This window comes from uncultured Roseibium sp. (genome assembly GCF_963675095.2).
Lineage (GTDB): Bacteria > Pseudomonadota > Alphaproteobacteria > Rhizobiales > Stappiaceae > Roseibium.
In genome coordinates, this window is the sequence record NZ_CAXXSJ010000057.1 from 57,672 (window position 1) to 173,014 (window position 115,343).

99 protein-coding genes, 2 pseudogenes and 1 riboswitch (2 of these 102 cut by a window edge) are annotated in these 115,343 nt (G+C 60.4%); of the genes and pseudogenes, 38 read left to right on the top strand and 63 right to left on the bottom strand.

The genetic code is table 11. From position 1 onward, the window contains the following. Window positions 1–880, top strand: partial view of a 5-methyltetrahydropteroyltriglutamate--homocysteine S-methyltransferase gene (locus tag ABIN98_RS22780; RefSeq protein WP_346913440.1) — the 3' portion only. Its footprint begins 242 nt before the window's first position; the window shows 880 of its 1,122 coding nt (coding positions 243–1,122); its start codon lies beyond the left edge, outside the window; it ends in the stop codon at window positions 878–880. Window positions 881–953: 73 nt separating this feature from the next. Here ABIN98_RS22780 and ABIN98_RS22785 read toward each other — a convergent pair whose 3' ends face one another. From ABIN98_RS22785 to hutI, 9 genes and pseudogenes are all read right to left on the bottom strand, one after another. Next, the gene (locus ABIN98_RS22785; protein ID WP_346913442.1) at window positions 954–1,496 is read right to left on the bottom strand and encodes a flavin reductase family protein; all 543 of its coding nucleotides are present in this window, start codon (window positions 1,494–1,496) and stop codon (window positions 954–956) included. Window positions 1,497–1,817: 321 nt separating this feature from the next. After that, entirely contained in the window at window positions 1,818–2,630 is an 813-nt protein-coding gene (locus ABIN98_RS22790; RefSeq protein ID WP_346913444.1) for an amino acid ABC transporter ATP-binding protein, read from the bottom strand. Between the two features lie 19 nt (window positions 2,631–2,649). Further along, complete coding sequence (locus ABIN98_RS22795) at window positions 2,650–3,309, bottom strand: amino acid ABC transporter permease (protein WP_346913446.1); 660 nt, start codon at window positions 3,307–3,309, stop codon at window positions 2,650–2,652. 9 nt (window positions 3,310–3,318) lie between these two features. Beyond that, complete coding sequence (locus tag ABIN98_RS22800) at window positions 3,319–3,972, bottom strand: amino acid ABC transporter permease (RefSeq protein ID WP_346913448.1); 654 nt, start codon at window positions 3,970–3,972, stop codon at window positions 3,319–3,321. 83 nt (window positions 3,973–4,055) lie between these two features. Further along, entirely contained in the window at window positions 4,056–4,874 is an 819-nt protein-coding gene (locus tag ABIN98_RS22805; protein ID WP_346913450.1) for a transporter substrate-binding domain-containing protein, read from the bottom strand. Window positions 4,875–4,938: 64 nt separating this feature from the next. After that, window positions 4,939–6,597 (bottom strand): annotated as a pseudogene (gene hutU, locus ABIN98_RS22810) (urocanate hydratase); the annotation flags it as partial. A 14-nt stretch (window positions 6,598–6,611) separates the two neighbouring features. Beyond that, the gene (hutG, locus tag ABIN98_RS22815) at window positions 6,612–7,436 is read right to left on the bottom strand and encodes an N-formylglutamate deformylase (protein ID WP_346913452.1); all 825 of its coding nucleotides are present in this window, start codon (window positions 7,434–7,436) and stop codon (window positions 6,612–6,614) included. Next, window positions 7,433–8,980, bottom strand: coding sequence for a histidine ammonia-lyase (gene hutH, locus ABIN98_RS22820; protein ID WP_346913454.1), 1,548 nt, complete (start codon window positions 8,978–8,980; stop codon window positions 7,433–7,435). The genes hutG and hutH overlap by 4 nt, the downstream gene beginning before the upstream one ends. Continuing rightward, window positions 8,977–10,143, bottom strand: a complete 1,167-nt coding sequence (gene hutI / locus ABIN98_RS22825) for an imidazolonepropionase (protein WP_346913658.1) — start codon at window positions 10,141–10,143, stop codon at window positions 8,977–8,979. The genes hutH and hutI overlap by 4 nt, the downstream gene beginning before the upstream one ends. A gap of 119 nt (window positions 10,144–10,262) precedes the next feature. On the opposite strand from hutI, the gene ABIN98_RS22830 reads away from it, so the two are divergent. The 4 genes from ABIN98_RS22830 to ABIN98_RS22845 all read left to right on the top strand — a co-directional run bounded on the left by ABIN98_RS22830 (window position 10,263) and on the right by ABIN98_RS22845 (window position 13,507). Beyond that, a complete protein-coding gene (locus ABIN98_RS22830) occupies window positions 10,263–11,663 on the top strand; it encodes a formimidoylglutamate deiminase (protein ID WP_346913456.1) in 1,401 nt (466 codons plus the stop codon). Then, on the top strand, window positions 11,660–12,361 hold the full coding sequence (locus ABIN98_RS22835) for a GntR family transcriptional regulator (RefSeq protein WP_346913458.1): 702 nt from the start codon (window positions 11,660–11,662) through the stop codon (window positions 12,359–12,361). Before ABIN98_RS22830 ends, ABIN98_RS22835 begins: the two co-directional genes overlap by 4 nt. Window positions 12,362–12,521: 160 nt before the next feature. Next, window positions 12,522–12,884, top strand: a complete 363-nt coding sequence (locus tag ABIN98_RS22840) for a hypothetical protein (RefSeq protein ID WP_346913460.1) — start codon at window positions 12,522–12,524, stop codon at window positions 12,882–12,884. A gap of 158 nt (window positions 12,885–13,042) precedes the next feature. Beyond that, a complete protein-coding gene (locus ABIN98_RS22845; protein WP_346913462.1) occupies window positions 13,043–13,507 on the top strand; it encodes a DUF411 domain-containing protein in 465 nt (154 codons plus the stop codon). Between the two features lie 42 nt (window positions 13,508–13,549). On the opposite strand, the gene ABIN98_RS22850 is transcribed toward ABIN98_RS22845, so the two are convergent. Further along, the gene (locus ABIN98_RS22850; RefSeq protein ID WP_346913464.1) at window positions 13,550–14,614 is read right to left on the bottom strand and encodes an acyltransferase family protein; all 1,065 of its coding nucleotides are present in this window, start codon (window positions 14,612–14,614) and stop codon (window positions 13,550–13,552) included. A gap of 226 nt (window positions 14,615–14,840) precedes the next feature. Further along, entirely contained in the window at window positions 14,841–17,123 is a 2,283-nt protein-coding gene (locus ABIN98_RS22855; RefSeq protein ID WP_346913466.1) for a cytochrome P450/oxidoreductase, read from the bottom strand. A 298-nt stretch (window positions 17,124–17,421) separates the two neighbouring features. Here ABIN98_RS22855 and ABIN98_RS22860 point away from each other — a divergent pair, with 298 nt between their 5' ends. From ABIN98_RS22860 to ABIN98_RS22880, 5 genes are all read left to right on the top strand, one after another. Beyond that, the gene (locus ABIN98_RS22860; protein ID WP_346913468.1) at window positions 17,422–18,615 is read left to right on the top strand and encodes an IS481 family transposase; all 1,194 of its coding nucleotides are present in this window, start codon (window positions 17,422–17,424) and stop codon (window positions 18,613–18,615) included. 193 nt (window positions 18,616–18,808) lie between these two features. Beyond that, window positions 18,809–19,501, top strand: coding sequence for a helix-turn-helix domain-containing protein (locus tag ABIN98_RS22865; RefSeq protein WP_346913470.1), 693 nt, complete (start codon window positions 18,809–18,811; stop codon window positions 19,499–19,501). A gap of 71 nt (window positions 19,502–19,572) precedes the next feature. Next, the gene (locus ABIN98_RS22870; protein ID WP_346913472.1) at window positions 19,573–20,355 is read left to right on the top strand and encodes a pentapeptide repeat-containing protein; all 783 of its coding nucleotides are present in this window, start codon (window positions 19,573–19,575) and stop codon (window positions 20,353–20,355) included. A gap of 167 nt (window positions 20,356–20,522) precedes the next feature. After that, window positions 20,523–21,320 carry an HAD-IIB family hydrolase gene (locus tag ABIN98_RS22875; RefSeq protein WP_346913474.1) on the top strand — a complete coding sequence of 266 codons (798 nt, stop codon included), beginning with the start codon at window positions 20,523–20,525 and terminating at the stop codon, window positions 21,318–21,320. Continuing rightward, window positions 21,313–22,557: a glycosyl transferase gene (locus ABIN98_RS22880; protein ID WP_346913476.1), complete on the top strand. Its 1,245-nt coding sequence runs from the start codon at window positions 21,313–21,315 to the stop codon at window positions 22,555–22,557. The genes ABIN98_RS22875 and ABIN98_RS22880 overlap by 8 nt, the downstream gene beginning before the upstream one ends. Here ABIN98_RS22880 and ABIN98_RS22885 read toward each other — a convergent pair. The 3 genes from ABIN98_RS22885 to ABIN98_RS22895 form a co-directional block, all read right to left on the bottom strand. Next, on the bottom strand, window positions 22,541–24,286 hold the full coding sequence (locus ABIN98_RS22885; RefSeq protein WP_346913478.1) for an alpha-amylase family glycosyl hydrolase: 1,746 nt from the start codon (window positions 24,284–24,286) through the stop codon (window positions 22,541–22,543). The genes ABIN98_RS22880 and ABIN98_RS22885 overlap by 17 nt on opposite strands. 147 nt (window positions 24,287–24,433) lie before the next feature. Continuing rightward, window positions 24,434–24,778, bottom strand: a complete 345-nt coding sequence (locus ABIN98_RS22890; protein ID WP_346913480.1) for a hypothetical protein — start codon at window positions 24,776–24,778, stop codon at window positions 24,434–24,436. A 90-nt stretch (window positions 24,779–24,868) separates the two neighbouring features. Then, on the bottom strand, window positions 24,869–28,081 hold the full coding sequence (locus ABIN98_RS22895) for a reductive dehalogenase (protein ID WP_346913482.1): 3,213 nt from the start codon (window positions 28,079–28,081) through the stop codon (window positions 24,869–24,871). Window positions 28,082–28,341: 260 nt separating this feature from the next. Between ABIN98_RS22895 and ABIN98_RS22900 the strand changes: the two genes are divergently transcribed. After that, the gene (locus tag ABIN98_RS22900) at window positions 28,342–29,253 is read left to right on the top strand and encodes a LysR family transcriptional regulator (RefSeq protein WP_346913484.1); all 912 of its coding nucleotides are present in this window, start codon (window positions 28,342–28,344) and stop codon (window positions 29,251–29,253) included. Between the two features lie 418 nt (window positions 29,254–29,671). Here ABIN98_RS22900 and ABIN98_RS22905 read toward each other — a convergent pair whose 3' ends face one another. From ABIN98_RS22905 to ABIN98_RS22935, 7 genes are all read right to left on the bottom strand, one after another. Further along, on the bottom strand, window positions 29,672–30,685 hold the full coding sequence (locus ABIN98_RS22905; RefSeq protein ID WP_346913486.1) for a ChaN family lipoprotein: 1,014 nt from the start codon (window positions 30,683–30,685) through the stop codon (window positions 29,672–29,674). 30 nt (window positions 30,686–30,715) lie between these two features. Further along, the gene (gene panB, locus ABIN98_RS22910) at window positions 30,716–31,525 is read right to left on the bottom strand and encodes a 3-methyl-2-oxobutanoate hydroxymethyltransferase (RefSeq protein ID WP_346913488.1); all 810 of its coding nucleotides are present in this window, start codon (window positions 31,523–31,525) and stop codon (window positions 30,716–30,718) included. A 41-nt stretch (window positions 31,526–31,566) separates the two neighbouring features. Next, window positions 31,567–32,427 (bottom strand): pantoate--beta-alanine ligase, encoded by an 861-nt coding sequence (gene panC / locus ABIN98_RS22915; RefSeq protein ID WP_346913490.1) that lies wholly within the window; start codon window positions 32,425–32,427, stop codon window positions 31,567–31,569. A 129-nt stretch (window positions 32,428–32,556) separates the two neighbouring features. Beyond that, entirely contained in the window at window positions 32,557–34,173 is a 1,617-nt protein-coding gene (locus ABIN98_RS22920; protein WP_346913492.1) for a thiamine pyrophosphate-binding protein, read from the bottom strand. Then, on the bottom strand, window positions 34,170–35,438 hold the full coding sequence (locus ABIN98_RS22925; protein ID WP_346913494.1) for a CaiB/BaiF CoA-transferase family protein: 1,269 nt from the start codon (window positions 35,436–35,438) through the stop codon (window positions 34,170–34,172). Before ABIN98_RS22925 ends, ABIN98_RS22920 begins: the two co-directional genes overlap by 4 nt. A 160-nt stretch (window positions 35,439–35,598) precedes the next feature. Next, window positions 35,599–36,336 (bottom strand): bifunctional nicotinamidase/pyrazinamidase, encoded by a 738-nt coding sequence (gene pncA, locus ABIN98_RS22930; RefSeq protein WP_394701593.1) that lies wholly within the window; start codon window positions 36,334–36,336, stop codon window positions 35,599–35,601. Between the two features lie 143 nt (window positions 36,337–36,479). Further along, complete coding sequence (locus ABIN98_RS22935; RefSeq protein WP_346913496.1) at window positions 36,480–37,385, bottom strand: polyhydroxybutyrate depolymerase; 906 nt, start codon at window positions 37,383–37,385, stop codon at window positions 36,480–36,482. A 419-nt stretch (window positions 37,386–37,804) separates the two neighbouring features. On the opposite strand from ABIN98_RS22935, the gene ABIN98_RS22940 reads away from it, so the two are divergent. After that, complete coding sequence (locus ABIN98_RS22940) at window positions 37,805–41,773, top strand: PAS domain-containing protein (RefSeq protein WP_346913498.1); 3,969 nt, start codon at window positions 37,805–37,807, stop codon at window positions 41,771–41,773. Between the two features lie 34 nt (window positions 41,774–41,807). Here ABIN98_RS22940 and ABIN98_RS22945 read toward each other — a convergent pair whose 3' ends face one another. Further along, window positions 41,808–42,593, bottom strand: a complete 786-nt coding sequence (locus ABIN98_RS22945; protein ID WP_346913500.1) for an ion channel — start codon at window positions 42,591–42,593, stop codon at window positions 41,808–41,810. A 125-nt stretch (window positions 42,594–42,718) separates the two neighbouring features. Here ABIN98_RS22945 and ABIN98_RS22950 point away from each other — a divergent pair, with 125 nt between their 5' ends. Beyond that, a complete protein-coding gene (locus ABIN98_RS22950; RefSeq protein WP_346913502.1) occupies window positions 42,719–43,480 on the top strand; it encodes an SDR family oxidoreductase in 762 nt (253 codons plus the stop codon). 18 nt (window positions 43,481–43,498) lie between these two features. On the opposite strand, the gene maiA is transcribed toward ABIN98_RS22950, so the two are convergent. Continuing rightward, window positions 43,499–44,149 carry a maleylacetoacetate isomerase gene (gene maiA / locus ABIN98_RS22955; protein ID WP_346913504.1) on the bottom strand — a complete coding sequence of 217 codons (651 nt, stop codon included), beginning with the start codon at window positions 44,147–44,149 and terminating at the stop codon, window positions 43,499–43,501. A gap of 454 nt (window positions 44,150–44,603) precedes the next feature. After that, a complete protein-coding gene (locus tag ABIN98_RS22960; protein WP_346913506.1) occupies window positions 44,604–45,089 on the bottom strand; it encodes a DUF302 domain-containing protein in 486 nt (161 codons plus the stop codon). Between the two features lie 391 nt (window positions 45,090–45,480). On the opposite strand from ABIN98_RS22960, the gene ABIN98_RS22965 reads away from it, so the two are divergent. Then, entirely contained in the window at window positions 45,481–46,188 is a 708-nt protein-coding gene (locus ABIN98_RS22965; RefSeq protein ID WP_346913508.1) for a glycosyltransferase, read from the top strand. 13 nt (window positions 46,189–46,201) lie between these two features. Further along, complete coding sequence (locus ABIN98_RS22970) at window positions 46,202–47,359, top strand: NAD-dependent epimerase/dehydratase family protein (RefSeq protein WP_346913510.1); 1,158 nt, start codon at window positions 46,202–46,204, stop codon at window positions 47,357–47,359. Between the two features lie 119 nt (window positions 47,360–47,478). Here ABIN98_RS22970 and ABIN98_RS22975 read toward each other — a convergent pair whose 3' ends face one another. Continuing rightward, the gene (locus ABIN98_RS22975; protein ID WP_346913512.1) at window positions 47,479–48,765 is read right to left on the bottom strand and encodes a hypothetical protein; all 1,287 of its coding nucleotides are present in this window, start codon (window positions 48,763–48,765) and stop codon (window positions 47,479–47,481) included. 309 nt (window positions 48,766–49,074) lie between these two features. Here ABIN98_RS22975 and rfbA point away from each other — a divergent pair, with 309 nt between their 5' ends. From rfbA to rfbD, 4 genes are read left to right on the top strand one after another with little or no spacing between them, the layout of a single operon-like run. Then, the gene (gene rfbA / locus ABIN98_RS22980; protein ID WP_346913514.1) at window positions 49,075–49,950 is read left to right on the top strand and encodes a glucose-1-phosphate thymidylyltransferase RfbA; all 876 of its coding nucleotides are present in this window, start codon (window positions 49,075–49,077) and stop codon (window positions 49,948–49,950) included. Then, window positions 49,950–50,516 carry a dTDP-4-dehydrorhamnose 3,5-epimerase gene (gene rfbC, locus ABIN98_RS22985; protein ID WP_346913516.1) on the top strand — a complete coding sequence of 189 codons (567 nt, stop codon included), beginning with the start codon at window positions 49,950–49,952 and terminating at the stop codon, window positions 50,514–50,516. Before rfbA ends, rfbC begins: the two co-directional genes overlap by 1 nt. A gap of 3 nt (window positions 50,517–50,519) precedes the next feature. After that, the gene (rfbB, locus tag ABIN98_RS22990) at window positions 50,520–51,593 is read left to right on the top strand and encodes a dTDP-glucose 4,6-dehydratase (protein ID WP_346913518.1); all 1,074 of its coding nucleotides are present in this window, start codon (window positions 50,520–50,522) and stop codon (window positions 51,591–51,593) included. Beyond that, entirely contained in the window at window positions 51,590–52,495 is a 906-nt protein-coding gene (rfbD, locus tag ABIN98_RS22995) for a dTDP-4-dehydrorhamnose reductase (RefSeq protein WP_346913520.1), read from the top strand. The genes rfbB and rfbD overlap by 4 nt, the downstream gene beginning before the upstream one ends. A 45-nt stretch (window positions 52,496–52,540) precedes the next feature. Here rfbD and ABIN98_RS23000 read toward each other — a convergent pair whose 3' ends face one another. From ABIN98_RS23000 to ABIN98_RS23020, 5 genes are all read right to left on the bottom strand, one after another. Further along, a complete protein-coding gene (locus ABIN98_RS23000; protein WP_346913522.1) occupies window positions 52,541–53,341 on the bottom strand; it encodes a sulfotransferase domain-containing protein in 801 nt (266 codons plus the stop codon). A gap of 21 nt (window positions 53,342–53,362) precedes the next feature. Beyond that, window positions 53,363–53,917: a hypothetical protein gene (locus tag ABIN98_RS23005; RefSeq protein WP_346913524.1), complete on the bottom strand. Its 555-nt coding sequence runs from the start codon at window positions 53,915–53,917 to the stop codon at window positions 53,363–53,365. A gap of 177 nt (window positions 53,918–54,094) precedes the next feature. Further along, window positions 54,095–55,423, bottom strand: a complete 1,329-nt coding sequence (locus ABIN98_RS23010; RefSeq protein ID WP_346913526.1) for an RkpR, polysaccharide export protein — start codon at window positions 55,421–55,423, stop codon at window positions 54,095–54,097. Window positions 55,424–55,445: 22 nt separating this feature from the next. Continuing rightward, window positions 55,446–56,114 (bottom strand): ABC transporter ATP-binding protein, encoded by a 669-nt coding sequence (locus ABIN98_RS23015; protein WP_346913528.1) that lies wholly within the window; start codon window positions 56,112–56,114, stop codon window positions 55,446–55,448. Next, complete coding sequence (locus ABIN98_RS23020; RefSeq protein WP_346913530.1) at window positions 56,111–56,995, bottom strand: ABC transporter permease; 885 nt, start codon at window positions 56,993–56,995, stop codon at window positions 56,111–56,113. Before ABIN98_RS23020 ends, ABIN98_RS23015 begins: the two co-directional genes overlap by 4 nt. A gap of 132 nt (window positions 56,996–57,127) precedes the next feature. On the opposite strand from ABIN98_RS23020, the gene ABIN98_RS23025 reads away from it, so the two are divergent. Both ABIN98_RS23025 and ABIN98_RS23030 read left to right on the top strand, forming a co-directional pair. Next, complete coding sequence (locus tag ABIN98_RS23025) at window positions 57,128–58,174, top strand: hypothetical protein (RefSeq protein WP_346913532.1); 1,047 nt, start codon at window positions 57,128–57,130, stop codon at window positions 58,172–58,174. A gap of 220 nt (window positions 58,175–58,394) precedes the next feature. Further along, entirely contained in the window at window positions 58,395–59,129 is a 735-nt protein-coding gene (locus tag ABIN98_RS23030) for an FkbM family methyltransferase (RefSeq protein WP_346913534.1), read from the top strand. A 251-nt stretch (window positions 59,130–59,380) separates the two neighbouring features. Here the strand turns inward: ABIN98_RS23030 and ABIN98_RS23035 are convergent, their stop codons facing one another. Further along, complete coding sequence (locus ABIN98_RS23035) at window positions 59,381–60,169, bottom strand: hypothetical protein (protein WP_346913536.1); 789 nt, start codon at window positions 60,167–60,169, stop codon at window positions 59,381–59,383. Window positions 60,170–60,781: 612 nt separating this feature from the next. Here ABIN98_RS23035 and ABIN98_RS23040 point away from each other — a divergent pair. The 4 genes from ABIN98_RS23040 (at window position 60,782) to ABIN98_RS23055 (ending at window position 69,271) form a co-directional block, all read left to right on the top strand. Next, complete coding sequence (locus ABIN98_RS23040) at window positions 60,782–61,477, top strand: FkbM family methyltransferase (protein WP_346913538.1); 696 nt, start codon at window positions 60,782–60,784, stop codon at window positions 61,475–61,477. 506 nt (window positions 61,478–61,983) lie between these two features. Continuing rightward, window positions 61,984–64,434: a hypothetical protein gene (locus tag ABIN98_RS23045; protein ID WP_346913540.1), complete on the top strand. Its 2,451-nt coding sequence runs from the start codon at window positions 61,984–61,986 to the stop codon at window positions 64,432–64,434. Beyond that, the gene (locus ABIN98_RS23050) at window positions 64,431–65,975 is read left to right on the top strand and encodes a hypothetical protein (protein ID WP_346913542.1); all 1,545 of its coding nucleotides are present in this window, start codon (window positions 64,431–64,433) and stop codon (window positions 65,973–65,975) included. The genes ABIN98_RS23045 and ABIN98_RS23050 overlap by 4 nt, the downstream gene beginning before the upstream one ends. Next, window positions 65,975–69,271, top strand: coding sequence for a glycosyltransferase (locus tag ABIN98_RS23055; RefSeq protein ID WP_346913544.1), 3,297 nt, complete (start codon window positions 65,975–65,977; stop codon window positions 69,269–69,271). The genes ABIN98_RS23050 and ABIN98_RS23055 overlap by 1 nt, the downstream gene beginning before the upstream one ends. On the opposite strand, the gene ABIN98_RS23060 is transcribed toward ABIN98_RS23055, so the two are convergent. The 4 genes from ABIN98_RS23060 to ABIN98_RS23075 form a co-directional block, all read right to left on the bottom strand. After that, window positions 69,261–69,827 (bottom strand): hypothetical protein, encoded by a 567-nt coding sequence (locus ABIN98_RS23060; protein WP_346913546.1) that lies wholly within the window; start codon window positions 69,825–69,827, stop codon window positions 69,261–69,263. The two genes, ABIN98_RS23055 and ABIN98_RS23060, sit on opposite strands and share 11 nt — an antisense overlap. A gap of 19 nt (window positions 69,828–69,846) precedes the next feature. Beyond that, window positions 69,847–71,769: a hypothetical protein gene (locus tag ABIN98_RS23065; RefSeq protein WP_346913548.1), complete on the bottom strand. Its 1,923-nt coding sequence runs from the start codon at window positions 71,767–71,769 to the stop codon at window positions 69,847–69,849. Beyond that, on the bottom strand, window positions 71,766–74,243 hold the full coding sequence (locus tag ABIN98_RS23070) for a glycosyltransferase (protein WP_346913550.1): 2,478 nt from the start codon (window positions 74,241–74,243) through the stop codon (window positions 71,766–71,768). Before ABIN98_RS23070 ends, ABIN98_RS23065 begins: the two co-directional genes overlap by 4 nt. Window positions 74,244–74,693: 450 nt before the next feature. Next, the gene (locus ABIN98_RS23075) at window positions 74,694–75,848 is read right to left on the bottom strand and encodes a YeeE/YedE family protein (RefSeq protein ID WP_346913552.1); all 1,155 of its coding nucleotides are present in this window, start codon (window positions 75,846–75,848) and stop codon (window positions 74,694–74,696) included. 276 nt (window positions 75,849–76,124) lie between these two features. On the opposite strand from ABIN98_RS23075, the gene ABIN98_RS23080 reads away from it, so the two are divergent. Beyond that, window positions 76,125–77,507, top strand: a complete 1,383-nt coding sequence (locus tag ABIN98_RS23080) for a tetratricopeptide repeat protein (protein WP_346913554.1) — start codon at window positions 76,125–76,127, stop codon at window positions 77,505–77,507. A gap of 113 nt (window positions 77,508–77,620) precedes the next feature. Then, on the top strand, window positions 77,621–78,835 hold the full coding sequence (locus ABIN98_RS23085; protein ID WP_394701597.1) for an OpgC family protein: 1,215 nt from the start codon (window positions 77,621–77,623) through the stop codon (window positions 78,833–78,835). 82 nt (window positions 78,836–78,917) lie between these two features. Here the strand turns inward: ABIN98_RS23085 and ABIN98_RS23090 are convergent, their stop codons facing one another. The 3 genes from ABIN98_RS23090 to ABIN98_RS23100 form a co-directional block, all read right to left on the bottom strand. Then, window positions 78,918–79,193, bottom strand: a complete 276-nt coding sequence (locus tag ABIN98_RS23090) for a DUF1150 domain-containing protein (protein WP_346913558.1) — start codon at window positions 79,191–79,193, stop codon at window positions 78,918–78,920. Between the two features lie 35 nt (window positions 79,194–79,228). Next, window positions 79,229–79,657 carry an Hsp20 family protein gene (locus ABIN98_RS23095; RefSeq protein ID WP_346900626.1) on the bottom strand — a complete coding sequence of 143 codons (429 nt, stop codon included), beginning with the start codon at window positions 79,655–79,657 and terminating at the stop codon, window positions 79,229–79,231. 144 nt (window positions 79,658–79,801) lie between these two features. Next, window positions 79,802–80,191, bottom strand: a complete 390-nt coding sequence (locus ABIN98_RS23100) for a glyoxalase superfamily protein (RefSeq protein WP_346913560.1) — start codon at window positions 80,189–80,191, stop codon at window positions 79,802–79,804. A gap of 200 nt (window positions 80,192–80,391) precedes the next feature. On the opposite strand from ABIN98_RS23100, the gene ABIN98_RS23105 reads away from it, so the two are divergent. From ABIN98_RS23105 to ABIN98_RS23115, 3 genes are read left to right on the top strand one after another with little or no spacing between them, the layout of a single operon-like run. Then, the gene (locus ABIN98_RS23105) at window positions 80,392–80,871 is read left to right on the top strand and encodes a hypothetical protein (protein WP_346913562.1); all 480 of its coding nucleotides are present in this window, start codon (window positions 80,392–80,394) and stop codon (window positions 80,869–80,871) included. 11 nt (window positions 80,872–80,882) lie between these two features. Next, on the top strand, window positions 80,883–81,242 hold the full coding sequence (locus ABIN98_RS23110) for an MmcQ/YjbR family DNA-binding protein (protein WP_346913564.1): 360 nt from the start codon (window positions 80,883–80,885) through the stop codon (window positions 81,240–81,242). After that, window positions 81,235–82,437: an MFS transporter gene (locus tag ABIN98_RS23115; RefSeq protein ID WP_346913566.1), complete on the top strand. Its 1,203-nt coding sequence runs from the start codon at window positions 81,235–81,237 to the stop codon at window positions 82,435–82,437. The genes ABIN98_RS23110 and ABIN98_RS23115 overlap by 8 nt, the downstream gene beginning before the upstream one ends. A gap of 23 nt (window positions 82,438–82,460) precedes the next feature. On the opposite strand, the gene ABIN98_RS23120 is transcribed toward ABIN98_RS23115, so the two are convergent. The 4 genes from ABIN98_RS23120 to ABIN98_RS23135 all read right to left on the bottom strand — a co-directional run bounded on the left by ABIN98_RS23120 (window position 82,461) and on the right by ABIN98_RS23135 (window position 86,689). Further along, on the bottom strand, window positions 82,461–83,543 hold the full coding sequence (locus ABIN98_RS23120) for a sn-glycerol-3-phosphate import ATP-binding protein UgpC (RefSeq protein ID WP_346913568.1): 1,083 nt from the start codon (window positions 83,541–83,543) through the stop codon (window positions 82,461–82,463). A gap of 11 nt (window positions 83,544–83,554) precedes the next feature. Then, window positions 83,555–84,397 (bottom strand): ABC transporter permease subunit, encoded by an 843-nt coding sequence (locus tag ABIN98_RS23125; protein WP_346913570.1) that lies wholly within the window; start codon window positions 84,395–84,397, stop codon window positions 83,555–83,557. A gap of 9 nt (window positions 84,398–84,406) precedes the next feature. Further along, on the bottom strand, window positions 84,407–85,288 hold the full coding sequence (locus tag ABIN98_RS23130; RefSeq protein WP_346913572.1) for an ABC transporter permease subunit: 882 nt from the start codon (window positions 85,286–85,288) through the stop codon (window positions 84,407–84,409). Window positions 85,289–85,378: 90 nt separating this feature from the next. Continuing rightward, window positions 85,379–86,689: an extracellular solute-binding protein gene (locus ABIN98_RS23135; protein ID WP_346913574.1), complete on the bottom strand. Its 1,311-nt coding sequence runs from the start codon at window positions 86,687–86,689 to the stop codon at window positions 85,379–85,381. Window positions 86,690–86,940: 251 nt separating this feature from the next. Further along, a riboswitch (cobalamin riboswitch) is annotated at window positions 86,941–87,154 on the top strand. A 53-nt stretch (window positions 87,155–87,207) separates the two neighbouring features. Here ABIN98_RS23135 and ABIN98_RS23140 point away from each other — a divergent pair. Then, window positions 87,208–87,891 carry an energy-coupling factor ABC transporter permease gene (locus ABIN98_RS23140; protein WP_346913576.1) on the top strand — a complete coding sequence of 228 codons (684 nt, stop codon included), beginning with the start codon at window positions 87,208–87,210 and terminating at the stop codon, window positions 87,889–87,891. 300 nt (window positions 87,892–88,191) lie between these two features. Here the strand turns inward: ABIN98_RS23140 and ABIN98_RS23145 are convergent, their stop codons facing one another. Continuing rightward, window positions 88,192–89,385 (bottom strand): IS481 family transposase, encoded by a 1,194-nt coding sequence (locus ABIN98_RS23145; RefSeq protein WP_346913578.1) that lies wholly within the window; start codon window positions 89,383–89,385, stop codon window positions 88,192–88,194. 331 nt (window positions 89,386–89,716) lie between these two features. Between ABIN98_RS23145 and ABIN98_RS23150 the strand changes: the two genes are divergently transcribed. Next, entirely contained in the window at window positions 89,717–90,424 is a 708-nt protein-coding gene (locus tag ABIN98_RS23150; RefSeq protein ID WP_346913580.1) for an SLC13 family permease, read from the top strand. Next, on the top strand, window positions 90,373–91,161 hold the full coding sequence (locus tag ABIN98_RS23155) for an SLC13 family permease (protein ID WP_346913582.1): 789 nt from the start codon (window positions 90,373–90,375) through the stop codon (window positions 91,159–91,161). The genes ABIN98_RS23150 and ABIN98_RS23155 overlap by 52 nt, the downstream gene beginning before the upstream one ends. 13 nt (window positions 91,162–91,174) lie before the next feature. Here ABIN98_RS23155 and ABIN98_RS23160 read toward each other — a convergent pair whose 3' ends face one another. Genes ABIN98_RS23160 through ABIN98_RS23170 form a run of 3 tightly spaced genes read right to left on the bottom strand, consistent with a single transcriptional unit; the run spans window position 91,175 to window position 94,053 of the window. Next, complete coding sequence (locus tag ABIN98_RS23160; RefSeq protein WP_346913584.1) at window positions 91,175–92,452, bottom strand: TRAP transporter large permease; 1,278 nt, start codon at window positions 92,450–92,452, stop codon at window positions 91,175–91,177. A gap of 18 nt (window positions 92,453–92,470) precedes the next feature. Then, the gene (locus ABIN98_RS23165) at window positions 92,471–93,058 is read right to left on the bottom strand and encodes a TRAP transporter small permease (RefSeq protein ID WP_346913586.1); all 588 of its coding nucleotides are present in this window, start codon (window positions 93,056–93,058) and stop codon (window positions 92,471–92,473) included. Window positions 93,059–93,081: 23 nt separating this feature from the next. Then, window positions 93,082–94,053, bottom strand: coding sequence for a sialic acid TRAP transporter substrate-binding protein SiaP (locus ABIN98_RS23170; RefSeq protein ID WP_346913588.1), 972 nt, complete (start codon window positions 94,051–94,053; stop codon window positions 93,082–93,084). A gap of 231 nt (window positions 94,054–94,284) precedes the next feature. Here ABIN98_RS23170 and ABIN98_RS23175 point away from each other — a divergent pair, with 231 nt between their 5' ends. After that, entirely contained in the window at window positions 94,285–95,073 is a 789-nt protein-coding gene (locus ABIN98_RS23175) for a GntR family transcriptional regulator (protein ID WP_346913590.1), read from the top strand. Window positions 95,074–95,417: 344 nt separating this feature from the next. Here ABIN98_RS23175 and ABIN98_RS23180 read toward each other — a convergent pair whose 3' ends face one another. From ABIN98_RS23180 to ABIN98_RS23245, 14 genes and pseudogenes are all read right to left on the bottom strand, one after another. After that, window positions 95,418–95,855 carry a YqaA family protein gene (locus ABIN98_RS23180; protein ID WP_346913592.1) on the bottom strand — a complete coding sequence of 146 codons (438 nt, stop codon included), beginning with the start codon at window positions 95,853–95,855 and terminating at the stop codon, window positions 95,418–95,420. 73 nt (window positions 95,856–95,928) lie between these two features. Continuing rightward, window positions 95,929–96,639 (bottom strand): HAD-IA family hydrolase, encoded by a 711-nt coding sequence (locus ABIN98_RS23185; RefSeq protein ID WP_346913594.1) that lies wholly within the window; start codon window positions 96,637–96,639, stop codon window positions 95,929–95,931. Window position 96,640: 1 nt separating this feature from the next. Beyond that, window positions 96,641–97,351 carry a phosphoglycolate phosphatase gene (gph, locus tag ABIN98_RS23190; protein ID WP_346913596.1) on the bottom strand — a complete coding sequence of 237 codons (711 nt, stop codon included), beginning with the start codon at window positions 97,349–97,351 and terminating at the stop codon, window positions 96,641–96,643. Beyond that, the gene (locus ABIN98_RS23195) at window positions 97,348–97,905 is read right to left on the bottom strand and encodes a thioredoxin family protein (protein WP_346913598.1); all 558 of its coding nucleotides are present in this window, start codon (window positions 97,903–97,905) and stop codon (window positions 97,348–97,350) included. The genes gph and ABIN98_RS23195 overlap by 4 nt, the downstream gene beginning before the upstream one ends. Before the next feature lie 26 nt (window positions 97,906–97,931). Next, on the bottom strand, window positions 97,932–99,059 hold the full coding sequence (locus ABIN98_RS23200) for an alanine--glyoxylate aminotransferase family protein (RefSeq protein WP_346913600.1): 1,128 nt from the start codon (window positions 99,057–99,059) through the stop codon (window positions 97,932–97,934). 36 nt (window positions 99,060–99,095) lie between these two features. Beyond that, window positions 99,096–99,782, bottom strand: coding sequence for a ribulose-phosphate 3-epimerase (gene rpe, locus ABIN98_RS23205; protein WP_346913602.1), 687 nt, complete (start codon window positions 99,780–99,782; stop codon window positions 99,096–99,098). A gap of 27 nt (window positions 99,783–99,809) precedes the next feature. Continuing rightward, window positions 99,810–102,140 (bottom strand): VWA domain-containing protein, encoded by a 2,331-nt coding sequence (locus tag ABIN98_RS23210; RefSeq protein ID WP_346913604.1) that lies wholly within the window; start codon window positions 102,138–102,140, stop codon window positions 99,810–99,812. Then, on the bottom strand, window positions 102,137–102,976 hold the full coding sequence (locus tag ABIN98_RS23215; protein WP_346913606.1) for a CbbQ/NirQ/NorQ/GpvN family protein: 840 nt from the start codon (window positions 102,974–102,976) through the stop codon (window positions 102,137–102,139). Before ABIN98_RS23215 ends, ABIN98_RS23210 begins: the two co-directional genes overlap by 4 nt. A gap of 73 nt (window positions 102,977–103,049) precedes the next feature. Further along, complete coding sequence (locus tag ABIN98_RS23220; RefSeq protein WP_190292538.1) at window positions 103,050–103,409, bottom strand: ribulose bisphosphate carboxylase small subunit; 360 nt, start codon at window positions 103,407–103,409, stop codon at window positions 103,050–103,052. A gap of 47 nt (window positions 103,410–103,456) precedes the next feature. After that, a complete protein-coding gene (locus ABIN98_RS23225) occupies window positions 103,457–104,890 on the bottom strand; it encodes a form I ribulose bisphosphate carboxylase large subunit (protein ID WP_346913608.1) in 1,434 nt (477 codons plus the stop codon). A gap of 57 nt (window positions 104,891–104,947) precedes the next feature. Next, window positions 104,948–106,027, bottom strand: a complete 1,080-nt coding sequence (gene fba / locus ABIN98_RS23230) for a class II fructose-bisphosphate aldolase (RefSeq protein ID WP_346913610.1) — start codon at window positions 106,025–106,027, stop codon at window positions 104,948–104,950. A 31-nt stretch (window positions 106,028–106,058) separates the two neighbouring features. Next, a pseudogene (gene tkt, locus ABIN98_RS23235) lies at window positions 106,059–108,049 on the bottom strand (transketolase). Between the two features lie 10 nt (window positions 108,050–108,059). Continuing rightward, a complete protein-coding gene (locus ABIN98_RS23240; protein WP_346913612.1) occupies window positions 108,060–108,932 on the bottom strand; it encodes a phosphoribulokinase in 873 nt (290 codons plus the stop codon). Window positions 108,933–108,943: 11 nt separating this feature from the next. Beyond that, a complete protein-coding gene (locus ABIN98_RS23245) occupies window positions 108,944–109,948 on the bottom strand; it encodes a class 1 fructose-bisphosphatase (protein ID WP_346913614.1) in 1,005 nt (334 codons plus the stop codon). Window positions 109,949–110,048: 100 nt separating this feature from the next. Between ABIN98_RS23245 and ABIN98_RS23250 the strand changes: the two genes are divergently transcribed. After that, window positions 110,049–110,996, top strand: a complete 948-nt coding sequence (locus tag ABIN98_RS23250; protein ID WP_346913616.1) for a LysR family transcriptional regulator — start codon at window positions 110,049–110,051, stop codon at window positions 110,994–110,996. Window positions 110,997–111,008: 12 nt separating this feature from the next. On the opposite strand, the gene ABIN98_RS23255 is transcribed toward ABIN98_RS23250, so the two are convergent. Continuing rightward, window positions 111,009–112,301, bottom strand: a complete 1,293-nt coding sequence (locus tag ABIN98_RS23255) for a hypothetical protein (RefSeq protein ID WP_346913618.1) — start codon at window positions 112,299–112,301, stop codon at window positions 111,009–111,011. Between ABIN98_RS23255 and ABIN98_RS23260 the strand changes: the two genes are divergently transcribed. After that, on the top strand, window positions 112,300–112,446 hold the full coding sequence (locus ABIN98_RS23260; RefSeq protein ID WP_346913620.1) for a hypothetical protein: 147 nt from the start codon (window positions 112,300–112,302) through the stop codon (window positions 112,444–112,446). The two genes, ABIN98_RS23255 and ABIN98_RS23260, sit on opposite strands and share 2 nt — an antisense overlap. Window positions 112,447–112,533: 87 nt before the next feature. Here the strand turns inward: ABIN98_RS23260 and ABIN98_RS23265 are convergent, their stop codons facing one another. Together ABIN98_RS23265 and ABIN98_RS23270 are read right to left on the bottom strand one after the other, a co-directional pair. Beyond that, a complete protein-coding gene (locus ABIN98_RS23265; protein ID WP_346913622.1) occupies window positions 112,534–112,971 on the bottom strand; it encodes a hypothetical protein in 438 nt (145 codons plus the stop codon). Between the two features lie 239 nt (window positions 112,972–113,210). After that, window positions 113,211–113,882: a TetR/AcrR family transcriptional regulator gene (locus ABIN98_RS23270; RefSeq protein WP_346913624.1), complete on the bottom strand. Its 672-nt coding sequence runs from the start codon at window positions 113,880–113,882 to the stop codon at window positions 113,211–113,213. Between the two features lie 128 nt (window positions 113,883–114,010). Here ABIN98_RS23270 and ABIN98_RS23275 point away from each other — a divergent pair, with 128 nt between their 5' ends. Together ABIN98_RS23275 and dctP are read left to right on the top strand one after the other, a co-directional pair. After that, on the top strand, window positions 114,011–114,934 hold the full coding sequence (locus tag ABIN98_RS23275; protein ID WP_346913626.1) for a shikimate dehydrogenase: 924 nt from the start codon (window positions 114,011–114,013) through the stop codon (window positions 114,932–114,934). A gap of 41 nt (window positions 114,935–114,975) precedes the next feature. After that, window positions 114,976–115,343 carry the beginning of a TRAP transporter substrate-binding protein DctP gene (gene dctP, locus ABIN98_RS23280; protein WP_346913628.1) on the top strand. Its footprint extends 619 nt past the window's final position, so 368 of the gene's 987 nt are visible here — the first part of the coding sequence; its start codon is at window positions 114,976–114,978; its stop codon lies off the right edge, out of view.

Here is a 115,343-nt window from a genome sequence, read left to right on the forward strand (position 1 = left end):
CATGCTCGACGGGATGGAAATCTTTGAGCTCGAGAGCGATGCGCTCGGCTTCAAGGGCGCCACGGTGCAGAAGCTTCCGCGCATTACCGGGCCGCTGAACTTTCCGGCCGATCACCCGATGCTGGAGCATTTCAAGTTCGTCGCCGCCAACACCAAGGTTTGTCCGAAGATCTCCATCCCGGGTCCATCGGCCGTGCATTTCCGGGTCACGCCGGAAAACAACCTGCACACGCCCTATCACGATCACGACACGTTTTTCGCAAGCATCGCGGAGACCTACAAGAAGGCGGTGCAGGCTTTCTATGATGCAGGCTGCCGCTATCTGCAGCTGGATGACATCTACTTCGCCTATCTCGGCGACGAGAAACAGCGCGGGATCCGTGCGGCCATGGGGCAGGATCCCGACTGGCTGATCGACCGCTATGCCTGGATGCTGGAACAGGCGATCAAGGACCGGCCCGCCGACATGACCATCGGCATGCATATGTGCCGCGGCAACTTCAAATCCACCTTCATCGCGACCGGTGGCTATGACGCGGCCGCGGATGCGATCTTCAACAAGACCTCGGTCGATATCTATTTCATGGAATACGACAGCGAGCGTGCGGGCGGACTGGAGCCGTTGGGTCTGCTGCCCAAAGGCACAAAGCGCGTAATGCCCGGCTTCATCACCACCAAGACGCCCGAACTGGAAAGCATGGACGACATCAAGCGTCTTTTCGACCAGGCCTCGAAATATGTCGATATGGACCAGTTGGGCATCGCGCCGCAATGCGGCTTCGCCTCGACCCAGGAAGGCAACGCGGTGACCGAGGACGACCAGCGACGCAAGCTGGAACTGGTGGTCCGGGTCTCCGAGGAGTTATGGGACGACGCCTGAAAAAGAACCTTTTGATGAAACAGGACGAGGGCGCTCCGGCGTCCTCGGCCACATTGCGCGAAAGTTGAATGCCCTAAAGGCCGGACGGAAGCTTGGAGCGCATCATCTCTTTTCGGTCGATGGTGTCGCCGTCCACGATGAAGGTCCCGTCGCCCACCGCGTGGATCATTCTTTTTTCCTTGCGGGCGTTGTCGATATAGGCGGCGACGCCCTCGAGAACGATAATGCTGTGCCGGTCGACGAAGTCGACGACCCGGCATTCGATGTTGGCGAGACATTCCTTGATCAGCGGCGCTTTGACGTGTCTGCCGTTGACGCGGGTCAGGCCGAATTTCTCGAATTTGTCCGTATCAACTCCCGAACACACCCCGATGCCGACGGCTGTGTCGATCAGGTCGACCGTGGGAATGGAGAGCACACATTCCTTCGTGTCGCGCAAGGCCGCGTAGGAATGGTTCCAGGGCCCGGTGGTGATCGCGAACTCCGCGGAAAAGCCCATCACCATGGTCCAGGTAATGGTCATGATGTTGTCCTTCGTCCCGTCATGAGTCGTCACCAGAACGACTGGCCCGGGTTCGATCAGCGTGAAGGCTCTGCTGAGTTTGAGATCGTCCATCGGTTTCCCTTTCCGGTTCGAACAGTCGTACACGGGCGAAGGTCTGCCCGGTCGCGGACAGCCGTTGCCGGGAGGCTAATCGATGGCCAGCCTTCGCGAAAGCGGTAAAGGGCAACCTGCTCAATCAGAACGTATGGTGTCATCCCAGCGAAGGCTGGGATCCAGTAATTCTCTGAATTTGCTTGTCTTTTCCAATCGCACGCGACACGGGATACTGGATCCCGGTCTTGCCGCTGGCGCGGCAAACCGGGATGACAAGCCTGAGGTTGTCGCTGGTTTTCGGGTCCTATAGCCGTGGACCGGGGAGCCAGGTCTCGCGCCTCAAACTACGTTCCGCTCCCGGTAAGTCTGCAGGAAGGAGCGGACGCGGGCATCGTCGGGCTCGCGGGCGAAGATGTCGGCGGGCGGGGCGCAGGTGACGAGGCGGCCGGCGTCGAGGAAGGCCACCCGGTCGGCGACGTGAGCGGCGAAGCCCATCTCGTGGGTGACGACCACCATGGTCATGCCTTCCGCCGCCATTTCCTTCATGACGGCAAGCACCTCGCCGACCAGTTCCGGATCGAGCGCCGAGGTCGGCTCGTCGAAGAGCATGACCCTGGGTTCCATGGCAATGGCGCGGGCAATCGCCACGCGCTGCTGCTGGCCGCCGGAGAGGTTGGCCGGATAGCTCTGCGCCTTGTCGGAGAGATGCACCTTGGCGAGGGCTGCCTCGGCCTTCTCGCGGGCCGCGACCTTGCCCATGCCCTTCACCTGGACCAGCGCCTCGGCGACGTTTTCCAGGGCCGTCATGTGCGGCCAGAGATTGAACTGCTGGAACACCATGCCGATGTGCTGGCGCTGCTTGCGCAAGGTGCCCGATGACCGCGCCTTGCGCGGCGAGACACCCTCCTGCCAGCCGATCAGTTCGCCTTCGAGGCGGACCTCTCCGGTGTCATAGGCCTCCAGGAAATTCAGGCAGCGCAGCAGGGTGCTCTTGCCGGAACCGGAGGGCCCGATCAGGCACAGCACCTCGGAGCGGTTGACGTCCAAGGTGACGTCGCGCAGGGCGACGAAGTCGTCGAAGGACTTGCCCATGTTGCGCACCGTGATGATCGGTTCGCCGGCGCCATTGGAGTTCGGTGTCGTGTCGGCCATGGTCAGGTTCCGTTATTTCTCAGGCGCGTTTCAGGTGGCGCGTCACCCGCGCCTCGACCCGGCCGCCCAGCCAGTTGGTGCCGATCACCATCAGCCAGTAGAACAGCGACAGCACCAGGAAGGGTTCGACGTAGGTGAAGGTTTCCGCCGCCATGGTCTGGGTCTCGTAGAGCAGTTCCGGCACGGTAACGACGGAGAGGATCGCGGTTTCCTTGGTCAGGATGATGAAGAAGTTGGTCAGCGGCGGCGTGATCGGCACCAGCATCTGCGGCAGGACGATCCGGCGCAGGATGGTGGCTTCGGCCATACCGACGCAGCGCGCTGCCTCGACCTGTCCCTTCGGTACCGCATTGAAACCGGAGCGGAAGATTTCCGAGAAATAGGGACTGCCGTAGACGATGAAGCTCAGGATGCCCGCCTGGACCGGGGACAGCACCAACCCGATGTAAGGCCCGCCGTAATAGAGGATGAACAGCTGGATCATGAAGGGCGTGCCGCGGATCACCTCCACATAGGCGTAGATCACCCAGCGCACGGGCGCGATGCTCCAGCGATAGAGGCAGGCGATCACGAAGCCGAGCACGAGGCCGCCGAGCGAGCCGGCGGCCCAGCACAGGATGGTGACGCCGAAGCCGCGGATGAGGGCTGGTCCGTAGCGGACGAAGAGATCAAGTTCCATCGCCCGCCCTCACCCGGCCTGAAGCCGTTTTTCGGCCAGCCGGCCGAGGCCGGATATGACCAGGTTGATCAGGAAATAGATCGCAGCCGCCGCGATGTAGATCTCCAGCGGCCGGTAGGTCTGGCCGGTGATGTTCTGGGAGATGCGGGTCAGCTCGCCGATACCAACCACCGAGGCCAGCGAGGACACCTTGACCAGCAGAATGAGTTCGTTGACCAGCGACGGCAGGCCGATGCGGACCGCCTGGGGCACCAGGATGCGCTTCCACAGCGAAAAGGCCGGAATGCCCAGCGCGTGGGCGGCTTCGGTTTGGCCGGCGGGAATGGCCTGCAGTGCGCCGCGCAGGATCTCGGCCGTATAGGCGGCAGAACACAGACCGACGGCCAGGATAGCGGCAGCAATCGCCGGCAGGTCGAGGCCGACGTAGGGCAACATGTAATAGGCCATCAGCAGCTGGACGAGCAGCGGCACGCCGCGAAAGAACGAAATGTAGAGGGCCGCCAGGTTGGACAGCAGCGGATTTTTCGAGATCCGCGCCGCGCACAGGAACACGCCCCAGATGATGCTGATCGCCATGCCGGCGACCGAGATCAGCAGGGTCCAGCGGGCCGCAGCCAGAAGATAGGGCAGATTGTGCCAGATGACGTCGAATGAAAAATTCACGCCTTACGTCTCCGCTTTTTCGATGCGGGCACTATGACAGTGAAAAGCCCGGCAGGGGATCCCCCGCCGGGCTCGTCGTCAGATTACTTGACGTCGGGCATGGTGGTCGGCAGTTCCGGAGCGGTGCCGAGCCACTTTTCGTTGATGGCCTTGAGGCGGCCGTCTTCGTGCATCTTGAGGATGGCGTCGTTGATGGCTGCGATCAGCGTCTTGCTTTCCTCACCACCGGTGCCGACCCAGCCGAAGTACTTCGGATCGCCGAAGGGAGGCATGACCATTTCGAACAGGCCCGGACGCTGCACGGCGGCATAACCCATCAGCGGCATGGAGTTGGCAACCGCCTGGATACGGCCAGCGGCAAGATCGGCAAGTGCTTCGTCGATGTTGACGTATTCACGCACGTCGGCCGGCGGGTTGAGGGTTGCGGAGAAAGCCTTCAGCTGTTCCAGCTGGGCGGAGCCCTTCTGGGACCCGACCGCCTTGCCGGCAATGTCTTCCGGCTTGGAAATGCTGCCGTCGCCGGCCTTCTTGGCAAGGGCAACGGTCGCGTTGCCGATCGGCAGGGTGAAGTTGTAGCGCTTCAGGCGCTCAGCCGTGATGGTGACCGGCGCGTTGACGAAGTCGAACTTGCCGGCTTCCAGGCCCGGCAGGATCGACTGCCAGGGCAGATCGAGGAACTCGACCTCGACGCCCAGTTCCTTGGCGACTTCGGTGAAGAGGTCGTGGCAGATGCCCTCGTACTTGCCGTCGACCAGAATGTCGAAGGGTGCGTAATGCATCTCGGTGGCAGCGGTCATCTTGCCCTTTGCCTTGATGTCGGCGAGCTGGTCCGCGTGGGCGGCGCCGGCCAGTCCGAGGCTGACACCGACGACGGCTGCAAATCCAATCAGTTTCTTTTTCATGTGAGCTGTTCTCCTGTTGTCCGGTTAGGTCTTGTTGTTCTTGTTTATTCAGCGGGACCGAGGATCCCGGAAGGTTCAAGTGATGGTCTTTGGCACAGTCGATTGCGATCTGATAGCCGGCGTCCGCGTGCCGCATGACCCCGGTTGCGGGGTCGTTCCACAGCACGCGGGCAATCCGTTCATCAGCTTCTTTCGTGCCATCGCAGCAGATCACCATGCCGGAATGCTGGGAGAAGCCCATGCCGACACCGCCACCGTGATGGAGCGAAACCCATGTTGCGCCCGAGGCGCAGTTCAATAGCGCGTTCAGAAGCGGCCAGTCGGAAACAGCGTCCGATCCGTCCTGCATGGCTTCCGTCTCCCGGTTGGGAGAGGCGACGGAGCCGGAATCCAGATGATCGCGGCCGATCACGACCGGCGCCTTCAGCTCGCCGTTACGCACCATTTCGTTGAAGGCAAGGCCGAGGCGGTGACGCTGGCCGAGGCCTACCCAGCAGATGCGCGCCGGCAGGCCCTGGAACGCGATCCGTTCGCGCGCCATGTCGAGCCAGTTATGCAGGTGGTCGTCATCGGGGATGAGTTCCTTCACCTTGGCATCGGTCTTGTAGATGTCCTCCGGATCGCCCGACAGCGCGCACCAGCGGAACGGACCGATGCCCTTGCAGAACAGCGGACGGATATAGGCAGGCACGAAGCCGGGGAAGGCGAAGGCATTCTCGAAGCCCTCGTCCAGGGCGACCTGGCGGATGTTGTTGCCGTAATCGAGGGTCGGAATGCCCCGGTTCCAGAAGGCGACCATGGCTTCCACATGTTCGCGCATGGAGGCGCGCGCCGCCTTTTCGACCGCCTTCGGATCGCTCTCGCGCTTGGCGCGCCATTCGCCCAACGTCCAGCCCTTGGGCAGATAGCCGTTGATCGGATCGTGGGCCGAGGTCTGGTCGGTGACGATGTCGGGATGAATGCCGCGCGCGGCCAGTTCAGGGAAGATGTCGGCGGCATTGCCGAGCAGGCCGACGGACTTCGCCTCACCCGACTTGGTCCAGGCGTCGATCATGGCCAGCGCCTCGTCGAGGGAGGTGGCCTTCTCGTCGACATAACGGGTGCGCAGGCGGAAATCGATCCGGGCCTCGTCGCATTCCACGGCGAGGCAGCAGGCACCGGCCATGACGGCGGCCAGAGGCTGGGCGCCGCCCATGCCGCCGAGACCGGCGGTCAGGATCCACTTGCCCTTGAGGTTGCCGTCATAATGCTGGCGGCCGGCTTCAGCGAAGGTCTCGTAGGTGCCCTGGACGATGCCCTGGGTGCCGATGTAGATCCAGGAACCGGCGGTCATCTGGCCGTACATGGCCAGGCCCTTCTTATCCAACTCGTTGAAATGATCCCAGGTCGCCCAGTGGGGCACCAGGTTGGAATTGGCGATCAGGACCCGCGGCGCATCCTTGTGGGTCCTGAACACGCCGACCGGCTTGCCGGACTGGACCAGCAGGGTTTCGGTCTCTTCCAGGCTTTTCAGCGCGGAAACGATGCGGTCGAAGTCGTCCCATGTGCGGGCCGCGCGGCCGATGCCGCCGTAGACGACCAGCTCATGCGGGTTTTCCGCCACGTCCGGATGCAGGTTGTTCATAAGCATGCGCAGCGGAGCCTCCGTCAGCCAGGACTTGGCATTCAGCTCCGTTCCGGTCGGCGGGAACACGTCGCGGGTGTTGTGGCGGCGGTCAGCCATGGACATTCCTCCGGTCATCTTGTTGTTTCCTTTGCGCCGGTCTTCGGGAGGTTGCCGGCGACCCGGACGAGTTCGTCCAGCATTTCCTTCAGATGCACCCGAAGCCGCTCCGCCTTTTCCATGTCATAGGCAAAGGGGGCCGCTTCGGTCGTGAGATGGGTCGATTGGGCGAGTTCCATCTGGATGGCGTGGACACCGGTTTCCGGCCGGCCGTAATGGCGCGTCGTCCAGCCGCCCTTGAAGCGGCCGTTGAGCACGCTGGTGTAGCCGTCCGCTGCCTTGGCGCGGGCGACGATCGCGGCCTCGACGGCCGGCGAACAGGTGGTGCCGCCGTTGGTGCCGATATTGAAATCGGGCAGCGTGCCTTCGAACAGGAAAGGCACGAGCGAGCGGATCGAATGGCAGTCGTAAAGGATGGCGACGCCATGCAGATCCCTCACCCGCTCGATCTCGGCGGCAAGCGCGTCGTGATAGGCAGCATGCCAGGTCTTGCGGCGCTGCTCGATCTCGTCGGCCGAAGGTTCTTCGCCGTCTAAATAAATCGGACGGCCGTCGAAATCGGTCAGCGGGCAGAGCGACGTCGTGTTCTGACCCGGATAGAGGCTGACGCCTTCCGGGTCCCGGTTCGCATCGATGACATAGCGGTGGAAGGTGGCGCAGACCATGGTCGCGCCGGACAGCAGGTTGGAATAGAGCCGGTCCACATGCCAGTCGGTGTCGGCGATGGCCAGGCCGGTGTCGTTCAGCCGGGCGCGGATGTCGTCGGGAATGAACGTACCCGCATGCGGCACACCGAGAACGACCGGGCTGTCGCCGGCAAAGATCTCGACGGGCTTCATGGCTGCCATCCCAGGTTCAGGAGCTCGTTTGTCGATGCCGCGCCGACCACGGTGCCGGAAGAGACCAGACCGGCAGCCCATTTGATGTCGGGGGCCAGGTAGCGGTCGGTTTCGAGCGGCGCCACGTCCTGGCGCAGGCGGGCGATCACCGCCTGCAGGGCTACGCTCGTCTTCAGCGGCGTGCGGCACTCGATGCCGAGCGAGGCGCAGAGCAGTTCCACGCCGAGGATGTTGGCGAGATTGGCGTTCATCCGGCCGAGCCGGCGTGCCCCATGGGCGGCCATGGAGACATGGTCTTCCTGGTTGGCGCTGGTCGGGGTGGAATCGGTCGAGCAGGGATGGGCAAGATGCTTGTTCTCGCTCATCAGCGCCGCCGTGGTCACTTCCGCGATCATCAGGCCGGAATTCAGGCCCGGATCCATGGCGAGGAACGGCGGCAGGTCGAAGGAGAGCGTCGGATCAACCATCAGCGCGACACGCCTCTGGGCAATCGAGCCGATCTCGGCAAGGGCAAGGGCGATCTGGTCGGCTGCAAAGGCGACCGGTTCGGCATGGAAGTTGCCGCCGGAAACGATGCGGTCCGCCTCGGTAAGGACCAGCGGATTGTCGGTTGCCGCATTGGCCTCGATTTCCAGCGTCCGGCCAGCCATGCGCAGAAGATCGACGCAGGCGCCGACGACCTGTGGCTGACAGCGGATGCAATAGGGATCCTGGACCCGGCTGTCGCCATCCCGGTGGCTTTCGCGGATTTCCGAACCTTCCATCAGATCGCGCATGGCGGCGGCGACCTCGATCTGGCCGCGATGGCCGCGCAGGGCGTGGATTTCCGGCAGGAGCGGCGCGGTGGAGCCCATGATCGCGTCGGTGGAAAGCGACGAGGTCACCAGGCAGGCCTGCGCCAGGGCCCAGGCGTCGAACAGGCCGGCAAGCGCATAGGCGGTCGAGAACTGGGTGCCGTTGATAAGGCCGAGGCCTTCCTTGGGACCGAGCACCACCGGTTCGAGACCGGCCCTTTTCAGTGCCTCCGCGCCGGGCAGGCGTTCGCCGTCAAAATCCGCCTCGCCCTCGCCGATCATCACGGCGGTCATGTGGGCGAGCGGCGCCAGATCACCGGAAGCCCCGACAGAGCCCTGGGATGGCACGACCGGCCGGACGCCTTTCGCCAGCATGTCCTCGATCAGCTCTAAGATTTCCCAGCGCACGCCGGAGGCACCGCGGGAAAGAGAAAGCAGCTTCAGCACCATCATCAGCCGGACGACGGCGGGCTCGGTCTCATCTCCCACGCCGGAACAATGGGACAGGATCAGGTTGCGCTGGAGGGTGGCGGTGTCTTCCGGCGCGATCTTCACACTGGCGAGCTTGCCGAAGCCGGTGTTGACGCCATAGACGGCTTCGGTACCGAGGGCCGCCTGGCGGACACGCTCCGCCGCCGCGTCGATGGCGGGCTTCGCCGCGCGGTCGATGGTGACCGGAACAGCCGAGCGGTAGACCGTTTCCAGGTCCTGCAGCGTGACGACGCCAGGAGTGAGAACAATGCCGGTCATGCGGCACCTCCGAAAATGCGCCGATAGAGCGGATTGAAGCCGATCCGGTAGCTGAGTTCAGACGGATGTTCGACATCCCAGACGGCCAGATCGGCCCGCTTTCCGGTACTCAGAGTACCACAATCATCAAGGCCAAGCGCCTGCGCGGCATTGCGCGTCGCACCTGCCAGCGCCTCTTCCGGGGTCATGCGGAACAGGGTGCAGGCCATATTCATGGTAAGCAGCAGGGAGGTCATCGGCGAGGAGCCAGGATTGCAGTCGGTCGCAACCGCCATGGGTACGCCGTGTTTCCGGAAGAGATCGACCGGCGGCAGTTGGGTCTCACGCAGGGTGTAAAACGCGCCGGGCAGGATCACGGCGACGGATCCGCTGTCGGCCATGGCCTTCACGCTGGCCTCGTCGAGATATTCCAGATGGTCGGCGGAAAGCGCGCCGTATTTGGCTGCCAGCGCCGCACCACCCAGATTGGAGAGCTGTTCGGCGTGGAGCTTGACCGGCAGGCCCAGGTCCTTCGCCATATCGAACACCCGGGCGATCTGTTCCGGCGAAAACGCAATGCCCTCACAGAAGCCGTCGACCGCATCGACCAGGCCTTCCGCGTGAGCGGCTTTCAGCGCCGGAAGGCAGACCTCGGACAGATAGCGGTCCGGCTCGCCCTTGAATTCGGCCGGGATCGCATGAGCGCCGAGGAAGCTGGTCTTTACCCGCACCGGGCGTTGTTCGCCGACCTTGCGGGCGACGCGCAGCATGCGCAGTTCCGTCTCGATATCGAGGCCGTAGCCGGACTTGATCTCCAGCACGGTGATGCCTTCTGCGAGCAGCGCATCGACCCGTTTCAGGGCATCGGTCAGAAGCGCGTCTTCGCCGGCCTCGCGAGTGGCACGAACCGTGGAGACGATGCCACCGCCGGCGCGGGCGACTTCCTCATAACTCGCCCCTTGAAGCCGCATCTCGAACTCGCGGGCACGGTTGCCGCCGAAGACCACATGGGTGTGGCAGTCGATCAGGCCCGGCGTCACCAGACGTCCGTCGAGATCTTCCGCCGGAAGGTCTGCGAAGGAGGACGGCAGGCTTGCTGCCGGCCCGCACCAGGCGATTTTGCCCGCCTCGATCACCAGCGCACCCTGCTCGACCAGACCGTAGGCTTCGGCCTCCGGCTCCATGGTGGCAAGCTTGACGTTGGTGAGAAGAGTTGCCGACACGTTTCGTTCCAGGGCTTGATTAAATCGCGATATAAGCGATTATGCATGCACATATTAACCTGTCAACGCGGATGAATGCCATGCAGACGCTTTCCGGTTTTTCAGCCCCCGCCGGCTCGCAGACACTCTTCGCGAACACGGCCCTGACGCCTTCTGGCTGGAAGGAAAACGTGCGCGTGGTGATCGCTCCGGATGGCAGGATCGCGGAAGTTTCGGAAGGCGCTGCACCGGACGGCACCCATGTCGGCACGCTGCTTCCCGCGCCGGTGAACCTGCACAGCCACGCCTTTCAACGCGCCATGGCCGGCATGAGCGAAAGGCGCGGCTCCGAAAGCCGCGACACGTTCTGGACCTGGCGGCAGATCATGTTCCGCTTTCTCGACGTGCTGACCCCGGACGACATCGAGGCAATCGCAGCTTTTGTGCAGATGGAAATGCTGGAGGCGGGCTATTCAACTGTGGCTGAATTCCACTATGTCCACCACCAGCCCGGCGGCACGCCCTATGACAACATCGCCGAACTGTCGGAACGGATCGCAGCCGCAAGCAACGCGACCGGCATCGGCCTGACCCTTCTGCCGGTGCTCTACAGCCAGGGCGGCTGCGACGGCCGGCCGCTCGGCGACGGCCAGATCCGCTTCGGCAATGATTTCGATAGATTTGCGAAGCTGCATGAGGCCGCGGCAAAGGCGGTCGCAACGCTTCCCGGCGATGCGCGGATCGGCGTCGCGCCCCACTCGTTGCGCGCCGTGACACGGGACGACCTCGCCCGCTGCGTGGAGCTCGCCGGCACCGCACCGCTGCACATGCACTTGGCCGAACAGGTCAAGGAAGTCGAGGAGGTCGAGGCCGCCTATGGCAAGCGCCCGGTGGAATGGCTGCTGGACACGCATGACGTCACGAAGAACTGGTGCCTGATCCACTGCACCCAGATGACGGCCGCCGAAACCTCCGGCCTCGCCGCGAGGGGTGCGGTAGCTGGCCTCTGTCCGATCACCGAATCGAGCCTCGGCGACGGCATATTCGATGGGGTGAATTATCTCGCCGCCAACGGCAGGTTCGGCATCGGATCGGACTCCAACATTCGGATTTCACTTTCGGAAGAGCTGCGCACCTTCGAATATTCGCAACGCCTGCGCGACAAGTGCCGGGCCAGTGTCGCCACGCCGGACAAATCCACCGGGCGGGTGCTTTACGAGACCGTGCTTACCGGTGGTGCCCAGGCGGCGGGCCGGGCCTCGGGAGCCCTGGCGCCCGGCCAGTATGCCGACCTGCTCGCCCTTGACGATAGCGCGATCGATCTCGACGGCACCAGGGGTGACGAAACCCTGGACACCTGGATCTTTGCCGGCGACGACCGGATGGTGGCCGACGTCTGGTCCGCGGGGCGGCATGTGGTCACCGGGGGGCGACATCGCGACGGAGACGCGATAAGAGACCGCTACCGCTCAACCATGCGGGCCTTGAGGGAGAAACTTTGACACTTCGCGAAGCCAATTCCTGGATACTGATCCGGGAGGAACTGCTGCGCCGGATCCACGACCGGATCTGGAAGCCGGGCGATCTCATTCCGGGCGAAGCGGAGCTGGCGGAAGAATTCGGCTGCGCCCGCACCACGGTTAACCGGGCTCTCCGCGATCTGGCGGAGACGGGCCTGGTCACACGGCGGCGTAAGGCCGGCACCCGGATCGCCGTCAACCCGCCCCACAAGGCGACCCTGACCATTCCCATCGTGCGTGAGGAAGTCGAGGCGCGCGGCGCCACCTATCGTCATGCGGTGCTGGAACGGGATATCCGCAAACTGCCGCCCCATCTCGGCGGTGCATTCCATCTGCCGGACGGTGCCGACGTCCTGTTTCTGCGCAGCATGCATTATGCGGACGATCAGCCGTTCATCTACGAGGAACGCTACACCAATATCGCGGCCGTGCCGGAAATGGCGAAAGCCGAGTTCAAGGACATCAGCGCCAACGAGTGGCTGGTCCAGACCGCGCCCTACACCGGCGGCGACATGGTATTCTTCGCCGCCAACGCGGATGAGACCCTGAGCACCCATTTCGGCGCCCCGGTCGGCACGGCTCTGTTCGTTGTCGAACGCTCGACCTGGAACGGTGACGAGCCGATCACCCATGTGCGCATGACCTACGCACCGGGCTACCGCATGCGCACCAATCTTTAGCGCCGGCACTGCGCAAGCCTCCCTTACCCGGGCCCGGGGCAACCGATCCGGACATCTGAGAATGCGCTTGACCTTCCACCCGCTGGAACCTTGAATTTAGGATCAGCCTCTTCGAGAGAAGCGGCTGGAATATCCGATCCGCGGAAGCTACCAATTACGAATGCGCAGTTTGTTGACCGCACTCCTGATCCTTGTCGTCGCCGGCATCCATTCGCTGGCGGCACAGAGGACTGTATCCGCATCGCCGTTTGCAGCCGGCATGGAGGCGCATCAGGCTGGCAAGCCGGAGCAGACAATCAAGCCCGCGTCCAGACATGGTCATGAGGCCATGAGCTGCTGCAAGAAGTCGCCCGGGTCGAAGGGGCCGCTGGACGGATCGGCCTGCCCGATGGATTGCCTCGGTCTGGTCGTGACCGTTCCAATGCCTCTCCTTGGAGTATCGGAAACTACCGAAGCGCATTCGATCCACAGGCATCGCCCGATCGTTCTTTACGGGAACGATCCACCTCCAATCGCAGCCTGACATCCTTGCAGATCCTGCCGGCGGAACGACGCCGGTTATCGATTTGTCTCCGTTTTCACAGCGCCGTGCTGAAGCCGGGAAGCATTCACATGCATCCCGTCCCGCGCCGTTGCACAGGCAAATCGAACTCTTCGATACACTCAAGCGAGACAAACAACATGATAAGAACCCATCTCTTCGCAGCCGCGATCCTTGCCGGCTCCCTGTTCTCCCTGCCGGTTCACGCCGGAGACGAAAACACCATCACGGTCTTCAAGTCGCCCTGGTGCGGATGCTGCAAGATCTGGACGGATGCCGTCGAGAAGGCCGGCTACAAGGTGATCGTGAAGGACATGGAAGACCTGACCGCGATCAAGAAACAGGCGGGCATCCCGGACACCATGGAAGCCTGTCACACCGCCGTGATGGGCAACGGCACGAAATATATTCTGGAAGGCCACGTGCCGCTGGAAGCGATCGACAAGATGATGAGCGAACGGCCCGACATTCGTGGACTGGCGGTGCCTGGCATGCCCAGCGGGTCGCTGGGCATGGGCTATGACAAGGACGCGAAATACACGGTCTACGCCCTTGGCCAGACGGCCTCGGAAAGCCCGAAACCCTACTTCCAGGCCGGCCAGTAACGGCGGGTGGGCGAGCCCTTCGGGGCTCGCCTTGGCCCGGCGTCAAATTTTCGAGTTGAAGGTCACGAGCGGTCGCGTGCCGGTGATGTGCGCCCAGGCCGGGCGTTCGATCAGGAAGGTGCCCATGCCTGTTTTCCTGATCAGCCAGTACATCGCGGCCGGGGCTGCAAGCGACGACACCAGGACAAGGGTGCTGAGCGCTCCTGTCTCGGTGATCAGGCCGCTCCACAGGGCGACACCCCGAACGATCGACATGGGGATCGTGAAGGCCAGATAGATAACAAGGGAATGTTCGCCCAGCCACCTGAGCCAATCCATGGCCCGGACCTTCGCCAGTAATGCGCCGGAAACGCACAGGGCCAGGGCGCCGGCAAGCGCAAGGGCAAGATGGAGCGGCGGGAAGGCCGCATAGCCCATCTGCATGCCCATGGGCAGGACCTCGTATCCCGGCGCGAACACAAGAAGGCCGTTCACGAGAGCCCAGGCTGCGAGGGCAAAAAGGGCCTGCCTCGGATGCGCCTCCGCCCAGCCGACAACGCGGAACACCAAGGGCGCGAACAGGTAGCCGGCGTAGAAGAACACGAAATAGGCGGCGAACTGCTGGACGATGTAGCTGGCGGATTCGATCTGCGCCATCTGCAGGACCGCCGCGACGGGCACGACGACCCAGTGCGGAATGCGGACCTGGCGGCACAATTTCACGACCGCGCTGAACACGCCGAGCATGTAGATGAACCACAGGACGCCGTAAGGCTGAACAACCGCCTTGGCCATGTCACGGGTCATGGCCGCAGGTTCGCCCGAGAAGACCCCGACCTTCAGGGCGATCATGATCGCGGCCCAGAGCCCGTAGAAATAGAAGTAGTGAACGACTCTCCGGTCGGCATAAAGGCGCCACGGTCGGTCGAGGACCCTGGACAGGAACAGCCCGGAAATCAGGAAGAACTCCGGCATCCGGAACGGCGTCGCAAAGCCGATGACGTAATGCAGATAGCCAACTTCGCCGGTGTATTCGCCCGTATTATAGGCGGCATACATCATCACCACGAGGATGATGGACAGTCCCTTTGCAATGTCGACCCAGGCTTTCCGGTTCGTATTGGTCATTGGCTTCCGACGCGTGACGGCCGGTTTCCCGGCATGTTGGAAAATTTAACTAAAAATGCCCCAAACCGTAGTTGCGTTCGAGCGAAAGTTGATTTCTTGGTAAAGATCGGGAGCTGCAGGAAGCATCAAGCCGGAATACCGTCAGGCGCAACGGTGCGAATGCCGGAACGGGACTTTTAGAAAGCCCGCCCGGATCCGAAAACCCTGCGTCCGTCAACGAACGCCACTACAGGCCCAGCCTGAGCCGCCCGCCGTTCTTCGCTCTCGAGCAGCAGGCCATCATGCGGGTGTTCTCCGCGCGCTCCGTCCGGCTGAGCACCATGTCCCTGTGTTCCACATCGCCGTCCAACACCTGAACCTCGCAACTGCCGCACAGACCCTCGCAGCAATCACTGGCGACGTCGATGCCGGTCGCGCGGATGGCATCGAGAAGCGTCTGGTCGGCGGCCACCTGCACGGTCAGGCCGGAGTCGCTCAGTTCCACCTCGAAGGCCTGTTCCTTATCCGGGTCGAGGCCGGTGTTGCGGGAAGAGAAATGCTCGAAGCGCAGAGTGCCTTCCGGCAGGCCGGACGTCAGATCCTCCAGCGCGGTAATCATGCGCTCCGGACCGCAGGCGTAGATCCGGCCGCCTTCGGGCAGGGCACCGACAAGAGCCGGCAAGTCCATCCGCTGCCCATCTTCCTTCGCATGGACGATCAAGGCTGCGCCATGATCGCGCGCGGCGCGGTCGAGCAAGGCCATGGAGTTCCGCGATCGGCCTGCGTAGTGCAGCTCGTAAGGCTTGCCGAGCGCCTTCAGACGGTCGGCCATGGCGAGAATCGGGGTAATGCCAATGCCGCCGGCGATGAGCAGGTAATGCTGCGCGTCCTCGTCCAGGCGGAACAGGTTGTGCGGTCCGCGCATCCGGATTTCCATGCCGGGCGTCACCGTGTCGTGGATATAGCGCGATCCGCCCCGCCCTTCGGCCTCGCGCAGGATTGCGACCGTATAGGCGTTGTCGCCCGGCACGCCGCAGAGCGAATACTTGCGGTCGAAGCCGCCTAGGCAAAGCTCGATATGGGCGCCAGGGCTCCAGTTCGGCAAAGCGCGGCCATGAGCATCCTCGACGGTCAGCTGAACGATCTTGTCGGCGACGATTTCGACGTCGGTGACCCGGATCCTGCGGGCAATGTCCTTGCGCGCCGGCGCGCCGACCGGGAACTCCAATGTGTGGTCCAGCAGGCCGGGATCGCGGCGTTCCGGATTATCCGCAGGGTCCCATTCGACCCAGAGATGATCGGGACCGCGGAAGGAAGTGTTGGGCAGATAGCTGAACTCCTGTTCGGCGAGACGCAGATGGGGCAGCCGGCGGCTCACTTCCTCCAGGAAGATGCGCATTTCCATGCGGCCGATGTTCTTGCCCATGCACTGGTGGGCGCCATAGCCGAAAGTCAGGTGGTCGACCGCGTTGTCGCGGTAGATGTCGAAGGTATCGCCGTCCTCGAAATGGCGTTCGTCCTGATTGGCCGACGCCTGCACGATCAGGAGCTTCGCGCCTTCCGGCAGGTCGACATCGCCCACCCGCGCCGGTCCCGTGGTCTGGCGGCGCCAGGCGACGATGGAGCCGGCATAGCGCAGGCATTCCTCGACCGCATTGGGGATCAGGGACGGATCGGCGCAGATATCGTCCCAGGCGTCGCGGTGGCTGAGCAGGGTCTTGAACATGTTGGTGGAGGCCAGCGAGGTCGTCTCGTGGGCGGCGACGATGATCGCCATCATCATGGAATGGACGTAGCTGTCCGGCACCACGTCGGGCATCTCGGCGTTCTTGCGGATGGTCTCGTGCATCCAGCCCTGGCCGTCCGGTTCCGCCTTCATCTTTTCGATGACCGAGCCGGCATATTGCCAGAACTTGCCGACCGAATGGGCCACCTCGATCTGCTTTTCCGGCGTTGGCTTGCCCCAGGTGTTGACCGAATGGGCGAGGGAGAAGTTGCGCAGGACGGCGATCTCGTCCTCGGGCACGCCGAGGAAATGCAGCGCCACGTTCAACGGCACCTCGTAAAGCATGGCGTCGACCAGATCGACCCGGCCGCTATCGATGAAGGCGTCCACCTTCTCGCGGGTCAGGCGGCGGATCATTTCCTGGTTCGCCTCGAGGTTTTCCGGCAGGAAGTGACCGATCAGGGCGCGGCGGCGCTCCATATGCGCCGGCTCGTCCTCGTTCACCATGGTGCGGTTCATGGCGTAGCCGTAGCCCTTCAGCACCTCCATGGCTTCGGGGATCGCCGGCGAGATCTTTTCCAGCACGTTCTTGGGCGAGAACAGGATGTTGTCGCGGAAGACGGCCTTGATATCGTCGTAACGGCTGACGATCCAGTAGCCGAGCTTCGGGCTGTAGAACACCGGCAATTGATCCCGCGACCAGCGCAGCGCCTCGGCCGGATCGACCTGGTAGGGCCCCTCGAAAGCATCGAAATTGGCGGCAAGCTCCGACACCGGACAGCCGGAACCTTCTTGCTCGCTCATCGGACAGCCGCCCCGATTGCTCCCGATACCCCCGGCCATTTCCGCCATTTTCTCCTCCCTCAAAAAAATTTGTCTCGATTATCGCACATATTTGTTTTATTATCGCACATACTGAACCGAACGGCAATCTGCGGATCGCGCGGGTAGCAATCAGATGGCACGAAAACGTCCCTTGCTCCCGTCTCCCCCCTTGAGGGGGAGATGTCGGCGTGGGTATGAACCGGTATGATGGGTAACAGTTCTATCCGGGAGGATGGGTAACAGGTCAGACTTACGCCGAACGAGGGAGGTTCGGGGTATGGGATTTCGGGAGACCTGTGCGATGGAAGAGCGTGTCCGGTTCTGCGTTTCGGTTGAAAGCGGAGAGGTGTCGATGTCGGAGCTTTGCCGTCAGTTCGGGATCAGCCGGAAGACCGGTTATGAGGTACTGAGGCGTTGGCGTTCGGGTGGCGCGGCGGCTTTGGCACCGCGCAGTCACGCCCCGCATCATTGTCCGCATGCGCTTGCGGAGACATCCCGGGAGGCGGTGCTTGCGTTGCGCCGGCGATATCCAAGCTGGGGTCCGAAGAAACTGTGTGCCTTTCTTCAGGCGCATGCCGATCCGGTGATTGTGGTTCCGGCTGCTTCGACGATCGGCGAGTTGCTGCGCCGGGAAGGCTTGAGCGTTGCACGCAAACGCCGCCGCCGCGCGCCGCCTTGTTCGGTGTCTCCCTTTGCCCAGGCCCAGCCCAACGACGTGTGGAGCATGGACTTCAAGGGCTGGTTCCGGACCGGTGACGGTCGCCGCTGCGATCCCTTCACGCTGCAGGACCAGGCGAGCCGCTATCTCTTGCGGGTGGTTGCCGTCCCCCGTCCCGACACGACCCATGTCTGGTCCGTTCTGGAGGCAGCCTTCCGCGAGTTCGGCCTGCCACGGGCCATCCGTTCCGACAATGGGGCGCCCTTCGCCTCGGCCGGAGCTGCCGGCCTGTCGGGTCTGTCAGTCCAGCTCATCAAGGCTGGCGTTCATCCTGAACGCATTGCCCCGGCCTCGCCGCAGCAGAACGGCCGGCTGGAGCGCCTGCACAGAACCTTGAAGGATGAAACCGCCAATCCGCCCGCGGCCAACCTGAAGGCTCAGGCCGACCGATTTGTCCGCTTTCGGCAGACCTACAATGAAGAGCGTCCGCATGAGGCACTCGGCATGGCAACCCCGGCAGCCGCCTATACAGACTCATCAAGACCCTGGAGCGGCAGGCTGAGATCGCCCGACTATGATCAAGGAACATGCGTGCGCAGGGTGCGCCAGAACGGCGAAATCAAGTGGCGCGGCGGCACCGTTTATGTCTCCATGGCCCTCGTCGGAGAGCCGGTCAGCATTGAAGAAGCCGACACCGGGCAGCTTGAACTCCGTTACGGACCGGTATTCATCGGCTACATCACAGAAGACCTAAAACTGCGGTGGCCCACACGAGGCAGAAAAACAAAAACTGTTACCCATCCTCCCGGATAGAACTGTTACCTATCATCCGGGTTGCACACCGGCGAACAGCCGGCAGAGGGGGGTGACGACCTTCACCGCAAATGCCGTGCGTTGATAGATAGACTGCATACCCCCCTCTGTCCCCTGACGGGGACATCTCCCCCTCAAGGGGGGAGAGGGGGCGCATGCCGATAGGATCGAAAGCAAAGAGCTGAGAGCCGGTATGGAAACAACCCGACTGCAAACCCTGGACCGGGGCCTGATCGCCCTGCGTGCGGTGGCGGAAAGCCGTGAGGGAATAAAGATTTCCGAACTGGCGAAGACGCTTGGCGTGCACCGGGCCATCGCCTACCGGATTGCCGGCACGCTGGAGGCGCACCAGATGGTCTACCGGCTGCCGGACGGGCGGCTGATCCTGGGCAGCGGCATTTTCGCCCTTGGCGCCACCGCCGACACCCCGCTTAAAAACCTGGCGCGCCCGGTCATCGAGAAGCTCGCCGATGCTGCCGGAGCGACCGCGTTCCTGTGTCTTGCGCAAGGGGACGAGGGCGTTGCCATTCTCGTTGCCGAACCGCGCGACACGTTTCTCAACATCCACTACCGGCTCGGCACGCGCCATCCGCTCAACCGGGGGGCTGCCGGCATCGCGATCCTCGCCGGCCGGCCTCCGGCCGATGACGAGCCGGAAGCGGTCACTCGTGCGCGCGCAGACGGCTATAGCGTCACAAGAGGCGAATTGCAGACCGGTGCGGTCGGTGTCGCCAGCCCGCTCAAGCTCACCGGCCCCGGACTGCCGGGTCTCGAATGTTCCATCGGTGTCGTCGCCCTGGAGGGGCTGGAAACGGACACGACCGCGCGGCTGGTGCGGGAGAGTGCGGATACGCTGCAACGGCAAATGGGGTCCGGCGCTTCGTAGATCAGATCTCCGTGATCGGCATGGACCATCCCTACCGGTGGCCTAGTTACGCTGGTGGGAGGACGATAAACATGCCTATCAGGCTTGCCTTTGTCGCAGTGGCGCTGACCTTGTCGGAACCAGCCGCCGCACAGTCGCTCATGTCCGGGATCGACCTGACCTCGCCGGCGATGACCGAGGCGGACATGACCCGTACCGATGTAGAGGCGCGCCTCGCCGAACATCCGGGCGCGGCGGTGTTCGATCATGCCCGGCTCAACGGACTCGACCTGTCCGGGCTCGACTTTCAAGGTGCAAGCCTTCGCGGGGCACGGCTGAACGGCACGAACCTCAGCGGCGCGCGTCTGGACGGAGTTGTGCTCGACCAGGCCTGGGCGCTCAAAGCGCGTCTCGATGGGGCGAGCCTCAAGGGTGCGCACCTGTTCCAGACCCAGCTTCAGGACGCCTCGCTCCGGGACGCGGATCTCACGCAAGCCCGCGCACCTGCCAATTTCTCCCGGGCCGACCTGACTGGCGCCCGGTTCACCGGAGCCGATCTCGGGGCCGACCTGAAGAACCAGTCCATGGGCCTGATGCGCGCGGACCTGACCAGCGCAAAGGCCGAGGGCGCCGACTTTTCGGACGTGAATCTGTTGCGCGCGGTCATTGAGTTCGCCGACCTGAAAGGCGCGCATCTGGACGGTGCGAACCTCACAACCGCATCGCTCGCCGGTGCGAACCTGACCGGAGCCTCGGTCGCAGGGGCCGATTTCACCGATACCGATGTGGCATCGGCCCGCCTCGTGGACCTGAAAGGGCTCGACGAGACGCAGCTTGAGGCTGCCCGGAACGTGGCCCGCGCGATCACCAGGTAACAGCGACGGCCAAAGCCTGCGATCGGGCGCAGCCGTACACCGGACCCTGGCAGAGCCAAGGCTGAGGCAATTTCCTAAACCCTCCCTGAGGGCATAGCCTCGCCTGAATGGAATCGGCTAGTCTTTTCCGGTCAGTCACTTATCCTATGGAACCAGCTCGGGTCGAAATGGTGCGTCTACTCGTCTTCACGGATCTGGATGGAACCCTCCTCGACCATGCCACGTATTCTTATGATCCCGCCAAGCCGGCCCTTCGGGCATTGCGCGATCTTGCCGTTCCGCTAGTGCTTGCGAGCAGCAAGACCGGGGCCGAGATCGCCCGTCTGCATGACGAGTTGAAGCTCGGCAACAGTCCAGCAATCGTTGAAAACGGGGCCGGTATCTACACGCCGGGCGGGCCCGCTTCCGGCGACCGCTCCGACTATCTGAAGATCCGGCAAGCCCTCACCGACTTGCCGCGCGATCTGTCCCTGCCCTTCAGGGGCTTCGGTGACATGAGCGACGAGGATGTTGCCGAGGCAACCGGCCTTCCACTGGACCAGGCCCGGCTTGCGCGGATGCGCTGTCATTCCGAGCCCGGCCTGTGGTCCGGAACCGATGCGGACCAGACCCAGTTTCTGGAGACGTTGCAAGCGCAAGGGATCGTCGCCCGACGTGGCGGCCGGTTCCTGACGCTTTCCCTGGGCCGGACTAAAGCCGATGCCATGAAAGAAATCACCGTCTGCCTGCAGGCGGACGTGACGATCGCGCTTGGAGATGCACCGAACGATGCGGAAATGCTGGCCGCGGCAGATCACGGTGTCGTGGTGCGCAATGATCACGCGCCGCCGATGCCGGACATTGCGGGTGAGGCCACAGGCCGCATCCTGCGGACGACACTTCCCGGCCCGTCGGGCTGGAATGCGGCTATTCTGGACTTGATTGAGAACCTCGGGCTAACGCGGGAAGAGAAAAACCATGGCTGACTTCCATCAAAACGGCAACATTGCCCAGTTCCACAATCTGCGCTGCCGGCCGATCGAGGAGCTGGTCTACGAGCTGGAAGCTTTCGCGCAGACCCGGAAGATCACCCTTATCCTGCCGTCGCTTTATTCCGAACTCGAAGAGACGGCGCTCGCCAACATCGTCGAGGAACTGTCGAAGGTCACCTACCTGCACCGCATCGTCATCGGGCTCGACCGGGCGACCGAAACCCAGTTCCGAATGGCCCAGGACTTCTTCTCCAAATTGCCGCAGAACCACGTGGTACTGTGGAATGACTCGCCGCGCATGAAGGCCTTCGAGGACAAGCTGGTCGGGCTCGGGCTCCAGCCGATCGAGCCCGGCAAGGGCAAGAACGTGTGGACCTGCATGGGCTACCTGATCGCCTGCGCGGATTCCTCCGTCATGGCGATCCATGACTGCGATATCCTGACCTACGATCGCGAGATGCTCGCCCGCCTGGTCTATCCGGTCGCCAACCCGCATTTTTCCTATCAGCTGTCGAAAGGCTTCTATCCACGCGTCGGCGGCGGCAAGCTGAACGGACGGGTGACGCGCCTGCTCGTCAGCCCGCTGCTCATCTCGCTCAAGAAGGTGATCGGCGACCGGGACTACCTCGACTACCTGCGCAGCTTCCGTTACCCGCTGTCGGGAGAATTCGCGCTGCGCATGTCGATCCTGCCGGACCTGCGCATCCCGTCCGACTGGGGGCTCGAAATCGGTATCCTGTCGGAGGCGTGGCGCAATCTCGGACCCCACTCGGTCTGCCAGGTGGAGATCGCCGATGCCTATGACCACAAGCATCAGTCGGTGAGTGCCGAAGAGGCCAGCAGCGGCCTGAACCGGATGTCGACGGATATCTGCAAGGCGATCTTCCGCAAGCTGGCGGCCGACGGCACCGTCTTCACCAGCAACACCTTCCGCACCCTGAAGGCGACCTATTACCGGCGCGCGCTCGACATGCTGGAAGTCTACGACCACGACGCCAAGATGAACGGGCTGACCATCGACCGGCATGCGGAAGAACAGACCATCGAGCTGTTCGCCGACAACATCATCCGCGCCGGTCAGGTGTTCCTCGACAGCCCGCAGGAAACACCGTTCATCGCCAACTGGAACCGCATCCATGCGGCCGATCCGATGCTGCTGTCGGACCTCAAGGCCGCGGTGGCGGCGGACGCCGAAGAGTTCGCTCCGGTCCCGTTCAGTGCAGGTTCGTGATCCAGCGGCACTGATAGGGCGCCAGGGTCACCGTTTCCTGCCCGGCCGGGATGTGTTCGCCCGTCAGCAGATCCAGCCAGTGCTCGTCCTCGATCAGGTTCAACGTGGCGACGGGAACCTCCACCGTATCCGCACTGACGTTGTGCAGGGCGAAGATCGACTGGCTGCGATCCAGTGACTGACGCCAGATGCCGAAGACGCGATCGTCCAGCATCAGGGTGAACTGGGTCGCATTGGGGTGGAAAGCCGGCTGTTCGGCGCGCATCCGCAGACGCTCCGACAAGGCCGACAGGACCCGGACCTGATCGGAATCCGGATCGGCGAGCCTTGCGCGCAGGGTCGGATAATCCCAGCGATGCCGGTTGATGGCCCGGTTCATGCCGCGCCGCTCCACACCTTCGAGATCGTTCGGCGTGGCCAGCATCGAATGGATATAGAGCGCCGGGATCCCCTCCAGGGACATGACGATCGTCTGCGAACAGACGAAGCGCTCGATCTGGTAATCGTCCTCGCCTTCGAAGGTCCGGCCCATGGCGGAGAAGAACGCGGTGTTGAGTTCGTAGACGGACTGACCGCCGTCCGGCAGGGCACGCATGGAGGCAAGGCCCCCCGCCTCCTTGACCGTTTCGATCACGCGGGCGATCTCGTCGTCGGGCAGCAGGCCCTCGACCGGGCGCATGCCGACGCCGTCGTGGCTGGCGGCAAAATTCAGATAGGCGCAGCCCAGCGGCGCCGGTGGCATGGCGCGCTGCCAGCTGCGGATATGTTTCGCCGAGCCCGACAGCATCGCATGCAGGATCAGCGGCGGAAGCGGGAAGTTATAAATCGCATGCGCTTCGTTGCGCTGGCCGAAATAGCTGAGATTTTCCGCCTTGGGCACGTTGGTCTCGGTCAGGAGAACAACCGTTTCCGTCGCATAGTCCGCCAGCAACCGGAGCAACTGTACGATCGCATGGGTCTTCGGCATATGGATCGAAGGCGTACCCGGCTCCTTCCAGATGAAGGCGACCGCATCCAGCCGGATAATCCGCACGCCCTCATCGATATGCAGACGGATGATCCGCAGGATTTCAAGCAGCACTTCCGGATTGCGGAAATCGAGATCGACCTGATCGTGGCTGAAGGTGCACCAGACATGGCGCGGTCCGCGGGAGGTATCCACCTCGCGCAGGAGCGGCGTGGTGCGTGGCCGGACCACCATGGACAGGTCCTCGTCGGGCGAGGCTTCGAAGAAGAACTTGTCGTAGGGCTCCTGACCCTGCCGGTAGGCATTGAACCAGGTCCCCTGGCTCGACACATGGTTCAAGACCAGATCCGACATCAGGTGAAACGACTTGCCGATCCGCTCGATGTCCGCCCACTCGCCCAGAGACGGGTTGACCTTCCGATAGTCGGTCACGGCAAAACCGTCATCGGAGGTAAAGGGGAAGAACGGCAGGATGTGAACGCCGCTGACGACGCCCTTCATATGCTCCAGCAGAAAATCGTAGAGAAGGTCCAGCGGCTTGTGCACACCGTCGATCAGCGTGTCACCATAGGTGATGACCATCGCGTCCTTTTCCGACCAGAGCGAATTGGCCGGCTGACGCGGCCGCTTCCTGCAATGGGCGCCCTCGGGCCAGAAAGCCTCGAAAACCTTGTCCGTGAGATCCTGGGCATCGGCATCGAAATAGATGCGGGAAAGCAGCGCGGTCAGGCGCGAACTCAAGGACGCTGGTTTATTCGGCATGAACTCAAACGGCTCCGCAATGGGCAATAACAATGTTCAAGGTCTAACCGAGCAAAAGAATCGATCAAGCCTTGCAAGTGAACAAAAATGCGGCAGCGCCCGGGAAAAGCAATTATACGCCATCTCGCAAATCAATGGCAGGCGATCTCAGTCAGAGGGCGCGTAAGCCCGGTTCAGCAGAAAATATTTGGCCGCATCGCATAACGCCTCCAGGGAGGTGCTGTTGCCGTTCTCCTCGGCGTATCTTTTCACGGATTTCAGAGAGAACAGTTCGACCTCCCAATTGTAGTCCCTGCCGTCAAAAGTCAGGAACTCGTCATCGTTTTCAAGGTAGGGATCGATATCCAAAACGATAACGTCGTCGGCGCATGTATCTTCCGGGGTCAAGCGGTAGGCGATCAAGTTATATCCATTCAGATCGTCGATCTCGCTCATTACCGTCCGAAGGTCTGTCACCTTGTAGGAATGCACGCCCGGTTCATCGATGTTCATTGGTCACGCCCCTCTCAGCCAGATGCGGGAGCTTACGCTAGAGATGCTGCGCAGCATTTCAAGCTGAACATCCGCAGCAAACGAACACCCTTACAAATCGATCTCGATCACTCCGCCCTCGTCCTTCGCCCGGCTCTGGCAGAGGATGATCGACGTCTCGCGCTGTTTCTTTGACAGTACGAAATCGCGGTGCTCGACCTCGCCGGAGACGAGGCCGCATTTGCAGACGCCGCAGATGCCGTCGGAGCATTTGATGTCGATGTGGAAGCCGTTGGCGTTGAGGACATCGGCGGCAGTGTGATCCTCCGGGACCAGCAGCTCGCGGCCGTCCTTCAGCTTCAGGATGAAGTCGTGGTTCACGTAGTCCGGCTGTTCCGGAACGGAGAAATATTCCAGGTGCCGCGCCTCTTCCGGGAAGCCCTGGCGGGTGGCCGCGTCGATGACGCCGGTCATGTAGCGGTCAGGCCCACAGGTGTAGACATGCCAGCCGTCGCGATAGCCGTTCAGGACCGCATCCAGATCGGCGCGGGTGCCCTCGTCGGAGAAATGGGTGCTGACCTTGTCGGCCCAGGGAACCTTCGGCAGATCTTCCAGGAAGCCGGCGCTGTCCTTCCGGCTTGCCGAATAATGCAGTTCGAAGTCCTTGCCGAGCGCATGGAGGCGGTGGGCGAAGGCGATCATCGGGGTGATGCCGATGCCGCCGCCCATGAGGAAGCTCTTGGTCGCCGTCTCGTCCAGTTCGAAATGGTTGATCGGCCTTGAGATGAAGATCTTGCGGCCTTCGGAAAAGATCCGGTGCATCAGTTTGGAACCGCCGCGGCCATTGTCCTCGCGCAGCACCGCGATCTGGTAGGTTGACCGGTCGGCCGGATCGCCGGACATGGAATACTGGCGCAGGAATTCCGGGGCGACGACGATGTCGAGATGGGCGCCCGCGGTCCATTCGGGCAGGTCGCTGCCGTCGAGGGTACGGAACTCGTACTTGGTGACGTCCGGCGTCATCTTCTCGACCTTTGAGACCTCGACCCGGATCACCGGACTGTCGCCGTCGTTGACGTAGCGATGGATTACGGACGCATCGCCGGAGGCCAGACGCTCCTGATATTCCTCCGCCGTCACCATCGCCTGATAGGCCTCGATGCCCTCCTCCCGGTCCATGGGGAACGGATAGGGCCAGGGGTGCGGGGCGAGCGGCGCCGGGTAGACGGCCATGGTCTGGTCCTCGTATTTCAGGTCCAGATCCTTCTGCAGGTCGCGGCGGTTGAGCGGATGTTTGGTCGGCCGGTAGGCGCCGTCTTCCTCCAGCTCGATGTCCCACCACCATTTCTTCACGTCGTTCAACCCGCCGTTGCCGACCGCGTCATCCAGCTTCGCCAGCAGGGGGGCTGCGGCGGGAATGTTCGACGCGGCCCAGCGGAACGGGGCTTCGGCGAACAGGCCCTCCAGGTTCCACGGACAGGTCTTCATGCAGCGGCCGCACATGGCGCCGCCCGGGGTGGTGATGCGGTAGGTGGCGCATTTCTGGCTGTCGGATTTCCAGATCTCGTAGCCGTTGAACATCAGCTTCGGCCCGGCGGTGATTGCGCCTGACGGGCATTCGCGGGCGCATTTGTTGCAGTTCTCGCAGAAGTTCTGCAGGCCGAAGTCGATCGGCCGGTCATGGGCCATGGGCATATCGGTGGTGACCACGCCGGACTTGAGCCGCGGCCCGAGATATGGGTTCAGGATCACCTCGCCGATGCGGCTGACCTCGCCGAGACCGGAGAGCAGCAGAAGTGGCGGCTGCAGCACCTCGCCGTCCATCACCGTGTGCGCCTTGGCCTTGTAGCCGAGATTGCGGATGTGCTTGGCGATGACGCCGCCGAGCAGGGAGAAGCGCAGATAGGCGCGCATGGACTGGGCGACGGAAATCCAGTCGTCGCCGGAGGCGCCCTCCATGGTCTCGTAACCCTGGTCGATGATCATCGACACCGCCTGATCATGAGGCGGGTCGAGCGGTTCGCCGGCCGCATCGTGGGAATACCAGCTCCAGTCCGGACAGCGGGACAGGCCGACCGCGTCGACGCCGAGGAAATAGGTCGCCGCCTTGATGTTGGCGGCGTTGCGTTCCGCGTCCGCGGGCTTCGCGCCGTCCGGGTTCGCCGGTCCGTCCTGCAGCAGAACGAAGGCGCCGAGCGCGCGCCGCTGGGCGAAACTGGGCGCCGCCTTGCGGGCATAGTGTCCGCCCTTGGCGCCGTCCTGGCAGGGTTTGCCCATGTCGCCGAACTGGGCGCGGGCAAACATGTCGGCGCGCTTGGGGACCCGGGCCACATTGGCCTCGTCGATATAGGTGGTCGGCGTGTCGACCCGCTTCAGCTTTTCGAACGGATGAGCGCCGGCCACATAATCCCGGGTCGCATACGGGTCGCGGTTGAAGGCGTTCTTGGCAAAGCCCTTGCCGAGCCACCATGCGGGGCCAAGCGTTTTGAACCAGGGCTGCTTTCCCATCGGAACCAGCGGCGCGTCATGGGCGATCTCCATTTCCGTGGTGATCGCCGCAAGCGAAAACCGGGTGCCGAGCCAGGGCGCCACCAACGCGCCGTCTTCCGCGCTCACCAGACCGGCGGCGACCGCCAGCTTGCCGAGATCCACATCGGAAGAGCTTGCGGTATGGGCACGAGCGTCGAAGCCGAGCAGGCGGATGTAGTTGGCGATCACCACCGCGGTCTCCGTCGCCCTCAGGGCGCCGCGATGGGCCTGGGCATCCAGGATCCAGTCGGCGCCGGCTTCGTCCGGATTCGGATCGCGGAAATGCTCGTAGAGAAAGACGATCGCGTGCCTGTGGCCGTCGATATCGCGCGGCGGGGCTTCCATGCTTTCTTTCAGGTCCGCCATGATCATGTCGATGCCGGAGGCAAGCGTCTTGGTCTGGCGGGTCTTCAGGTCATGGGCGAGCCGGTCGATATCCGGGTTGCGGAACGGTTCGGCAAGCAGCGCCTCTTGGGGCAGAGGACCGGTGCCGATCATGGAGGCGTCGCTGAAATAGCCGAAGGCCTTCAGGTGATTGGTGCGTTCCTGCGGGTCCGTGGGGATCTCCGATTGGGTCCTGTTGACCAACCCATCGCGGATCGCGTCCATCATCGCCTGGTATTCGCCCATGGCGTTGACGATGCTTTCCGGTGTCTCTGGCCGGTGGAAGCTGAGCGGCCGCATCGCCGGCACGGCGGAGAGATCCGGCAGCGCGGTCTGGCGCCTCAGGCGTTCAAGCGGATAGGGACCGAGATGAACCGGACGGTTCCTGTCGGAAAAAAACCTGATCCCCATGCGCACTTTCCTCCGCTTTCGGCCATTCCGGCCTTCTTCACTCTACGCACTAGTGTGGTGGATTTGAAAAACGCCTCCGTTCAACAGCGGATTCCGAAGCGTCTTTCAAATCCGAAAACCACACTAGAAACATAAATTTGGTCGTCACCCCTTTGAATCTGAAGTTCGTTCAGAGTGAGCTGAGAAGTAGGACGAACTTCAGATTCGGGTGACTACCTTGGGATCGACCCCAGATCCATTCATATCTATAAATAAATACTATGAGCAAAATCGATTATTCCGAGCTGGACGGCAAGACGCTCCGGGCCTTTCTCACCATCCTGGAAGAGTCGTCGGTTTCCAAGGCCGCCGACCAGCTGGGCGTGACCCAGTCCGCCGTCAGCCATACGCTGGCGAAGCTGCGCCATGTGCTCGGCGATCCCTTGTTCGTGCGCTCCGGCCAGGGCCTGACGCCGACCGAACGGGCGCTCGCGCTGAAGGAGCCGGTACAGGCGGTGCTGGACGGCATGAAGGGACTGACGGAAGGCCGGCCGTTCGATCCGCAAGCCGAGGAGATGCGCTTTGCCATCGCCGCCAACGACCTGCAGCGCGAACTGATCTTTCCGCCGCTGCTGCGTCAAGCGCGTGAACAGGGCATCCGGCTTCGGCTCGACTTTCTCGTCTCCGGCGTGCCCGATCCGGTCATCCTGCGCGACGCGCGGTGCCAGATCATGCTGACGCCGCTGCCGCCGGACGGGCGGGACATCTTTCAGAAGCGGCTCGTCACGACCCGGATGATGGTCTTCTACGACCCGGACCGGCGCGAGCCACCGCGCTCCTGGGAAGAGTACTGCGCCTGCGAGCACGTGGACGTGCGCTTCGAGGACGGGCGGAGTGCGAAGGAGGTGCTGCGCGGTGTCGACCAGAACCGGATCCGGCCGCCCACGGTGACCGTTCCCTATTTCAATGCCATTCCCGCCTTCATCAAGGGCAGCGACCTGATTTCGACGGATACCGAGCTCCAGCATCTCGGCCCCTTGCGCGACCTTGCCTGCGCGCCCCTGCCCTTCGACTGCGAACCGGTGTCGATCTACATGGTCTGGCACCAACGCTCGAATACGGACCCGGCCCACAGATGGCTGAGGCGGATGATTGAGCGGATCTCGGCGACGCTGCCGGAGACGGGAAGTTAGGCGGCTAATTTTTAAACAAACCCACCCTCTCAACGGTCATCCCGGAAAAGCAGCCAGGCTTTATCCGGGACCGGCGAGCCACCTTGCTGGCGGTTTAGCAGCAGATTTAAAACGAGAAGCCCGGGCTCCCCGGTCCCGGCTCTCCGCTTCGCTGCGGCCGGGATGACGACCTCAATGCGGGTCGCGGCCTTGCCACACCCTCTGTTGTCATTCCCGCGAAGGCGGGAATCCAGTAAACCGAGAGGCCAGTTTTTTGAACGGAGAGGACACGGAGTACCGGGTCCCCGGTCGCGCTTCGCTTGCCGGGGATGACAACTGAAGATGGGGTGACGCTGTACCACTTCCGATGCGTTGCTGTTGTCCGCCCATACGCCAGCCCCGACAATAAAAGCGGGCCGTGTCGTCAGGCTCCAGTGTCCTAGCCGTCTTTCTTCTTGTCCGAAAACCGCTTCCGCAGGGCTTCGCAGGGGTCCTCGCGGTCGATCTTCGGTGTGAACCAGATGTAGTGGGCGGTCTTGTTCTCGCGGGCGTCCGCCAATATCTCCGCTTCGGTCCGCTCCGGATCGATCTCAACAAGGTTGACCGTGACCGCGGCTCCATCCGACGGTTCCAGGTAGAACGGCACGGCACGGTCCTTGCGCACGTGGCCGCCCCCGGCGATCAGGATGGCCAGGCCATCGGCCGGTGTCTTGCGCAGCGCGTCGGCGAGATAGGCATCCCGGTAGCGCTGGACGGCCATCATGTTCGGCACCATGGCGTCCGGCAGCAGGTCGCAGTGGGAGGTAATGATCTCGTCCTTCAGATCCGTAGCCAGACCTTCCGGCAGACCGGCGGACAGGCGCAGGTCTTTCTGCTGGGCTTCGCTCAGGGAGGACAGGCCGTCCTTGCCGATGGCGCGGGTCTGGGTCTTACCCGGCAGACCGGCCCGGATATCGGCGCCGCGTTTCAGGGCGGCTTCGATGATCGGCCGGTAGATCGCATAGTCCGGCCAGCCGGATTTTTCCCAGGAAACGGTCTTGCCGAATGTCTCCGCCGAGCGGTCGGGCGACGTCCTGAATTTTTCAAGGGCCGGAGCCTGATCCTCGGTGAGCATTTCCATGACGACCGTGGCAGGCCGCTCCGGTGCGGCGGCACCGGTCAGAAAAGCCTGCAGCCGGTGGTGGGCGGGATTGTCATGGGTCTCGCCCAGAAGCACGAACCGGGCATCCTTCAGGCTGTCGACCAGTGCAGAGGGCTCGATGAAGGCCCGGTTTTCGACGGACCAGATCCGCCCGATGATCCCGTTCGTTACGGCGCCGTCGGTTGTCCAGCTTTGCCAATCGTTGTCCTCAGCCGCACGGGACAGGTCCGGCCGCCCGATGACGGCGGACAGCAGGACAAGGCCCGCTGCCAGCGCCTTGACAATCGACCGTCGCGACATTGAAGCCGTCATGATCTGTCTCCTCAGATCGGGAGCGACGACTTACCGGTAGACCTGCGCCTCGGTCGGGAAGCTCCGGTCCTTGACCTCGTCGGCATAAGCTTTCACCGCAGCCTCGATCTGACCACCGAGATTACCGAAGACCTTCACGAATTTCGGCGGCGTCGGGTTCAAGCCGAGCATATCTTCCAGCACCAGGATCTGGCCGTCGCATTCAGCCGATGCGCCGATACCGATGGTCGGAATGGCAACCTCCTTGGTGATCTGGGCGGCAAGCGGTTCGACCATGCCTTCCAGAACGAGCGCGAAGGCGCCGGCCTCGGCGACAGCCTTGGCATCTTCAACATGCATCGGCCAGGTATCCTCGTCACGGCCTTGCGTCTTGAAGCCGCCCATGACGTTGGTCGATTGCGGGGTCAGGCCGGTATGCGCCATCACCGGGACACCGCGTTCGGTCAGGAACCGGATGGTCTCGGCCATGCGCCGGCCGCCTTCGAGCTTGACCGCACCGCACTGGGTTTCCTTCATGATGCGCGCGGCATTGCGGAAGGCGACCGACGAGCTTTCCTCATAGGTGCCGAAAGGCATATCGACGACGACCAATGCCTTCTGCGTCCCGCGCACAACCGCCTTGCCGTGCATGATCATCAGCTCGAGCGACACGCCGACGGTCGATTCCATGCCGTGCATGACCATGCCAAGGCTGTCACCCACCAGAATGAAGTCCGCGTATTTGTCGACGATGGCCGCCGTGTGGGCGTGGTAGGACGTCAGCGAGACGATCGGCTCGCCCCCCTTGCGGCGGGTGATCTGCGGAGCGGTCGTCCGGCGAATGGGCTTTTGCGTGCTCATTGGGCATCCTTTCTTCAGATGCGATCATAGGACCGCGAAAATCAGGCGTTTTGGGATTTAGGAGAAATCACCCGCTGGTCGATCAGCAGGACGGTGCCGAAGCGGACCGCGAGAAGCACGACCGCCGGTTTTTCCAGGGGACCTTCGAGGTCCGCCAGAGTGACGGCGTCGCGAATATTGATGCTCTTGATCTCCCCTTCCGACGCCGTGTCCAGCGTGCCACGGATCAGGGCTTCGAGATCCGAAACGTTTGCTCCGGTGGCGGCTGCTTCTTCCGCAGCGCAAAGCGCCTTGTTCAGCACCGGCGCCTGCTGGCGCTGGTCCGGCGTCAGGCGCACGTTGCGCGAGGACATGGCAAGCCCGTCTTCTTCGCGCACGGTCGGATGGCCAACGATCTCCAGCGGCATATCGAGATCGCGCACCATCTGGCGGATGATCGTGAGCTGTTGGTAGTCCTTTTCGCCGAAGACGGCGATGTCGGGCTGGATGATGTTGAACAGCTTGTTGACCACCGTGGAGACACCGCGGAAGTGGCCGGGACGGAGTGCGCCCTGCAGGATGCCGGACAGGCTCGGCACCTCGACGATGGTGTCGCCGCCGGCACCGTACATTTCCTCCACGCTCGGCATGAAGACCGCGTCGACGCCTTCCTTTTCCAGGAGCGCCAGGTCCCGTTCCTCGTCGCGGGGATAGGTGGCAAGATCCTCGTTGGGACCGAACTGGGTCGGGTTGACGAAGATCGACACGATCACCCGATCGGAGGCAGCCGCGGCTGCGCGGACCAGCGACAGATGGCCTTCGTGCAGATAGCCCATGGTGGGCACAAGCGCGACGCGCAGGCCCTCCCGTTTCAACGCCCTTACCCTTGCACGGACAGCGTCCTTGGTCGGACACGTCAGCATCGTCTGGCTCTCCCAAAACTCAGGTGTGATCACCTGTCCGGCTTTGCGCCGTGTTATTTCGCAGGTGCAACATAAGACATGAAATTCGCCAGCGCCAGATGCAAAAGCGGCTAAGCAGTACCGGGACGATCAGAACTTGCCGTCATAGGCGCGGGCCGGGATCCGGCAGGCAAGAATGGTGAAGGTTTCCCGCTGGAGGGCGTCTCCCGCTTCCCGTTCCAGATCCGCTGCATTCTCGATCCAGACCCCATGGCCGCCATAGGCTCGGGCGACGGCGGGAAAGTCGGTTTCGCCGAAATCGACGCCGACATTGGGTCGCTGGCTGGAGCGCTGTTTCAGCTCGATCAGGGAGAGGGAACAATCGACCAGCACGCAGACGATCACCGGGATCTTCAGGTCGCGCAGGGTGGAGAGTTCGCCGAGGCACATTTCCAGCCCGGCGTCGCCGACAAAGACAAGGACCGGCGCCTTGCCGTCGACCACCTTGTGCCCCATGGCGAGCGGCAGGGCACAGCCCATGGTGCACAGCGCCGACGACTGCAGCATGCCGCGTGGGGAAAAGCACTGCCAGATCTGGCTGACCAGAATGCGATGCGCGCCGCTGTCGGCGGTCGCGACCGTGTCGTCGGGCATGATCTCCCGCAGGGTGTGGAAGGCCGTTGCCGGTCCCCAGCCTTCCGGCTCAGAGGCGAACGCCTTTGCCAGGGCCTGTTTCGTTGCTGCCGGTTCGCCACCGGCCCAGGACGCTGCATCCGCCGGTCGGCTGTCGGACAGTTTTTCCAGCGCCGAAGCCACGTGGCTTCGCAGCGTGAAACGGGCGGCATGCATGCCGTGGGTGCGCAGTACCGGTGCGATCTCGATGACCGGCGCATCCGGGGCCCAGGGATTGCGCCAGTTGATGCGCATCTCGATCGGGTCGTATCCGAGAAGCAGGATGCAGTCGCTCTGGTTGATCAACGGCAGCAGATGGCCGTCGGCCTTGGGCGAAAGACCGGCGCCGCCCAGCGCCAGGTCGTGGCGCTCATCCAGCAGCCCCTTGCCCTTGTAGCTGGTCACCAGCGGCACGCCGAACCGCTTGCAGAAGGCGGCGATTTCAGCCCCTGCGCCTTCATTGACCGCGTCGACGCCGGCAATGGCAATCGGCCGTTCCGCCCTGGCGAAGAGAGCGCAGGCGCCTTCCAGATCCGGACCTACCGGGGCAAGACCGGAGGCCGGGCGCGCGCGGAACGCGCCGTGCCAGACCTCATCCGTTTCGCCTTCCGCCACCTTGATCGGCACATCAATGTGGACCGGTCCGGGCTGGCCGTCGAGGGCAAGGGCGATCGCCTTTTCCATCATGACATCAAGCGCGCCGAGGCGGGCGGAGAAGCTTGCCTTCACAATCGGTCTTAAAAGCTGCTGATGGTCGAAGACCTGATGGGTGTAGCTTTCCGCCTCGCCCGTATCGACGCAGCCGGTCAGGAAGATCAGCGGCACCCGGTCCTGCCAGGCATTTGCGACCACATTGACCGCATTGGCAGCTCCCGGCCCGAGGGTCGCGAGCAGCACGCCGGGGGCGCCGTCCGCATGCCAGCCGCCTTCGGCCATGAAGCCCCCGGCGTTTTCATGCTTCACCAGGACAAAGCGCAGGCCCGCCCGGTCGAGGCTGTCCATCAGCGCCAGCACCTCGCCGCCGGGAATGCCGAAGGCGTGGCGGCAGCCGGCCGCGTGGAGTTTGCCCGCAATGATATCGGCACCGGTCGTCATTGTTTCTTATCCTCTGCCTTCGCCAGTTGCACGATACCCTGTTCGGCGAGTTTTTTAAGCTCCGCGCGGGACAGCCTCAGATGGCTGGACAGCACCGTTTCCGTGTCGGCGCCAAGCATGGGCGGAGCCTTCTCATAAGCGACCGGGGTCTTCGACAGGTTGATCGGCGAGCCGATCAGATCGACCGTGCCGCCTTGTGGGTGGTCCATGGTGATCTTCATGTTCCGGGCCAGGATTTGCGGATCGGCGAACACCTGCGCCAGATCGTTGACCGGGCCGCAGGGGACGCCTTCGCGCTCCAGCAGCTCGATCCATTCGTCGGCGGACTTCTCGATGGTCAGCCGGCGGATGATCGGCACCAGTTCCTTGCGGTTGCGCACCCGATCGGCGTTCTTCGCGAAACGCGGATCCTCGGCAAGCTCCTGCGCGCCTGCAACGGCGCAGAATTTCTGGAACTGGCTGTCGTTGCCAACGGCAAGGATGAAGGAGCGGTCGCTTGCGGGGAAGGTCTCATAAGGAACGATGGTCGGATGGCCGTTGCCGAGCCGGCCGGGAACCTCGCCGGACACCAGATAGGCGACCCCCTGATTGATCAGCCAGGAGACCTGGGCATCGAGCAGGGAGATGTCGATATACTGACCCTCGCCGGTCTGGTGGCGGTGATTGAGTGCAGCCAGAATCGAGACGGTCGCATACATGCCGCACATGACGTCGGCGATGCCGACGCCCGCCTTGGTCTCCGTGCCGCCTTCGTCGTCGGGAAAGCCGGTGAGCGACATGATCCCGCCCATGCCCTGGATCAGGAAATCGTAGCCGGCGCGATGAGCATAAGGCCCGGTCTGGCCGAAGCCGGAGATGGAGCAATAGATCAGGCCCGGATTGGCGACCTTGAGACTGTCGTAGTCGAGCCCGCGCCGCTTCAGGTCGCCGACCTTGAAATTCTCCACCAGGATATCCGCCTTCTTCGCCAGTTCGACGATCAGCTTCTGTCCTTCGGCGCTGGCAAGATCGATGGCAACTGACGCCTTGTTGCGGTTGGAGGAGAGGTAATACGCGCTCTCATGAGTCTCGCGGCCCGCCTCGTCTTTCAGGAAGGGCGGTCCCCAGCCGCGGGTATCGTCGCCGCGGCCGGGCCGTTCGATCTTGATCACCTCGGCACCGAGGTCGCCCAGGATCTGGGTACAGGTCGGACCCGCGAGAATGCGGGACAGGTCGAGGACGACGAGACCGGACAGGGCGCCGGTCTTTTTATTCGGTTCGGACAAAGCAGACTCGCAAACAACCGCAATCGGCGTCAAAGGAACCGATCGGACCGGCTGCCGTCAACCGTCATGATCGACACAAACCGGTCCTGTCCGGTCCTGTCCGGTCAAGTCTCCGTCAGAACCCGTTACTGGAGTGGCCGAAACCTAATTCCGGCAGCCCTCAGGCGAAATCGGCGGACTGAACCCGCTTGATCCCGGCATCGGCCATGGAGGTCCATGCGGCATCCAGAGATCCGTTCAGATCGATCGCGCGGCAGGCGTCCTCGACCACGGACACGGTCAACCCGCCGGCCTTGGCGTCGAGCGCCGACCAGCTGACGCAGAAATCGGTCGCAAGGCCACAGGCATAAACGTCGGTCAATCCGCGCTCGGCCATATAGCCGGTCAGGCCGGTCCCGGTCTTCTTGTCCGCCTCGATGAAGGTCGAATAGCTGTCGACTTCGCTGTGATAACCCTTGCGGATGATCAGCTGCGCGTGGGGAATATCGAGCCCGGGCGCGAGGGCTGCGTCTTCGCTTCCCTGGACGCAGTGGTCCGGCCACAGGACCTGGGTGCCGTAGTCCAGTTCGATGGTTTCGAACGGCTTCTTGCCCTCATGGCTGGAGGCGAAGGACGCGTGGCCCGGCGTGTGCCAGTCCTGGGTCAGGATTACGTTTTCGAACTTCTTGCTCAGCTCATTGATGATCGGCACGACCTGGTCGCCCTCGCCCACGGGCAAGGTGCCGCCGGGCAGGAAGCAATTCTGGACATCGATGACGAGAAGCACCGAGGACGGACCCGGCGTGATGGCGTCGGCCGCGAAGGCACGAGGCACTGCACCGCACATGGTGGCGGCGCCTGCGCCCGCGGTCAGCTGGAGAAAACTCCGACGCGAAAAAGAAGAAAGAAAATCGGACATCTGCTGCACCCCAATTGTTAGCAAACGAACAAACTATGCGTCTGTTTTCTCCCGGTTTGAAGGCGATATTTCAGGCGCGGCGCCTATTAAAAAGGCAGCATCAAATACGCAGCAATGGCGCGCATTCCGGTGTTTGAGATGGCTCAGCAAACACCCGATGGCGATTGGGCCTCCTGCCCCTTGGTGTCTTTGCAGTGGGCGACTGCCGTATCGGTCGTATACTCTGGCCAGCCCCTGGCCTTTGCGAGCTCCATCCAGGCCCGTTTGATCCATGCAGCCCGGACGCTGTGACCGCCGTCATGCAGGCACAGTTCCAGCACACCGCCGTTGGGCGACCAGCGTTCGCATTGCAGATTTCCGACAGCGTAGTGGCTGGCGCTGTCCTCCGAGACACTGGCCTGATGCAGCCAGACGTCGAAACTCTTGTAAACGTCGCCCTGATGCCAGCGGCCACCGCCCAGCGCCCGGCCGGCCAGCGGCACGACCTTGTCCGTCTTTCCATGCACGTGGAACAGATACGGCATCTTCGTCTTGCAGCTTTCGGGAAGCGGCTGCCAGAAGGCGCCCGCGATCGGCGCATATCCGGAAAACCGGTCCGCATCGTCGCAGGCCAGATACCAGGTCATGAAGGCACCGGAGGAGAATCCGGCAAGCAATGTCCTGTCGCGCCTGACGCCGAAACGCTTCGATACGTCACCCAGGACACGATCGAAAAAGGAAAACTCGTCACGCAGGTTTCGCGGCGCGGTCGGAAACGACCAGGTGCCTTCCAGCCCCTGAACCGCGACGAAGGCCACGCCCAGCTCATCCGCCATGGACAGGAAAGACTTGACCCGGATTTCATTGAGCGCCTTCCCCCTGTGCCCGTGCAGAAAGAAGATTGCCCCCTTAGGCTGCGACGCTTTCATGTCGGAAGGAATATGGATGTAATACTCACCGCCATCGACAGTACATGCGGTTTCCCCGCCGCACGCGGTCTGGCCGAAGGCGGCAGCCACGCTGACCAAGGCGGCCAATAGCCCGCCGACACCCCAAAGCAAGAATCTCACATCTCTCTCCTGTCACCGCAGAACGGCCCGGCCCGTCGCCAGTTCGGGCAGACAGGCGCATGATCGCACCGGAAAGCCGGCAAGCCAAACCGATCCCGATCACAGTTCTGGGAGCGGAATTTTCTTATATTTACCGATATTTTTTACAATGACATTTGGGTCAATAAATTTGGAATACTTAAATTTTCTTCCATTTCCTCTTAACCTCAAAATCAATTCCAATGGATTTTTAACACTATCAGCCGATCATTTTCGCCAATTCTGCGCAAGAGCGAGATGAAATGGCCACTGGCTCAAAAAAAGCAAAAAACAATTCCGAGTCCGGATCTGCTGAAGATAGCCTGCTCCAATCGCTCGCGAGCAGCTGCGGCATCGGTTTCCTATTGTCTGACAACAACCGATTGCGGCTTGTCACTCCGTTGAGCGCAACCTTCCTGGGGCTTCCGGAAGACACGCCCGCAAACCCTGAGCGCTATGGCTCTTTTGCAGACGTGCTGAAAGCTTCCGCAGAAGCCGGAGCCCTGAGCGAAGCCGATCTCGACCTCCTCCTTCAACTAGAGCAGCGTTTACGCGACAACAACACGCCCTTCACGCAAAAGGTCAAGGTGCATGCACGCGTTCTTGAGATCCGAGGCACCGTTGCCGCGACAGGAACCTATTCCCTCGGCTTCCTCGATGTCACCGCACAGGAAAAGCAGTCCGACATCCTGCATGAAGCGCTCCGGGAAGCGGACCTGGTGCGAGCCGCGCTCGACCGGTTGTCGCAAGCAGTCTGCATCAAGAACACGGATCATCAGTACGTCTACGTCAATGAAGCCTACTGTCGAATGCATGGCCTGCCGCTGGACGAGATCCTCGGAAAAACGCCTTTCGCCTTTTACGAAGACAAGCTGGCGGCATGGATCGCCCGGTCCGACGTGGAGGTGCTGAACAAGCGCTTTCTCAAGGAAGTGCTGGAGATCCCGTCTTCCGGAAGCGGCCGGCCCAAGTTTTTCAGTGCGTTCAAGACATGCATCGACGTCCATGGGGACGGGCCCCTCATCCTGACCTTGCTGCAGAATGTCACCGAGGAAAAGCAGCGGGAAAACCAGCTGTCGAAAGCCCTTCAGAAGGCGGAACTTTCCGAGCAGGTGCTGGAACAGCTCAAGACGCCGGTCATCGTCCGCGATGACAATCACTGCGTCATCATGATGAACCATGCCTATGCCGACTTCTATGGCGTCGACAGGGACAGTTCCATCGACAAGTGCTCTGAAGATACGCTGCCGAAGGACCACGCAGAAAAATCCAGAGCGATCGAAAAGGATGTCTTCGAAACCGGCAAAATGCGCGAATTCGAAGCCACATTTGAACTTCCCGATGGCACGATCGCCAATCTGGTGATCCACAAGGGCCTGGCCCAGGTTCAGGGCAAGGAACAGTTTCTGGTCACGACCGTCAATGACGTGACCCGCTTCAAGCGGCAGGAAGCCCGTCTGCAGGAGGCGCTGGAAAAGACATATCTCTCGGAACTCATTCTGGAGCAGCTGGGAATTCCGGTTCAGGTCAAGGATCACGACCACCGCTACGTGATGACCAACAACGCCTATTCGGAAAGTTTCGGCATCCCGAAGGAAAAGATGATCGGCAAAACCATTGATGAACTGTTCTCGCCGGAACGCGCCGCCGCCATCAAACAGTCCGACCGGTTCGTCTTCAATTCCGGCCTGGCCCAGGAGTACGAGCTGGACTTCATACCGATCCGGGGCGGGGACAGTTACCCGGTCATCGTGAAGAAAACCCTCGCCCGGACCGACCGGAACCAGGAATATCTCGTCACCTCGTTTCACGACATTTCGCGACAGAAGGAGAAGGAGCGCCAGTTGCGGACGGCCCTGCGCAAGGCGGACCTGTCTGCGCAGGTCCTGGACCGGCTTCCCTATCCCATTGTCGTCAAGGACGAGAACCTCCACTACGTGATGGCGAACGACGCTTTTGCACGGCTGCACGGCGTCACGGCAGGAGAGCTGATCGGCAAGTCCATGCTGGAGGTGCTGCCCTCCGGCTTCGCGGAGGAAAACCGGGAAGCCGTGCTCAAGGTCCTGCAGACCGGTGAAATGCGCGAGCAGGAAGACATCGTACGGCTCGCGGACGGCAGGTCGGTCAACATCATCAGCCGGGACAGCTTCCTGCATTGCAATGGGGAAGACTATATCGTGACGGCGCTGAATGACGTAACGAAGTTGAGGCGCCAGGAGGACCGCATCATCGATGTGCTGGGCAAGGCGGAGCTTGCGGAAGCCGTCCTCGACCAGTTGCCTAATCCGATCATCGTCAAGGACCGTGCCTTCAGGTACGTCTTCGTCAATGAAGCGTTCTGCCGCCTGCGGAACATGTCGCGGGATCAGCTGATCGGAATGACCGTCGCCGACATGTTCTCCGATGAGGAAAAGAACATTCTGTCGGACTATGATGCCGCCCTCCTGGACACCGGCCGGATCCAGGAAGTCGAACATGTCGTCCCCCTGCCCGGCGGACAGTCGATGATGTCCCTGACGCGAAAGTCGCTCGCGAAAACGAAGGCTGGGGAATCCTACATCGTCACCGTCCTCAACAGGATCGACGAGCAAAAGGAACAGGAACGCCAGTACCTGAAACTGCTCGGAGAAAGGCAACTTTCCGAACTCGTGCTCGATGCGATCCCCACACCCGTCGCGGCCCGGGATGGAGAGCTGCGATATGCCCTCGTCAACAGGGCTTTCAGCGACCTGTTTTCCCTCAACAAGGATGGCGTCATCGGTCTTACCGCAGCGGAATGCCTGCCGCCGGAGATCGCCGCCGCCATGGACCGGGACGATCGGGAGGTCCTGGCCACCGGTCGGTCCCTTCACTCCGAACGACACGCGGATGAGACGGAGGACGGCGCCATTTCCGCCTCCATTTGCAGCAAAAGCATCGCCGTGACGGAAGCCGGCGACCGCTACGTCGTCGGAGTGATTACCGATGTCTCCGACATGAAGCGGCGGGAGCTTGAACTTCGCGACGCCCGCGAAGCCGCCGAGGACCAGTACAAGGCCCTGATGGAGGTCAAATTCAAGGCGGAATACGACAGCCTTCATGACGACCTGACCGGCCTTGCCAATCGCCGCAATCTGGACCAGCACCTGCGCCAGTGGCAAAAGGGATCCCATGACAAGGAACTGGCCCTGCTCCAGATCGACCTCGACCGTTTCAAGGAGATAAACGACACCCTCGGCCATGCCGCCGGCGATTTCATCCTTCAACATGTCGCGGCGGTGCTGCGGCACAATTGTCAGGATGACGATTTCATCGCCCGAATCGGCGGCGACGAGTTCATCGTCGTACGCAAGTCGAACATTGCCAGAGAAGAACTGGAGTTCCTGGCCGACCAGCTGATTACGGAACTCAACAAGCCGGTTCGCTACGAAAACGATCTCTGCCGGTTCGGAGCCAGCATCGGCATCGACATCGGCATAGCCAGCATGCGCGACACCGATGCCGATCCCTCACGCCTGATGATGAACGCAGACATCGCGCTCTACCGGGCCAAGCAGGAAGGCCGGGGGCGCTACACCTTCTTCACCAGGGAACTGCAGCAGGAAATCGAACGGACGAAGCGGATCTCGGACGATATTGTCCATGGACTGGAAAAAGGCGAGTTTTTTCCGGTTTATCAGCCTCAGTTCGACGCCAAGACCCTGCGGCTGATCGGCGTGGAGGCCCTGGCGCGCTGGAAACATCCGGTGCTCGGCATCCTCGCACCGCCGGCCTTTCTCGACGCGGCCAAACAACTGGGCGTCACCGACCGGATCGATCAGGCGATCCTGGAAGCCTCACTTGCGGACATGCGCGAATGGGAACAGAAGAACACCCCCGTTCCACGTCTCGCCGTCAATGTCTCCGCCCAGCGGATCGCGAATCCATTTCTGATCAATCTGTTGAAGAAGCTTGATATTCCGGCGGGCAAGCTTGCCTTCGAGCTGCACGAGTCCACGATGCTCGATCATACCAACGCCGATCTTCGGGAGCGTATCCAGGAAATCGCAGATCTTGGCATCGACATCGAGATCGACAATTTCGGCACCGGTCAGTCCTCCTTTCTCGGCATGTGGTCCGCCGCGCCGAAGCGACTGAAAATCGCCCGGGAACTGGTTCTGCCGATCGCCTCCTCGACCGAACATCGCCGCCTGTTGCAGGCCGTCGTCGACATGGGCCGGGCTATCAACCTGGAAGTGGTTTCGGAAGGTGTGGAAACGGTTCAGCACATCAAGATCCTGCGCCAGCTCGGCTGCGATGTCCTTCAGGGCTATGCGCTTGCCCGGCCGATGTCGAGCGCGGAGCTGATCGACTTCTTCCAGATGAACCAGCAGTTCGCCGTGCGCGGCTAAGCCCCGAAACGAAATCGTCCCGACCGACCCGAATTCAGCCCCACTCGCCCTCGGTGGGAATGTTGAGAACCCGGCCGCAATGCTTGCAGTGGACCGCGTCCGGATCATGGCGGGACAGGCCGCAGTCCGGACAGGGATAGTGCACCTTGGCGGGCCGGAAGATGGTCTGGACAAGGCGCAGGAACAGAGCGACGCCGAAGATCATGATCAACACGGTCAGCAACCGGCCGCCGCTGTCGGTCATGGTGATATCGCCGAACCCGGTTGTCGTCAGTGTCGTGACGGTGAAATAGAGCGCATCGAGATAGTTGTTGATGGCGTCGTTGCGGTCATGTTCCGCCACATAGACGACGGCCGTTACCACGAAAACGAAGACGATCAGGTTGATTGCCGACTGGATGATTTCCTCGTTCCGTCGGAACCATGCTGATGCCTGCCGCAACTCCTTCAAGAGATGATAAGAGCGCAGCAGCCGCAGCATGCGAATCACACGCAAAAAGGCGAAATTCTCGAAAAATGCCGGAGCGATCAGGGAGACCACAACCACGATATCGGCCAGCGATGTAAAGTTGAACGCATATTGGAGCGGCTTTTCCGCCGCCATGAAACGGGCCATATAGTCGAGCAGCAGGACTGCCGCGATCACATAGTCCAGTTCGTGATGAATCCGGTCCGGATCCAGCATGGACGAAACGATGAAATACCCGATCGTAATGATATCGAAAACCAGAAGAATATACCGCAGGATCCGGGCTTTTTTCGAGTTGCCGAAATAGAGTTCGCGCAAGAGCGAACGCAGTGTTTTCAGTCTGTCCGCCATAGCCCCTACTGCTCTTCCCCTGCACGGCCTTTTGAATTCACCCTATTTATCAGGTGACCTACAACAATATTCAATTCCGGTCCGACCGGATTATCGAATACCGATCCTAATTAGAAGGAAACTTCATGTTCGATCATGCAGGAAAAACCGCTCTGGTGACCGGTGCCAGCCGGGGCATCGGGGAAGCTGCGGCGCGCAGCCTGGCGAAATACGGAGCGTCCGTCGTTCTCGTCGCGCGTAGCAGCGACGACATCGAGCGAATCGCCGCGGACATTCGCGCCGGCGGCGGCCGGGCACTCGCCTGCCCCTGCGATGTCGCGTCCTATGCGGACGTGGAAAAGGCCGTGTCCTTTGCCGCCCATGAATTCGGGCCCGTCAGTATTCTGGTCAACAATGCCGGCCTGATCGATCCCATCAGCCGCATCGAGACCTCCGATCCGGATGAATGGAGCAAGGTCATCGATGTGAACGTCAAGGGTGTCTATTACGGTATCCGTGCCACCGCGCCGCTCATGCTCGAGGCTGGTGGTGGAACGATCATCAACATCAGTTCCGGTGCCGCTACTGGCGCCCTGGAAGGCTGGAGCCACTACTGCGCATCGAAAGCCGCTGTCCTGTCGCTGACCAAATGCGCAGACAAGGAATTCGCCGATAAGGGCATTCGGGTCATGGGCCTCAGCCCCGGCACGGTCGCAACCCATATGCAGGTGTCGATCAAGGCGTCAGGCATCAATCCGGTAAGCCAGCTCGACCCGTCGGTCCATATTCCGCCGGAATGGGTCGGCGAAACGATCTCCTGGCTTGCGACGGAGGCGGGCGACGCCTATCGCGGCACCGATTGTTCGCTCCGGGATGAGAGCGTGCGCAAGGCGGTCGGTCTGATCTAGGGTACGGACGGCAGAGGGTTATTCCGCGTCCGGCTGGTTGGCCGGCGCGGCGCGCTCAAAGGCAGGCAAAGCCATGCAAGTGTCGTAGATCGCCCGGATGGTCGGATAGGGATCCATGTCGACCCCAAAACGGCCATTGTTCGCCACCTGGGCGACCAGACAGATATCCGCCAGGCCGGGTGTGTCGCCAGCGCAGAAGGCTCCGGGCGCGGTCTTGCCTGCGAGCATCGTCTCGAGAGGACCGAAGGTTTCTGCCACCCAATGGCGGAACCAACCGGCGACGGCGGCATCGTCGGCCCCGAAGCGGGACCGGAGTTCGTTCAAGACCTTCAGGTTGTTGATGGGATGGATGTCGCAGGCGATCATCTGGGCCATCGCCCGGACCCGGGCGCGAGCCAGAGGGTCTTCCGGCAGAAGCGGCGGTTCAGGGATCGTTTCGTCGAGATATTCGATAATCGCCAGCGACTGGGTCAGGACTTCGCCGCCGGGGAGTTCCAGCGAAGGCACCACGCCTTGCGGATTGATTTTCAGATAGGCTTCCGAGCGCTGTTCGCCAAAGCGAAGATGATGCGCCCGGTAATCGGTCTCCACGCCCTTCAGATTGAGCGCGATCCGCAAACGGTAGGACGTGGAACTGCGGAAATAGGAGTGAAGGATGGGGGACGTCATCTTTAAGCCTCTGATCGTTCTTGGCGGAAATCTTAGTTACAGCTGAAACTAAAATCCAGCCCTTCGACCCAGAAACAATCGCAAGCCCCCAAATGCAAAGAGGGCCGCTGAGCGGCCCTCCCATGAGATCGAATTGACTTAAGAGTCCGGATCAGATCCCGGCGAAACCTTTTACTGCTCGAGGCTGCTCCAGCACCAAAATATTTCGCCCAAACTCCTGGGCCAATTTCTGATACTCACTAGACATGGGCACCTCCTTTCTTGCAGTTGAAGACAATTCCTAAGGTGGGGAATGATTACGATTCGCACAAGCACATTTCGTAAGCGGAGATGCAAAGTATATGTGCAAAACCCGCCACTTAAGCAAAGCAGACAATGACAAAGATAATGGTGGAAGGCGCCGGAAACACGACAAACCGACGCCGCAATTGATCAACGGACAGTCCCGGCCGGCTCAGTTGCCGGTCGCATTTGCGGCAATCGCCTCGAAGACTGCATCCAATTCGGTGGCGAGCGCCTTCAGTTCCGCTCCACCTTCTTCCATATAGGGCGCAAACACATGGCTCGGCGTCTTCCAGGACAAAGTCGCGGTCCCGTCCGGATTTTCCGTCACATAAAACCGGATCGGCGCTTCGATGCCGGCAGCGACGGACGCCTTCAACATGCGGCGGGCATAATCGTTGCGGTACACTCCCATGATGCGATTGCCCGGAATGACGATCCCCTGGCCTTTGGCACCGTCCGACGCGCTCGCCTGGGTGACCAGCAGCATCTTCTCGTCCCGGATAGCGCCTTTCACCCGGCCCACCAGATCGCTGAAGGCCAATCCGGTGGAAATCACCCGCCAGCCAGGACGGCTTTCAAGTTCAGATGCGGCCGCCAGACCGGAGCTTCCGAGAACCGCACAGATGATTGCAGTTCGCACCAACGCTTGAAGCACAGCACTTGTCCTCTTAATCCAAAATGGCCGTAGTCTGATCTTCAGCAAAATAGGACAGAATGGCTCGGCCAAGCTCACTTTGATCTCACAAGTCGGTGTTTCCCGGCGATGGTAAGCGACACCCGCCCGCGGCGCTCCGCCTATAAAATGAGCATCCCGTAACGACCCTGGGCACCGGGATTAATAAGCCCGGGAGGATGTGTTTTTGAAGGTGCCGCCAAGGCCGCACAGAACGGACCTGTCATTTCTGGCAAATTTCTCCGGCTGAACGGGATTTAAATCCTGGGGCTTATCCCGAAAGGCCTGTACACCAACTGTCGCGTCGAATATATTTGTTGAATGTGTATGTCATAAACAAACAATCTTGGTACAAATTTCCGATGAGGACCAAATGACCAAAAAACTGAAAATATTTGTCGGTTATGACAGCCGGGAAGATATTGCATGGCAGGTTTGCCGTTATTCTTTACTTAGACATACAAACTCCGACATTGAAATTTACCCGCTCAAGCAAAAGACCTTAAGAGAAATTGGTCTTTATACTCGCGGCACGGACTCTGCTTCTACCGAGTTTTCCCTGACCCGCTTCCTGACACCCTATCTCGGCGCTCATGACGGCTACTCGATTTTCGTCGACTGCGATTTCCTGTTCACGACCGACGTCATGAACGTTCTGGATAACGTGGATCCGGAGAAGGCGGTCTATGTGGTCCAGCATGACTACACGCCCGCAAATGCGGTCAAGATGGATGCCCAGGCGCAGACGAGCTATCCGCGCAAGAACTGGTCGTCCTTCATCCTGTTCAACAACGCCCATCCGCAGGTCAAGGCCCTGACGCCGGAGGTCGTGAACACCCAGTCTCCGGCTTACCTGCACCGCTTCAGCTGGATCGACGACGACAACCTGATCGGCGAACTGCCGCGGAGTTGGAACTTCCTCGTCGGCGAATACGAAAAGCCAGCCGAAGTCCCGAGCGCAATCCACTACACGAACGGCGGTCCGTGGTTCTCCAACTGGCAGAATGTGGACTACGGCGATCTCTGGACCGCCGAACGCGACATGTACGAAGAATCCATTCGCGCAGAAAAGACGGCGTAACACCGCCACCAATATGGCCAAATTGAAAGTCCTCGTGACAGGGGGAGCCGGTTTTATCGGCTCCCATTTGGTGCCGGCTCTGGTTAGAACCGGTCATCAGGTCCGCGTCCTCGACCCCCTCAGCCCCCAGATACACGGCGACCTGCCGGGCGACATGCCCTGGCTGACCGGAGAGAATGTGGAATTCCGCCGTGGCTCCGTGCTCGACGATAACGATCTGAAGGCGTCCGTTACCGGTGTGGACGCCATCGTACACCTGGCCGCCGAAACCGGTACCGGCCAGTCGATGTATGAGATATCGCGGTATAATGAGGTCAACACGCTGGGGACGGCGAAACTGCTTGATCATATCGCGAATGATCCGGAAAGAACCGTCCGGCACATTGCTCTTGCCTCCAGCAGGTCGGTCTATGGCGAAGGCGCATACGTCTGCACGCACTGCTCGCCAACGGAACGGGTCTGTCCGGAAGCCCGCAAGGCGGAGGACCTGGCCGCGTCCTGCTGGGAGCCCTTGTGCACCGCATGCGGCGCGGGTCTTACGGCCGTGCCGACGCGCGAAACAGACCGGATCAATCCGGCATCGATTTATGCGGCGACCAAATATGCCCAGGAAGACCTGGTTAGAATCGCCTGCAGCTCCATCGGCATCCGCCATTCGATCCTGAGGCTGCAGAACGTCTACGGCGAAGGCCAGTCGCTGAAAAATCCCTACACGGGGATCCTGTCGATCTTTTCGACGCGGATCCGCCGCGGTCTGGACTTGCCGATCTTCGAGGACGGCCTGGAGACACGGGACTTCGTCCATGTGGACGACGTGGCAAACGCCTTCGTGGCCGCCCTGTCTGCGCAGGCCACGCAACACTCCGTGTTTAACGTCGGGTCCGGCATAGCGACGCCGGTCATCGATGTCGCCCGCATGTTGAATTCCAGCTTCAAGGGCTCAAGCAACATCGTCGTGACCGGGGAATACCGGATAGGAGACATCCGCCACAACAGCGCGGATATCGTGGCTCTGACAGACGATTTGGGTTACAAACCGTCAATCGATCTGCAAACAGGGTTGGATCGATTTGCGGATTGGGTGCAAGGACAACCCTTGCCTGAGGATCTGCTGGAAAAGGCAAATGCGGAACTCAGGGATCGCAACCTGATGGGGCAGAATTCCGGATAACGGTCGTGAGTGTCAGTCGGATACAGGTCGTTGGCCAAAGTCATGTCCGCGTGCGTCCATACCCGATCAGGGCGATATCCGGGCTCACCCGCCAGACTGGACCAGCCGAAAGGTTCGCCCTATTTCTTTGCGCCCCCCTCCAGATATTCTTTCTTTTCCTTAACAATTCTTTTGATTGTTGGATATTTGAAGTTATTCATGACTTTCATTGAATGACAGGAGCGCATCAGATCCCGATAACATGCATACAGGATATTCTGGTCGATCCACCATTGGTCTCCCCGTCGAACATCATACCAACGCAGGGATACGTCCCTGAGCGCTGAACTGAACAATGCGCCCAGTTCCGTATTGTTTACGAATACCTGATTGGCATTGATCGTGTTCCAGGGCATGTAATTCGATGGAAACTTATTGATATTCAGCGCGATGTCGAAACCCCGGGCCACATCGACATAATTGGAAAATCCTTCTGGATCGAAAGAGACATCAAAATCAGTGACGAGAACCGGCTTTTCGTATGCCTTAAGCAAGGCAGGGAGAAGCAGCCATCTTGCGACGGTAAACCAGCTTTTTTCATGGTATGGCGTCGCGTCAGACGATGTCACATCGATTTTAAGGCCTTCCCAGTTCTTGAGTTTATCCAGGTTCAGAGGCTTGTCGCTCTTCCTCATGATGTGGATATGCAGCCGGACGTTTTTCGTCAGGTTCGAAAAGCTGGAAAGATAAATATCGCCAAGCTTATCAAAATAAATCTCATCCGCACACGTCAGAAGAACCAGTTCCTCCGAACCGAGCGGTTCTCTCTTCTCGAAATTCAGTTCCTCGTCAAACTCGATCAGCGTTTTTTTATTCAGGACGTGATCTATATTCGGGATCACGGTCCGCGAGCCGATCATATAACGGTCCAGAACAAATTGTTCCGGAGGGAAGGAATCCGCGAGGGGGAATAACCTAAACGATTCAGCATGATTGTTATTCAGGTAATGCAAGACCGCCATCCAGTAAATATAAGACCCATGCTTACCTCGAACGACCTTCTCTCTCTGAAGTATTTCAGTCATCCTCCCGAGAAAATACTCGGTGGGGATCATGTCTTCGAACTTGCTTAACGTTCGACTCTTCCTGATAAACATCAATGATTCGATGCAAAAATCGAACAGAACAAAGTACAAATGCCTATTGACTTCTTTCAAGGCAAATTCTTGATCGACAAAAGCTTTTAGATAATTGTGCTGCTTTTCCGACTCTGTCTCAACCTTCCGCCTCAAAGCACTCCGGATAGATTTATACTTTGCGTGAGGAACCGTGCCTTGTTTATTGAAAAGCTCTTTTCGAATAATGGAATCAAAATTATCCCAATCTCCCAAAATACTTTCTCTGGCTTGTTCGATGAAGTTTGACACTTATTTCACGCTCTCTTCTTCGGATCGATTGAATAGCCTTGGCGACCAAGCTTTTGCGATGATTGTAATATTGCACATAGACCAAAATTTTCTGACGCGTCAAGAATGCAGATCACGCAAGGCAAATGGACGAGACATCGGATTAAGCCAATCAGAGAAGCCACGCCCTTCGATCGCACGCCAAATCGGCCCAGCACTGAAATATTTCCGATTTGGTCGCAATTTATGAGGTTGACGCTTGCAATGTTCGCAACGTTAGGGGCATCAAGGGGCCATCAAAGTCGTTTGCAGTAACTTCGGAGCATTTTCTTGAAGGGCATTATTCTGGCGGGCGGAAGTGGAACCCGTTTGTATCCGTTGACGATAGCCGTTTCGAAGCAAATGCTTCCGGTCTACGACAAGCCCATGATCTACTATCCCCTGAGCGTTCTCATGCTGGGGGGCATTTCGGACATCCTGATCATTTCGACGCCGCGCGACCTGCCCATGTTTCAGGCCCTGCTTGGAGACGGATCGCAATTCGGAATCAGTCTTTCCTACGCGGAACAGCCTTCGCCCAACGGACTGGCGGAAGCCTTCATCATCGGCCGCGATTTCATCGGGGACAGCCCTTGCGCCCTCATCCTCGGCGACAATATCTTCTACGGCGCCGGCATTTCCGCCTTGTGCCGACAGGCCACGGAGCAACAGAACGGTGCAACCGTTTTTGCCTATCAGGTCGCCGATCCGGAGCGGTACGGCGTTGTCAGCTTCGACCCGGAAACGAAACAGGCGATGTCCATCGAGGAAAAGCCGCAGCAGCCCAAATCGAACTGGGCGGTGACCGGGCTCTACTTCTACGACAATGACGTTGTCGACATTGCCGCATCGGTCAAACCGTCGGCGCGCGGCGAACTGGAGATCACCGACGTCAACATGGCCTATCTGAAGCGCAAGGACCTGAAGGTTTCCCTGCTTGGACGGGGCTATGCCTGGCTCGATACGGGAACGATCGACAGCATGCATGAGGCCTCGTCCTTCGTGCGGACCATCGAGCACCGGCAAGGTTTCAAGATCGCCTGCCTCGAAGAAATCGGGTTTCAAAACGGCTGGCTGGGTCCGGACGCGGTTCTTGCCCGTGCCGCGGAACTCGGCAAGACCGACTATGGCCGCTATCTGCGGCGCTGTGTCGAGGAGAAACGCTGATGCCCGAGTTCCGCCCCCTCGGCCTGGACGGCGTCATCGAGATCCTTCCCGAAAAGTTCGGCGATGCCCGCGGGTTCTTTTCGGAAACCTACAATTCCAAGACGTTCGCCGATGCCGGCATCGAACTGGATTTCGTTCAGGACAACCATTCCTTCTCTGCGGAAAAAGGGGTTCTGCGCGGCATGCATTTCCAGATGCCTCCCTTTGCGCAGGACAAGCTCGTGCGCGTGACCCGCGGGTCCGTCTTCGACGTGGCCGTCGATATCCGCAAAGGATCGCCGACCTACGCGCAATGGGTGGGTGTCGAGCTATCGGCCGAAAAATGGAACCAGCTCCTGGTACCGAAGGGCTTCGCGCATGGGTTCGTGACGCTCGAACCGGATACGGAGTTCCTTTACAAGGTTACGAATTTCTATTCCCGGGAATGCGACCGGTCCATAAGGTTCGATGATCCGGAAATCGGCATCGACTGGCCTTTCGATGTGTCGCAGGTTGTCCTCTCGGACAAAGACCACGCGGCCGGTCTCCTATCCGAGACGGAAACAGGTTTTATCTACGAAGGCTAGTCCATGCGTTTTCTGATCACAGGCGGTGCCGGTTTCATCGGATCCGCGGTCTGCCGAAGACTTGCCAACGACCCGGCCAACTTTGTCGTCAATCTCGACAAGCTGACCTATGCCGGCAATCTGGCCTCCTTGCGTTCGGTCGATAATCTGCCGAACTACGCTTTCCTGCAGGCGGATATTTGCGATGGCGAAACCGTTGCCGCCGCGATGCGCAACTACGACATCGACATCGTGATGCATCTTGCGGCCGAAAGCCACGTGGACCGGTCCATCGACGGACCCGGCGCCTTTATCCAGACCAACATCGTCGGCACTTTCCAGATGCTGAACGCAGCACGGGGCTACTTCGAAAGCCTCTCGGGAGAAAAGCGCGACAGGTTCCGCTTTCACCACATTTCCACGGACGAGGTCTTCGGCGACCTGCCTTTCGACAGCGGGATCTTCACCGAGGAAACGCCCTACCAGCCGTCCTCTCCGTATTCCGCATCGAAGGCCTCGTCCGACCATCTGGTACGGGCCTGGCACGAGACCTACGGCCTGCCGGTGGTGCTGTCGAACTGCTCCAACAACTACGGGCCGTTCCATTTTCCGGAAAAGCTGATCCCGCTGGTGATCCTGAACGCGCTGGATGAGCGCGAGCTGCCGGTCTACGGCAAGGGCGAGAATGTCCGTGACTGGCTCTATGTCGACGATCACGCGGCTGCCCTGCAACTGGTGGCAACGCAAGGCGTTGCCGGCGAGAGCTACAATATCGGCGGCAATGCGGAGCGCCGGAACATCGACGTCGTCACCGGCATCTGCGCGATCCTGGACAAGAAGCGTCCGCGGGCGAACGGCGCATCCTATGCGGACCTGATCAAGATGGTCACGGACCGTCCCGGGCACGACCGCCGCTATGCCATCGATGCCAGCAAGATCAGGCGGGATCTCGGCTGGACACCGTCCCAGACCTTCGAGACCGGTCTTGAAGCGACAATCGACTGGTATTTGAACAATGAATGGTGGTGGGGACCGATCCGCAAGGAACAGGGCTACGAACGCCTGGGTTCCCTGAAAGCGTCAGAGCCCGCGAAATGAAAATCCTGGTCACCGGAAAAGAAGGTCAGGTCGCCAGATGCCTCGCGGACCGTGCAGCGGATCACCCCGATCTGGAACTCGTGTTCGCGGCCAGAGCTGGAACCGACATCCTGCTCGATCTCGCGCACTCCGAAACGATCCGGGAGGCGGTTCGGACCGTTCGGCCCGATGTGGTGATCAACGCGGCGGCCTATACCAACGTTGACCAGGCGGAAGACGAACCCGAGCTCGCAATGCAGATCAACGGCATTGCGCCGGGTATCCTTGCCGAAGAAGCCGCCGGCTGTGGCGCGAAAATCATTCAGGTGTCCACGGACTATGTGTACGACGGCACGCTTGACCGTCCCTACCTGCCGGACGACGCGGTCAACCCGATCGGGGTCTACGGCCGGACGAAACTTGCCGGCGAAGAGGCGGCCCGTGCCGCCACGACCGATCATGTCATCGCTCGCACGGCCTGGGTTTACAGCCCCTACGGCAAGAATTTTCTGAAAACCATGCTGCGGCTGGCCGAGACCCGCGACGAGATCTCGGTGGTCGATGACCAGCACGGCAACCCCACCTCCGCCCTGGATATCGCCGATGGCCTGCTGGCCATTGCCGACCGTTGGCGCAGCGACGGAACAGCCGGACTGGGACAGGTCTACCACCTCGCCGGAGCGGACGAGACCAGTTGGTGCGGCTTTGCCCGGACCACCTTTGCCGAAAGCGGCAAGCGCGGCGGACCCGTGGCAGAGATCAAGGCGATTACGACGGCGGATTATCCGACAAAGGCTGTCCGGCCGGCCAATTCCAGGCTCGATTGTGGCAAGCTGGAGCGGGATTTTGGTTTTACCGCGCGAAGGCTAGAAACGAGCCTTTCGAAGGTGTTCGACAGCCTTGCCGACTTTCCGTCGCCATAACGGTCCAGAATAAAAGCAGTTTGGCTCACGGGCGAGGTCGAACGCTCATTCGTCGAACTTGTACCCCAGCCTGGTCGCTGCCTCGGAAAACCGCTCCCAGGCCCGTTGTGCCGCATCCTGCGAGATTGCCGTCCGCCAGGACCCGGCCGTCCCCTTATTGAAAAAGCGGACGCCAAGATTAATATGCGCTTCCAGGCGCCGGCCGGCCGAAAAGCGGCCCAAAGCCTTGCCCACCTCTTTCGCAGCGTCCAGTTCGCGGCCCTCGAACGCCTTCAGTTCTTCAAACCGGGTAGCCTCGACACATTCATCGAGCAGCTTGTCATCCACCTGAATATCCAGAAACCGGGCCACATCCTCGATCGCCTTTCGGGGGTTAGCGAGGGTTTCCTCATAGCTGACATAGTGGATCGGAAGTTCCGTCTCATCCAGCCAGGACGTGACATTCTCAATCCATGTCCCCGCATTGTGCGGGTCGGGAAGCCAGACCGGGTGCCCTTCGGTCTCGATATACGTGTCAACCCAGGCATCCTTTTCCGCCTCGGAAATTTCACCGGTCAGCAGGGCATAATTGAGGGTCGACTGCAGAACGTCGAGCGGGTGCCGGTAAATATAGATGGCTCCGATGCTTTTCTTAAAATACCTGCGCAGTTTCTCCGGCGTCGCATGGCTTTTCATGTACCGCGGATGGCCTTTCGGCGGAGGCATCCGTGAATTCATGAAGCTGTCTAGTTCCACGGAATCCTCGGGTTGCCGGCCATGGTTCAGATAGAACAGAATAAAGCGGAACCAGGTGTTTCCGGACTTCGGATAAGAAACGAGCCAAATCACGCGTCTCGTTATGCTCATATTTTCATATTCCCGCGCAGTTCACCGCTCCTTACGAATTTTCTCGTAGATATGCAACGGAGCCAGTGCCTTGTTGAACCCGTCAAAATAGACAAGTTCAAATCCCTGCCGGCGGATCAGTTCATCCAGAGGCCCCATATCCGGCGTTCGGGCCGCGATGTATTGGTCGGACAGGCCGATGAAATAATCCATCAGCTCATGAAGGTCTTTCTGCGACATTTGCCGCACCAGCTTGTGATAAATCGCCAGCAGAAGAACGATATCGTAGCTTTGCAGAAGCTTTCCTTCAAAGTCACTCTTGAACCGGTCTCTGCCAAAGGAGAGATCGTAAATGAAGAAACCGGAATCCAGATAGCATGATTCAAATATCGTACGTGCGGCGCGAATTCCCTCTTCGTAGAAATCGATCCCGTGAATAACGCGTGGATCGCTTTTTGCGAATTCATACGGGATCAAGCCGTTGAAGGTTCCAATGTCAAGTATTGACTTGCCGCCTGCCCGTTCCAACAGGGGCTGAAGACCCGCTGGCCGGTCCTTGGCTTCACCGGATATTGTGCTGAAATTGCTTCTGGTCATTGTGTCCTATTACCGAAATCCGATGGGGTCTTAACAGCGGAAATCGGCGGGACAATTCGAACCACCGTCAACTTTCCACATCCCGGTCAAATCAACCGTTCCCGATCGGGGGTCAAAGAAAGCCCGGTTTTGGTTCGCTCCTGTCGGGGGCTGCCTGGCGGGGGGACCTTCGGAAGATCAGGTCCGGTCCCTGATGTTATAGAACGTCAACGCCCCGAACAACCAGATGCCAGCAAGCAAAAGAAACGTGCAGATGATGTAGATAAAGCGTTTCGGGTACTGGGCATATTGCGGTAGGGTCGGCGGAATGAAGGTCGCCAGATAGAGTTCCCTGGCAGCGGCTTCGGCCTTCGCCTTCTCAAGCCCTGCCAGGGCGGTCGTGTAATATTCTTCCGCGAACTGCTTTTCCAGTTCCAGGTCCGAATAGCTGCCGATCCGGTAGGGAATGGAATTGTCGGTCGAGGAATCGGCTGCAGCCGCAGGGGCGTTCGCCCCCCCTCCAAGACGCTGACGCTCGGTATCGAGCTGCTTCTGCAAGCCCTTGATTTCCTGCCTCAGCATGGCCATCCGCGGAGACTTCGGATCAAGATAACCGTCAAGCGTTTTCAATGTGGTCTGCTTGGTCGTGATCTGGGACTCCAGCTCGCCGATCATCTGGAAGGCAAGCTTCGCATTGTCTTCCGGCGAGATTTCCTGCGCAGTTTCGCGGTAGGTCAGCAATTGCCTGCGAACCGTTCTCAAACGCACCTCTGCCGTCGCCAGGCTTTCCTGTGCGGACTTGAGCGACTGGCGCCGTGCGGATTCCGACAAATTGTTGATCAGGTCCTCGCTCTTTTGAACGATGAACGCCATGATATTCTGGGCATCTTCCGGCGTGAAAGCAATCAGATCGACAACTATGATCCCGGAAGCCTGATCGTATTTGGTTTCGATCTTGCTTTTCCAGTATTTGAGCTTGGCCTCAACAGGTAGATCGGTTCCCATCCTGAACCACCAATCCCAGTCGCTGCTCGAATAGATCCGATCCATGTCGAAATTGTTCATGACGTCTTCGAGAAACGGCTGGCTCTGCAGGTAGTCGTTCAGGATGTAGCTGTTTGACACGGTGGTGTCGGCGCCGCTCTGCATCACCAGGCCGAGCAGGTCGGTCGCCCCTCCGGTTGAGCTTGAATTGCGGACCGCGAAAGAGGCGGAACTCTGATACTGGTCACTGGCGAAGAAGATCATGTAAACGGAAACGACCGCAGACGGCACCGCAACGAACAAAACGAACGTTGCGACCATAATGAAATACCTCAGATTCCGCGGGTATCCCCAGCGCTTCTGCCTCTTCGCGAAGTCCAGCATCTTTCGCGGATCAAGGCCCGACCGCTTCAGTCGCGCGGTGATCTCCCGATGGCTCGGCTCGGGAGGCTTCACATTCGCAATATTGATGAGCTTCGTCTGCCCCGGACCATCAACGACCGCAGTCTCGGCCTTGCGGGCTGTTTTCAGAGGCTTGGACATTTCAACAGCAGCCTTTTGACTTTCACGGGCGATATTCAAATTTCATGTTCTCGTTATGAACTGCAACTGCATCATCAATGTTTGAATAATACGTCAATTCGCCGCCTTCCAAAACAATTCCCGTTGTACAGTATTCTTTCAGGCTGCCGACGGAGTGCGACACCATGATGATGTCAGAGTGTTCCAGCTTTTTTTCAAATGCTTCACGACATTTCATTCTGAACCGCTTGTCCCCGACGGCCGTGACTTCGTCAATAAGATAGTAGTCGAACTCGATCCCCATGCTCACGCCGAACGCGAGACGGGCTTTCATCCCGGAGGAATAGGTTTTGACAGGCATGTAGAATGCCTTGCCGAGTTCGGCGAAATCCCGGACATAGTCGATCAGCTGATTGGTGTCATGCTGATAAATACGCGCAACGAAGCGAACATTCTGCTCACCCGTGAGAGCGGGATTGAAGCTGCCGGCAAATCCGAGCGGGAACGAGACCCGCGAATACCGCAGGATGCGGCCGGAATTCGGCCGGATCGTACCGGCTATGACCTTGAGCAGCGTCGATTTGCCGGCGCCGTTTCGGCCGATCAGGCCGATACTGTTTCCACGCGGCACCGTGAAGGAGACATCTTTGGCGATATACCGCTTCTGTCCCCGGTGCTTGTAGAATTTGGTAACGTGTTCCAAGCGGATCATTGTTGCTCCCTGACCGAAGAATCAAAGATCTTCATCGCTAAAAAACCCGCCAAAAAGATGGTGCATGCAAAAGTAACGACATAAGGCATGTCGATGAACTGCGCCCGGTAGGTTCCGTAGAACCCCTGCCTGAACTTAGCCACGATATGGATCAAGGGATTATAGAACAAATAGGTCCGATAGGGTTCAGGTACATGATCGGGTATCAGGAACACCCCGGACAGCAGATAAAGCGGCCGGTTGACGATGTTGAAAACCTGCTGGTAGGTCGGGCTCATATGGAATGCCACGACATTCACCATTCCCACTCCCATGCCGAGCATGAGGGCGAGGACGGTCGCCTCAAGGATGGGATACATGTCGAGCCGGGGCAGGGGCTCAATGACCAAGCCGATACCGGTAAAAATGATCATGCAAACCAGAAACTGGGTCAGGATCTGCAGGATCGCCCTCGCATAAACGGTGTCATAGGGATTGACGACCGGGTAATTGAGCAGGTTCCTGTTTGACTTTACGGCGCCCGCGACCTGGTCCGCCATGGATCTGTAGATCCAGAAGGCCATGTAGCCGGTCGCAAAGAAAAGGGGAAAATTGGTCCCGAGCGCCGGCGTTCGAGCAATGGCCGAAAAAATAATGGAGAGCAGCACGACAAATGCGAGCGGATCGATAATGGCCCAGGCATATCCGCCGAACTTGGTACCGTACCGCGTGCACATTTCGCGAATGACCAAAGCGGCCACCACGGTCAGATGCTGTCTCAGTACGGATGGCATCGCCATTCTTCTGACGCCTAAAGACGGCATGTTTTTCTGCCTGAATCTGTCGAAACGCCGGATGACAAAGTTTGTATGAGTATGATACCTAGCCGGTCCATCTTCCACCTTCGCAAGTGGTGCCGTATCAAACCTTGACGACTAGGCACTCCTAACCGCATTCCATGCGATGGTCAACTCGTCAGCAAGTCGCCCCCGGCGCTCTCCGACGCGTAGAATAAGGCAACGGGCCGCAGTCAAATGCTGAGCGTCAGATATCTCAAAAATGCCTATGACCATGCCCTTGGGCGGCCAAAGACAGCCTTTCCGACGCGCTATCACTATCTGGAAGTCGTCCGCGAGGACCTCGCAGAAAGGTCAATCGAGCTGCGGGAAGCAGGCCAGCATTGCCTTTTACTGAGCGATCTGAACAGCGGCAAGCAGCTCCTGGTTATCGTGCGTTATGCGACAGAAAAGGATATCCGCCTGATTGCCCGGATGCGGCAGCAGCCCGATACGCGGATAGCCTATCTTCTGGACGACGACATCTGGGCAATGCTTGAGGACAAGGACCTTCGCCCGGACTACAAGGCGCGGCTGAAGCGGTTTCTAAGCCAGCAGTTCGGTGCCATCCATCCCCATGTCGACATTTTCCTGGCCCCGAGCCGGAAGGTCCTGGACCGTTGTCCGGAATTTCCGGGCCAGTATATTCAGCCCGCGCACATGGGTCCGTCGATGGATGTCGGACATTTCGCCGATCCCGGTCGGATCCGGATGGCGTTTCTGAGCTCCAGCACCCATTACAACGACTTCCAGATCGTTGCGCCGGGCGTTCGCGCCGCGCTCGACAAAAACCCCCGGCTTCATCTCACGACGCTCATGGGAAAGCGCGGCGAGGATCTGATCGCATCCGGCCCCCAGGTCACCCATCTCGGCGACAAGTTCTTCGACGATTTCCAAGTCTGGCTGAAGAAGCAACGGTTTCATATTGCCCTTGCACCCTATGTGCCCAATCCGGTGAACGACGCCCGCTCCAACCTCAAGCTCCATCAACATGCTTTCGTCGGCGCTGCCGGCATTTATTCGCCGACTTCCGTATTTAAACAATACGCAAATCACGGTGACGACAGTCTGGTGGTGGAACACACCGCGAATAAATGGGAAGAAGCGATCGCGAAGCTTGCTGGCGATCCGTCGACAGCTGCAAGAATCGCCCAAGGAGGCATCGAAAACAGCCTCAGGATCGGTGACAGGCATATGGTGGCCGACATCTGGGCAAATTGCCTGAACGATCCGCTTGGTTCTTGATCCTATATTAGAACTCAAATTTAATGCTGTAAACATTAATAACAATATCAATTAATTATTACTTATAAAATTAAATACACTCTCAAATTATTCTCAAATACTCACAAAATACACCTTATGAAATCCACGTTACACTTTAGTTTCAAAATGCCTTGATAGGCTCCGGAGCTGCATTTAATGTGCGTTTTCTCGCTGCAGATTCGTTCGGGAGTACCCTAGATTGGCTGAAACTAAAATCATAAAAGGCTGGCATCTTCCGTCCTCGGAAAAGCATTTCGAAGATTATCTGCTGCATAACAAAGATGCTATTGCCACAGGCCAGTATCAGAAGATCCAGAGAGACATCGCCCTCAGCCACGTAAAATCCTTTCGACGGGCAATTGATATTGGTGCTTGCGTGGGTTTCTGGTCACGAGACCTCTGTGAACAGTTTTCCCATGTGGAGTGTTTTGAGCCATATGACGAACCGTTGAATTGTCTCAGGCTCAACCTTGCCGGGAAAGATAACTGCACAACGCATCAGATTGCCCTATCGGACAAATCCGGAACGGCCATTCTCTCCATCGATGAAAGCGGCATAGGGCATTCTTCCATCGTTGAAAGCGAAGTGACTGCGACAAAAAAAATAAAAACTAAACTGACCAAGCTCGACAGCTTCAATTTCACGGATATCGATTTCATCAAGATTGACGTTCAGTTTCATGAACTGAACGTCCTGCGCGGTGCGCGAAAAACACTGGAACGAAATTCTCCGGTGCTCTGCGTCGAATGCGGAAGAAGAACATCTGAAGAGTATATTTATGTTAGCCGCGTAATCGAGTACCTGTATAATCTCGGCTATGAAATCGCAGCAGAGACCGGAAAGGAAATAATCTTCAAAAAGGAAGGCAAGCCTAGGTCCATTCGTCATTTTGAACCCCTGTTACGCCGTCTTACCTTTATTCCTTTTACCTAGGGTCAGCCCCCTGATCCTGGAAGGCCTTTTTTGAAATCGTGCTTGGCACGGCCGCGTCCGAAGAGCCGGTTTCCGCTATCACGACAAGTGCAGATAGCGCGGCGTGAAACTTGTTCATCTTTCGAACGAACGACTGCAATGGATGGTCCGGTTCTGTGCCGTGATCCTTGAACGGGCCAACACCACGAAAAAGGAAGATTTCTCTATTCATCTGAATAGGAAACTTAAAATTCCCAAGCGAAAAACTGCTATTAGCTGCCAGTGTTTTTCCACCAGGACTCTTTACGTTTAACCTTCAGGTCCCTCGCCTGGCTCTGGCCCATTGCCTTTCGCGGCCCCTTCAAATGGTCCAAATAGGCGCCAAGTTCACTGTTGATAAAAACATGGCCAACCGTGGTGCTATCGCCGATAAAATAGAAAGTTGCCAGCCCTTCCCGCTCCATGTCCTGGACGATTTTCCAGAAAATATAGCTGTCGTGGCTTTCCTGAATTTCGAGAAATTCGCCGGACAAATAGATATCATCAAACCGGCGGGCGAATTCATCGATGAATTCATGGTTCAAATTATATCCGACCCAACCGCATTCCGGATAATTCTTCCTGTTGAGATACGTCGCCAGCTGGGTTTCCCTTGGGGCAAGTTTGTCCAGAAAGCTGCTGGGAACCGGGCTATGGGTAATCGTGTCGGCATCAAGCCAGATCAATTGATCGGCGGTGCCTTTGGTGCGGCGAATGGCATCGGTGACAGCGAAGACCTTGTTGGTGAAACGAATCGCGTCCCAGAGGAAATCGAACATTCCATCGCCGAGCGGACTGAACCCGTTGGCGAAAGGATGACTGCCGAAGCGGTTGCGGAATTCAATCAGCTTCGGCAACACCGCCGTGTGATCCAGAACGGTCAGGTTCGGAGCCGCTTCCTTAACGTCGACATCTTCCGCGTAAACGATGAGCTCAACGTCTTCGGGCCATTTCTCCAGAAACGTGTTCAGGCATTTCTTGCCATATTCCTGGTAACCCGCCTCGTGGAAGGTCGTTACCACGACGTGTTTCAAAGGCTGTCGGAACAATTGCTGAATGGCCATAAGTGTATAGCAATACTCTCAGGTGCGGACGGTAGGAAACTCAGGTGATTTAAGATCTCAACATCTGTCAATGCGTCAATATCACTATCTCCCGAATCATGACGGCAGTGGACCGCTACGCAAGGTGGTCTCCATCCTGCAAAAGTCATCTCGCAAGGTCGCCGGTTTTGCTTGCGTTTTTTGGGCTCCGATTTCTGCGAAGCCGAACAGGTAACAAGCACATCGGTTATTACCCTTCTGACGTCGGCCCATTTTATCTGACCTGTCCCAGTTTGGGAAGTCTCAGAAGCCCAGTTTTCCCGCAACGCACAAACGACGAGTCTGACGTTTTACAAACACATTTATCGAACTTGAGATTCACTGCGGCAATCCTGATAAAAATACGCTAAGACGGTAGCGTCGAATCTGTGGCGGCAAGGGCCTTGTACGTAAACAGCAGGCCGCGCAAAGAGTAGCAATGCGGTTCTCCGAACCCGGGAGAAGAGAAGAAAACATTTGCCGTGCCGATGACATTGTTGCTAGCCATGGGCAAATACGCGGTTTCGCCCCAAAAAGCACGAAAGAAATATCATGAACTATCCGCTCGAACCTTCGGTTTTTGACGAAAATCCTTACCAGGAAGAGTGGTTTGACCAAGATTTCCTGTACTCTCCGGACGGAAACAAATCTTATCCAAATCATCACTGCAAGAAAACATTTGAAGTTTCCTTCCCATTCATCAAAGAGTTTAGAGTGGCATTGGATATCGGCTGCCGGGATGGAGAATTTTCGAGGTACCTGCAGCATTATTTCCAGCATACATATGCGTTTGACGCTCGCATGCGTAAAAGTTTCCCATTTAATGTAGATCTCAAGAAAACAACGCATTTTTGCTGCGCGCTTGGTGACGAGCCCGGCGAACTGCAAATGAGTGGCGGACAACACAAATTTATTGAAGGCAAATCGGCCAGCTATAAAGTATTCACCCTCGATTCCTTCGGCTTCGAGAATGTCGACTACATCAAGATCGATGTGGAAGGTTTTGAGCAACGGGTTCTCATGGGCGGTGAAGAAACTATCAAGAAGAACCTGCCGCTAATCGTCATCGAGCAGAATGACGTGTGTCTTCCGGGTGAGGAACCCTATGCAGCCAAGAAGTGGTTGGAAAACCTCGGTTACAAGCATGTTGCGACTTGCCCCCGCGGCTGGGACTATATCATGCAGCCGCCAAAATCGGTTGGCCGGGGACTTCTAGACAAGATGATAGGCCTGTTTCGGTCCCGCTGACAGAGACCGGCATGAGCGTGCAGAGGCAGGTAAAATCGGTGGTGCTTTTTTCGCATTTCGGTTGCAACAACGACGCGTCTTGTTGCGGCCGTCATGCGCTAGTCCTGCATTGAGCATATGCGAACAGAAAAGACGGGAAGCACCGCAAGCTTCGGGGGCCCCGCTTTCCAGGCGGCAGATTACAATTTTGAACCTTTTTTGGGTAGCAAACATGATGGTCTTCCCGGCGTGTTCGTGCAAAGAAGGTCTCCGACAAGCTCGAAACAAATGACCAACCCGATGCAACCACACATTGGGCTACTGGCTAAGAATTTTTAAGTTTCACGAGAGTTTAAATGACAGACCCATTCAAATTTAACAAAGCTCTCCGTGGCGCCATCGAGCAAATATCTGACCTGATTCGATTATCCAACAGTCTTCGGCGACAATACAAGATCGCAAATTCCGGAGATACCTTCGACAAATACTGGTACCTCGAAAAAAACCCCGACGTTCGCCGCAGTAAAATGGATCCGCTGATCCATTACCTGAAGTATGGTCATCTCGAAGGACGGGACCCCGGGCCGAAATTCAGCACGAAAGCCTATTATTTCCTGCATGAAGACGTCAAAAATGCGGGCCAGATTGCCTTGGTGCATTACGAGCAGCACGGCCGCAAGGAAGGGCGTCTCATCTTCAGTTCGGAGGAAGGAAAAAGGATCCTTTCCACAGAGTCCGGACGGAAAATGCTGGCAGCCGGCAAGCGCTTTGGTAAGGGCTTTTCCAAAAAGCATGCGATGAACCGGCGGAAAGAGCCGGCGACCGGGGGGATCATTCCCGTCTCCTTTCCCCTGGTCCGGCCCGTTTCCAATGCGTGGGGAGGAAGATCGGTCTTCAGTCCTACGTCCAAACCCGGCCAGATCGAACTGGGCGGCGCGTTCATCGGAGCAATCGGTCAGGCTGCCGATGCGGACCCGTCCGCACTCAATGGACCGCTGACTGCATTCTGCGCGTTGATGGGTCGGGATGCGGCGGCCAGCTTCCGGTTTACGGCTGTCGATGCCAACGCTGAGGCCTGGAACCTGACGGGTCCGTTCGCCGGCGCATGTGATGCATTTCTCTTTCCCGCATTCGCTGGCAAGACTGACGTTTCGGTTCTGGACCTTTGGCATGTCTCGGATATGCACCTGCGTCTGCGCCTGGAGGGCGCGGCCCCGGGGAGAGACCCCGCATCGGCGCCGGTCATCCGTCTGTTTCAAGCAGATCCGCTCAGGCTGGACCGCCTGTCCCTTCTGGCTGAGCGCCCCATCCTGGAGAACGGCCCGGTCGTGCTGGACGTACCGCTGACAAATCCGTTCTTACCCATGCTGGTCTGCGTAAATTCGGCCAGCGGCGAGCTGCAGGCCCTGTCGCTGCTGCCATTTCCGTCCCTTTGCAGGGGAGGGGCCCACTACGGCGAGCTTCTGGCCACATGCGAAGCCCGGTCCGACATGGATAACCTCGCCGATCTGTCTGGCCGGTATCTCACCGCCCGGCTCGGTCAGCCTGCACCGCAATGGACCATCGACCGGATCTGCGTTCAAACCGGAAATGCCCTCGGGTCCGAGCGGATCTTCCGGCCGGACATCCGGCTGTGGGCGGCGGTCTGCTTTAATCTTCCGATCATGCCGGCAGGCGATCCGGCGAGCGATGCGGGAACCGGCGAGACAGAACTGATCCAGTCTCTTCTGGAATGGCCGCAATCCTACGCGCCCCTGTCGACGGAATTCCGTGCCAAGGGGTCGCCCGGTGCCGATGGATGCCTGACCCTGGCGGCGGACTGTATTCCGTCGATCGGGATCATGGTCGCCGGTGACGGGCGCGAAAGCCTGGTCAACCGCCCGATGGCCCTGGCGGTGACCGACGCACCGACAGCCGTTCCGGCATGGTCATTAACCCGCGGTCCGGCCAATCCGTCCCTTAAATCCGGCTCCCTCTCCTCCAGCCATTTTCCGTCGCTCGGGCCGATTGATGCCACGGCTTCCAAGACGAATGGCTCGGCCATCTCCGAAACGGGAGGTGCGCTTTGCATGGCCGTTCGGTTCGCGAACCTGTCACATCCGGACGAAGTCCAGCTGCTGATGCCCTTTTCTCCGGAAACAAGCCTACCGGGCGCGGGTTCCGAGACCCGACCACGCGTGTCGGTTTTCATTGCCTGCTCGGGGAAGGAAACCGCCCTCAGGGCCGCCCTGCAGGCTCTTTTTCTCCAGGATGGGATCGACATCTGCGATGTTGTGCTCTCCGTCCCCGAAGACGACGAACAAGCCCGGCAGATCGCGGCAACCGTCAGCGAGATGGAAGCGCCCTGCTCCCTTCGGGTATCGCACCGGCCCGAGACGAGCGGTCCCGGCGATGCCCTGATATCCGCTGCCGCCGACATGACCGGCGACCAGATTCTCGCCATGAGCGACGCCGTGGTTCTTCACGATCCACGGACCCTGTCCCTTCTGGCTGGCATGATCGCCGAACAGGTTGCGGCATCGGCCAGTTGCATGCTCGTCGAACAGGTCAAGGTCGAAAAGAAGGTCGAACGGCCGGAAGTCCGCTCCTATGGATATTTTCTCAACCAACCGATCACGGACCGATCAGCACCGATCAGCGTCTGGGAACCTGGTTGCCAGGGTCTTTTCCTCCGGGAGGACTATCCGGTGTTTGCCAATCATGGAGATCTGTTCCTGACCGAAAAGGCGACCCTCGCCGAACTGGACGGGGCCTCTCCCGCTTTGGTCAGCCTTTCGGACGTGGCTCTCAAGATCGGTAGCCTTGCCTATGGAAAAGGTCTGCAGCAGATCGGAACCTCGGTTGTCAGCGCGGGTGTGACAAAGGGCGTTCTGCCGCCGGTTGACCGGACACCGTTCGAGGTTCTCCCAGGCCTGGCACCCTCGGAGAGTGCCCAGTTCCATCCGAATGATATCGTCATAAGAATGCTGGACACATGAATGTCTGCATCCTTGTCGGCTCATCGGAACAACTGAAAAACGCCGGTGTTCGCATTCGCTACGAGCGGCTGAAGTCCGTCTTCGAAGTCGCGGGTCATAGCCTGGACATCGTCCCCATTTCGAAATTCTCGCGGCATGACCATTTTCGGCATGACATCTACATCTTCAGCAAATGCTACGATGCCGTGTCTCTCGTGATTGCACATCGTTTGCGCGCGTCCGGTATCCCATTCGGCGTCGATTTATTCGACGACTGGTTTTCCCACACCACAGACAGCCGGTTCACCAGATACCGGTCCTGGCTCGGCCATTTTCTGAAACTGGCAAATTTCGTTATCGCTGCCTCGGGTCATATCCGCGGAGTCATTGACGGCTTTGGGAGCACACTTCCCTTTCATGTGGTGAACGACCCCTTCAATCCCGATTTCTCACCGGCCAGGCTGATCGAGACTTTGAACCGAAAGCAGGATGAGGTCGTACGGACGGGCCGGATCCGGGTCCTGTGGTTCGGGATCGGCGACAACCCGCATTTTCCGGTGGGCCTGCAGGATCTTGTCGCATTCAGCGATATGCTGGCGGAAATGCGCAACCGTGGTCTGGAGATCCGGCTCGACATCCTGACGAACCGCAGGGCGATGACGCCTGAACGCCTCGCAATGCTGAAGCGGCTACCGGTGGCTTATGAACTGTCGAAGTGGAGCGTGCAGCTTGAACGGGACATGCTGAACGGGAGTACTGCCAGTTTCCTTCCGGTCAATTATCAGGCCTTCAGCACCAACAAATCACTGAACAGAGCCGTGACGGCCCTGTGTGCCGGATCGCAGGTCCTGTCGGCCGGATATCCGCTCTACGACCGCCTCGCCCCTTTCGTCTATCGCAATGCCCAAACCTTTCTGAGCGATGCGAAGTCCAGCTCCCTGGCGCTCAGGGAAACCACCGTACCCGCGTTTTCGCGCCTGCTGGCCGATGTCGCCTCACCCGCCGTGGAAGGCAAAAATCTCGTCGCATTCCTGGACCGGATCAAACCCGGCGTACCCGACGAAGAAACCATCGACATGACGCGACCGCTCGCAGCGGTTATTCATGGCAGCGTTTCCTCGTGGCGGGTTCATCGACTGGCCAAAAGACTGTCGGTTTTGTCGGTCGCAAGCCCCTATTGTGCCCTGCCTCTGGACTGGGACGTGTCTTTCAGCATTGCCACCGGGGGAAAAGGTCCTGATATTCTGTTGTCGGGACGATGCATGAAGCTGCTTGGCGCAGATGTGGCCAAAAACTTTATTCCGGTAAAAGGCGGCTTTTTCGGGACGCGGTACAGTTTGAGGCTCGCGCAGCTTCTGCCTGATTTTAGCCCCTGCAACTGGGCTCAACCTGACCTGGGGTCCCCCCTTGCCTTCATAACGACGCAGCCATCCACCATTCGGGCCGTCATAAGGGCCATTCAGGCCTTGTTTCCCGGCCTGCCCTGCGTCTATTCAGAAAAATCCAGGCTACCACTTGTCCATAATTTCGATGACCGCCTGTCCACGGGAGTAGCAGCTTAATGTCCGAACGCCATGCGGTATTTCTGGTAAACCTTCTTCAGGACGTGAATATCATCCGTCCTCTCGTTTTCATGACCGCGCGCGATCTTGGAATGAAGACCGTCATACTGGTCATCAGGAAATTCCATGTTCGCGACAGGACGGGAGGCTGGGGCCAGGAACTGTCTGAGATTTGCGAAGCGACCGGCGCAGTCACGATCGAAATCGAAGATGCTGCGGGTGCGATTTCGCATCTTGAAGGCAAATCGGGCGTTCTCATTGCCGCAAGCGAATCCAACCTCAAGGCACACAAACCGACCCACGACATTTTCCTGAATGCCCCGGCCTCGTTCCTGAAGGTCAACCTGCAGCACGGATATGAATCGGTCGGCCTTCTGCAGAGCCGCGATCATGACCGCGCCCATGGGCAAAAGGTGGCGTTCGGGGCGGATATCGTGTGTTCCTGGAGCCCGCCTTCGGTTTTGAAATCTCTTCTGCCGTCGCAACTATCGAAGATTTATGTCACCGGGCCGTCGACCATTCTTCAGATGACGCCTCCCCGCAACCTGGCGTCGGATCGCATCGAACGCGGAATCGTCTGCGAGAACCTGCATTCCGTCAGATTGAATGTCTCCGGTGACTTCAAGCTCGACTTCATGACCGTGTTTTCCGAATTCTGCAGCCACCTCGGAACCGACGGGCGCAAGGTCACGCTCAGGCCCCACCCAGGCGGCCAGTACGTGCTGAAGCAGAATGTCGAGCTGCCCGGCAACGTGACGATCAACAACAACCCGATCTACAAGGTCGACCTGCCTCGTTACTCCTACGGCATCTCCGCGCCCTCCTCCGTCATCATCGACATGGTTCTGGCCGGCATCCCGACCGCCGTGTGGAGCGATGCAGGCAGCGTGATGGATGCGGACAACTATGAGGGCCTGACCCACATATCGACGATAGAGGACTGGCTCGATTTCAGCCGGGAAGCCGTCGCCCATCCGATGCGTTTCATCAGCGCCCAGGAAAAGTTTCTTGAAAAGCTGAGAATGCCGACGGATCCGATGGTTGTCTATGAACGCTTCGCGAAGCTGTTCGATCCGTCGGTCGAGATCGCCGCCCCCTTGAAAAGCGGCATCCGGGCGAAGGAACGGGTGCTGTTCGTCGAAGACAGCCTCGATTCGCATCTTCATTCCGCATTCCTCGATCCGTTGGAAAAGCTGGAAGCGCCGTCCGAACTCGAGATCGATGTCCTGCATGAAAAACATATGATCGCCAGCCTGGCGGAAACATCGGTTCAAAATTACCTCGACACGCGAATGAGCCGCTTCGATCCGACGTCGATTGTCCTCAGTCAGTACCGCGGCCCGCAACTCGCCTTCATCGTGGATTGGGCACGGGACCGGAAAATTCCGGTTGTCCAGTATGCGACTGATCGGCTTTTCAATGTTCCGCCCAAGGCGCCGAACCGCGAATACCGGCACCTCGGCCGCTCGAAGCGGCTGGCAAACGTGAAATTTGCGCTCGACAACGCGGATCTCGTCTACTGCTCCACACCGCGGATGCAAGACCGCATCGCACAGCTCGGCAACAGCGCACAATTGAACCATGGCACGATAACCTGCTCGGGGGAGATAGCGGTGCCCGCAGAGCCGGGACCGGTCACCCGGGTCGGCTATATCTGCAGCGGCTACCAGTACGATTTCGATGTGATCGTTCCGGCCGTCTGCGCGCTTCTGCGGGAAAACCCGGGGATCGGCTTCGACTACATGGGCGAACTGCCCCTGCCCGAACCGCTGGCGGAATTCGGCGATCGTGTCCGCACGGTTCCCGTCTCTCCTTCTTACGGGAATTTCCTCAAGGACCTGGCTGGACTGAGATGGGACATCGGTTTGTGTCCGCTTGCCGAATCGGACGTCAGTTACGGCAAATCGAATGACCTCTGGGTCCAGTTGACCGCATGCGGCGCCGCGGTGATCGCAACCCGGCACACAGCCTATGAACAGTGCTGTGCCGACGGATGTGGTGTTCTTGTCGGCACCCCGGACGAATGGCCTGCCGCACTCAAGGCACTGGCATCAGATCCGCAGGCGCGCTTCGACTGCACGCGCAAGGCCCAGGAACGGCTGTCGCGCGACTACACGCCCGCGGCCCATCGCGCCCAGATCTTCGACATGCTGGAGCAGGCACGGACCACTCGCACAAGGAAGCTGGACGCCCTCCTGGACGGGCAGCGCATCCTTTATATCGCGAACGGGTTCATCCCGACCTTGCAGCTGAGTTTCATCAAACCGCTCGCGCCGATTATCGAGACAGGCCGGACCCAAATGGAGATCCTCACGGAGAAGTCGATTTCCGACGACGGAACGAAGCCGGCCAGCAGCGACAGCAACCGTCCCCTTATCCAAAAGAAGCTGGAGAGCTTCGACCCCACGATTATCGTTTTCTGCCGGTACAGCGGACCGCACCTGGATTTGTTCCTCGACTGGGCCAACGAAAAGGAAATTCCGGTTCTCTACCAGGTCGATGACGATCTGCTCAACGTGCCGGAGAACCTCGGGCAGAAGAAATTCCGCTATCACAACGCCCCGGAACGGATCGCGACGGTCAAGGCGCTCCTGAACCGCTCCGACCTGATTTATGCGTCCAACACCCGCCTCAAGGACCGGATCACCACCCAGGGTGCCAAGGCACAGATCAAGGCCGGCGAGATCTATTGTTCGGCCAAGGTGCTCTCGCCCGCAGTCGAAAGACCTGTGCGCAAGGTCGGCTACATGGCCAGCGCCGACCATTCTCATAATCTCGTTCCGGTCCTCCCGGCGATTGTCCGTTACCTGCGCGCAAATCCGGACGTGCAGTTCGAATTCTTCGGCTCGATCCCGATCCCGCCAGAACTTGCAGAATTCAAGTCGCGGGTGAGCAGCGCGCCTCCGATCGTCAACTACAACGAGTTCCTGGAGGAGTTTTCCAAATACGAATGGGATATCGGGATCTGTCCGCTCACTCCGATCATGTTCAACCTGATGAAGGCCAATACGAAGTGGGTGGAATACACCGCCGTCGGCGCCGCCGTGGTTGCCAGCCGGGGGACCGTTTATGATGACTGCTGTTCCGACGGTTGCGGCATTCTGGCCGCGACGGAGGACGACTGGTTCAACGCGCTGCAATCCCTGACGGCCGATCCCAGGGCCCGTTTCGAACAGGTCACGCGGGCGCAGGAAAAATTGACCGAGAAGTATTCGACCGATGCCCTGAAGGATCAGGTGCTGCGGATCTTCGAGAAGACGATGGAACTCAGGGCCACGCGGAAACCTAAGAGATAAGTGCAACCTCTCCCGGCTCTAGCGATAGGCATTGGGTCAGGGCATCTGTTTCGAACGCATGGGCTGCGCCGCAAAGGTAGAGCTCACGTGCGTTCTCCATCGTCTCCAGGCAGGCCGGTGCCCCGGTCTCAAGCCGCAAGGCGTATCCACCGCCGCGGGAGCGCACCATTTCGACCGGGAGGCCCTTCCAGTCCCGGGCGAGGGCTCGGTGGATGTCATCGTCCGGCCCTGCCGCTTGGAGATAGTAAATTTCCTCGAATTTCTGTTCGGACGCGGATCTGTGCAGGCCGTAGACCGCATAGCCATCGCGCATGTAGGCCTCGCGGGCATCCTCGGAGCGAACAGAGAGGGCGCTGTTATAAAGCCGCAGGAGGTCGGCGGGATAGGAGCCTTCGGTGTTCAAGGGCTTGACGATCTTCTGGCCGTCGAATTTCCCGTTGGTGTAAAGATATTTCTTCGTCCCCTTCGGCGCCTTGACGTCTTTCAGATAGTCGAATGCGATCTGCGCCTCGGCCTGGAAAAACCCGCTCATGATCAATGCTGAAGTCTTTGCCACTGCGGCACTCCGGTTTCCGTCAGACGAAGGGGCGGGTTTCGAATTCGCGCAGCATGCGCCAGGCGGTCCCATCGCCCAGTTCCGCCATCGAGTACTGGTTATAGGCCAGGTGTTGAAGCCACGGCGTTCGATCCGGATAGACCGGGTTTTCGATCAGGCTGAAGTCGGTCTGGCCGACGGGCGCCGCCGCACTCGTTTCTGAAACAAAGACCGGAACTCCGGCGATGGCGGCCTCGATCGCGATGTTGGAGGAATGGGTCACCAGGGCGAAGGACCGGCGGAAGGCGTCCTCGATCGGCTCGACGGTCTCGCCCGGCTGCGGTTTGACCCGGACCACGATTTCCCTGTCCGTATGGGCCTTCAGAGTGGCCAGTGTCGTCTCCAGCCAGTCATGGCAGCCATGGGCGTTCATGAAATAGTCGGTCGGTGGGCACACCAGGATGACGGACCCGTCGCGATTCCAGGGCTGGGTCTCGATATCCAGGGCCGCCAATCTGTCGGGCGGGCATTCCCTGATCGGACCCGCCTCGTAGCCGTTTCGGGTGATCCGGTAGTTCACACCATGACCGCGGCTGAAATAGGCATGGTCGATGTAGAAGAAATACTGGTTGTTGTCCTTGGCGTATTGCACGACGGTGTCGCTGCCGCGCAGGACACCCCAGACAATGGGTACGCCGGGACGGTATCCGGTTTCGTCTTCCGCATACCGCAGCTCACAGCCGATGCCCTTGGCGAAATTCCGGATCATCGCATTGCCGCCGCCACCGCGGTTCAGGTAACAGGTCACCATGTGAGCCTGAAGATCCTGCGGCGGGACATGCAGATGAAAACGGGAAACGCGGACCTCCTGTTCGGTCCGCAACACGGCCTGACCCGCGACGCCTACCGTTCCGATCGCCCGCAAGGGCATGACGATCCTTAAACCACCGGCCTGGTCCGCTATTGCCAGATCCTGCCGGAAAGAAAGTTGCAGGTCATCGGGCTGGCGGGTGTCGCCAGTACTGATATCGAGAACTCCTTGCTCCCCTGCATTCCCCAGCGGCAGGAGCTTGTCGTCGAGCTCACGTAAATGCGTTTCGTTCTCTTCCGTCGCCACCGGCACGTCACGGGCGCCTTCCCATTCGACCGATCCCGCTTCGAATGCCTCGAAGGCCTCGCTGTAGATCGCCTTGTCGGCAGAAGACAGAGAGGCCTTTCCGACGAAGGGAAGGATCATCGCATCTGGATCGTTGAGAACCCGACTGACATGCTCGGTCGCGAGGTCATCGGATGACGGGGTTTTCGACCCGAACAGGCGTGCCAACCGGCCAAACAACGTTCGAACGGGTGTTCTGCCAAGATCCGGGGACGGAAGACCGCCACCGCCTGCCTGCCCAAACCTGCTTTCATCCACAGCCGCTCGGGAACGGGGCAAGATCCCCATCCATGCCTTCGCGCGGCAGACACCGGCCCCGGTATCGTCGAAACGGTCATCACCCTCGCCGGAGAGAACTGCATTGAGGGCCGCAATGAAGCCCGGCGCCAGAACCGAAAGCCTCGGAACCAGGCACAAAACCGCTTCCGTCTCCAATCCGTCCACGCCCGGTTTCAGGTCCTTTTCCAGAACCGGCGTCACCACCTGATGGAGGTCTTGTCTTTCCGCATTGGCCTGAAAACACTCCAGGGAGGCTTCAGTCGGCAGTGCAACGATCACCGACAGCTCCGGCAGTGCCAGTTGGAGGATCTGACCCAGGGCAGGTGTGGCGGCGATGTCCTCGAACACCGCCATCGGGCAGATCAGATAAACCCGGTCTTTCGGCACCGCCTGCAGATCCCCCTCACCTCCCGTCTGCGAGAGCCAGGAGCCGATCGCACGCCGGTTCTTCTCAAGCAGGTCCGGGAGTTGATCGGCCAGTAAGCGGCGCGTCTTGATGTCCCGTATCAGGTCGCGATTGGAATTCACTCTGCCAGTCCCAGAATTCTTGCGGCGAAATTGTCCCAGGAATAGTCGACGACCGTCTCGCGCACGTCCGTCTTGAGATCGAAAGCCGCTTCGATCAGCTTTGCGACGTCGGGTCCGTTTGCATCGATGTCGAACAGATAGCCGTTTTCGCCATGGCGGATGAGATCGGGCGCAAAGCCGGTCCGGCTCGCCACCGGCACCACGTTGGCCATCATCGCCTCGAGAAGCGGAATGGGCCCCCCCTCCAGAGTCGAGGCCGACAACAGCACATCGAACTTGGCGTACCAGGACGGGTAATCGGCGTAGGGAGCGGTGACATACTGGAAGTTCGGAGCCTTTTTCATCTCCTCGAACCCGGAATATTCCTCCCAGTTCCGGCCGATCAGAATGAAAGTCCAGTCCGGCTGGGTCCTGACCAGCTCAAGAAGCAGGTCCGGGTTCTTGCGGTCGTAGTAGGACGAGGAAATGCCGACGGTCTTGCCCGTTCGCGCATGGGGCAGGAACAGCTTCGGATCCGCGCCGCCCAGAACGACGCAGCCTTTCTCCGGCTTCAAGCCCCGCTCGAGCCACAGATCCAGATGCTGGGAACAGGCGAAGATCACCCTGGTCGCCTTGTTGAAGGCCTCCACGAGCTCCGCGATTTCTTCCGGGCTGTCTTCCCTTGGATGGGTGAACCAGACGAAATTGCGGGCACCGCCGATCTGTTTGGCATTCTTTCGTGTGTGCTTCAGGTACAGCGAATAATGCGAATAGAAGTAGTTTTCCGCGTCGGGCAGCTTGGACGGATTGTAGGCGACATGCCAGCTGTCCGGCTGCCGGGAGCCGATTTCCCGGCAGATCGCATCGAGGATCCAGCCCTTGGTATTCTGGTGGGTGACGAAAACCCACTTCGTCTTGCCGGTCTCGTTCAGCCGTTCGGGAAACGGCCTCAGTGCCGCGCAATAGTCCTTCAGCGTGGTGACGGCCACGCCTTCCCGCCGGCCCTCCTTGGTAAAGTCCTTGACGAGTTTCGACTTTTCTTCCGGCAGGACCACCAGTTTGACCTTGGCCATACGGGACGCGACGCCCTTGTCCATTTCGCTGGTCGCGACGACCGACGGGATGATGCGGTGCCGGATGAAACAGTCCAGCAGAGCGGGCGCCTTCTGGAAGACCTGGCTGTCGACGATAAACTCCGCGGCCTCATCGGCGGCGAGAATCCTGTCGAGAACATCGGGGCTCAATATGCCCAGGGACTGTTCCCTCAGAATGAACAGCGTCGCGCCGGTCTTCGGCTTCAGTTCCCGTGTGGCGAGAACGTCGGCAACCAGAATGTCGCGCCATTTCGCGGCGACGACCGGCGCAGAATATTCCGCCGCGACCGCTTGGTATTTGAGAAGGTCCTGCCGGCTGTTTTCCGCTCCCTCGTCACCGAGGTACCGGCGCAGACCGGCCTCGAAGTCATCGAGGACGACGAAGTCCGACAGCTCGGCCATGGCGCCGTTGGAGCTTGCGACGACCGGGACCCCGGAGGCCAGGGCCTGCAAGGCGCGGTTCGACGATTTGACCATCGAGAACCTGTCATCGCCATTGGTCAGCAGAGCGACATCGACCTGTCCCATGGCTTCCGCCATGGCCTCCACGGACCACTCGAGATAGGACGAGGGAACATCGAGCTGGCCGATGACCGCATCAAAAACCGTGCGGTTGTTGCTGACGACCACCAGTTCCAGCGGAACATCCTTCTGCACGGCCCTGAGGGCAGGCACCGCGTTCAACAGGCTGACGATGCCGAACGTGCCGTGATTTGAGCCGTAGTTGCCGAACCACAGGATCTTCTTGCGCACCGGACCGGATGCGGCAACCGCTTCCACAGGGGCAGCCTTAACGGCGACCGCTGGCGTTGACGGCTGCTTTTCCTGTTGTTTGCCGGCGAGGAAGAAAAACGACTTCAGCTTCGCGGCGGCGGAAGGGCGCGCTTCGGGTTGTGGAGGCTGAGACTGTTCTTGAGGCGGTGGCGGAAGCGGGCGTGGCGGGGCCTTGCCCGGCTTTGGCGGCGGCTGTTTGACCTTCGCCGCGCTGGAGTTGCGAAAATACTCCGTGACCGACCGCACGGTCTCCTGGGTTTCCGCGATATCCTTGAGGATGTGGATCGGAACCGATTTGGTCGAATAGCCGTCGAGATACTCCTGGATCCGGTCGACCATGGCCGGACCCGTGGTGATGATACCGCTCAGATAGGGTGCGATCGAACCGAACAGGGCAAGTTGCCAGGGGCCGGGCCTTGCCTTGTAGCCGGGTGCGAGAAAGTCGTCGCATACATCGAAATAGACGGCCTTGCGCCGGCGGAAGGACTCCGAGACCATATAGACGACCGAGACATCGATCCTCTTGACGACGATCAGGGCATCGAGACTGTCGAGCTCTTTCAGAACTTCGGTTTCGTCCAGATAGAAGGCGTTCTCGATGGAAAGGTCTTCCAGGGCCTGCGCCATATAGAAGCATCGATATCGCGCTGAAGCGGAATGAATATCAGTAGATTTTAAATACCATCCGATTTTGAGCTTGGTGTCTTGCTTCATTTCTCTGCTGTCTTAATCGGTTTCGGCAAACCGTTCGGGCCTGAAATGGGCGACCTGAACAGGAGATGGATCATACCGCTTGCTGACTTTCCAGGAGGGAATATCGACAGTCCTCGCGAATGGGCTCTCCATTCTACATAATGAGATTTGAAGACAATGTCGCGTCATTTTGCGCCCTCATTCACCATGAATGAGGAGGCACTATGAATGACGGGGCACCATGTATGACGGGGCCGCGGACACACAAGCGAAAGACCTGCCGATCGCATGGCAATCCGGAGGCCGTCAGGTGCAGGTTCTGATTTTAGGGTCAGCCGCCGAAACCGGCGGGATTCGGTCCTAACCCGGCAGGGTTGTCCACCGTCAGCCCATTCCGAGCTTCAGGCGCAGCCGGACGCCGACAAGGCTGCCGAGAAAGCCGAACAGCAGCCACAGCCAGCCATGGAGAGAACCGGAAGCCAGACCGCCAAGATAGGCCCCGATATTGCAGCCGTAGGCCAGGCGTGCGCCGTAGCCCATGAGCAGGCCTCCGACGATGGCCGTCAGGAGATCGCGCCTGGACAATTGCCAGACAGGCATGAACTTGCCGGCCAGGGCCGCCGCCGCCATGGCGCCCAGGATGACGCCGAAATTCATCACCGAGGTCATGTCGGTCAGGACGGAGCTTTCCAGGGCGCCTTGCTGCCAGGACCAGTAGGGCCAGGTTTCCACCGGGATGCCGATGGCCTGGAACACCTTCGCTCCCCACAGGGCGAAACCGGACGTGATCCCCCAGGGACGGCCGACCACGAGGAAGGTCAAGATGCAGACCAGGGCCAACAAGAGCGCGCCTGTCATCGGAGACCAGGGGCCGGTCAGCAGGGATTCCGTCTTGCGGGCCGGGAGAATCTTGCCGTGTGCCTTCCGCTCGATGCGGAGCGTCAACAGGGCGATCAGCCCGAGGACCGCGGCCGTGATCGCAAAGGCACCGATCGGGCCAAAGTCCTGCACGAGGGAATAGGACGGCAGTTTCGGCAACTTGCCCCATAGATGCATGTGGGCCGTCGCCAGGACGGAGCCCAGAACAAAGGTCGCAAGCGTCACCATCATCCGCGTCGAGCCGCCGCCAGCCGTAAACAGGGTGCCAGAGGCACAGCCACCGCCGACCTGCATTCCAAGCCCGAACATGAAGGCGCCGATCGCCGCAGCATAGCCGAAAGGAAAGACGAACCCACCGGTCGGCAGACCGAAGTCCTTGCCCCAGGCGATCAGAGGGAAGGAAACCGCGGAGACCAGCAGGATCAGCACGAACTGCGCCCGAAGCCCGGTGCCGCGCCGTTCGGTCACGAGATGGCGCCAGGCCGCGGTGAAGCCGAAGCTGGCATGGTAGAGCGCAAGCCCGGCCAGGCCGCCGATCAAGGTCGCCATTGCGTGCTTTGGCCCGGCAGCCAGAAACGCGCCGTAACTGACCAATGCCAGGGCGCTCAAGGCAACGAACAGAACCGTCCTTTGGGACGAGGATACGGAGAGAGTCTGCATATCAGACCACCTAGGCTTTTCCGCTTCGCGCGACAAGAAATGCCATTCTCCCGCGCGAGGGATTTGCAGCATGATTTTCTAATGAGACTGAATAACGTCTCCCGCGCACACGTCGCCAACACCTTTTTGTGTGTTGCAGTTCACCGCCCGACTGCGGTCTTTTTTGTAGTGCACAATTTTCTCGATGCGCCGCCGATGCCGTGGCGCGGGCTCCACAGCTTGAGGTCCCGGCTCCTTAGCCGGTAAACCTGCAGCGATCGCAACAAAGGCCAGCCAATGCGTCTGACAGACCAGTTCGGGTACGACATCACCCTCGAAGACAAAGAAGCCCTGGCCGCATGGACATCAGCGGTCAACGCCTTTCTTGCCCACGGGGCGACGACGGCAAGCCATCTTCAGGATGCGCTTGAGCGGGATCCCGAATTCGCGCTTGGCCATGCCGCACGCGGTCTGTTCTGCCTGCTGCTTGCCCGGCGCGAACTTTACGACACCGCCGAAGAGGCCTGGAGAACGGCTTCCGGCGCTGCAAAGGTCCGGCCGGTAACGCCGCGCGAAGCTGTCGTCACGTCGGCGCTCCGCGCCTGGCTCGACGGCTGGCCGTCCCATTCCGCCGACCTTCTGGACCAGGCGCTGGTCAAGGCGCCCCGCGATGCGCTTCTGTTGAAACTGTCGCAGGCCATCCGCTTCATCCTGGGCGATTGCAACGGCATGCGCAGCTCGATCGAGCAGGTCATTGCGGAATATGACGAAACCCATCCCTCGTACGGCTTTGTTCTCGGCTGCCGGTCCTTCGCGCTGGAGGAAACAGGCTCCTACCGGGAAGCGGAAGCCGTTGGCCGCAGGGGCCTGGAGTTCTGCAGCAACGATGCCTGGGGCTTGCACGCGGTTGCCCATGTGCACGACATGACCGGGCGGTCCGAGGAAGGCATCGGCTGGCTGGAAAACCGGCCCGACGGCTGGGCCCACTGCAACAATTTCGGTTACCACGTCTGGTGGCATCTGGCGCTGATGTATCTGGACCGCGGCGAAATCGACAAGGTGCTCGATCTCTACGACCGCAAGATCCGGCAGGACCAAACGGATGACTTCCGGGATATTTCCAATGGCACGTCGCTGCTGATGCGGCTGGAACTGGAGGGCGTCAATGTCGGCGGACGCTGGGAGGAACTGGCCGCGCTGTCCGACCGGCGCGCCGAAGACGGCTGCAATGTCTTTGCCGACCTGCACTATCTGCTCGCGCTCCTGAGCGGCGGCCGGCGGATGGGAACCGAACGCCTGATCGCCGATCTGCGTCGGCGCACCAAGGAGGAAGGCGACCTGCAGCGGATTTCAACCGAGGCCGGACTGCCCGCGGCCATGGGCCTTGAGCAATACCGGAAGGGAAATTACGCGTCCGCCTTCACCATGCTGTCCTCGGCCCGCGACGCCCTCCCGGCGATCGGCGGCTCCCATGCCCAGCGCGATGTGTTCGAGCGGATGACGATCGATGCGGCGATCCGCGCCGGTCTCGCGGAAGACGCGGAAACCCTTCTGAAGGACCGGTCCCGCAAACGCGGCGGCCTCGACCGGTTCGCCGAACAGCGGCTGGAGGTCTGCGATCGGATGCAGCGCGCGTCTCTCGTCATGCAAAATGAACGCTTGCGCGCGACGCCGGCCTGAAGAATATCCCGGTTTCGACATAAACTTAGCGCAGGCTCCCCCAAAAGGGACCCAGGAACACATATATCGTGAACGCTCAGACGACCGTTGCAAAGAAACCAAGAGATCCCCGCCTGGATTTTTACCGGGGGATCGGAATGTTCATCATCTATATCGCCCACCTCCCCTGGAACTGGTGGACGCTCTGGATCCCGGCGCGGTTCGGATTTTCCGATGCGACGGAAATCTTCGTCTTCTGTTCGGGCATGGCCTCGGCGCTCGCCTTCGGCAAGGTATTCGAAACCCACGGCTGGGGCATGGGTGCTGCCCGCATCCTGCATCGGATGTGGCAGGTATACTGGGCGCATATCGGCCAGTTCTTCGTGATCGCGGTCAGTCTTGTCGCACTCCACGAAAGCGGTTTTCTGGAATCCTGCTGCGGCGTGACCGAGGACTATGTGGCCTCGCTCAATCTCTGGCATCTATTTAATAATTCGACGGTCACGCTGCCTGGTCTGTTCAGCCTCACGTGGGTGCCGAACTATTTCGACATCCTGCCGATGTATATCGTGATCCTGGGCCTGATCCCGGTGATGATGTTCATTGCCAGCTATTCGGTACCGGCCGCCTTTGCCTTTTCCATCGGCCTGTGGCTGACGGCGAACCTCGGTTTTCTCAATCTGCCGGCGGAACCCTGGTCAGACCGACCATGGTTCTTCAACCCGTTCGCCTGGCAACTTGTCTTCTTTACCGGTTTCGCCTTCATGCGCGGCTGGCTTCCCGCGCCGCCGGTGAACCGCGGGCTGGTCGCGCTTGCCATCGTCATCCTGCTGGTCACCCTGCCCTTCGCCTATTTTCGCATTCATCTGAACGTGCAGTGGGTCGACGATATCCGGAATTCGATCGAGCCCTTTTGGAGGAAGACCGAATTCGGATTGTTCCGCTACATGCATTTCCTGGCACTCGCCTATCTTGCCTGGCTGGCTGCGGGCGAAAACGGCCGGCGCCTTTACGGCCACGGCCGGAAATGGGGCACCTTTGTGCGCGTGGTCCAGAAGGTCGGCCAGCAATCGCTCGCCGTCTTCATGGCAAGCCTGGTGATCGCCCAGGCGGCAGGCATCCTGCGCGACATGGTCTGGGGCCGGGACCAGTGGGTTCCGCAGATCCTGTCCAACGTTCTGGGCTTCATGGCGCTGATTGCCGTTGCCTATACGGTGTCGTGGTTCAAGGGCCAGCCCTGGCGCAAACCGCCGGCAAGGCTGCACAAGCCCGAAGGGCCGGAGATGTCCGCCTCTGAAGGCGGACAAGCGGCAAAGGAACCCTCCCGACGGCAGGCCGAAACGGTCTAAGTTCCCGGATCGCGTGCTCCAAACGAAAACACCGGCCAAGCGGCCGGTGTCTTTCATGTCGTAAGGTGTCTTGCCCGCGAACTCAGTGCAGGCTCACCATTTCCAGTTCCTGCTCGAAAGCGTTCGCGATGGCCGCTTCGCGGTTGTCGGCCAGCAGGATCGGCGTGCCGTCGGCGTTCAACAACGCCCACAGGCTGGCATTGCCCTCAAGCGGCGGCATTCCTGGAAAGAGGCTCTCCAGTTCGGCCGGCTGCATCTTGCGGACGTAGGCCAGGGTTCCGTTTCCGAGATCCGACAGCGCATCCTTGCTGATGTCGAACATCGTATCGTCGCGATCGGGGGTATTGGGGTCGTGCATCAGATACTCTCCATTTTCCTTGTTCGGCGGATGGGTCATTCGCCGCTGGAGATTTCGATTTTCCGGATAACGCGTTCCGGTTCCGGGCGTGCAAGATCGATCGACAGAAGACCGTCCCTCAGATCGGCTCCGAGGATCTCGATGCCCTCGGCCAGAACAAAGGCACGCTGGAACTGCCGCGCGGCAATGCCACGGTGTAGATACTGGCGCGACTTGTCGTCGACCTGACGGCCGCGGATGACCAGCTGGCTCTCCTCAACCGACACATCGAGCTGATCCCGGGTAAACCCAGCCACAGCCAGAGTAATACGGATGATGTCACCCTGATCCTCGGTCTTGGGTAACCGCTCGATGTTATAGGGCGGATAGCCGTCGTTGGCGGCCTTCGAAACCCGGTCGAGCACCCGTTCAATGTCATCGAACCCGAGCAGGAACGGGCTGGAAAACGCCGACATGCGTGTCATCGTCAAAGTCCTTTTAAAGCGACCTTGCACCCGGACCCTGTAACAGGCATCCGGACGGGGTGGATCTCACCCCTCGTCTGAGACAAATATGGCGACTTGGGCCGGAGACTTCAAGCTGGCAAGCGTGAAGCCTGCCGGCAGGGTTTACGTTCCATCCGTACGGAGAGGCGCGCCGACGTCGATCCGATTGCCGAAGGGATCGGCGAAAACGAAGGTCTTGAGACCGTATTCCTGGGTCTTCAGACCCTTCAGGATACGGCAACCGGCCGCCTCGATGCAGGCGTAAAGGCCATCCGCGTCGCCGACGAGCATATGCGCCACGTTGAAGGAGGCCGGCCTGTGGTCTTTTACCAAGGTGATATGAAGCTCCGCCGCGTCCTTCTTCAGGATCGCGAACCCGACCGGATCGCCGTTTTGAAACACCACTTCGAAGCCGAGCACATCCCGGTAAAAGGCAAATGCCCGGTCCATATCGGTGACAGCCAGCGTCGCGGCGATACGGCCGAAGGATAGTTTTGAAATCTGATGAGACATGACACACCCTTTGCCACGATCGGGCGCTCCGTCCACGGCGGTGCGCGGTGTGCCGGTGCGCTCGGATCAAGAAGAATTGAAAACGGGCAAAGCGGTGTTTGCGCGACTATTGCTATCAGTCCCGATACAAGCTCGCAAGGGTTCCGAACCTGCCCGCATTTTGCGGACCTCTCAGTGCAAGGTCGAAAGGGCATTACCAATTGAAGATCGCTCTGGGATTTTTATTGGCGACAATCCTCGTCACAGCACCCTTTTTAAGTTTGAATTATTCCGGGTATTGCCTTTCCGAACAACGTTTCCTCGCGAAAGACGAATTAATCGAGAGTACCTTGCGTGACGCATATCGCTCTGTTTTTGACTATCCGTATTCCAGTTTAAATGTTGACGAAGAAATACATATGAAAAACATTCGTGAATATATTAAAAATAATCCAGATTGCTGCAAGATACTCCGAAATTTCCAAGAATATAAAGCCGCTGATGACGCCCTTGGAGAAGCGTACAGCCCGGAAGGTTACTTCTATCCGACGTTCTGGGGGCGGATATGGGGTGATGAAAGTTATCTTGTGCAAGTTCTTTATATCGGAAAAAAGCAAAACAGCGTCATTTATGAGCGGTCGGCCCCTCGGGTTCTCTATCGGATGATCGGCACTTGCGGGAAAGTCAAAAGGTACTTTTAGGAGGAAGCCCCATGACCCGCACCGAATTCGATGCTTACTGCGCCGGACTGCCGGCCACGACCAACGTGGTTCAGTGGGGCAACGCCTCGGTGTGGAAGGTCGGCGGCAAGATCTTTGCGGTCTGTTCAAGCTGGGGCCAGGGATCCGAACAGCGGATCGCCTTCAAGTGTTCCGACCTCTCCTACATGATGCTCACCGAAGAAGCCGGCATCGTTCCGGCGCCTTATCTGGCTCGGGCGAAATGGGTGCAGGTGTCGAAGGATAGCGCGCTCACGGACGAAGACCTGAAAACCTATCTCGCCACCGCCCATGGTCTTGTCGCCGCGAAATTGACGAAAAAACTGCGGCAGGAGCTGGGGATCGATGGCTGATATCAGTGCGACTCCAATCCCTGAAGGAAAATACCGGTCGCTTTTCTTCCTGATGCTGGCCGAAATTGCAGGCATGAGCCTGTGGTTCATGTCGGCAGCGATCCTGCCGGACATGGTGGCCGAAGTTCCGGTATCGGACTTCCGGCAGGCCGCTCTTTCGAGCGCGGTCCAGATCGGCTTTGTCGCAGGTGCCCTTGTCTCCGCAATTTTCGGCCTGCCGGACCGGTTCGATCCGCGTCGGGCGTTTGCGGCCTCTTCCCTGATCGCGGCGGCAGCGAACGCCAGCCTGCTGATCACGGTGCCGGGAGGCGATCTCGCGATCCTTGCCCGGTTCATCACCGGCGCCATGCTGGCCGGCGTCTATCCGGTCGGCATGAAGATCATCGTCGGCTGGGGGCAGCGGGACCGGGGCTTTCTGGTCGGCGCCCTGGTCGGAGCGCTGACCTTCGGCTCGGCCGCGCCCCATCTGCTGGCGCTCGCCGGCGGAGCGGACTGGCGGTGGAGCGTCGGCGTCGCCTCACTGGCAGCGGCGATCGGCGGGCTTTTGTGCCTGGCGACGAGGCTCGGCCCCTTCCACGCGGCGGCCGGAGACTTCCGGTTCCGATCCATTGCCCTTGCCTGGACCAACCGAAAGGTCCGTCTCGCCTATGCGGGCTACCTCTGCCACATGTGGGAACTCTACGCCATGTGGGCCTGGATCGGCCTTGCCGCCACCGTGTCGTTCACCGCCTCGATGGCGGAAGACAAGGCGCTCGTGTTCGGACGGCTGCTTGCCTTCGGCGCCATTGCGGCAGGCGGCGCGACCAGCATCGTCGCGGGCATCTTCGCCGACCGGCTCGGCAAAGAGACCATAGCCCTTTGGGCCCTGATCTTCAGCGGCAGCGCTGCACTGGCGACCGCCGCCACCTTCGGCGGCCCGCCGTGGGTCACGATCCTCTGCGTGCTGATCTGGGGCGCGGCGATCCTGCCGGATTCAGCCCAGTTCTCCGCTCTCGTCGCCGACCATTCGCCACCTGAAATGACCGGCAGCCTGATGACGTTTCAAACCGCGCTCGGCTTCGCCCTGACCTTCTTCACGGTTCAGGCGACGCCCGTTCTGGCGGCCGACATCGGCTGGCCCGCCGTTTTCGTGTTCATGGCCATTGGCCCGGCCTTCGGCATTGTCGCCATGCTCCGGCTCAGGGCGCTGGCGTAACGCACCCTGCCGGTACCGAGATTTTAGGCTACGATCCGGCGGCCGTTTTCCGCATCGAAGAAATGCATGTCCGTTGCCAGTGCGTTCAGATAGAGCACCGTGCCGTGGTCGTAGCGGGCATGGCTCGGCGCGCGCACCACGAGTTCCGGACCGGCGCCGTCGAGTTGGCCGTAGATGTAGCTTTCCGCACCGACCGGTTCGAGGACGTTGACGGTGAATTCCATGGAGAGCTTATCCGGGCTCTCCATCTTCTCGCTGCTGATTTCCAGGTGCTCGGGACGAATGCCGAGGAGATAGCGGTCCGCACCGTGCAGGTTCGGTGCATCGAGGCCGCTGCCGCTTTCCGCCTGCAGTCGACCGTTCTCAGAACGGACCGGAACCAGGTTCATGGCCGGCGAGCCGATGAAACTTGCCACAAAGGTGGAAGCCGGCTTGTCGTAGACATCCACCGGCGCGCCGATCTGCTCGATGGCACCGCCGTTCAGCACGATCAGCCGGTCGGCGAGCGTCATGGCTTCCAGCTGGTCGTGGGTGACATAAACGCTGGTGGTGCCCAGCGACTTCTGCAGGCGCTTGATCTCCACGCGCATCTGCACCCGGAGCTTTGCGTCCAGGTTCGACAGCGGTTCGTCGAACAGGAAAGCCGCCGGTTCGCGGACGATGGCCCGGCCCATGGCAACGCGCTGGCGCTGGCCGCCGGAGAGCATGCGCGGCTTGCGGTCGAGATAGTCGCCGATCTCCAGGATGCGGGCGGCTTCCTTGACCCGCCGGTCGATCTCACCCTTGGCGATCTTCCGGTTGCGCAGCCCGTAGGCCAGGTTGTTGTAGACCGTCATATGCGGGTAGAGCGCATAGTTCTGGAACACCATGGCGATGTCCCGATCCGCCGGATCGACCTTGTTGACGATCCTGTCGCCGATGCTGATTTCGCCGTGGGAGATGTCCTCCAGGCCTGCAATCATGCGCAGCAGCGTGGACTTGCCGCAGCCGGACGGACCGACCAGCACGATGAATTCGCCGTCGGCGATGTCGACAGAAACACCTTTGACCGCTTCCACGTTGCCGGCATAGACCTTGCGGACCGTATCGAGAGTAATCGTTGCCATCGGATGTCAGCTCACTTGTCGCTTTCGGTCAGGCCCTTGACGAACCAGCTCTGGAAAATCACGACCACCAGAACCGGCGGCAGCATGGCCAGGATCGCAAGGGCGAAAGCTTCGTTGTAATCGGGGATCTGCGATCCGACCCAGACCAGCAGGATCTGCTTGATGCCGCGCACGAGGGTGAAATAGGCCTCGTCGTTGGTCGTGATCATGGGCCACAGATACTGGTTCCAGCCGTAGACGAACATGATGATGAAGATCGCCGCAATCATCGTCTTGGAGGTCGGCACCAGAATGTCGATGAAGAACTTGAACGGACCGGCGCCGTCGATGCGGGCGGCTTCCAGAAGCTCGTCCGGAACCGACTTGAAGAACTGGCGGAAATAGAACGTGCCGGTCGCGGAGGCGAGCAGCGGCACGATCATGCCGGAAAAGCTGTTCAGCATGCCCATCTTCTGCACCACCTCGTAGGACGGCACGATGCGCACTTCCAGCGGCAGGAGCAGCGTGGTGAAGATCATCCAGAAGAAGAACGTGCCAGCCTTGAAGCGGAAATAGACGATGGCATAGGCCGCAAGCATGGACAGCACAATCTTGCCGACGGCGAAGCCGATCCCGAGCAGCATGGAGTTCCACAGCATGCGCAGGCCGGTGATCTGGCCGGTGAACCCGCCCTCGTGGAACAGGACCTTGGAATAGGTGTCGGTGAAGTTCCCGCCCCAGGACGCCATCAGCCCGAAGCGGTGGATCTCGACCGCTTCGTGGGTGGAGGTCAGGAAGGCGATTGCGACGGGGCCGATCATCAGCACGGAGCCGATGATCAGGATGAGGTGGTCGAAAAATTTCAGACGGAACATGGCGCGCCCTCAGTTGTAGTGCACGCGCCGCTCGATGAAGCGGAACTGGAAGATGGTGAGCACGAACACGACGATCATCAGGATGACCGACTGGGCGGAGGAGCCGCCAAGGTCGCCGCCGCGGAAACCGTCCATGTAGACCTTGTAGACCAGCGTGATCGGATTGTTCGCCGCCTTGTCCTTCACGACCACGTCGACGATGCCGAAGGTGTCGAACAACGAATAGGTCATGTTGATGATCAGCAGGAAGAAGGCCGTCGGCGCCAGCAGGGGCAGGATGATGGTCCAGAAGCGGCGGAAGCCTGAGCGGCAATCGATGGCGCCGGCCTCGCGCAGGGACTTCGGGATCGCCTGCAGGCCGGACAGGAAGAAGATGAAATTGTAAGGGATCTGCTTCCACACGGCGATGACCACCATGGCGAAGGCCGTGTCGAAGTAATTCAGGCCCAGCTTGAAGTCCCAGCCGAAGAAGCCGGCGACCTTCAGGAAGGGGCCGATATGCTGGTCGAAGAACATCACGCCCATGAGGCCCGCGACCGGCGGCGCCACCGCATAGACCCACATCAGCAGCGTCTTGTAGGTCGAGGCCCCGCGGATCACCGCATCCGCCTTGACCGCCAGAAGCAGCGCGCTCGACAGGGACAGGAACGTGACAAGCAGCGTGAAGACGATGGTGAAGTTGCCGATGCGGACGTATTCACTCGATTCGAGAACGTCCTTGTAGTTATCCATCCCCACAAAGGTCGCGCTGAAACCGAACGGGTCCTCCAGATAAAAGGAGGACTGGATCGCCTGCACCGACGGCCAGTAGAAAAAGATCAGGATGACAGCGACCTGCGGCAGCAGGAAGAGATACGGCAGGGAAGCGCTGGAGAACTGGACGCGTTTCATGTGCACGCTTTCACATTTCCGGACGGAAATTCAGGACGTACGGACCGGGAAGAACGCTCTCCCCGGTCCGCGATTTTCAAGCCGGTCAGATCAGCCGGCGGTCTTGGCGAAGCGCTCCAGCAGCTTGTTGCCTTCTTCCTCGATGGTCTTGAAGGCGTCGTCCACGGAGGTCTCGTTGGCGAAGATCTTGTTGAATTCGCGTTCCATGACTTCGCGGATCTGCGGGTAGAAGCCCATACGGTAGCCCTTGGACCATTCGCCGCCCGGCAGCATCAGCTGCTTGATGCCGACTTCGGCCTGCGGAACTTCCTTGTAGTAGCCGCTTTCCTGGGCAAGCTGGTAGGCCGCCTTGGTGATCGGCACGTAGCCGGTCGCCTTGTGCCAGAAGAACTGGACTTCCGGAGAGGTCAGGAATTCGAAGAACGCTGCGGTGCAGTCGTTTTCAGCCTTCGGCTTGCCGGAGAAGGCGAACAAGGCAGCGCCACCGATGAAGGTGTTGGTGCCGGCACCCTCGATCGAGTTCCAGTAAGGCAGGAAGGTTGCGGAGAACGGCATCTGGGCCGTCTTGCGCAGACCGCCGAAGGAACCGGAAGACCCGATCCAGAAAGCGACCTTGCCTTCTTCGAACGGCTTCTGGTTGTCGCTCCAGCCGGCGCCGTAGTAGCCGAACAGACCGTTGTCGTACCAATCCTTGAGCTTGGAATACATCATCTTCTGCTCAGGGGAGTTCGCCAGGATCTTGGTGCCCTTGACGGCGTCGTAACCGTTGTTGTTGGTCGCGAACTGAAGATTGTGACGGGAGAAGAAATTCTCGGTGAATTCCCAGGTCAGCTGCGACTGGACCAGTGGCACGTAGCCGGCGTCCTTCAGCTTCGGAGCGATGGCTTCGAAGTCTTCCCAGGTCTTCGGTGCCTCGACGCCGGCCTTCTTGATGGCTTCGTCGTTGATGTACATGATCGGAGCCGAAGAGTTGAACGGCATGCCGATGAACTTGCCGTCGCTGTCGGCGTAGAAATAACGCACGCCGTCGATGAAGGCTTCGCGCTTGAACTCGTGGCCGGCGTCCTTGATCATGTCCTCGGCCGGGATGACGGCACCCTTGGCGTTGATGATCGTGGCGGCACCGGCGTCGAAGACCTGCAGGATGTTCGGCTGTTCACCGGCGCGGAAGCCGGCAATACCTGCGTTCAGGGCTTCCTCGTAGGTGCCCTTGCTGACCGGCGTCAGGTGGCAGACATCCTGGCTGGCGTTGAATTTCTCAGAGATCTCGTTGATGACTTCGCCGTTCCGGCCGCTCATGCCGTGCCACCAGGAAATCTCGGTCGCAGCATAAGAAGCGGTCGACGTGCCAAGCAGGGCAGCCGCAGCGACGACGCTGGCGACGGTCTTACGAAAAGCCATAATAAATGCTCCTAAACGATGAGGCCGGCGGCCCCGTTCACAAGATGTATGCGCGGTCGGCCGGCGTTGTTTCCGGCAGCGCGATCGATACCGCTCGTGCTTGGTATGGTTTTCATATGAATGCCGTGTGTCGCTCATATGAACCTTCGGCGACACTCCCGTGCCGTTGATTTTTCGACATTTTTCGGGGCGTTTTGCGCCGCGGATCAGCGCCATTAACGTAAAAAAGCTTGCAAGCTCCTTCCGTTTCCAGCACCCTTGAGAGCGATGGTTCCGCCAAGCAGAAGACGCGGCGGATCAAAAGGGAACACGGTGAGGCGTACCCAGCAGGGACCAAGACCGTGGCTGCCCCCGCAACTGTGAGCGGTTCGCCAAGCCCAACGGCCACTGGTTTTCGATAACCGGGAAGGCGGGCAAGGTGATGAGCCGCAAGCCAGGAGACCTGCCATCGACGAACCGGCGCGCGCCCGCGCCTTCTATCAAGCCTCCCACACGGCGGGTGTGGAAAGGAGAAAAACATGCATATCGAACCCGGCATCGTCGACGGCGCCAAGATCGTTCTCAGCTACGCAACGGCGGCCGCCTCTCTCGGCATGGCAGCCAAATACGCCTTCAACACGGTGCGCAACGACGGCGGCGTGTCCGCCCTTGTCAGCCGCGGCGTCATGGCGACGGCTCTCGTCTTCAGCTTTTTCCAGATCCTGCCGCACTATCCGGTCGGCGTCTCGGAAGTTCACCTGATCCTCGGCTCGACCCTCTACCTGATGTTCGGCGCCGGACCGGCAGCAATCGGCCTGGCCGCGGGTCTTCTCCTTCAGGGCCTGTTCTTCGCGCCGTTCGATCTGCCGCAATACGGCATTAACGTCACCACGCTTCTGGTGCCGCTGTTCGCCATCAGCCAGATCGCCAAGCGCATCATCCCGGCCGACACCCCTTACGTGAACATCGAGTACAAGCAGGCGCTGGCGCTTTCGACCGCCTATCAGGGCGGCATCGTCGCCTGGGTCGCCTTCTGGGCATTCTACGGACAGGGCTTCGGCGCGGAAAACATCGCGTCGGTCACCTCCTTCGGCGCGGCCTACATGCTGGTTGTCCTGATCGAGCCGCTTGCCGACCTCGGCGTTCTGGCCGGTGCCAAGACCCTCTCGGGCCTGAAGGCATCGCCGTTCGTCTACAATCGCCTTTACAACGCTGCGGCCTGAACTCCGCACCGGTTGAACGGAACAGGCCCCGGCAGCTCGGCTGCCGGGGCTTTTTGTTGCGCGGGCTTTTCCAGACGCAACGAGCGACTGCCATCGGGGACGTTTTGCCAAGAACGATGGCTGCGGGTGAGAGATGGATCTGCGGCTTGCTCCCCTCTCCCCCCTTGAGGGGGAGATGCCGGCGAACAGCCGGCAGAGGGGGGTGACGATCTTTGCCCAGAATACAGGGCGTCGGTGGACAGGCTGCATACCCCCCTCTGTCCCCTAACGGGTGTGCAACCCGGATGATGGGTAACAGTTCTATCCGGGAGGATGGGTAACAGTTTTTGTTTTTCTGCCTCGTGTGGGCCACCGCAGTTTTAGGTCTTCTGTGATGTAGCCGATGAATACCGGTCCGTAACGGAGTTCAAGCTGCCCGGTGTCGGCTTCTTCAATGCTGACCGGCTCTCCGACGAGGGCCATGGAGACATAAACGGTGCCGCCGCGCCACTTGATTTCGCCGTTCTGGCGCACCCTGCGCACGCATGTTCCTTGATCATAGTCGGGTGATCTCAGCCTGCCGCTCCAGGGTCTTGATGAGTCTGTATAGGCGGCTGCCGGGGTTGCCATGCCGAGTGCCTCATGCGGACGCTCTTCATTGTAGGTCTGCCGAAAGCGGACAAATCGGTCGGCCTGGGCCTTCAGGTTGGCCGCCGGTGGATTGGCGGTTTCATCCTTCAAGGTTCTGTGCAAGCGCTCCAGCCGGCCGTTCTGCTGCGGCGAGGCCGGGGCAATGCGTTCAGGACGAACGCCAGCCTTGATGAGCCGGACTGCCAGCCCCGACAGGCCGGCAGCTCCGGTCGAGGCAAAGGGCGCCCCATTGTCGGAACGGATAGCCCGTGGCAGGCCGAACTCGCGGAAGGCTGCATCCAGAACGGACCAGACATGGGTCGTGTCGGGACGGGGGACGGCAACCACCCGCAAGAGATAGCGGCTCGCCTGGTCCTGCAACGTGAAGGGATCGCAGCGGCGACCGTCACCGGTCCGGAACCAGCCCTTGAAGTCCATGCTCCACACGTCGTTGGGCAAGGCCTGGTCAAAGGGGGACACGGAGCAGGGCGGCGCGCGGCGGCGGCGTTTGCGCGCAACGCTCAAGCCTTCCCGGCGCAGCAACTCGCCGATCGTCGAAGCAGCTGGAACCACAATCACCGGATCGGCATGCGCCTGAAGAAAGGCGCGCAGTTTTTTCGGACCCCAGCTTGGATATCGCCGGCGCAACGCAAGCACCGCCTCCCGGGATGTCTCCGCAAGCGCATGCGGACAATGATGCGGGGCGTGACTGCGCGGTGCCAAAGCTGCCGCGCCACCCGAACGCCAGCGCCTCAGTACCTCATAACCGGTCTTCCGGCTAATCCCGAACTGACGGCAAAGCTCCGACATCGACACCTCTCCGCTTTCAACCGAAACGCAGAACCGGACACGCTCTTCCATCGCACAGGTCTCCCGAAATCCCATACCCCGAACCTCCCTCGTTCGGCGTAAGTCTGACCTGTTACCCATCCTCCCGGATAGAACTGTTACCCATCATACCGGTTCATACCTGGTGACATCTCCCCCTCAAGGGGGGAGACGGGCGCAAGCGGTATTGCTCAAGTCTATTCATACGGCAGGGTTGGTAAGCGAAGCCGGCATTTTGTTGCGACTTTTTGAAAAAAAGCCGTGCGGGTACGCTGGCGCCCGAGGCCGACACATCCTAGGCTGGCGTCAACTGAACGACCTCGAAACTGCCGGCCGTAGACGACTTGTCAGGATGATGCCTACTGACCCTTCCCCGACCTCCCTTGTCGTGACCTCGAAAAAGGCCGGCCTCCTCGGCGGCCTGCTTGCCCTCGTCGTGATCCTTGCCCTGCCGCACCCGCAGGGCCTCACGGCCGAGGGCTGGGCGGTGGCGGGTGTCGGCCTGCTGATGGCGATATGGTGGATGAGCGAGGCGCTGCCGCTGGCGGCAACGGCGCTGGTTCCGCTGGTGCTGTTTCCCTTGCTCGGCATCAGTTCCTTCGACAGCGCGGCGCAGTCCTACGCCAATCCCCTGATCTTCCTGTTTCTCGGCGGCTTCATTCTCGCCCGGGGACTGGAACGCTGGCAGCTTCACCGGCGTCTTGCGCTGAAGGTCCTGCGCCGGGTCGGCGAGAACCCGCCCGCAATCGTCGCCGGCATGATGGGGATCACGGCTTTCCTGAGCATGTGGGTGAGCAACACGGCAACTTCCATGGTCATGCTGCCGATCGCCCAGTCGATCGTGTCCACCCTGTGCATCGCGGGTTCCGATCGTCCGGACGATCCGCGGAATTCCTTCGCCCCGGCGCTGATGCTATCGATTGCCTATGGCGCCACCATCGGCGGCATGGGCACCCTGATCGGCACCCCGCCGAACGCGCTCTTCGCCGGCTTTCTGCTGGAGACCTACGACATCCGCATCGGCTTCGCGGAAGGTGGATGCTGGTGGGTATTCCAGCTGTGCTGGTGTTGTTGCCGATCACCTGGTTTCTGCTGACCAAGATTGCCTTCAAGGTTCCGGCTGCCTTTCCGGAGACGGTTCTGGCATCGGGCCATGACGGTACGCAGGATCTGGGGCCGATGTCGCGCCAGGAGTATACGGTCGCCGGCGTCATGGTCATCGTCGCGTTTCTGTGGCTGACCCGACCGCTGATCGCCGATCTCGTTCCGGGCCTGCCGCTTTCGGATGCGGGCATCGCCATGATCGGTGCGCTCGCCCTGTTCGTCCTTCCCGACCGCTGGTCCAGCGGAACGTTCCTGCTGGAATGGAACGACATCAAGAGCCTGCGCTGGGACGTCCTGATCCTGTTCGGCGGCGGACTGTCCCTGGCCGGCGCCATCGCAAGCACCGGACTTGCCGACTGGATCGGTGCCGGCATGAGCGCGCTTCAAACATTGCCCGCCAATGTGCTGATCCTCGCCGTGATGGTGGTGATCGTCTACCTGGGCGAACTTGCCTCCAACACGGCCATGGCCGCCGTCTTCCTTCCCGTGGCCGGGGCCGCCGCCGTCGGCATGGGTGCTGATCCGCTAACCCTTGCCCTGCCGGTGGTGCTGGCCGCCTCGCTCGGTTTCATGCTGCCGGTCGCGACCCCGCCCAATGCCATCGTCTATGGCTCAGGTGCGGTCAGCTCACAGCAGATGCTGCGCGCCGGCGCCCTGCTCGACGTCATCAGCATCGCCGTGGTGTTCGTCATTGCAGCCACCATCGGCCGGTGGGTGTTCGGGCTTTAAGAGACATCGCCAATCATCTGTAGAGGATGGTCGGCAGCCACATCGACAGTTCGGGAACGAAGGTCAGAAGCAAGAGCACCGTCACCAGCGGGATCAGGAACGGCGCGGTCGCCTTTACGCATTGCTCAAACGGTACTGCAGACACCTTCGACAGCACGTAAAGCACCATGCCCACCGGCGGCGTCAGCAGGCCGATCATCAGGTTGAGGATCAGGATGATGCCGAAGTGCACCGGATCCACGCCGATCGATACTGCAACCGGTAGCAGCACCGGCGTCAGAATGGTGATCGCCGCAATCGTCTCCATGAAGCAGCCGACCACCAGCACGATCAGCATGATGATCAGGAGGACCGCAGTCGGGTCGTTGGCGAAACCGAGCAGTTCCCGGGCGAATACCTGAGCGACCTGGTTCGCGGTCAGGATCCAGGCGAAGATCGCGGAGGCCGCGACGATGAGCATGATCGAGGCGGTGGTCTCGATGGTCTCCATGGAAACTCTCAGGACACTCTTCCAGGTCAGGGTGCGGTAGATGAAGAGCCCGAGCACGAGGGAATAGGCCACCGCAGCGATGGCGGCCTCGGTCGGCGTGAACATGCCTGACAGGATGCCGCCAACAATGATGACCGGTGTCATCAGCGGCAGAATGGCGTCGGCGAAGGTCCGGATGAAGACCGAAAACAGGAACCGGTCATCACGGGGATATTTGCGAAGGCGGGCATAGAAACCGACCATGATCATCAGGGCGAGCGCCATGATCAGACCGGGGATCAGGCCGGCGGCGAAGAGCTGGCCGATGGAGGTGTCCGCGATCACCCCGTAGACGACGAGCGGCAGCGACGGGGGAATGATCGGCCCGATGGTCGACGAGGCGGCCGTGATGCCGACCGAGAAGTCGGTGTCATAACCGGCATCGCGCATCGCCTTGATCTCGATGTTGCCAAGGCCGCCGGCATCGGCGACCGCCGCGCCTGACATGCCCGCGAAGATGACGCTGGCGCCCACATTCACATGACCGAGACCGCCGTGCATCCAGCCGACCATGGCGCGGGCGAAGACAAAAATCTTTGTGGTGATGCCGGAGGAATTCATCAGGTGCCCGGCAAGAATGAAGAACGGTACCGCAATCAGCGGAAACGAATTGATGCCGTTGACCATGTTGTGCAGCACCACGAGGCTCGGCATCCCGCTGGTCGCAATGAAGAACAGGGACGACACGCCGAGGGCGACTGCCACCGGTGCTCCCACGATCAGCAGCACGAAGAGCAGGACAAACATCAGGACAAGCGTCATGCGGGGAATTCCCTCACATCAATCGGAAAGGTCGGAAAGGGCATGCGCTTCGAGATCGTGGATCACATGCTCAGGATTCTGGCGCAGTTTTCGGACCAGCCAGCAAAGCGAATAGGCGGCCATCACGGCCAGCCCGACTGCCACCGCCCAATAGACGAGGCTTTTTGGGATCTCGGCCGATGCCATTTTGGTCTTTGTTTTGAGGGCGAGCAGCACCGCGACATAGGCCATGTAGCCGTAGAAAAAACACGACAGGGCCTCCATGGCCACGGTAAGCCATTTGCCGGCAACATGCGGGATGTAGCGGTAGAAAAACTCCAGGAAGATGTGCGTGCCCTTCCGCGTCACCGTAATCGCCCCCAGAAAGGCAACCAGGATCAGCACGTAGCGGGCGATTTCCTCCGTCCAGGCCAGACTGTCGTTCAGCACATAACGGGTGAAGAACTGCAGGAACACGATGACCGCCAGACACCACAGGGCGATCAGCCCCGGAAGGTCGACCGGCCTGAAATCGATCGGCGCGCCATCGTCTTTTGTATCGGAAAGCGAACGCGCAGGCTCCCCTGCGCGCTGCTCCTCGAAATTCTCAAGTTTCGAGTGGTTCATCTCCGTGACCGGGCTCCCGCAATTCAGAGAGCCTGAAGGCGTTTGAAGTGTTCGAGCGTGTACGGCACCTTGGCCTCATCGGTCAGCATCGGCTTGACCGCATCCTGGAACGGCGCCTTGTCGACCTTGTTGACCGCGACGCCCTGCTCGATGAACCAGGACACCAGATCCTGCTCCTGCTGATAGATGCTCTGGGAGACCTTTTCGGCGGCCTGCTTCAGCACCTCTTCCACGACAGCCGCGTCATCGCCCATGTTCGACATGGCTGAATCCGACGCGATGATCAGCAGCGAATTGAGGATGTGGCCGGTCAGGTTGATGTTCGACTGGACCTCGTAGAACTTCTTGAACTTGATGGTCGGCAGGGGATTTTCCTGCGCGTCGACCACACCCTGCTGAAGCGCGAGATACACTTCCGAAAAGGCCATCGGCGTCGGGTTGGCGCCGACAGCATTGGGGAACATCAGCATGACCGGCGAGTTCGGCACGCGGATCTTCAACCCCTTCATGTCTTCCGGCTTGAGGATCGGGAAGTTCGACGTCACATGGCGCTGGCCGTAGTAGACGAGGCCCATGACCGTATTGCCGGTGGCATCCTTGTAGCCGTCGGAAAGCTCTTTGAAGAGATCGCTTCCGCGATAGGTCTTCCAGTGGTCGTAGCCGCGCATGATGAACGGGTAATCGGAAATCGCGATCGGCCCGTAGTAGCGCTCCACGAAGCTCGGACCGGTGTAGATGATATCGACGGAGCCGATGCCGAGGCCTTCGTTGATCTCGACTTCCTTGCCGAGCGACGAGGCGGGGAAGACCTTGATTTCCACCCGGCTATCCGTGCGCTTGGCGATTTCCTCCGCAGCCCAAAGCGCGACCTGATGATAATCCGAGCCTTCCTCGTAAACGTGGGCCCATTTCAGTTCCGCGGACATGGCCCCTGTAATCGAGGCGCACACCAGTGTTCCGGCCAGCACGGCTGACCTGATGGTCTTGAAGATCATGTTTTCCTCCCATGTGCCGGGCGGCCAACAGGTCCGACGCCGGCAACCAGTTACAAAAATAACTAGTATACAAGATATATCTAATATACTAGTTATCCAATGGTCGCAAGAGGCCTCGAGGCTGGCGCTTCGGGTGGAGGACTGGTATCGAAAAATGGGGGAGCCAAGCCGACTCGCGTTACGGACGGGACTATGACGCTTTGCAAGTAAGCCAGGCGAACAAGGACGATTATGACTGCAGGAATATCCAAGACCGCCGCAGCAAAGGCGCGTAAACCGAGAGCCTACAATGCGCCGCCGTCCGCAGCCGGGCGCCCTCATGTCCCCTCATCGGTCAAGAATTCCGAAGTGGTCTACCGGGATCTGCGCCGGGATATCATTTCCATGGCCCTGGTTCCCGGCACGCCGATCATCGAGAAGGAAATCACCGAGCGCTACCGGATCAGCCGGACACCGGTCCGCGAAGCCGTGCTGCGGCTGGCGGAAGACCGTCTGGTGGACGTGGTGCCGAAATCGGGGACCTTCGTCGCCCGCATCCCGCTGTCCGCCTTGCGCGAAGCGCTCGTCGCCCGACGGGCGCTGGAACAGGTGACCGTCCGTGCCGCCACCAAGCACGCTAGCGAAAGCCAGATCATGGAATTGCGCGCGATCGTCCAACGGCAGCAGGAAATGGCGGACGCCGGCGAGGAGGAAGCGTTTCACCGGGCCGACGAGGCCTTTCATTCAGGGATCGCCAAGGCCGGTCATTTCCCCGGCATCTGGGACATGATCCAGCAGATCCGCATCCAGATCGAGCGCTACCGCCGGCTGACCCTACCCCAGGAAGGCCGCATGCAGCTTGTCGTCCAGGAACATACCGCCGTGCTCGATGCCATGGCCAAACGTGACGCCGACGCGGCAGTTGAAAAAATGAACGAGCACCTGAACAAGCTCCGCCTCGACATCTCCGTCTTCCGGGACCTGTGGCCCGACTATTTCATCTACGATCCGGCCACCGACGACGCCCTGCTCGACGAGTGACCGGTCCACATTTGCCGGGACGGCTTCAGATCACTGCTGTCCGGGTCTAGTTTTCCAATGTCATATAAGATCCAGGGATAACTGGATTTTTGGACTCAAAGGCGTCGTAGCTACGAAGATCATTTCCGCACACTCCCGTCTCCCCCCTTGAGGGGGAGATGCCGGCGGTTAGCCGGCAGAGGGGGGTGAAACGCTTCGGCACACTCAAAAGTGCGCGAATGCCGGGAGGCCGATACCCCCCTCTGTCTCCTGACGGAGACATCTCCCCCTCAAGGGGGGAGACGGGAGCAGGTGGACCGGCCTCGAATTTTTCTTAACCCTTGTTAAACCGGACAGCAGCGGCATCATACCAAATTGAGAACAGCAGCGGCCAGCAGGATGTAGCGCCCGGTCTTGGCGATCGCCACGAGGAGAAAGAAGCTCCAGAAGGGTTCGCGCAGCACGCCTGCGGCAACCGTCAGCGGATCTCCGACGAAGGGCGCCCAGCTCATCAACAGGCTCCAACGGCCGTATTTGTGATACCAGCGCGAGGCGCGTTCCAGCTGTTGGTGCTTGACCGGAAACCAGCGCCGGTCGCTGAATTTCTCCACTGCCCGGCCGAGCAGCCAGTTCACCACCGATCCGAGCGTGTTGCCGACGCTGGCAACGATCACGAGCGTGACCGGAGAATAGGTGCCTGCGAGCAACAGGCCGCCGAGAAGCGCTTCCGACTGCGCCGGAAACACCGTCGCCGCCAGGAAGGAAACCAGGAACAGGCCGAGCAGACCCAGACCTTCCAACATGACCGATGATCTCCCGCACGTGTGCCCCACGCATAGCGCAGGATGGCTGGAACTTGAAAGAGACGTTCGGAGATTAATGCCAATTGGCAGGAAACAAGGTCGGGCAGCAGTGCGCGGAAGCGTCCTGCGGCGTCAGCAGATGATCGAGACTGTCCAGAATGCAGTCCGCGCCGGCGAAGTCGTCCTCTGCGGTGTAGATCCCGGGCGTGACCACGGTTCGAATGCCGAGCCCCGTCGCTGCTTTCAGACCGTTTGCGGAATCCTCGAAAGCAATCGCGTTGGCCGCGGTCAGGCCGAGATCTTCGAGAACGAGCCGATAGACCTCCGGATCCGGCTTCTTCACGCTGACATCCTCACCGGTGCGCACCGAATGGAAACGGTCGAGCGTGTCCAGTCCCAAGGTCGCCTGGAACAGGCTGTCGACATTGCTCCGACTGGTCGTCGTTGCGATGCCGAGCGCCAGACCCTGCTGCAGAGCCCGTCCGATCAGACGTTCGACTCCATCGCGCAGCGCAATCGCACTGCCGGTCATCGCTTGCCTGTAGTAGCCGGTCTTCGCCTTGTGGAGCGCGGCTGCATCGATTCCGGGTGTTCCGGTTTCCTGCGTATAAGCCAGGATCCGTTCCCGCCCGCCGGTGACCTTCAGCAGCCGGCCATAGACGGTCCGGCTCCAGTACCAGGAAATTCCGGCATCCGCGAAGGCCCGGTTGAAGGCCATGCGATGCAGTTCTTCGGTTTCGGCCAGCGTTCCGTCCACGTCGAAAATCAGCGCCTTCAACCGCATGTCAGGCAGGCTCTTTCAGTTTTTCGATTGCCGAGGGAAGCTGGCGCAGGCTGTCGATGACCACGTCGGCGCCGAGCTCATCGACCGGCACATTTGTGTAGCCGCCGCGAACGGCAACGGACGCCATGCCGGCGGCTGCGGCCGCCCCGATATCCGCCGGACTGTCGCCGACCATCAGCGCCCGTGAGACATGCCAGCCCATTTCGGCTGCCGCATACTGAAGCATGTCGGGCGCGGGCTTGCGTGCCGGTCCGGTATCGCCGCCGACGACACAGTCGACGACATCGCCCAGAGCAAAGTGTTCCAGGATCCGGCGGGAAAAGGCTTCCGGCTTGTTGGTGACGACGGCCATCTTTATGCCCGCAGCAGAATAGGCGCGCAGTATGTCTTCGGCGCCTTCCAGAAGGAACGTCTCTTCGGTCAGATGATCCTTGTAGATGTCCATCATCCGGGCGGTCATGTCGATGAGCCCGTCGCCTTCGAGATCGATCCCGCGTGCGGCAAAGGCCCGTTCGACCAGCTTCGCAATACCGTTGCCGATCATGGCTCTAACTTCGTCGACCGACAGGGTTGCCAGATTTTCCTTAGCCAGCAAAATATTCACTGATTTTGCGATGTCGGCAACCGAATCGATCAGGGTTCCGTCCAGGTCGAACAGCATTGCCTGGGGCCAACCGCAGCGATCTCCCGAGGTCCCGAAAACCTTGTTCACGCACTTTCCTTCCATTTGATGGAGCAGCCCATGGAGGGGATCTGCTCGCGCGGGCCTTCGCCCGTCTCAACCACCTGTTTCATCGCCTCGAAAAGGTCCCGGCGCAAGTCATCCGGACCGGCCGCCTTGCGCGACGCATCGAGCCGCCCTCGGTACTGCAGTTCGAGATCCGCATTGAAGCCGAAGAAGTCGGGCGTGCACACCGCGTCATAGGCGCGCGCAACCGACTGGTCTTCGTCATAGAGATAGGGAAACGGAAAATTCTCCTCCTCCGCGACCTTGCGCATATTCTCGAAGCTGTCGCGCGGATATGTATCCGCGTCGTTTGAACTGATTGCGACAACGCCCACCCCCATGGCCATCAGCTCGCGCGCGTCCCGGATGATCCGGTCGCGCACGGCAAGCACATAGGGACAGTGATTGCAGATGAACATGATAAGGGTGCCCTTCGGACCCCTGATATCGGACAGGCTCAGGACCCGTCCGTCGGTCGCCGGGAGTTTGAACTCCGGTGCTTTCCATCCGAAGTCGCAGACCGGTGGTATCGCTGCCATTGCTCAAACTCCCTCTTTGAACGTTGTTACGCGACCGCGCGCTGCCGAGCCTCCGCCAGAACGGAACCAAGGGCGGCGATCAGACGGTCGACGTTTTCCGCCTGCGCGGTCTGCCCCATGAGGCCGATGCGCCAGACCTTGCCGGCCAAGTTACCGAGCCCGGCGCCGATTTCAATATCATGATCCGCGAGCAGGCGGGAGCGGACGAAGGCATCGTCCACATCGGCCGGCACCACGACAGGGTTGAGCTGCGGCAGCCGGTGCGGCGCGTCGACGAGCAGCTCCAGACCGAGATCTTCCAGCCCCTTTGCCAACCGCTCGTGCATCGCGCGGTGACGCCCCCAGCTTTCTTCAAGTCCTTCGCCCTTCAGATCGACGAGACCCTGATAGAGACCGTAGATCGCATTGACCGGCGCAGTGTGATGATAGGAGCGCCCGCCCTCGCCGGACCAGTAACCGAGCACAAGGTTCAGATCGCAGAACCAGGACTGGACCTTGGTCTTGCGGTTTCGGATTATCTCAACCGCCTTGTCGGAGAAGCTGATCGGTGCCAGGCCGGGGGGAACCGACAGGCATTTCTGGGTGCCTGAATAAACGACATCGGCCTGCCACTCATCGACTGCGACCGGAATGCCGCCCAGGCCGGTGACCGTGTCGACGACACTGAGCATACCTGCCTCGCGCGCGATCCGGCACAGCTCGGCGGCATCGGACTCGACACCGGTGGAGGTTTCCGCATGGACGAAGGCGACGAGCTTGGCATGCGGGTTGGCCTTGACCGCATGGGCCACCGTCTCGTTGCAGACCGGCTTGCCCCATTCGAAGGACAACAGCATGACCGTGGCGCCGGCGCGCTCGGCGATTTCAGCCATGCGGCCGCCGAAGACTCCATTCTGGGCGATGATCGCGGTATCGCCGGGCTCAAGCAGATTGACGAGGGCGGCTTCCATGGCAAGCGATGCCGGTGCCGAGATAGGGAAGGTCATGGCGTTCTTTGTCTGGAACGCGTAACGGAGCAGGTCCTTCACCTCTTCCATCATGGTCTGGAAGACCGGATCCAGATGACCGATCGTCGGCTGCGCCAGGGCGGACAGGACGTCGGAAGACACATTCGAAGGGCCCGGGCCCATGAGCAGTCGGTTCGGTATCAGCATGCTTTTCCTCCTTTTATGTCCGTCCGTTTAGTTCATTCAGGCCGCCTGTTCGAGGGCGCCATCCGCCGCAGTCCGGATCGCCGCGATGTTTGTCCGGTAGGCGGCCTCCTCACCGCCCCTGAAGACGGCCGAGCCGGCGACCAGGACGTTTGCGCCCGCGGCCGCGACCAGAGGTGCGGTCTCCGGGGTGACGCCGCCGTCGATCTCGATATCGATTGGCCGGTCGCCGATCATCGACTTGATCCGCCGGACCTTCTCCACGACCGAAGGAATGAAGGCCTGGCCGCCGAAGCCCGGATTGACGGTCATCAGCAGCACCAGATCCAGCCGGTCGAGGACGTATTCGATCACGTTTTCAGGCGTGGACGGATTGAGTGAGACGCCGGCCTTCTTGCCGAGATTGCGGATTGCCTGCAGCGACCGGTCGAGATGGGTCGTCGCCTCGGCATGGACCGTGATGATGTCGCAGCCGGCATCGGCAAAGGCTTCGATAAAGGGATCGCAGGGCTCGATCATCAAATGGCAGTCAAACACCTTGTCCGTCCGGTCCCGCACCGCCTTGACGATCTGCGGTCCGAACGTGATGTTCGGAACGAAGTGACCGTCCATGACGTCGAGATGGATCCAGTCCGCGCCCGCGCGAACGACGGTCTCGATCTCGTCTCCGAGCCTTGAGAAATCCGCCGACAGCACGGAGGGAGCGATAATGGTGTTGGATGTCATGGGTGTGACCCTCCCGGTTGAAACGATCTATTTCGTGAGATTGGCGAACAGGCTCGGCAGCTTCTCCGGCAGGCGCTCCACCTGGTCGACGATCGTGTAGTTGTTGGCGCCGAAGATGCGCGAGACATAACGATCCGCTTCCGGATCGAGCGTCAGGCAGTAGCTGGAGATCCCCATCCGCTGCAGTTCCGCCGTCGCCTTCTTTGCGTCCATGCGCAGATACTGCGGATCGCGCTCGTCGATATCGGCCGGTTCGCCGTCGGTGACGATCAGCAAGAGCTTATGCTGTTCGCTGCGTTGGGCGAGATGATGGGCCGCATGGCGCATTGCCGCGCCCATGCGGGTGGACAGGCCGCCCTTCATGCCCGCCAGCCGGCTTTTCACATCCGCGTCGAGGCGCTGGTCGAAATCCTTGAACCGGTAGTACTGGACATCGTGGCGGCCGTCGGAGGCAAAGCCGTGGATGGCGAAGGGGTCGCCGATACCGTTGATGGCGCTGGCCAGCAGGGCCGAAGCATCGCGGGTCAGCTCCAGCACCGTCTTGTCCGCGCCGCGCACCGTCTCGTTGGTGGATTCCGACAGGTCGAGCAGGATCACCACCGCCAGGTCGCGCCGGTTGATGACATTGCGCATGGTGATGCGCGGATCGGGCTGCATGCCGATCCGGCTCATGACGATGGCATCCACGGCCGCGTTGATATCGAGCTCGTCGCCGTCCTCCAGCCGCCGCTGCCGGGTGATCCCCTGCGGACGCAGCCGGTCGACGATCTGCCTGATCCGGTGGCTGATCCCCTTGTGGGCGGTCAGGACGGCATCGATCGCCTCCGGGTCGCCGCGTCCCTGGCGGCGCTCATAGACGGTGGCCCAGCTCGGACGGCTCAATTGAACCTTGTAGTCCCATTCGCCGTAGTGGAACGGATCGGAGACAGGCTCCCGGCCTTCCCTATCGTTGTAGGAAACGCCTTCGTCCTCGTAAGGAAAGAGCTCGGAGGACAGCACCCAGACTTCCTGCGCGTCGTCTCCGGCGGTTTCGACATCCACCTCGTTGATGAATTCCATCAGACCGACATTGCGGCGCACCTGGCGCTGCAGGTCGGGCTGATAGGCCGTGCTGTCCGACCAGTCGTAGTCGTCCATCGTCCAGACGAAACGGTTGTCGTCGCGATAGGGGATGTTCAGCGTTTCCAGGATGCGCAGGCTCGGAACGGCGCGGCGTTCCGCCAGAAGATTGTAAAGCTCGACGCCCAGCCCCCAGGAGAACATGGTTTCGCGCTCATTGGCGCCGATGTTGATGTGAAACTGTTCAACCAGGGAGTCGATCGCCAGGTCGCCGGTCCGCACACCCGGCTCCAGCAGCGCTTTCGCCGTCCGCTCCAGGAGATACATGGTGTCGTGTTCGTAATGGCCTTTGGCTGACACCGGCATCAGGGACCGGAACAGGTCGCGCAAACCGGGGAACTGCCGGATGGCGCAATGCTCGACCCGGGCATCCTCCAGCATGCCGACGAAGAAGATCTGCGCCGGGTTGAGCGCCTGCTGGCTCAAGCCCTTGTCGGAGGAGGTGATATGCGCGGCCATATGGGCGCACATGGCCCGGTAGAGATCGAGGCCGCTGACGTCGCCCAATTGATCGACCGCGTCGGGCAGATGCAGCGCGCCTTCCTCGATGAAGGGGCGGAACCCCGCATGATCGGCAGCACTCGGGCGCAGAAAAAAGTCCCGCGCCCAGAAGGCCCTCAGATAGAAATTCAGCCGGCGCTGGGAATCGATGAAGAGCGTGCCGCGGCGCTCCTGCTTCAGGACGGCGCGGGAATCTTCGCTCACCAGACCGAAATAGTCGGCCTGCTTGGGCAGATCACGGCGATAGGCCTCGGCACCGAAATCGACCCAGCGGCGCAGGCCGGAGAGGGTCAGCTTCGACAGCAATTCCTCTAGCACGCCGAACATGGGACGCAGACCGCGAGGCGCCCGGGCTGCCAGACGGTGCAGCAATTGCAGATAGTCGCGCAAGAGATCGGCATCGCCGAACCGCCTTGCGGCCCCGGGCAATGTCGAGATCATCAGCGTCAGGATTTCACCGGAAACCATGGAGGACAGTTTCAGGGTGGCGCCGACGACATCGCGAATGATGTCCTCGCCGCATTCCTTGACCACCTGGGGCATCTCGTCGAGATAGCTGACGAGCAGGTTCGGCCCCTTGCCGAGGGAAATCAGCGCCCGGGCGCCATCGAGATAGTCCTTGAGACCGGCCGGCGACATCAGGCGGGCGGACTCGTGGAAGAGACCGTCCAGGGTCTCCTCCAGGTCCGGAGCGGCCTTGACCAGCTCTTCCCGATAATCGCCGAGATCGACCGTCATGCCGCCTGATCTTCGCTGCTGGAAATCTTGGGAAAGAAGGTGCTGACCGCCGCCTGCAGCGTATCGCGCATGTCCAGATCGTCGGTGAGCGGTTCGACCAGCGCCATCTGGCAGGCCGCCTGCGCCGGGATCCCTTTCCCGATCAACTGTCCGGCATAGACCAGCAGGCGGGTCGACATGCCTTCGTCCAGACCGTGGCCCTTCAGGTTGCGCGACCGCTCGGCCACCTGGACCAGCCTTTCGGCAACCGCCCGGTCGATGCCCGCCTCATGGGCGACGATCTCGACCTCCACGTCGCTCACGGGATAATCGAACGACATGGCGCCGAAGCGCTGCTTGGTGGACTGTTTCAGGTCCTTCATCATCGACTGGTAGCCGGGGTTATAGGAGATCACCACCTGGAAATCGGGATGGGCATTGACCACCTCGCCCTTTTTCTCCAGCGGCAGCTGCCGCCTGTGGTCGGTCAGCGGGTGGATCACCACCGTGGTGTCCTGCCGGGCTTCCACCACCTCGTCGAGATAGCAGATGGCGCCGATGCGGGCGGCGATGGTGAGCGGGCCGTCCTGCCATTTGGTGCCGTTGATATCGAGCAGGAACCGGCCGATCAGATCGGAGGCGGTCATGTCCTCGTTGCAGGCGACCGTGACCAGCGGCTTGCTCAGTTTCCAGGCCATGAACTCGACAAAGCGGGACTTGCCGCACCCGGTCGGCCCCTTGAGCATGACCGGCATGCGCACGTCGTAGGCGGCGGAAAACTGTTCGATCTCGTTTCCGACCGGCCGATAATAGGGCTCCGTCTCGATACGGAACTGCTTGGGATCGATGTCGCTCATGGTCAACTCCCTCTGGCGGTCAGCAATTTGTTTGGAGTGCGGGGGCAGCACGCGGCACTGCCCCCGCGCTAGCTCATGCCTTTATTTCGGCGCGGTGCACGACCATGGACGTGCCCTGGGTCTGCTTGAAGTTGTCGTAGCCGACCAGGCGGACGTGGTTGTCCGGGTTGGCGGTCTTGCAGAGCTCGACTTCCTGGAAGATGGCGTCGACGTCCGTCTCGCCGAACATGGGAAGCTTCCACATGTACCAGTAGTTGGAAGACGCGTTCTCCGGCTCGGTGTGCTCGATCGCCGGGTTCCAGCCCTTGGCCACGATGTATTCCACCTGCTTGCGCAGCTCTTCCGGCGTCAGCGGAGGCAGGTAGGAGAAGGTGCCCATCTTGCGGCTGTTGGGGTCCGACAGTCTCGAGCTGTAGTCGTGTACGTCACTCATGGTTTGGTTCCTCGAATGTAATCCTGGTTATCGTGTTCGCTGTCGGATCAGCGGTGGGCGACATCCAGTTTGTCGACGGTATCGAACTCGAACTTGATCTCTTTCCATGTCTCCATGGCGATCTTCAGTTCGGGGCTGTGCTTGGCGGCGGCGGTCAGGATGTCCTTGCCTTCCTTTTCCAGCTCACGGCCTTCGTTACGCGCCTTGACGCAGGCCTCGACCGCGACGCGGTTGGCGGCCGCACCGGCTGCGTTGCCCCACGGGTGACCGAGGGTTCCGCCGCCGAACTGCAGGCAGGCGTCGTCGCCGAAGATGGCGACCAGCGCCGGCATGTGCCAGACGTGGATACCGCCGGAAGCCACCGGCAGAACGCCTGGCATCTGACCCCAGTCCTGGTCGAAGAAGATGCCGCGGGAGCGGTCTTCGGCGACGAACTTGTCGCGCATCAGGTCGATCCAACCGAGCGTCGCGGCGCGGTCGCCCTCAAGCTTGCCGACAACCGTGCCCGAGTGCAGGTGGTCGCCGCCCAGCAGGCGGAGCATCTTTGCAAGGACGCGGAAGTTGATGCCGTGCTTGGGGTGACGGTCGATCACGCCATGCATGGCGCGGTGAACGTGAAGCAGCATGCCGTTGTCCCGGCACCAGCGCGACAGGCTCGCCTGCGCGGCCCAGCCCAGCGTCAGGTAGTCCGACATGATGATCGGCGTGCCGATCTCCTTGGCGAATTCCGCGCGCTTGTACATCTCCTCGATGTTGGGCGCAGTGACATTGAGGTAGTGGCCCTTGCGCTCGCCTGTTTCGGCTTCAGCCTTTTCAATGGCTTCCTGACAGAACTCGAAACGATCGCGCCAGCGCATGAACGGCTGCGAGTTGACGTTCTCGTCGTCCTTGGTGAAGTCGAGACCGCCACGCAGCGCCTCGTAAACCGCACGTCCGTAGTTCTTGGCCGAGAGGCCCAGCTTCGGCTTGATCGTGCAGCCGAGGAACGGCCGGCCGTATTTGTCGAGCTTGTCGCGTTCCACCTGGATGCCGTGGGGCGGGCCGTCACAGGTCGCCACGAACCACAGCGGAAAACGGACATCTTCCAGACGCAGGGCCCGGACGGCCTTGAAGCCGAACACGTTGCCGACCAGCGAGGTGAAGACGTTGACGACCGAGCCTTCCTCGAACAGGCCCATCGGGTAGGCGATGAAGGCGTAGTAGCTCTCGTCGTCGCCGGGCACATCCTCGATGGCGTAGGCGCGACCCTTGTAATACTCCAGATCCGTCAGCAGATCGGTCCAGACCGTGGTCCAGGTGCCGGTGGAGGATTCAGCGGCGACTGCGGCAGCGGCCTCCTCGCGCGGCACGCCGGCCTGCGGCGTGATCTTGAAACAGGCGAGGATGTCGCTGTCCTTCGGCGTGTAGTTCGGCTCCCAATAGGTCTCCCGGTATTCCTTCACGCCTGCAGAGTATTTTCCCGTCGATTGATGAGCGTTCATGGTTCTATTCCCGTGGTTGTTCGTCTTCTTTAGAAAAGGCCTGCTGTTCCGAATTGGTCAGGCGGCCCGGGAAGTTGCGATCTGCGGATCGAGAGCACCGCTGACATAGCGTTTGGCCATCTCGTCCAGCGAAAGCGGCTTGATCTTTGCGGCGTTGCCGGCGGTGCCGAAGCGCTCGAAGCGGTCGCGGCACAGGGCTTCCAGTTCATCCATTGCCGGGATGAGGAACTTGCGCGGATCGAATTCGGCCTTCTTTTCCTCGGCCACCTTGCGGAACTGGCCGGTCATGGCCATGCGGCAGTCGGTGTCGATATTGACCTTGCGCACACCAATCTTGATGCCGCGCTCGATCTCCTCGACCGGCACGCCGTAGGTCTGGGGCATGTCGCCGCCGTTGGAATTGATCAGGTCCTGCAGGTACTGGGGCACCGACGAGGAGCCGTGCATTACCAGGTGGGTGGACGGTAGTTTTTGGTGGATTGCCTCGATGGTCTTCATCGACAGGATCTCGCCGTCCGGTTTGCGGGAGAACTTGTAGGCGCCATGGGAGGTGCCGCAGGCGATCGCCAGCGCATCGCACCGGGTCGCCAGCACGAAGTCAACCGCCTGGTCCGGGTCGGTAAGCAGCTGGTCGTGGGACAGCTTGCCGACTGCGCCGGAGCCGTCTTCCTCGCCGGCCTCGCCGGTTTCGAGAGAGCCCAGAACACCGAGTTCGCCCTCGACGCTGGCACCGACCGCATGGGCGGCCTCGGTCACGCGCTTGGTGATGGCGACGTTGTAATCGTAGGAGGCGGGCGTCTTCATGTCCTCCTCCAGCGAGCCGTCCATCATCACGCTGGTAAAGCCGTAGCGGATCGCCGACAGGCAGGTGGCTTCGTTGTTGCCGTGGTCCTGATGCATGACGATCGGAATGTCCGGGTTCATCTCGGCGAGCGCCTCGACCATATGGCGCAGCATGATGTCGCCGGCATAGGAGCGCGCACCGCGGCTCGCCTGCAGGATCACCGGTGCGTCGCAGGCCTTGGCCGCACGCAGGATGGCGAGACCCTGTTCCATGTTGTTGATGTTGAAGGCCGGAACGCCGTAGTCGTTCTCGGCGGCGTGGTCCAGCAGTTGCCGAAGCGTGATAAGCGCCATTTTCAAGTCCTCCCGGTCAGGTTGGGTCCGATCAAGCGGATAGCAGTGATTTCGCAGCCGTCACGACCGCGGATGGGGTGATGTTGAAGTGCTCGTAGAGGTCGGGTGCCGGTGCCGATGCGCCGAAGCCGTCCATGCCGACGAAGGTGCTCCAGCTGCCGAGCCAGCGGTGCCAGCCGTCGGCGACGGCCGCCTCCACGCCGACCCGCGGGGCCGCGCCCAGAACCTTTTCGCGATAGGCGGCCGGTTGTTTCGCGAAGAGTTCGAAACAGGGTGCGGAGACGACGGCTGCGCGGATGCCGTCCTCGGCGAGCCGGTCGGCGGCGTCCAGCGCCAGCGAGACTTCCGAGCCGGTGGCAATCAGGGTGACGTCGCGCCGGTCCGGATCGCGCAAGAGATAGGCCCCTCGGGCGGTCAGGTTTTCGGCAGACCGTTCCTTACGCACCATCGGCAGGCCCTGCCGCGACAGACAGAGCATCGTTGGCGTTGCCTCGGAGGCCACGGCGATTTCCCAGGCCTCCGCCGTTTCCATTACATCGGCCGGCCGGATGACGTTCAGGTTCGGCATGGAGCGCAGGCCCGCCAGCGTTTCGACCGGCTGGTGGGTTGGGCCGTCTTCGCCGAGACCGATGGAATCATGGGTCATGACATAGGTGACCGGCTGTTCCATCAGCGCCGACAGGCGGATCGCCGGACGGCAGTAATCGGCAAAGACCAGGAAGGTGCCGCCATAGGGCACGAAGCCGCCGTGGAGCGAAATGCCGTTCATCACCGCGGCCATGCCGTGCTCGCGAATGCCATAGTGGATGTAGTCGCCGCCGTAATTGTCCCGGCTGACCGGCACCATGTCCTTGGTGCGGGTGTTATTCGAACCGGTCAGGTCGGCGGAGCCGCCAATGGTGTTCGGCAGGGTGGCGTTGATCACCTCAAGGGGCCATTTCGGAGGCCTTGGCGTGTGGCGACCTTCGGCGCGTCGGCAAGCAGTTGGTCCTTGTAGGCGGCCATCGCGGTACCAAGCGCTTTGTCATCCGGCATGTCGAGCGATGCCTCGAAGGCATCCGCCTTCCCTGAAGTTTCCAGACGGGCGATCCATTTCGCCCGTGCGGTCGCGCCACGCTCGGCGATGTTGCGCCAGGCGGCATAGACTTCGTCCGGGATCACGAAGGGCTGATGGGGCCAGTGCAGGGTTTCCCGGGCCGCGGCAATTTCATCGGCGCCCAGAGGCGCGCCGTGGGTAGCAGACGTGCCCTGCTTGTTGGGCGCGCCGAAACCGATCACGGTCCGGCAGGCGATCATGGACGGACGATCATCGGCGCGGGCGGCTTCGATGGCCCGGGCGATGGCGTCCTTGTCATGGCCGTCCACGGATTGCACATGCCAGCCGGCGGCTTCGAACCGCTTCTTCTGGTCCGTCGAAGTGGAAAGGTCGGTCTTGCCGTCGATGGTGATCTGATTGTCATCCCAGAAGACGATCAGCCGGCTCAGGCCGAGATGGCCGGCGAAGTCGATGGCCTCGTGGCTGATGCCTTCCATCAGGCAGCCGTCGCCCGCGATCACATAGGTGTAATGATCGACGAGATCGTCGCCGAAGCGGGCGTTATGCATCCGCTCCGCAAGTGCCATGCCGACGGCGGTGGAAATGCCCTGGCCGAGCGGACCGGTGGTGGTCTCGATGCCCTTGGCGTGGCCGTATTCGGGGTGGCCGGCAGTGCGCGAGCCGAGCTGGCGGAAGTTTTTGACCTGCCCGATGTCCATGTCGTCGTAACCGAGCAGGTGGTTGATCGCATAAAGCAGCATCGACCCATGGCCGGCGGAGAGCACGAAACGGTCGCGGTCGGGCCAGGTGTGATCCGCCGGATCGATGGTCATGAACCGGCTGAACAGGACGGTTGCGACATCGGCAAGGCCCATGGGCGCGCCGGGGTGGCCGGAGTTGGCGGCCTGGACTGCATCCATGGCGAGCGCGCGGACGGCATTGGCCATCAGGTCTTCCGAAGCGGTGATCTTGGCTTGCTGGTTCATCGGGTTTTCCTCAGGCACGCTTGGATTCATGGACCAGCCGAATAACCATCGGCGTGAAGATGAGCTGCATGGCCAAATCGAGCTTTCCGCCCGGGATGACGATGGAATTCGCCCGCGTCATCCAGCTGTCGTGGATCATCGACGTCAGGTAGGGGAAGTCGATGCCGCGCGGGTTCTTGAAACGGATCACCACCAGGCTCTCGTCGGCGGTCGGAATCCAGCGGGCGACGAACGGGTCGGAGGTATCGACCACCGGCACGCGCTGGAAGTTGACGTCGGTCTCGATGAACTGCGGGCAGATGCAATGCACATAGGCGTGCATCCGGCGCAGGATCGTGTCGGTGACGGCCTCGGTGGTGTAGCCGCGGCTCGCCTTGTCCCGGTGGATCTTCTGGATCCATTCCAGATTGATCACCGGAACGACCCCGATCTTCAGGTCCGCCAGGGCGGCCAGGTTGACCTCGTCGTTGACGACGGCGCCATGCAGCCCCTCATAAAACAGAAGATCGGAGCCATCTTCCAGCGGCGCCCACTCGGTGAACTCGCCCGGCGCCGCGCCCCACTTTTCGGCTTCCGCTTCATCGTGGACGTAGTGGCGGGTCTTGCCGGTGCCGGTTTCCGAATAGCTCCGGAACACCTCTTCCAGCTTGTCGAGCACATTGGCGTCATAGGAGAAGTGGCTGAAGGTCGCGTCTCCGGAAGCCTTACGCTTGTCCAGTTCGGCCTTCATCGCCATGCGGTCATAGCGGTGGAAGGCGTCACCCTCGATGGAGACCGCATTGATCCCTTCGCGGCGGAAGATCTGGTCGAACGTCGCCTTGACGGTGGTGGTGCCGGCGCCGGACGAACCCGTGACCGAAATGATCGGATGTTTCTTGGACATTGAAAAATTCCTTAGCCGCGGAACAGACCGCGGGAACCGAAGAGGGCGGACACTTCCTGATCGGGCAGGTCGTAATAGGCCGCCACCCGGTCGACCTTGTCGGTCGTTCCGAAGATCAGAGGAATGCGCCCGTGAAGGGTTTCCGCCGCCTGGGGCAGAAGCCGGTCCGGACCGGTCGTCGCCTTGCCGCCGGCCTGCTCGACCAGCATGGCGATCGGCGCGCATTCGTAGACCATGCGCAGGCGGCCGTGTTCATAACCAGGACGGGCATCAGCGGGATAGAGAAAGATCCCGCCCCGGCTCATGATGCGATGGGTCTCCGCTACCAGGGAGGCGACCCAGCGCATATTGAAATTCTTTGCCCGCGGGCCTTGCTCGCCGGCGAGACAGTCGTCGATATAGGCGCGGATCGGTTTGGACCAGTGCCGGTAGTTGGACGCGTTGATGGCGAATTCGGTGGACTTGGCAGGGATGGTCAAAGCCGGATTGACCAGCTTGAATTCCCGGTCTTCCGGATCGAGCACATAGTAGAGGACCCCATTGCCGAAGGTGACCATGAGCGCCGTCTGCGGACCGTAGATGAAGTAGCCTGCGACGATCTGCTCGGTCGCCGGGCGCAGGAAGGAGGCTTCCGCGTCGTCCTTCGCCTCGTAGAGGGAAAAGATCGTGCCGATGGAGACGTTCACATCGATGTTGGAGGAACCGTCGAGCGGGTCGATCGCCAGGGCCAGTGCGCCGTCGTTATCGATTGGGAGAACGTCGTCGCGCTCCTCGGAGGCGTACCAGCGCACGCCGGAACCGGCCAGGGCGGCGACGAAGGCCTCATCGGCCAGAACGTCGAGAGCCTTCTGTGTATCTCCTCCCAGGTTGCTGCCGACCTCGGCCCCCAGTTCGCCGGCCAAAGGGCCCAGCGCTATTTTTCTGGAGAGATCCCGCGCCACCTTGCACAGGGCGTCCATCGGAGCCTGAAACCGCTCCGGCACCCCTTCCAGGGGCGTGTAGCCGGTCATTGTCATTGCCAAGGCCTCCCGTCCTTTGTTGTGACAGGCCTTGATATTCCCGATTTCGACTGTTAGGAAAATTTAAACTTTTGAAACTCGGATTAAATTTTTCTGAATGCCCCCGTTAAACGCCCTTACCTTCAAACAGTTGCGAGCTCTCGAAGCCGTCGCGCAATACGGGTCCATAAGTAGTGCCGCGGAGTCGCTCGCGCTGACACCACCTGCCGTGCACAGCCAGTTGAAGGCGCTGGACGAGACGTTCGGTTGCGCCATGTTGACCCGCAATAGCCACGGTACCTTCGAAGTCACGGCGGAAGGCGCGATCCTGCTTGCGGCCTTCCAAAAAGCATCGGCAGCCCTCGGCAAGGCGGTCCAGACCATCGACAGCCTGAAACGGGGCCTCTCAGGCACGGTTATTCTCGGGGTGGTGAGTACGGGCAAGTATTTCGCCCCGTCGGTCGTCGCCACCCTGAAGAAGGAGTTTCCCGACATCGAGGTCGTGCTGCAGATCGGCAACCGGGATTCCATCATTTCGGCGCTCGATACGGGTCAGATCGATCTGGCCATCATGGGCCGTCCGCCGCGCCAGCCGGGCGTCGAGGCTTACAGTATCGGCGATCACCCCCACGTGCTGATCGCCAGTCCCGACCATCCGCTGACGAAGGTGCGCGAAGCGAGTGCGGATCAGGTGCTTGACGAGCATTTCCTGATGCGCGAGCAAGGCTCCGGCACGCGGATCCTGTCCATGCGCTTCCTCGACCAGTTCGGCGAGGGACGGCCGTTCACCTACACGGAAATGGATTCCAACGAGACCATCAAGCAAGCCGCGATCGCAGGCCTGGGCATTGCGCTGATCTCCATCCATACGGCCACGGAAGAGCTGAAGTCGGGCCGGCTCGCCCTGATCCATGCGAAGAACATTCCGATCGTCCGGCAATGGTTCGTACTGCACCGGGCGGATGAAAAACCTACGGGCGCAGCGGAGCGGATCCTGACCGCCATCCGCGACCAAAGCAGTCACCTGCTGCATCTGGACGAGATCCGGGACATCCTGAACGGCTAGGGTGCTCTCCCATCAGCCGGCAAGCCAGACCATGCCGAACGCCGCGGCAAGAGTGGCTGCGATGAGCATGAGGGCCAGGAACATTCCGTTCCATTTCATGGCAACCGTGAACCCGGTCTGACCGAACTTCTGCGCGGCAATCGCCACATTGGCGGTGAAGGGCGTGCCGCCACCGGAAATGGACCAGCCCCAGGACATGGCCAGCACCATGATCATTTTCGTGGCATCCGGCCAGACGGGATTGAGCGAACTGGCCAGAACGGTCACGGTCACCACCGGATTGATCGCCAGCAGGCCGGCCGCGAAAACCGTCACCGGGATCAAGGCTGCGATCCACGTCGCGGTAACCGCGGAGAGTTCGCTCTGGAAACCGACCCACTGGCCGACAAGGCTCGACGCGGCCGCGCCGATCACCGTTGCCCCGGAAATGATCGCCGTCTCGTTCGCCAGACCGGACGTGGCACCGGCGTAATCCCGGATCAGGGACCGGACGTTGGTATGGCCGGCACGCACGAACAGGACGGTCCAGATCGCGCCGAGGAGGAAGACGACACTGAACATGGCCTCGATCAGGCGGACGTCGAAGACGGACACCCATAACAGACCGCCGACGACCAGGACCATGGCGAGCCCGATCACCCTGAGGAGCTTGAAGGTTTCGTCCAGGGACAGGCCTTCGGTGTGGACGACAGCGGAGCGGCGGCCTCTTTCCAGCAAGTACCCGGACAGAAGGAAGAACAGCATTCCCAGGATGCCGAAGGGCACGAACTGCGCATAGGTCACGCCGGTCACGTGGGTGAACATGATCAGCGAACACAGGGACACCGGCGACCACAACGCCGTTGAGGCGAACCCGCGGGAACTCGCGACCGCCAGGGACCGCTGGCTGGCTTCGCTCGCCCCTTTAAGCCGGGACGACAACAGGGTCGTGATCAGGATCACCGCGCCTATATTCAAAAACAACGCGAAAACATGGGTGCCGAAGGTCACGAACAGGTAGCGCTGACCGGGAGGACGGGAAACGATCAGTTCGGCCGCCTCAGATATCCTAGGCGAGCGAGCCGCAAGGTCGGCCATATGCTGCATGACCATCAGGAAGACGAACAGGAAGCCCGCGCTCGACAGCCCCTGGGGGCTGACCTTGCCGGTATAGATCCACGCCAGGCCGGACAGGGCGATGGCGATGGCAATGACGATCAGTCCGCCGCGCTTCAGGGAACGAAAACTGGCAATGAAAAAGACCGCGAAAATCAGAACCCAGAGGGCGGAAGGCAAGGCGAAGCCGGCCAGGGAAGTTCCGACCATGACATATCCGGCCACGACCGCAGCCATTGTCGGCATGACGGCTGCCTGGTTCGTCCTGGTTGCCGGTTTCGTCAAGTCCCACCCCTTGCAAGACAGCATAGCGCGGAGCCTGTCGGCTATCCGCCTGTCTGTCAGGGCAGATTAAAGGTGATCCGTTTAAAAAGGGAAACGACTTCGTCAGGAAAAGACCTTTTTCGAAAGAGGCTTGCAGATCCTCAGGTCTCTGTTCGCATCAGCTTCCGAACGGGACGTCTGCCTTGCTGTCCGTCTTGAGCGCACCGATGCAGGTGTCCGGCGTAATCCCCTCGCCCGTGCACGCCTTGGCGCCGTTGACGAGAATGCGGCCGACCCCTTCACAGGCCATGTTCGGCATTTCGAATTGCCGGACGACCGTCTTGCCCTCCGGGAGCGCGCCGAAGTCAAACACGGTCATACGCTCCACCAGTCCGTCGCCGTTGAAAATCACCATCTCGAAGGCGGATTTGTCGAGGGGTCCGGGAAAACCATTATGGACCACGAAGGTCATCAGGCATCCCTGCCCTGACGGGCTCAACCGGTTCAGTTGCAGGTCGAAGTGTCCCGGTGACGTGCTGTCCTGGGCCTGAGCTGCCAGACCGGAAGTGAGCAGCAATAATGTCGTGAGTACGCAGGATTTCAAAAGATGTCGCATTGCAGGCACCCTCTCCTCTGACGGCTGGCGAATGACGAACAGTGCACCCGTGGAAAGGTGTTCAAAACGGGATAGGCGTCATCACGCGGGCGATGAGGTGCTGGCTGGCGGTCGGCTTGCTTGCACGGAAGATTGGAGATCGAGCCTTAAGCTCCATCACCGCACTTCTAAAAAATCCTGAGTATAATTGTCAAGATTTTACCGACTCCAAACTGCCTAGTCTTTCCAGGAAAACCGGATCAGTCTTCTTTTGCGACGAATTTCAGAACCGTCTGGCAGGCATCCGCCGACAAGCAGACCTGACCGGCTTCCGTCTGCAGTTCGTTGCCGAACAACAGGGAAAAGGTCGTTGCGTTCGAAACATTGAAAAAGCTGATGGCCGAGATCAGCCAGTGAATGCGCAGCGGGGTCAGGCCGGCGCGAAAGACCCCGTCGCGGACGCCCTTGTCGTAGATGTTCCTGATCTGCGAGATCGCGGCTGCATTGAGCTTCTTGATCGCGTCGGACTGTTCCAGAAAGCGACCGTGATGGATGTTCTCGATCATGACGAGACGGATGAAATCCGGATTTTTCCGGTGATGGTCGAAGGTGAACTCCACCAGCCGTTCCAGCGCCTCTTTCGGAGGGAGATGCTCAAGGTCGAGCTTCTCCTCGCCCGTCCGCACCTTCTTGTAGGCGGCTTCGAGCGCCTTTCGGTAGAGACCGTCCTTGTCGCCGAAATAGTAATAGATCATCCGCTTCGACGTCCGCGTCTTGGCGGCGATGTCGTCCATGCGCGCGCCGGACAGGCCGTTGCGGGAAAACTCCTCCAGGGCCACCGCGAGAATATCCGCCCGGACGCCTTCCGGGTCCTGTTTCCAGCGGGCGCGGTTCGTCCCGGTCTCGGATGTCGAAGAATCATCGATTGCCATGGCTTCCTTCTACCCCAGAGACGTCACGGATACCATAGCAATTTAACCAAATGGTACAAAGTGATTGACACAATTAACCGAGAGGTTCATTTTGCGATCAACGAATAAAAACGCGGGAGGAGCGACGCTTGAGCGGCGCAGGGAACATGTTGCTGGCAGGGCTGGTCGGGCGCGGCATTGCGCGCTCCAGAACACCGGAAATGCATATGGCCGAGGCAGAGGCCCTCGGTATGCGCACAGTCTACAAAATCATCGATCTCGATACCTTCGGACCGTCTTCCCCCGACTTGAGCGACATTGTCCGGGCAGCGGAAGTATCCGGATTCAACGGCCTCAACGTCACCTACCCCTTCAAGATCGAGATCGTTCCGCTTCTGGACGACCTGTCGGCGAACGCAGCCGCCATCGGCTCGGTCAATACGGTCGTCTTCCGTAACGGACGCCGGTACGGACACAACACCGATCTCTGGGGCTTCGCCGAAAGCTTTCGCCGCAACATGGACGGCACGGCACGGGACCGCGTTCTCCTGATCGGTGCCGGCGGTGCGGGCGGAGCTGTTGCCCATGCTCTCGCGGATTGCGGAGTCCGGGAGCTGCTCATTTTCGACGCCGACCCGGACCGGGCGGAACGGCTTGCGGAACAGGTTCGCACGAACCGTCCCGGCCTTGTTGCGAAACCGGTCGAACGGATCGACGCGGCGGCCGTGGACGGCCTCAACGGGCTGGTGAACGCCACGCCTGTCGGGATGGACAAGTCCCCGGGAATGCCGTTTCCGGCAGAGCTGCTCAATCCGTCCCTGTGGGTCGCCGACATCGTCTATTTCCCGCTCGAAACCGAACTCCTGGCCAGCGCACGGGCGCGCGGATGCAAGGTCTTGCCGGGGTCGGGCATGGCGGTTTTCCAGGCCGTTCGGGCGTTCGAACTGTTCACCGGCATCAAGCCCGACATTTCCAGAATGAAGGCGACATTCAACGCCTTCGATCAACCAGGTCACCCGCGAAAAGAGGTGGCTGGTTTCAACAGGCCGATGCCCGGCGCCCGGCCGGCCTGAGGAAGATAAAAAGGGTGCAGAAACTGCAATGGGAGGAAACAATGCAGGCTTTTTTGAAACTGGCCGTGGGGTGTGTCGCACTCACCTCGGTCGCCTTGCCGCTCAAGGCAGCGCTGGCCGCCGACAAGGTCGAAATCATCTATTCCGATACAGTTCCTGAAAACGACGACCGCACGCAGATCCTGCGTGAAAGCTTCGGCAAGTGCCTGGGCGACGAATTCGACTTCAAGGATTATCACGGCGCAACCCTGTTCAAGCAGGGGACCGAGCTGACCGCCATGCAGCGCGGCAATCTCGATATGGCGAACCTCGCCATCTACGATTTCTACAACCAGGTCCCGTCGACCGGCATCCTCGGCGCCGCCTATCTCTACCGCGACTACGATCACATGCGGAAGGTCTGGGCCTC

What these genes read in the sequence shown, in the direction of transcription:
- ABIN98_RS22785 (WP_346913442.1), bottom strand. Translation starts at nt 1,496, where the DNA reads ATGGACGATCTCAAACTCAGCAGAGCCTTCACGCTGATCGAACCCGGG.
- ABIN98_RS22790 (WP_346913444.1), bottom strand. Translation starts at nt 2,630, where the DNA reads ATGGCCGACACGACACCGAACTCCAATGGCGCCGGCGAACCGATCATC.
- ABIN98_RS22795 (WP_346913446.1), bottom strand. Translation starts at nt 3,309, where the DNA reads ATGGAACTTGATCTCTTCGTCCGCTACGGACCAGCCCTCATCCGCGGC.
- ABIN98_RS22805 (WP_346913450.1), bottom strand. Translation starts at nt 4,874, where the DNA reads ATGAAAAAGAAACTGATTGGATTTGCAGCCGTCGTCGGTGTCAGCCTC.
- hutG (WP_346913452.1), bottom strand. Translation starts at nt 7,436, where the DNA reads ATGAAGCCCGTCGAGATCTTTGCCGGCGACAGCCCGGTCGTTCTCGGT.
- hutH (WP_346913454.1), bottom strand. Translation starts at nt 8,980, where the DNA reads ATGACCGGCATTGTTCTCACTCCTGGCGTCGTCACGCTGCAGGACCTG.
- hutI (WP_346913658.1), bottom strand. Translation starts at nt 10,143, where the DNA reads ATGGAGCCGGAGGCCGAAGCCTACGGTCTGGTCGAGCAGGGTGCGCTG.
- ABIN98_RS22830 (WP_346913456.1), top strand. Translation starts at nt 10,263, where the DNA reads ATGCAGACGCTTTCCGGTTTTTCAGCCCCCGCCGGCTCGCAGACACTC.
- ABIN98_RS22840 (WP_346913460.1), top strand. Translation starts at nt 12,522, where the DNA reads ATGCGCAGTTTGTTGACCGCACTCCTGATCCTTGTCGTCGCCGGCATC.
- ABIN98_RS22845 (WP_346913462.1), top strand. Translation starts at nt 13,043, where the DNA reads ATGATAAGAACCCATCTCTTCGCAGCCGCGATCCTTGCCGGCTCCCTG.
- ABIN98_RS22850 (WP_346913464.1), bottom strand. Translation starts at nt 14,614, where the DNA reads ATGACCAATACGAACCGGAAAGCCTGGGTCGACATTGCAAAGGGACTG.
- ABIN98_RS22855 (WP_346913466.1), bottom strand. Translation starts at nt 17,123, where the DNA reads ATGAGCGAGCAAGAAGGTTCCGGCTGTCCGGTGTCGGAGCTTGCCGCC.
- ABIN98_RS22860 (WP_346913468.1), top strand. Translation starts at nt 17,422, where the DNA reads ATGGGATTTCGGGAGACCTGTGCGATGGAAGAGCGTGTCCGGTTCTGC.
- ABIN98_RS22865 (WP_346913470.1), top strand. Translation starts at nt 18,809, where the DNA reads ATGGAAACAACCCGACTGCAAACCCTGGACCGGGGCCTGATCGCCCTG.
- ABIN98_RS22870 (WP_346913472.1), top strand. Translation starts at nt 19,573, where the DNA reads ATGCCTATCAGGCTTGCCTTTGTCGCAGTGGCGCTGACCTTGTCGGAA.
- ABIN98_RS22875 (WP_346913474.1), top strand. Translation starts at nt 20,523, where the DNA reads ATGGTGCGTCTACTCGTCTTCACGGATCTGGATGGAACCCTCCTCGAC.
- ABIN98_RS22880 (WP_346913476.1), top strand. Translation starts at nt 21,313, where the DNA reads ATGGCTGACTTCCATCAAAACGGCAACATTGCCCAGTTCCACAATCTG.
- ABIN98_RS22885 (WP_346913478.1), bottom strand. Translation starts at nt 24,286, where the DNA reads ATGCCGAATAAACCAGCGTCCTTGAGTTCGCGCCTGACCGCGCTGCTT.
- ABIN98_RS22890 (WP_346913480.1), bottom strand. Translation starts at nt 24,778, where the DNA reads ATGAACATCGATGAACCGGGCGTGCATTCCTACAAGGTGACAGACCTT.
- ABIN98_RS22895 (WP_346913482.1), bottom strand. Translation starts at nt 28,081, where the DNA reads ATGGGGATCAGGTTTTTTTCCGACAGGAACCGTCCGGTTCATCTCGGT.
- ABIN98_RS22900 (WP_346913484.1), top strand. Translation starts at nt 28,342, where the DNA reads ATGAGCAAAATCGATTATTCCGAGCTGGACGGCAAGACGCTCCGGGCC.
- ABIN98_RS22905 (WP_346913486.1), bottom strand. Translation starts at nt 30,685, where the DNA reads ATGACGGCTTCAATGTCGCGACGGTCGATTGTCAAGGCGCTGGCAGCG.
- panB (WP_346913488.1), bottom strand. Translation starts at nt 31,525, where the DNA reads ATGAGCACGCAAAAGCCCATTCGCCGGACGACCGCTCCGCAGATCACC.
- panC (WP_346913490.1), bottom strand. Translation starts at nt 32,427, where the DNA reads ATGCTGACGTGTCCGACCAAGGACGCTGTCCGTGCAAGGGTAAGGGCG.
- ABIN98_RS22920 (WP_346913492.1), bottom strand. Translation starts at nt 34,173, where the DNA reads ATGACGACCGGTGCCGATATCATTGCGGGCAAACTCCACGCGGCCGGC.
- pncA (WP_394701593.1), bottom strand. Translation starts at nt 36,336, where the DNA reads ATGTCCGATTTTCTTTCTTCTTTTTCGCGTCGGAGTTTTCTCCAGCTG.
- ABIN98_RS22945 (WP_346913500.1), bottom strand. Translation starts at nt 42,593, where the DNA reads ATGGCGGACAGACTGAAAACACTGCGTTCGCTCTTGCGCGAACTCTAT.
- ABIN98_RS22950 (WP_346913502.1), top strand. Translation starts at nt 42,719, where the DNA reads ATGTTCGATCATGCAGGAAAAACCGCTCTGGTGACCGGTGCCAGCCGG.
- maiA (WP_346913504.1), bottom strand. Translation starts at nt 44,149, where the DNA reads ATGACGTCCCCCATCCTTCACTCCTATTTCCGCAGTTCCACGTCCTAC.
- ABIN98_RS22965 (WP_346913508.1), top strand. Translation starts at nt 45,481, where the DNA reads ATGACCAAAAAACTGAAAATATTTGTCGGTTATGACAGCCGGGAAGAT.
- ABIN98_RS22970 (WP_346913510.1), top strand. Translation starts at nt 46,202, where the DNA reads ATGGCCAAATTGAAAGTCCTCGTGACAGGGGGAGCCGGTTTTATCGGC.
- rfbC (WP_346913516.1), top strand. Translation starts at nt 49,950, where the DNA reads ATGCCCGAGTTCCGCCCCCTCGGCCTGGACGGCGTCATCGAGATCCTT.
- rfbB (WP_346913518.1), top strand. Translation starts at nt 50,520, where the DNA reads ATGCGTTTTCTGATCACAGGCGGTGCCGGTTTCATCGGATCCGCGGTC.
- rfbD (WP_346913520.1), top strand. Translation starts at nt 51,590, where the DNA reads ATGAAAATCCTGGTCACCGGAAAAGAAGGTCAGGTCGCCAGATGCCTC.
- ABIN98_RS23000 (WP_346913522.1), bottom strand. Translation starts at nt 53,341, where the DNA reads ATGAGCATAACGAGACGCGTGATTTGGCTCGTTTCTTATCCGAAGTCC.
- ABIN98_RS23005 (WP_346913524.1), bottom strand. Translation starts at nt 53,917, where the DNA reads ATGACCAGAAGCAATTTCAGCACAATATCCGGTGAAGCCAAGGACCGG.
- ABIN98_RS23010 (WP_346913526.1), bottom strand. Translation starts at nt 55,423, where the DNA reads ATGTCCAAGCCTCTGAAAACAGCCCGCAAGGCCGAGACTGCGGTCGTT.
- ABIN98_RS23015 (WP_346913528.1), bottom strand. Translation starts at nt 56,114, where the DNA reads ATGATCCGCTTGGAACACGTTACCAAATTCTACAAGCACCGGGGACAG.
- ABIN98_RS23025 (WP_346913532.1), top strand. Translation starts at nt 57,128, where the DNA reads ATGCTGAGCGTCAGATATCTCAAAAATGCCTATGACCATGCCCTTGGG.
- ABIN98_RS23040 (WP_346913538.1), top strand. Translation starts at nt 60,782, where the DNA reads ATGAACTATCCGCTCGAACCTTCGGTTTTTGACGAAAATCCTTACCAG.
- ABIN98_RS23045 (WP_346913540.1), top strand. Translation starts at nt 61,984, where the DNA reads ATGGATCCGCTGATCCATTACCTGAAGTATGGTCATCTCGAAGGACGG.
- ABIN98_RS23050 (WP_346913542.1), top strand. Translation starts at nt 64,431, where the DNA reads ATGAATGTCTGCATCCTTGTCGGCTCATCGGAACAACTGAAAAACGCC.
- ABIN98_RS23055 (WP_346913544.1), top strand. Translation starts at nt 65,975, where the DNA reads ATGTCCGAACGCCATGCGGTATTTCTGGTAAACCTTCTTCAGGACGTG.
- ABIN98_RS23070 (WP_346913550.1), bottom strand. Translation starts at nt 74,243, where the DNA reads ATGGCGCAGGCCCTGGAAGACCTTTCCATCGAGAACGCCTTCTATCTG.
- ABIN98_RS23075 (WP_346913552.1), bottom strand. Translation starts at nt 75,848, where the DNA reads ATGCAGACTCTCTCCGTATCCTCGTCCCAAAGGACGGTTCTGTTCGTT.
- ABIN98_RS23080 (WP_346913554.1), top strand. Translation starts at nt 76,125, where the DNA reads ATGCGTCTGACAGACCAGTTCGGGTACGACATCACCCTCGAAGACAAA.
- ABIN98_RS23090 (WP_346913558.1), bottom strand. Translation starts at nt 79,193, where the DNA reads ATGCACGACCCCAATACCCCCGATCGCGACGATACGATGTTCGACATC.
- ABIN98_RS23095 (WP_346900626.1), bottom strand. Translation starts at nt 79,657, where the DNA reads ATGACACGCATGTCGGCGTTTTCCAGCCCGTTCCTGCTCGGGTTCGAT.
- ABIN98_RS23100 (WP_346913560.1), bottom strand. Translation starts at nt 80,191, where the DNA reads ATGTCTCATCAGATTTCAAAACTATCCTTCGGCCGTATCGCCGCGACG.
- ABIN98_RS23110 (WP_346913564.1), top strand. Translation starts at nt 80,883, where the DNA reads ATGACCCGCACCGAATTCGATGCTTACTGCGCCGGACTGCCGGCCACG.
- ABIN98_RS23115 (WP_346913566.1), top strand. Translation starts at nt 81,235, where the DNA reads ATGGCTGATATCAGTGCGACTCCAATCCCTGAAGGAAAATACCGGTCG.
- ABIN98_RS23120 (WP_346913568.1), bottom strand. Translation starts at nt 83,543, where the DNA reads ATGGCAACGATTACTCTCGATACGGTCCGCAAGGTCTATGCCGGCAAC.
- ABIN98_RS23125 (WP_346913570.1), bottom strand. Translation starts at nt 84,397, where the DNA reads ATGTTCCGTCTGAAATTTTTCGACCACCTCATCCTGATCATCGGCTCC.
- ABIN98_RS23130 (WP_346913572.1), bottom strand. Translation starts at nt 85,288, where the DNA reads ATGAAACGCGTCCAGTTCTCCAGCGCTTCCCTGCCGTATCTCTTCCTG.
- ABIN98_RS23135 (WP_346913574.1), bottom strand. Translation starts at nt 86,689, where the DNA reads ATGGCTTTTCGTAAGACCGTCGCCAGCGTCGTCGCTGCGGCTGCCCTG.
- ABIN98_RS23140 (WP_346913576.1), top strand. Translation starts at nt 87,208, where the DNA reads ATGCATATCGAACCCGGCATCGTCGACGGCGCCAAGATCGTTCTCAGC.
- ABIN98_RS23145 (WP_346913578.1), bottom strand. Translation starts at nt 89,385, where the DNA reads ATGGGATTTCGGGAGACCTGTGCGATGGAAGAGCGTGTCCGGTTCTGC.
- ABIN98_RS23160 (WP_346913584.1), bottom strand. Translation starts at nt 92,452, where the DNA reads ATGACGCTTGTCCTGATGTTTGTCCTGCTCTTCGTGCTGCTGATCGTG.
- ABIN98_RS23165 (WP_346913586.1), bottom strand. Translation starts at nt 93,058, where the DNA reads ATGAACCACTCGAAACTTGAGAATTTCGAGGAGCAGCGCGCAGGGGAG.
- ABIN98_RS23170 (WP_346913588.1), bottom strand. Translation starts at nt 94,053, where the DNA reads ATGATCTTCAAGACCATCAGGTCAGCCGTGCTGGCCGGAACACTGGTG.
- ABIN98_RS23175 (WP_346913590.1), top strand. Translation starts at nt 94,285, where the DNA reads ATGACTGCAGGAATATCCAAGACCGCCGCAGCAAAGGCGCGTAAACCG.
- ABIN98_RS23180 (WP_346913592.1), bottom strand. Translation starts at nt 95,855, where the DNA reads ATGTTGGAAGGTCTGGGTCTGCTCGGCCTGTTCCTGGTTTCCTTCCTG.
- ABIN98_RS23185 (WP_346913594.1), bottom strand. Translation starts at nt 96,639, where the DNA reads ATGCGGTTGAAGGCGCTGATTTTCGACGTGGACGGAACGCTGGCCGAA.
- ABIN98_RS23195 (WP_346913598.1), bottom strand. Translation starts at nt 97,905, where the DNA reads ATGGCAGCGATACCACCGGTCTGCGACTTCGGATGGAAAGCACCGGAG.
- ABIN98_RS23200 (WP_346913600.1), bottom strand. Translation starts at nt 99,059, where the DNA reads ATGCTGATACCGAACCGACTGCTCATGGGCCCGGGCCCTTCGAATGTG.
- rpe (WP_346913602.1), bottom strand. Translation starts at nt 99,782, where the DNA reads ATGACATCCAACACCATTATCGCTCCCTCCGTGCTGTCGGCGGATTTC.
- ABIN98_RS23210 (WP_346913604.1), bottom strand. Translation starts at nt 102,140, where the DNA reads ATGACGGTCGATCTCGGCGATTATCGGGAAGAGCTGGTCAAGGCCGCT.
- ABIN98_RS23215 (WP_346913606.1), bottom strand. Translation starts at nt 102,976, where the DNA reads ATGAGCGACATCGATCCCAAGCAGTTCCGTATCGAGACGGAGCCCTAT.
- ABIN98_RS23220 (WP_190292538.1), bottom strand. Translation starts at nt 103,409, where the DNA reads ATGAGTGACGTACACGACTACAGCTCGAGACTGTCGGACCCCAACAGC.
- ABIN98_RS23225 (WP_346913608.1), bottom strand. Translation starts at nt 104,890, where the DNA reads ATGAACGCTCATCAATCGACGGGAAAATACTCTGCAGGCGTGAAGGAA.
- fba (WP_346913610.1), bottom strand. Translation starts at nt 106,027, where the DNA reads ATGGCGCTTATCACGCTTCGGCAACTGCTGGACCACGCCGCCGAGAAC.
- ABIN98_RS23240 (WP_346913612.1), bottom strand. Translation starts at nt 108,932, where the DNA reads ATGTCCAAGAAACATCCGATCATTTCGGTCACGGGTTCGTCCGGCGCC.
- ABIN98_RS23245 (WP_346913614.1), bottom strand. Translation starts at nt 109,948, where the DNA reads ATGACAATGACCGGCTACACGCCCCTGGAAGGGGTGCCGGAGCGGTTT.
- ABIN98_RS23250 (WP_346913616.1), top strand. Translation starts at nt 110,049, where the DNA reads ATGCCCCCGTTAAACGCCCTTACCTTCAAACAGTTGCGAGCTCTCGAA.
- ABIN98_RS23260 (WP_346913620.1), top strand. Translation starts at nt 112,300, where the DNA reads ATGACATATCCGGCCACGACCGCAGCCATTGTCGGCATGACGGCTGCC.
- ABIN98_RS23255 (WP_346913618.1), bottom strand. Translation starts at nt 112,301, where the DNA reads ATGGTCGGAACTTCCCTGGCCGGCTTCGCCTTGCCTTCCGCCCTCTGG.
- ABIN98_RS23265 (WP_346913622.1), bottom strand. Translation starts at nt 112,971, where the DNA reads ATGCGACATCTTTTGAAATCCTGCGTACTCACGACATTATTGCTGCTC.
- ABIN98_RS23270 (WP_346913624.1), bottom strand. Translation starts at nt 113,882, where the DNA reads ATGGCAATCGATGATTCTTCGACATCCGAGACCGGGACGAACCGCGCC.